The following is a 115,343-nucleotide window of genomic DNA, read 5'->3' on the forward strand; positions in this document are numbered from 1 at the left end:
ATACCACTCTCTACGGTCCGTTTTAGCTAGATGATCCTGGCATTCTGCTATATATTAAACATACATTATAGAGACCATTGTTTTACTATTTCGGAGCTCATCGGCCCACTTCAGATAGACTAAAGAAGCCACTATGCGTAAAAAATACAACATCAAGATGACCAGAATTATTCTGACGATCAGCTTTATTATCCTGTTTGGTCGCCTCATCTATGCCGCGATCGGGTCCTATTCCCATCATAAAAATCAGCAGCAGGCCCAGATTGAACAACCCGTGACACCCGTTTCGTCACAAGACTCGTCAGAAAAAGCGCCCTAATTGTTGGTCATTTTGTTGGTTTTTCGCCCCAGCAATTTTGTTTACAGATAGCAGAAGGACTCTGAATGTCAGCAGCAAAACCGCAGAACCACTCTCAGAAATTGGCGGAAGTTCGTCACCATATCCTTGATTTACTGCTTAATAATGATGATTTAGCCGACAGTATTCTCGGCGAAAAAACCGCAGACCCGCGCAACACCTTGCTGATGGACCAAACCGCGGATCTTAGCGCCAGCGTCGCCACCCTGCACGCCGCCGACCTCGCCGATATTCTTGAAGCTCTGCCTGAACACCAGCGTCTGGCGCTGTGGAGTCTGGTCGAACCCTCGGTGCGCGGCAAGGCGCTGGTCGAGGTTTCGGAAACCGTATGGGACAGCCTGATTGAGGAGATGAGCGACAGAGACCTGCTCCGCGCCATCGCCTATCTGGATCTCGACGATCAGGTTTATCTGGCCGAATACCTGCCGCGTGACCTGACCGGCCGCGTCCTCACCTCGCTGGAGCCCCGCCTGCGTGACAAAGTCCGCGAGGTGATGAAATTCGGCAAGAGCTCGGTGGGCAGAATAATGGATTTCGAGCTGTTGACTATTCGCCCGGACGTCACGCTTGCCGCCGTGCAACGCTATCTGCGCTTTCGCAAAATCATTCCTAAAGGCAGCGACAAACTGTTCGTCACCGACCGCAATAACCTGCTGCTGGGTGAACTGCCGTTGACCACCGTGCTGCTCAATGCGCCGCTGCAACGGGTTGAGGAGGTCATGAACGACGATCCGACCACTTTCAGCCCAGACGACAAAGCCGACGACGCGGCCAGCGCTTTTGAACGATACGACCTGATAACCGCTCCGGTGGTAGACCTGAAAGGCAAGCTGATGGGCCGCCTGACGGTCGAGTCGATTGTTGATTTCGTTAACGAAGATTCAGACGCTAACCTGCGCCGTATGGGCGGTATCAGCCCGGAGGAAGACGTCTTTTCCCCGGTCGGCAAGGCGGTGAAAAATCGTTGGGCGTGGCTCGCCATTAACCTGTGTACCGCCTTTGTTGCCTCAAGGGTGATTGGGTTGTTTGAGCACACGATTTCCGAGCTGGTCGCGCTGGCGGCGCTGATGCCCATCGTTGCCGGTATCGGCGGCAACACCGGTAATCAGACCATTACGATGATCGTGCGCGGACTGGCGCTGCATCAGGTTCAGTTAAGCAATATGCCGTTCCTGCTGTTGAGGGAACTTGGCGTAGCCTTGATAAACGGGCTTATCTGGGGCGGTTTGATGGGTGTCGTCACCTGGCTGCTGTACGGCAATATGGCGATGGGCGCAGTCATGACGTTAGCAATGGTGCTGAATTTACTGGTGGCTGCACTGATGGGGGTGTTGATTCCGCTGACGATGGTGCGACTCGGGCGTGACCCGGCGCTGGGCTCCAGCGTGATGATTACGGCACTCACTGACACCGGCGGATTCTTTATCTTCCTCGGACTGGCGACAATCTTCCTGCTTTAATTCGCTTACAAGCCGCTCCCTGAAATTCAGGGAGCGATGTGGTCTATCCCAACATACTCGCAGCTAACTTTCCCGAACACGCACTCAGGGCGGATTAGCCGTGGGTTTTCATACCGGCTGCGAACATCAGGATGTGGAAGGCACTGGCCACGACTAAAAGGGCTAAAACGCTGCCGCCGTAGATAAGCACTAACCAGGAAATCTTTTTCCAGAAGGAGACGCTTTTCGCCGGAACGGTTTTGTCATCCATCTGTTGAATTGTAATAAGACTTTTCATTCAGTCCTCCAATCTTTTAAACATAAGGGGCAAGGCTCGCCCTGCCCCTTTAATCATAACTTCACTACGTTATCAGTGGTAACCCTGGTCCGGCGTGACTTTGCCGCGGAACACATGGTAGCCCCAGAAGGTGTAGAACAGGATGATTGGGATAATGATCAGCGCACCCACCAGGATGAAGCCCTGACTTGCTGGTGGCGAAGCGGCCTGCCAGAAAGTGATGGACGGTGGAATAATGTTTGGCCATACGCTGATACCCAAACCGCTATAACCCAGGAATACCAGTACCAGAGTCAGAATAAACGGCGAGTAGTGTGCATTACGGTTAACCGCTTTCACAATAAAGAAGGACACCAGCAGAACCAAAACAGGCACTGGCAGGAACCAGAACAAGTTAGGTGTGCTGAACCAACGGTGTGCGATGTCGGCGTGAGTCATTGGCGTCCAGATACTGACGACTGCCAATACTGCAAGCAGTACGAACAGCAGTGGCTTAGCCAGGTCATGCATACGCTGTTGCAGGCTGCCTTCAGTTTTCAGGATAAGCCAGGTACAACCCAGCAGAGCGTAGGCAACAATCAGGCCCAGCCCGCAGAACACGGTAAACGGCGTCAGCCAGTCCATCGCACCGCCAGCGTAGACGCGGTTAACCACCGGCAGACCGTCGATGAAGGCGCCCAGAACCACACCCTGACAGAAGGTCGCTATTACGGAACCCCAAATGAAGGATTTGTCCCAGATGTGACGCTTCTCTTCGCTCGCCTTGAAACGGAACTCAAAGGCAACACCACGGAAGATCAGGCCAAACAGCATGATAGTCAGCGGCATGGCCAGCGCGTCAAGGATGACCGAGTAAGCCAGTGGGAACGCACCATAAAGGCCCGCACCACCCAGCACCAGCCAGGTTTCGTTGCCGTCCCAAACAGGGGCAACGGTGTTCATCATAACGTCACGGTCTTCGCTCTTTTTAACGAACGGATACAGCAGACCAATACCTAAATCGAAACCATCCATAACGACATACATCATGATGCCGAATACGATAATGACGAACCAGATCAACGGTAAATCGATACCCATTATCAGCTCCTTAACTTAATTTTTCATCTACAGCAGACAGAGGACGAGCTGGGGTACGTTGTTTACCCGGGCCACCATCTTCATGATGTTCGCCTTCGTGCTCCTGAGGACCTTTCTTGATCAGACGCATCATGTAGCCGTAGCCGACGCCAAATACTGAGCAATAGATAACAACAAAGGCAATCAGGGTAATGCTCATGTGTACAACACCGTGCGCTGAAACAGCGTCTTTGGTACGTTGCAGACCATAAACAACCCAAGGCTGACGACCCACTTCAGTGGTGATCCAACCCGCCAGCAGAGCAATCAGACCAGAAGGTCCCATGCACAGCATGAAGCGCAGGAAGGTTTTGTTGGTGTAAAGGGTACCGCGTTTACGCATCCACAGACCGACGAAGCCAGACAGGATCATCAGCATACCCAGACCCGCCATGATGCGGAATGTCCAGAAGATGATGGTAGAGTCAGGACGGTCTTCTTTCGGGAATGACTTCAGCGCAGGGATCTGCTTGGTCAGACTGTGCGTCAGGATGATGCTTCCGAGATCGGGAATTTCAATCTTGTACTTAGTCTCTTCGGCGGTCATGTCAGGCCAGCCTACCAGCACCAGCGGAGATGGCTTGTCATCTGGATTTTCCCAGTGGCCTTCAATCGCTGCGATTTTAGCAGGTTCGTATTTCAGGGTGTTCAGTCCGTGCGCATCGCCCACCACTGCCTGAATAGGAGACACGATCAGCGCCATCCACATTGCCATGGAGAACATTTTACGTGTTGCAGGCGTGTTGTTTCCGCGCAGCAGGTGGTAAGCAGCAGAAGAAGCCACGAAGAATGCAGATGCCAGGAACGCCGCAATACTCATGTGGAACAAGCGGTACGGGAATGACGGGTTGAAAATAACTTTCAGCCAGTCAACTGGAACAATCAGGCCGTTAACGATGCTATAACCCTGCGGCGTGTGCATGAAGCTGTTCGACGCCAGGATCCAGAAGGTTGAGATGATAGTTCCCAGAGCAACCATGCAGGTGGAGAAGAAGTGCAGACCAGGTCCAACACGATTCCAACCAAACAGCATAACGCCCAGGAAGCCAGCCTCCAGGAAGAACGCGGTCAGTACTTCATAGGTCAACAGGGGACCGGTGATGTTACCCGCGAAGTCAGAGAATCCACTCCAGTTGGTACCAAATTGATAGGCCATGACCAGACCAGAAACCACGCCCATACCGAAGTTTACGGCGAAGATTTTGGACCAGAAATGATACAGATCACGATAGGAATCTTGTTTAGTTTTTAGCCAGAGCCCTTCAAGGACAGCCAGAAAACTCGCCAAACCTATGGTGATCGCCGGGAAAATAATGTGAAACGACACTGTAAAGGCGAACTGGGTCCTTGCAAGATCCAGTGCAGTTAAGCCAAACATGGCATTACCTCAGATTGCATAGAAAGTTTCATAAGACAGACAGTCAGTTTGTTCGAAAAAAAGTCACAGCAGTCCAGATGCCAAAGCAGCACCCAATAACCAAGAGACTAAAATAAAATCAAATTTTTGTGGCGAGCCACGGGTACAACACGATGTCTGTATGTATAAACGCAGGTGATCAGTTAAAACGGTGGAGCGCGGGGTTGAAACTCCAACTGTTTAAAGAAGCTCAACAGCGGAGAATCGAAATGTTCTCTGGGTACGAAAGCACTGAGATTACCCGACCACTGAAGCATTACATTTCCCAAGCTAATTATAGACAACTGGTCAATTAATGCACAATGAGAGCAAGGTAAATCTTCATGCACCGAGACATCATTCGCCGACGCGTTCAACTGCATTTGCATGCGGCTGAGTTGTTCTGAGATTGATGACTGATGGTCCTTCATACCGGTTGCAATGACTCTATTTGCCCCTGATACAAAGCTCGCTACCGAACCCGTCGCGACAGACGTTTTCGCAGCGCCCATACTAAAGTGGTCCAGAGATCGGGAGATCGCTGGCGTCAGCATTAATATGAGGATCGCGAAGATACCCCACCACGCAGGTGAGAAACTTCGAGAAGAATTGATCAGGATTAAAGACACATTCAGCCTAATGCAGTAGAGACAATTTCGGTTCGTATGAATTGTACGTGTATTTCTTTAAAATGTTAAAAAACTTTCGGCCACTTTGTGCGGTTTTTTGATTTCAAATCCTGACGATGTAAATAGGATTTCATTTATTTAATAACTGCATCCTTACAGACATCATGGGATAACATTTATTACCATCAAATTTAACAATTGATTATTCTGGTTTCCAATTCGGGCTATTCCAAATAAGTAACGTAGCGTAACTTCTCCAGGGTTTCCAAATTTCGGCATAGCGATTTATTGTTCCAGGCGTCATATTTGGGAACCGCTGCTTTATTAAATAGTCGCTGTGTAAAAAGAGGTCTCTCTCGCCCCAGGCGCGCATAGCAATGTAGCTGGCGGTCCAGCCGCCGATCCCCGGCATCGCCAGCAGCTGCTTCATCCCCTGCCGTGCATCGGTAATGCCGTAGAGCGGCAACTCCCCGTTTTCTATCGATTTTGCCAGATTAATCAGGCATGCCGCACGCTTGGCCTGCACGCCGAGGGCGCGCAGCGCATCCACTTCAAGTGCTGCTACGCGGGCCGGGGTGGGAAACAAGTGCGTCAACGCTTCGTAGGGCGTATCAATCGTCTCGCCGCACAGCCTGGCCAGTCTGGTGCAGAAGGTTGCCGCCATCTTGACGCTGACCAGCTGGCCAAGAATGGCGCGGACCGCAAGCTCGAAGCTGTCGATACAGCCGGGCAAGCGCAGCCCCGCCGCCTCTTCCGCTAATGGCCCCAGTGCCTGCGCGATGGCCTGCGGGTCAGCGTCCAAATCCAGCAGATTGCGCACTCTTCGTTTTACCGTCTCGATGTGTGGCACGAGAGAAAGAGAGACCTCCAGCTCAACGGCGTGCAGGCTTTCCCGGGGCCGCCAACTGAGCCAGCCGCTGACGCTTACATCCTCTTCCTTTATTGCCAGCGTTCTTTTATAGCTGAAACCTTCGGGCCCCTGGTCGTCAAACTGTTCAATGCCTGCGAGCGCCCTCGCCCCGAGAAAGGCGGTCATCCAGCCCCAGTCATAAGGAGGATTATAAGGAAGGAGATATTTTGCGTTGGCCACCGGGAAGTCCTTAATAAATGGTTAACATCAGACAGATTAATAAATGTAGCCTACGCGGCGCGAAGGCCTGCATCAGCGCCGTAGAGTCATCATTAGCTAAAGATTGTCTTAGTCAACAGCCTTTAATGAAATATGACCGGACGATAGGGTTAGAGTTATTCGTTAATTGTGAATATTTTGTTTTATCAAGTTAAATAATATAGGCGGTTTATTTGAGCAATGAAATCATCGGCGATAAAAAATGCCGCTAATTTGTTCGCAGCTGGGGTCTTTTTTATCCGTCATTTGTTAACAACCCTTCTTCCCTCTTTATCTCCTACTTCCTTCTTGCCTGCCGGCAACGACTCCGGTAAAGTCGCCCCCCTTCTTTGGCATGGGGAACCGTGATGTTTATTGGATTTGACTACGGTACGGCGAATTGCTCCGTCGCCGTGATGCGTGACAACGACGCAGAGCTTTTGGCGTTAGAAAATGGCGATGCCTATTTGCCTTCCATGCTTTGTGCACCGACGCGTGAAGCAGTCAGTGAATGCTTGCATCGTCACTGGCAGGTACCAACGGGCAGCGATGAGAATCAGCAGCTGTTGCGCCGCAGCATGAGCTTCAACCGTGAAGAAGATATTCAGGTCAACAGCAACAGCGTGCACTTCGGTCTACAGGCGCTGGCGACCTATATGGAAGATCCGGAAGACGTTTACTTCGTGCGGTCGCCGAAGTCGTTCCTCGGGGCCAACGGCCTTAAGCCGCAGCAGATAGCTCTGTTTGAAGACCTGGTCTGCGCCATGATGTTCCACATCAAGCGCCAGGCCGAATCGGTGGTACAGCAGACCATCGAGCAGACCGTGATTGGTCGCCCGATCAACTTCCAGGGTATGGGTGGCGAAGAAGCCAACCGTCAGGCGCAGGGTATCCTTGAACGTGCCGCGGCGCGTGCCGGTTTCCGCGATGTGGCCTTCCAGTTCGAGCCGGTCGCAGCGGGTCTGGACTTTGAGGCTACGCTGACCGAAGACAAAACCGTGCTGGTGGTCGATATCGGCGGCGGTACCACCGACTGCTCCGTGCTGTTGATGGGACCGAGCTGGCGCGGCAAGGCTGAGCGTCAGCACAGCCTGCTGGGCCATAGCGGCTGCCGCGTAGGCGGTAACGATCTGGACATCATGACCGCTTTCAAACAGCTGACCCCGCAGTTTGGCATGGGCAGCGAATCACAGAAAGGCATCGCGATGCCGTCATTGCCCTTCTGGAATGCGGTTGCCACCAACGACGTTCCCGCGCAGCAAGATTTCTACAGCGTGGCAAACGGCCGTATGCTTCGCGACATGATCCGTGATGCGGCGAATCCCGATCAGGTTAAACGCCTGCTGAAGGTCCACCAGCAGCGCCTGAGCTACCGTCTGGTGCGGGCGGCGGAGGAGAGCAAGATTGCGCTGTCCGAACGCCAGAGCGTTACCGCCGCATTGGACTTTATCGAGTCGGGTCTGGCGGAAAGCATCAGCCAACAGCAGCTCAGCGAAGCCATCGCGCAGCCGCTGGAACGCATTCAGGAGCAGGTCAGCCTTGCGCTTGCCAGCAGCGACATCAAGCCGGACGTCATCTATCTGACCGGCGGTAGTGCGCGCTCACCTCTGTTGCGTACAGCATTGCAGGAACAGCTGCCGGGTATCCCGCTGGTCGGGGGCAACGATTTTGGCTCGGTTACCGCCGGTCTGGCGCGCTGGGCGCAAACGCTGTTCCGTTAACAGCGACCGACCGCCTGATAAAAGAAAAGCGCCAGACTCACGTCGGCGCTTTTCTTGTTTATTAACCGGCTAACCGGTCAAAACCAGGCATTACTTCCAGGCGCTGGCCTTATCCAGAGCCTCGATGTCGCCTTTGTCGAGTTTCAATTTGGTGGCCAGAGAGAGATCCTCAAGCTGCTTCAACGAGGTGGCACTCACGATAGGCGCGGTGATGCTCGGACGCGCAATCAGCCAGGCCAGCGAAACCTGCGTCGGAGACGCGCGGTGTTTCTCGGAAATTTCATCCAGCGCCTGAATGATTTTGTGCCCGCGATCGTTAAGGTATTTTTCAACCACACCGCCGCCGCGCTTACTCTTGGTGGCGTCTTCCTTGCTGCGGTATTTACCCGACAGGAATCCGCTCGCCAGCGAATAGTAGTTGATCACGCCAACGTCATTGTCGGTCACCACTTTCTCCAGACCTGACTCATAGTCTTTGCGGTCGTAGAGGTTGTACTCGGGTTGCAGCGTCTCGTAACGCGCCAGACCCTGCTCTTTGGAAACTTTCAGCGCCTCGGCGAAGCGGGTCGCCGAATAGTTGGAGCCGCCGATGGCACGAACCTTACCTTCTTTGATCAGTTCATCGAAAGTGGCAAGCGTGTCGGCTAACGGAGTGTCTTCGTCATCTTTATGCGCCTGATACAGGTCGATGTAGTCCGTTTGCAGACGCTTGAGCGAGTTTTCAACCGACTGTCTAATGTAGCTCGGGGACAGGCCTTTTTGACCGTCGCCCATCTCCATGCCCACCTTGGTCGCCAGAACAATTTTATCGCGCTTGCCGCTCTTCTTCAGCCAGTTACCGATGATGGTCTCCGACTCACCGCCCTGATTACCCTCGGCCCAGCGAGAGTATACGTCGGCAGTATCGATAAAATTAAGTTGGTGTTCCAAAAGCGCATCAAGAACGCTGAAAGAGGTCGATTGGTCGATAGTCCAGCCAAATACGTTGCCGCCAAAGGTCAGCAAAGGAACCTGGATACCGGAACGACCCAATTCTCTTTTACTCATCATGCTCTCCTTTTTCTGATGACTTACTATGAATGAAGAATTTGATTAGCCTGCAAATCACAGTACTAACCTTAGCACCTTGAGCCGATAATACTCAGTCATCATCACCCGGTTTTATTGTCACAGAATGAAAGGGACTCCTTATTTCCTCCATTTTTTCACCCCCGAGATTCGCTAAACTGTGCAACGATGTGAAGGTGATTTCTGCTCGCTAAAATAAAAAATCAACGAATCAGAACGTTGAATGAAGTCCGCCAAGGAAGGCGTTAACGTAAAAGTCCGGATTTCTAGGGTCGACGCGGGTGCTCTATCCGCTTATGCTTTTATTCTCTGTCTATTTCCACGGGTATTCGGTAAGCCAGAAAAGCTGAATCAACGCAGTGAGCAATAACCTCAATTTAGGCACTATTTATTGGGCACGACAAATCGATGACTGAGGCTACAGGAACCACCCTACCTATTTCAGTGCGCTGGCAGCTATGGATTGTCGCCTTCGGCTTCTTTATGCAGTCCCTCGACACCACCATCGTCAACACCGCCCTGCCTTCGATGGCCGTAAGCCTCGGCGTGAACCCGCTACACATGCACAGCGTGGTGGTTGCCTACGTGCTCACCGTGGCGGTGATGCTGCCCGCCAGCGGCTGGCTGGCCGACAAGGTTGGCGTCAAATGGGTGTTCTTCTCGGCCATCGTGCTGTTTACCCTCGGCTCACTGCTCTGCGCGCAGTCGACCACGCTGCAACAGCTGGTGATGTCGCGCGTGCTGCAAGGAGTCGGCGGTGCGATGATGGTGCCGGTCGGGCGGCTGACGGTACTCAAGATAGTGCCACGCAGTGAATACATGGCGGCCATGACCTTCGTCACCCTGCCCGGACAGATTGGCCCGCTGATGGGCCCGGCGCTCGGCGGTTTTCTGGTGCAGTACGCCAGCTGGCACTGGATCTTCCTGATTAACCTGCCCGTGGGGCTGGCAGGCGCTATCGCCACGCTCACGCTGATGCCAAACTACAAGATGCAGACGCGGCGCTTCGACATCAGCGGCTTTGTCATGCTGGCGGTCTGCATGGCAACCCTCACGCTGGCGCTGGAAGGAAACAAAGGCCTGGGCCTTTCGCCGCTGACGCTGGTCGCCCTGGTCATCGTCGGTGCGGCGGCGCTCGGCGCTTATTGGCTGCACGCGCGCGGCAATCTCTCGGCGCTTTTTTCGCTGCGCCTGTTTCACACCAAAACCTTTTCCATTGGGCTAACCGGCAGTTTCCTCGGCCGCATCGGCAGCGGCATGCTGCCGTTTATGACGCCGGTATTCCTGCAACTGGGAATGGGCTTTACCCCGTTCCACGCGGGGCTGATGATGATCCCGATGGTGCTCGGCAGCATGGGGATGAAACGTATTGTCGTCAGGCTGGTCAATAAGCTCGGCTATCGCCGGGCGCTGGTGAGTGCCACGCTGCTGCTTTCTGTAATAACCCTTTGCATGCCGCTGGTCGCCATTTACGGCGCCTATTGGATGATCCCGGTGGTGCTGTTCTTCCAGGGCATGGTCAACTCTCTGCGCTTCTCATCGATGAATACGCTGACGCTCAAAGATTTACCGCCGCGTCTTGCCAGCAGCGGTAACAGCCTGCTGTCGATGATTATGCAGCTTTCCATGAGTCTGGGGGTGAGCGTAGCCGGCATTCTGATTGGCCTGTTTGCCCATCAGCAGATAGACCCCGGCAGCGACGCGATGCAAAGCGCCTTCATTTATTGCTATTTCTGCATGACGCTTATCATTGCCTTCCCAGCGTGGATTTTCCTGCGCGTACCGGACGAATCGCAAACCAACGTCATCCTTGATCGCCGCCACAACGCCACGGCCTCCTCCGACCCAGCGAGAAAATCATGAAACCAGGTATCACCGCCAAGCTGTTTCTGGCCATCTTTCTCACCAGCAGTCTGGTGATGGTCACCATGAACTGGGGCGTTCGAATGAGCTTCGAGCGGGGCTTCATCGACTATATCCGCCACGGCAACGAGCAGCGGGTGGAGATGATCGCCGACTATCTTCAGCAGCAGTACGAGCAGCACGGCAACTGGGATTTCGTTAAAAATAACGATAAAGCCGTCTACCAGATGATGCACACCTTCGACCAGAACGACGAAAACAGTCAGATTTTGCCACCGGTCGGCTGGCGGACAAAATTCTGGATACTCGACAGCAGCAATCAGCGCATCGCCGGTTCCGAGTCGGATATCCCGCCCGATTTGGTCGGCACCGGGCGACAAATGAGGGTCAAAGGCGAGCTTATTGGCACCGTAGTCTCCACCCCCGCCGAGCGCCTGACCCGCAATGCCGACATCAACTTTGACCAGCAGCAGAGACGCACCAGCTGGATAATCATGGGTTTCACCACGCTGCTTGCCGCCGCCGTCACCTGGCTGCTCTCGCGCGGCATGCTGGCGCCGGTGAAAAGGCTGGTCAAAGGCACCCATCAGCTGGCCGCCGGTGATTTCAGCAGCCGGGTCGAGGTGGGCACTCAGGATGAACTCGGCAAGCTGGCGCAAGACTTTAACCAACTGGCGATGACGCTGGAAAAAAATGAGCAGATGCGGCGCGCCTTTATGGCCGATATCTCGCACGAGCTGCGCACGCCGCTGGCGGTGCTGCGCGGTGAGCTCGAGGCAATACAGGACGGCGTGAGGAAAATGTCAATGGAGTCGCTGGCCTCGCTACAGTCCGAGGTCGCTATCCTGACCAAGCTGGTTGACGACCTCTACCAGCTGTCGCTGTCCGACGCGGGCGCGTTGGCCTACCGCAAGGAAGAGACCGACGCCGTGCATCTGATTCAACTGGCCGAGGCCGCCTTTCGCGAACGCTTCCACGCCAAGCAGCTGCATCTGACCAGCACGCTGCCCGACAAGGCGCCGATATTTGGCGATCCGCATCGGCTTTCCCAACTGTTTAATAATCTGCTTGAAAATAGCCTGCGCTATACTGATTCAGGTGGCGGTCTGGATATTATCGCCACCCGTCGTGACAAGTGCCTACAGGTTTATTTTCAGGACAGCGCACCGGGCCTGAACGAAGAGCAGCTTCTGCGGATATTTGAGCGTTTTTACCGTACAGAAGGATCGCGTAACCGCGCCAGTGGCGGTTCCGGTCTCGGGTTGGCTATCTGCCAGAACATCGTCGAGGCCCACGGAGGTAAAATCAGAGCCGAGCATTCTCCAACGGGTGGCATCAGGATTATCCTGCAGCTGCCACTTTCACTTCCTAGCGGACAAAGAATGTAATGAATGAATTCGCCCATGCGGAAGCACAACCGCTTAAAATTTTGATCGTTGAAGATGAACCCAAGCTCGGCCAACTGCTGGTGGATTACCTACAGGCTGCGGGCTATGCCACCGAGTGGCTGACCAACGGCAACGACGTGGTGCCGCTGGTGCAGAGCAATCCACCGACCATGATCTTGCTTGACCTGATGCTGCCCGGCAGCAGCGGGCTTAGTATCTGCCGTGATATCCGGCAGTTTTCTGATATTCCAATCATGATGGTGACGGCGAAAACCGAAGAGATCGACCGCCTGCTCGGGCTTGAGATCGGTGCCGATGACTATATCTGCAAACCTTACAGCCCGCGCGAAGTCGTGGCACGCGTTAAAACCATTTTGCGTCGCTGCTACCGCCCGAACGAACCGATGGCCGACGGCGTAGGGCTACACATCGACGAAGGCTGTTTCCAGGCACATTATCAGGGCGTTGAACTGGACCTGACTCCCGCTGAATTCCGCCTGCTCAAGACGCTGTCGATAAAACCGGGCTACGTGTTCACTCGTGAAGCGTTGCTAAACAATCTGTACGATGATTACCGCGTGGTGACCGACAGGACCATCGACAGCCACATCAAAAATCTTCGCCGCAAGCTGGAGTCTATCGACGGTGACAAGGCGTTTATCCGCGCCGTCTATGGGGTAGGCTACCGATGGGAAGCAGATCCTTGTCGGTTAACATAAGTCTGCTGCATATGTCACAAATTCATCTGAAAATCTAAAGTAACGGGTTTTTCCTGCGGTTGAAAATTAACCATTGGCTATAATGAGTGATGGATTATTCAACTACTGGAGGTACCTTTATGGCGACGGGTCACTATGATCTTAAAAAAGCGAAGAACGGACAGTTTCACTTTAACCTGAAGGCCGGTAACGGAGAAGTTATCCTTAGCAGCGAAATGTACGCCAGCAAAGCGTCTGCTGAGAATGGAATTACTTCTGTGCAAATCAATGCCGCCGACGAAGGACAATATGAGATCAAGCCCAGTAAAGACGGGCAGCACTATTTTGTGCTGCGGGCAAAAAATCATCAGGTCATTGGCGTCAGTGAAATGTACACAGCTGCAAGTGCTGCTCAAAAGGGCATGAAGTCGGTAGTCCAAAATGGTCCGAGTACGGACATTCGCGATCTGACGACTCATCACTAGCTAAACTTGAGCACCTTGGTGTGAAACTCGGTGTGAAATACGACGCTGCCCCGTAAAGGCAGCGTCAATAGTTTTAAAGAAGTTGATCTGCATCATTCCAACCGCAAATAGCCTTAATCCCCTACTTCTCTTCGCTATTTTCATCGCTACAATTCCGGCCTTTCTCCCCCGCAGCGTCTATCGTCGCGGCCCTGACCTGAAATCAGACAATAGCCATAGAGACTCGCCATGTTAACCCCAGAACTCCTCTCGCCCGCCGGTACGCTCAAGAATATGCGTTACGCCTTTGCCTACGGTGCCGACGCCGTGTACGCCGGTCAGCCGCGCTACAGCCTTCGGGTCCGCAATAACGAATTCAATCATCAGAATCTGGCGCTCGGTATCGCCGAAGCGCATGCGCTGGGCAAGAGATTTTACGTAGTCGTCAACATCGCGCCGCACAATGCCAAGCTGAAAACCTTTCTGCGCGATCTCCAGCCGGTGATCGACATGCAGCCTGACGCATTGATCATGTCAGATCCGGGCCTGATCATGATGGTGAGAGAGGCTTTTCCACAGATGGAGATACACCTGTCGGTGCAGGCCAATGCGGTAAACTGGGCAACGGTCAAATTCTGGCAGCAGATGGGGCTCGGCCGCGTCATTCTCTCTCGTGAACTGTCGCTGGAGGAGATAGCCGAGATCCGCAAGCAGGTTCCTGAAATGGAGCTTGAGGTGTTTGTGCATGGCGCGCTTTGCATGGCGTATTCCGGCCGTTGTCTCCTTTCAGGCTACATCAATAAACGCGATCCGAATCAGGGGACCTGCACCAACGCCTGCCGCTGGGAATACAAGGTTCAGGAAGGCAAAGAGGATGAGGTCGGCAATATCGTCCACCAGCACCCGCCTGTCGCCATTAAGCAAATTGAAACGGTCACGCCAACCTTAGGCGCAGGGCAACCAACGGACCGCGTATTTATGCTCGAGGAAGCCCTCAATCCGGGTGAGCACATGAGTGCGTTCGAAGACGAGCACGGCACCTATATTATGAACTCCAAAGATTTGCGGGCCATCGAACACGTTGCCAGCCTGACGCAGATGGGCGTGCATTCATTAAAAATTGAGGGTCGCACCAAGTCGTTTTATTACTGTGCCCGCACGGCGCAGGTCTACCGCCGCGCCATTGACGATGCCGTCGCCGGTAAGCCCTTTGACCCGACGCTGCTCACCACGCTAGAAGGCCTCGCCCATCGCGGCTACACCGAGGGTTTTCTTCGTCGTCACGTGCATCAGGCGCAGCAGAATTACGACTATGGTTTCTCCGTCAGCAACAGACAGCAGTTTGCCGGCGAATTCACCGGACAACGCGGCAGTGGGCGTAACGAAGGCTGGGCCGAGGTTGACGTCAAAAATCGTTTCTCGGTCGGCGACAGCATCGAAATCATGACCCCCGAAGGTAACGTGCAGTTTTTCATACAACAGATGCATAACAAGAAAGGGGAAGACATCGACGTCGCACCGGGAAACGGCCACTTTGTTTATTTGCCGGTGCCGCAGGAAATGCCTTTGGCCTTCGCGATTCTATTAAGGAATCTGCTGGATAATACTAATACCCGTAATCCAAACCTTTAATTAAATCAATAAACACCGTTTCAATGCGGTGTTTATTTCCACTTTAGATGCAAAAACTAGAATTTGATCACAATACGGCTTCGGCCTTTCGGGTTAATATATTTCCCGCAGCAAGACCCGAATGGAAAAAAACCGTATAAAACAGTCACCACCTCTTCGCCGGCTCAAACACCCTTGAGCTGGCACTATTTTATTTGTACCTTATCCCGTTTTTCCCTCCTCATTAATAATTAATTAACACCTTGCTAATTTAAAAATATATTAATAGTTAATGGCTCAGCTGTTTAATTACTGCGCAATTATTACCATTAATCTCAGGCCTGTTGGCGCTTTTCCTTGAAAATTCTTATGGCTATTAGTAACAATAATCATTTACTTTATAGCCATAGACTAAATTAAGCATGGAGGGTGCAATGAAGGTTCAGACACAGGCACTGCTGATAATCAATGGAAAAGGTGCCAGCAATGAAGCCCTACGCGAGGCGGTGTACAACCTGCGAGCAGAAGGCGTAGAGCTTGCCGTTCGCGTCACCTGGGAGCACGGCGATGCCGCACGCTACGTGATTGAAGCCATTGAGCTCGGCGTTGAAACGGTGATTGCCGGCGGAGGTGATGGCACCATCAACGAAGTCGCGAGCGCCCTTATCACCCATTCAACGGATTCGCGCCCTGCCCTGGGGATTATTCCACTTGGCACCGCCAATGACTTTGCCACCAGTTGCAGCATCCCAATTGAGATGGATCAGGCGCTGAAGCTCGCCGTTCAGGGCCGTGCGACGGATATCGATCTGGCGCGCGTCAACAACGAGCACTATTTTATCAACATGGCGACCGGCGGTTTCGGCACGCGGATCACCACCGAAACGCCCGAAAAACTCAAGTCTGCGCTGGGGGGCGTTTCATACTTTATCCACGGCCTGTTGAGAATGGATACCCTCAAAGCCGACCGCTGCGAGATTACTGGCCCCGACTTCACATGGCAAGGCGATGCGCTGGTCATTGGCATTGGCAATGGACGTCAGGCCGGCGGCGGTCAGGTGATTTGTCCCGACGCACTGATCAACGACGGGCTGATACAGCTCCGCCTGCTGACGGCGGAAGAGCTGTTGCCATCGTTTCTGCGCAGCCTACTGAGCGACGAAGAGAACAAGAATATTCTCTCGGCCTCGCTGCCGTGGTTGGAAATCAATGCCCCTCACGATATGACCTTTAACCTCGACGGTGAACCGCTCACCGGAAAGCATTTTCGCATCGACATCCTGCCAAATGCGCTACAGTGCCGCCTGCCGCCACACTGTGCACTGCTGGGGTAATCCCCGGCAGTTTTGCTTTACCGCTTCCTTCTGCACGTCCCCGACTGAGTGAATAACAATCGCGCAACAAACTGTGATCTCATCCTGCAAAAATCGATCTGCATACTTGTATGGTAGTTAGATAAGGGCGTATTTTTTCATCAATGCATAACGCCTGTTCTCCTGCAAAAGGTCTTGTCTGATGAAAATAGTTAACGCCGAAGTGTTCGTTACCTGCCCAGGTCGCAACTTTGTGACCCTCAAAATTACCACCGACGACGGCCTCACCGGCCTGGGTGATGCCACGTTGAACGGTCGTGAACTGCCCGTAGCCTCTTATCTGAAAGACCATGTCTGCCCGCAGCTGATAGGCCGCGACGCGCATCAGATTGAGGATATCTGGCAGTTTTTCTACAAGGGCGCGTACTGGCGTCGTGGCCCTGTCACTATGTCGGCGATTTCAGCCGTTGACGTGGCGCTGTGGGACATCAAGGCCAAGGCCGCCAACATGCCGCTTTATCAGTTGCTGGGCGGCGCATCGCGCACCGGCGTGATGGTGTACTGCCACACCACCGGCCATTCTGTCGATGAAGTGCTGGAAGACTATGCGCGCCACAAAGAAGAAGGTTTCAAGGCCATTCGCGTGCAGTGCGGCGTACCGGGGATGAAAACCAGCTATGGCGTCACCAAAGGCAAAGGCTTGGCCTACGAACCGGCCACCAAAGGCAATTGGCCAGAGGAACAGCTGTGGTCGACTGAAAAATACCTCGATTTCACCCCAAAACTGTTCGAGGCGGTGCGTAATAAATATGGTTTTAACGAGCACCTGCTGCACGACATGCACCACCGCCTGACGCCGATTGAAGCCGCGCGGTTCGGCAAGAGCGTCGAGGACTATCGCCTGTTCTGGATGGAGGATCCGACGCCAGCTGAAAATCAGGAATGTTTCCGACTGATCCGCCAGCATACCGTCACGCCGATCGCCGTCGGCGAGGTCTTTAACAGTATCTGGGACTGTAAACAGCTGATTGAAGAGCAGTTGATCGACTATATCCGCACCACTATCACCCACGCCGGTGGGGTGACCGGTATGCGCCGCATCGCCGACTTCGCCTCGCTGTATCAGGTGCGTACCGGATCGCACGGCCCGTCGGATCTGTCGCCGGTGTGCATGGCCGCCGCGCTGCACTTCGACCTGTGGGTGCCGAACTTCGGCGTGCAGGAATACATGGGTTATTCCGAGCAGATGCTCGAGGTGTTCCCACATAACTGGACCTTCGATAACGGCTACATGCATCCGGGCGAAAAACCGGGGATAGGCATCGAATTCGACGAGAAGCTGGCGGCGAAATATCCCTACGATCCGGCGTATCTGCCCGTCGCAAGACTGGAAGACGGCACGCTGTGGAGCTGGTAATCGAATCAACGCCTTCATTGAGAGCAACATCATGAAAAGTATTGTTATTCAGCAACCGGGTAAACTGACTATCGAGACCCGCCCGCTGCTGCAACCTGCACCGGGAGAGGTGCGCATAAAAGTCAGCTACGCCGGTATCTGCGGCTCGGACGTACACATTTTTCACGGCCACAACCCCTTCGCCAAATACCCACGGGTCATCGGCCACGAGTTCTTCGGCCATATAGACAGCGTGGGCCAAGGCGTTGACCCGGCGCGCATCGGCGAACGCGTGGTGATTGACCCGGTGGTCAGCTGCGGCCATTGCTATCCCTGCTCGGTAGGTCGTCCCAATGTGTGCAGCGAATTGCAGGTTATCGGTGTACACCGTGATGGAGGATTCAGCGACTACGCCGTCGCCCCGGCGCAAAACGCCTATCAAGTGCCGCCGTCAATTCCCGATTCACTCGCCAGCATGGTTGAACCTTTTACTATCGCGGCCAACATCACCGCCTTCCTGAAGCCGACGCCTCAGGATACCGCCCTGGTTTATGGCGCGGGCCCAATGGGGCTGACGGTGATTCAGGTTCTCAAGGGCGTTTACGGCGTGCAGAAGGTCATTGTGACTGACCGCATCGATGAACGCCTGCAAATGGCACGCGAGAACGGGGCAGACTGGGCTATCAACAATCAGCATCAGTCGGTGGCAGAACCGTTGGCGGTGGAAAACATACGCCCAACGCTGGTGATTGACGCCGCCTGTCATCCGGCCATTTTGCAGGAGGCCATCAACGTCGCCTCTCCTGCCGCTCGCATCGGTATGATGGGGTTCTCCGGCGAGGCCAGCAGCATCACGCAGCAAAGCATTACCAGTAAAGAAATTTCACTGTTCTCGTCGCGCCTCAACAGCCATCGTTTTCCGCAGGTTATTGAGTGGATGTCGCAGGGCAAGCTTAATCCCGAAAAACTGGTGACGCACTGTATGCCAGGTGAAGAGATTGAAGCCGCAATGACCTTATTCGAGAAAGATCAGCGCGCCTGCTGCAAAGTGCTGCTCAAGTTTTAATGCTTTATTTATGGGCCTGAAATTTGAGGCCCATTTATTTAATACCAAAAGTCTTAACCCTGAATACCCTAATTAAAAACCTCACGCATCACTATTAAAATAACACCAAGTGGAGCTGCTCATGTTTAAGAATCTACGCTGGATCATCGTACTCCTGCTGTGTCTGGTCTACATGATAAATTACCTCGATCGCGTTGCACTTTCGATTACTGTCCCGATGATAGAGAAAGAGCTGACTATTAATCCCGAGCAGTTTGGGATGATATTTGGCAGCTTCTTCTTCGGCTACGCCATATTTAATTTCCTTGGCGGATTAGCGGTCGATAAATTTGGCCCGACGTTAGTCATGGGTCTCGCCGTCGGGCTGTGGTCAATATTCTGCGGCATGACCGCCATCGCCACCGGTTTTTATTCGATGCTGATTTTGCGGGTATTATTCGGCATGGCCGAAGGCCCTATCTGCGCATCGGCGAATAAAATGATCAACGGCTGGTTTCCGAAAAAACAGGCCGCGACCGCGATGGGCTTACTCAGCGCCGGATCACCGCTCGGCGGAGCAGTCGCTGGCCCGATTGTCGGCTATCTGGCGATTTCTTTCGGCTGGCGTCCGGCATTTATGATTATCGCCTCAATAGGTATTGTCTGGATGCTGGTATGGTTCTTCACTGCTGCCGATAATCCAGAGAAAAGTCATCGCGTTACCGAGCATGAGCGCCAGTGGGTTAATCGGTTGAAAACCGAGAAAATCAATGACGAAGAGGACCTGACCCAATCTGCGCAGACGCTGGGGTATTATCTGCGCCAGCCTATTATTCTGGTCACCGCCTTCGCCTTCTTCTGCTACAACTATATTCTGTTTTTCTTCTTAAGCTGGTTCCCGGCGTATCTGGTGCAGGCGCACGGCTTGAATATTAAAGAGATGAGTCTGACGACGGTTATTCCGTGGATTGTCGGATTCTTTGGTCTGGCACTCGGCGGTATTATTTCCGATAAAATATTTAACCTCACTGGCCGCCTGCTGTTATCACGCAAAATTGTGTTGGTCGTCAGCCTGTTGGCGGCAGCGATTTGCGTCGCGCTGGCGGGCGTAGTGACCCGCGTGGTACCCGCGGTAATGCTGATGTCGGTGTCTATTTTCTTCCTCTACACCACCGGCGCAATTTATTGGGCGATTATTCAGGACGTGGTGCATAAATCGAAAGTCGGCAGCGCCAGCGGCTTTATTCATCTCATCGGCAGCGTGTCCGGCATTATTGGTCCGATTGCCACCGGCTTTATTGTGCAAAATACCGGTCACTTCGACAGCGCCTTTATTCTGGCCGGTGGCGTGGCGGCGCTGGGCGCAATTCTGGTGTTCTTTGTTATCAAACCACCAAAACATCAGCCCCAGACCCGTATCTCTCACTCCTGAGCCCATTCCCCCGGCCTGACGGTCGGGGATACCTGGAGCACCCTACAATGACACAGGTTTCAACCTCGTCTCAGGCCGCGATGTCTCAGCAAGAACGTTCGCTGTTAAAACGCGTCGCCGGAGCATCGGCCATCGGCACGGCCGCCGAGTACTACGACTTTTTTGCCTACGGAACCGCAGCCGTGCTGTTCTTCGGCCAGCTGTTCTTCCCGAGCTCTGATCCGCTGGTCAGCACGCTGGCGGCCTTTGCCACCTATGCCGTCGGATTTCTGGCCCGCCCGCTTGGCGGTATCGTCTTCGGCCACATCGGCGACAAGGTCGGCCGCAAGAAGGCGCTGGTCATCACCATTTTGATTGTCGGGCTGGGCACCTTCTGTATCGGCCTGCTGCCCACCTATGAAAAAATTGGCTTCTGGGCGCCGGTATTATTGATTCTGATCCGCGTGCTGCAAGGATTTGGCGTCGGCGGCGAACAGGCAGGCGCGGTGCTAATGACCGCCGAATATTCGCGCCCTGAACGTCGTGGATTCTTCGCCAGCTGGGTGCAGATTGGCGCGCCGCTTGGCTTTTTGCTGCCCTCGGCCCTGTTTGCGGTGCTGAACTCACAGCTTAGCGCCGAACAAATGCTGGCCTGGGGATGGCGCATTCCGTTCCTGATTAGCCTGCTGCTGGTGATTATTGGCTTGTTTATCCGCTTACGAATTGACGAATCACCGGTTTTCGCTGAAATCCGTAAAACCAAAGCGGTCGAGTCGCGGCCGGTTATCGAGGTGATTCGCCGCTATCCCGGCATTATCGTCAAAGGCGTGTGCGCGAAGCTTATCGAGGCCTGCGCCTTCGCGATGTTTACCGTTATCGTGCTCGCCTTCGGCAAGGCCAATCACCTCAGCGCCAGCGTGCTGCTCGATACGATGATTGTTGCGGTGATTCTGGAAATTATTTCGATACCGCTGATGGGTAAACTTTCCGATAAAGTCGGCCGCAGGCCGGTTTACATGGCTGGTACTCTGCTGCTAGTGATAGGTATCGTGCCTTTCTTTCTGGTGTTGAAGCAGGACACCTTCTGGATGACGCAGATAGCGATGATTCTGGCGCTGACCTTTGGCCACAGCATGTGCTATGCCCCGCAGGCGTCATACTTTCCGGAGCTGTTCCCCACCCGCATTCGCTGTAGCGGCATCGCGCTAATTTGGCAGATTGGCTCACTCATTGGCAGCGGCGTGCTGGGATTGGTGGCGGTCAAAATCCTGCAGGCGACCGGCGGCGATTACCATGGGCTAGCTATTTATATGATTGTACTAGGTATCATCTCTTTTATCGGCCTAATGCTCATGCCAGAAACCGCACCCGGCGTGCGCGGTAGCGAATACCACAGCTGGGGAGAAAAACGCTAAACCTTGGCGGGCAAAGTCTTTTCAGACATAGGCCTTTGCCCGCAGCCAAAACAACATCCAGCGCAAAACCTCTTGGAAAGTCATGCTATTATGAGGCTATCTCAATTTCGGAATTCCGCCTTCGCCATGACAGAATCTTATGAGTTGAACGGTAACGTACCGGTAAATCAGCAAATTTATCGCACCCTGCGACAGGATATCGTTGCCTGCGTGATACCGCCCGGCGCGTTTCTTTCCGAAAAAGAAATCTCGGCACGGTTCAACGTTTCCCGCCAGCCGGTCCGCGAGGCCTTTATCAAGCTGGCCGAGGCCGGACTGGTCCAGGTGCTGCCTCAGCGCGGCACCTTCGTGATGAAGATTTCAGCCAAACGCGTTGCCGATGGGCGTTTTATTCGCGAGGCGCTGGAGACGGCGGTTATTCGCCGGGCGGCAGGCGTAGTGACAGACCACGACCTCTCTCTGCTGGCACACAATCTTCAACGCCAGGAACTGGCGGCAAAAAGCCATCAGGCGCAGGAGTTTTTGCAGCTGGATGACGAATTTCACCGCCTGATTGCACAGATTATTGACTGCCGACTGGCGTGGGAAACGATTGAGAATATCAAGGCCACCATGGACCGTGTGCGCTTCTTTTCACTGAGCAAAGTCTCTCCACCAGAAAATCTTATCGCCCAGCATTACACTATCTATGCCGCCCTCGAGGCAAGAGACCCCGACGCCGCCGAGCAGGCGCTGCGTGCCCATTTGCAGGAGATGATCTTCTCTATCACGCCCATCGCGGAACAAAACAGCGAATGGTTCGACGTCGAATAACGGCAATCAACCGCAAATAGAGTGCGATCCGCTCCACGTTTTATGCAGTCCGAGCCAACCTGTATAACAGGGTAGAGTAAGCTAACTACCACGACTTACTGGCAGGAGACACGTGATGACGGTCATTGACGCTTTATCTACGCCGCTGCAAAAACTCTACTACAATGCCCAAAATACGCTGCCGTTGTCTCATCTCGACGAAGAGAAGATCTGCCAGATTGCCCGCGATCTCGACAGCGTGGGCAGCGACAAAGAGCACTACGTCACCGGCTGGATGGCGCTCAATCCGGTGGTATTGATCCGCCGCTATCAAAACAAACGCGGCAGCGCCGACGGTATCGTATTCACCCGCAGCAATCAGTACCGCCTGAGCGTGCAGTCGGTCATGTTTAGCATCCCCAAACCCTTACTGTGGATCACCTTTCGTCGCCGGCCAAGGACAATGAAAGTGATTACTTACAATCGTTTAGACACCACGCAGAATGGGCTTCAGCAATATCAAAATATTCAGGAAGACGAGGTTAAGGCGCGGCTTGAGGCCGACTGGCGCGAGCTGAATGATTATCTGGGGCTCGCCTGTTGGCAGCGGGAAAACGGCCAGCCGCTGTGGAACGCGTTGCAGGACAGCATCACGGCCGACAGGCTGCTCGGACTGTGCAATAGCCTGTTCTTCACCAACGGTAAGCTGCAAAAAGAGGGAGAGTTCGAGGGACTGTGGCACAAGGGGATGTTTATTGCCCGACGCAACGACGGTGCGGCAGCGTTTATGCTGGCCTGGCAACATCCCGAGACCCACGAGGTGGCCAGCTATCTGTTTGAAATATTGAAAAAGAATACTGGCCCCACTCGCCTCAGGCTTTCACTTCGCCCCCACAAGCAGGAGAAGTTCTACCCGTTAAACCCCTTCGATGCGCAGCATCTACACGATGCGCTACAAATGTTTGAACGGGCAGAAGGTGCCTTAGGCTGCTTTGAGCAACAGCGTCACCACCAGCGATGAAAATGGTGAACCGGGCCGATGCCCTCACCCACTTCCAGAGAGTCCGCCTGCTGCAACGCCTGCTGTAAATAGTCTTTGGCTGCGCTGACGGTGTCAATCCAGTTAGCTTTTCTCGGCCTGATTGCAGCCAGCGCGGCGCTGAGTGTGCAGCCAGTGCCGTGCGTATTACGGGTGGCAATGCGCGGCGCAGTAAAGCGTTCACGATAGTGAGCGGTCATTAACCAGTCAGGGCTTTCACTGTCACTCAGATGGCCTCCTTTCATCAATACCGCTTCACACCCCATCTCCAAAAGCGCTTCACCCTGGCGGCACATCTCACGCTCGTCGGTCGCGACGGCGCAGTCCAACAGCGCCGCCGCCTCAGGTAGATTTGGCGTAATCAGCGACACCTGCGGCAACAGCCATTTACGCAGCGCCTCCACGGCGTCCGGCGTCAGCAGCGGGTCACCGCTTTTTGCCAGCATCACGGTGTCCAGCACCACGTAGGCCGGAGCCTTTTCCAGCTTACGGTAATAGCGCAGCCGCTCTGCGACCACTTCCACCACCTGTGTGTTGGCCAGCATGCCGATTTTGGCGCTGTCAATGCGCACGTCGCTCAGCACCGAGTCGAGCTGTGCCCCCACGAATAGCGGATCAATGTGATAGACCGACTGCACGCCACGGGTGTTTTGCGCCACCAGTGCGGTGATAACGCTGGTGCCATAGGCCTCCAGCGCGGAGAAAGTTTTCAGGTCAGCCTGAATACCCGCACCGCCGCTTGGGTCAGTGCCTGCAATGGTGAGCGCATTAATACGTCGGGTCATAGCGCCCCTCCGTTAAGCTTTTCAGCATCAAGCAGATAGAGATTGTCCATAAATGCCGGCGTAAAGCTGCCCGGCCCCTTAGCCACCTCGCAGGCGAGCTCACCGGCGCGAGACATCACGCGGCAGGCCGCAGCCACGTTTGCCAAACGGTCGCCCGGCAAAGAGGTAAAAGCGGCAACCACGGCCGAGAGCGCACAGCCAGTGCCCACTACGCGGGTCATTAGCACATTGCCACCCGGCACTGACACACTGTTTTCACCGTCGGTGACGTAGTCAATCTCGCCGGTGACCGCAATAATCGCACCGGTCTGGCGAGCCAAAGTTTGCGCAGCAGGCAGTGCGGCCAATGAAGTGTCGGCGCTGTCGACACCACGACCAGAAGCCGCCAGGCCGCTGAGCGCCATGATTTCAGACGCGTTTCCGCGGATTGCAGCAGGCTGAAGTCTGATAATTTCCTGACAAAACTCTGAGCGCCAGCTGAGTGCGCCGACGGCAACCGGATCAAGCACCCACGGCTTCTGCGCCTGGTTAGCGGCGTGAATGGCGGCAAGCATGGATTCGGCACGGGATTCGGTGAGCGTACCGACGTTCACCAGCAGCGCGCTGGCCATGGCGCTGAACTGCGCGGCTTCACGCGGGTCAACCACCATCGCCGGAGAAGCCCCGAGCGCCAGAAGAACGTTCGCGGTGATCGACTGCACCACGTCATTGGTGATGCAATGCACCAGCGGAGAAGCTTGACGAAGATGTTGTAAGGCACTGGCGGCGTATGCGCCGGGAAAAACGGTAGGTCGAGTGGTCATAAAACTCCCAACCGGCGATCAAGAAGGGGTACCGGTGGGATACCACGACTTCCCTACGCTGGCATTATCCAGATCAGGTAATACGGGTATCTCTCAGCCTTCACAAAGAAGGGCACCCCGAGTCATTGAAGCTAAGGGGTTAGCATAAGGGATGTAGGTGACTTACAGCAAGCTCTCTATTGCTCTCTCTCACGGCCTGTACCCACAATATACACGACATAAACCATCGCCGAAGCCTGCGGGGTTTTCGGTTAAATAAACAGTGGGTTAAGGGTTGGAAATAGCGTGCGGGTATTCTGGTTATTACGTTTTGGTCCTTAACAATGGCCTGCGCGAATACAGGTTTTTGAACGCCGCAAATCTTTCGAAATTGCGGCGTTTGATTATCTTGTCAGGACATTGGGGCGTTAATCGTAGGCCAGTTTATGATTAATATTGTAGAGCGTGGCCGTACCTGCCATGACGTGCTGTCCTTCATTGCCCTGTTTATGGGATTCCACGTTGGTGATGTGGTAGCCGACGGCACCGGCATCCAAAGCTTTCTTAACAAAAGCGCTATTTAATTCCTCCAGGGTGGTCGCCCAACTGACGGAGGTCACGCCGACGGCGCGCATGGAGGCTAATTCACGATGTGATAACCCAGAACGGATCAGAACCGGTTTAACGTCGTGTGGAGAGAATATTGATAAAACGTCTTTAACTAAATCTTTCATAGCCTTACTCCTCAGTATTCGTCTTCAAACTGGAGCTTTTGAAGCGGATTATTCAGCGCCATTGATAAATCCAGGTGATTACCTTTCTAAATCATTTAACGGCTTCGTCCCTAATAAATACCTTTCTGCAGCGGCAGTTTTAGCTTTAGTTGCTAAATAATTGTTAAGAAAACTTTAGAAATATTTTAAATAGTTTTTAATGAGGATATTACCAGCTAGTTACAGTTTGGCTTTTTTTGAAATGGTGTTTTAGCAGAGATTGCCTGAGTGAAGAGCTCACTCAGGCAGATAGTGCGCTTAGTCGAGGTCGATTAGAAGATAGAAATTGGGTATTCGACGTAAACGCGCACTTCGTTACCGCCTACGTTATACGAAGAGGCATCGGAAGATACGCGCAGAACCGAGTAGCGCAGTTTGAGCTTCAGGCCTTTCGCCACGCCGTCTGGCACCTTGTACTGAATCTGGTTAAACAGTTCGTGCTCGTGGCCGTTGGTGGTTTCGGAGGTCTGAATATTATCGCCGCGCACGTATGCCACGTCATAGCTCAGGCCCTGAACGCCAAGCCCACTGAGGTCAACCGAGTAAGCCAGCTGCCAGGAGCGCTCGCCCTGACCGTTGAAATCTGACCAGTAGGAGTTTGACAGCCAGATGGTGTTGCCGCCATCGCCAACCCCGCCATTTTTGCGGTAGCCGCCGTAGTTATAGCCGGTGCTGCCGTTGCTCTGCTGGTAAGCCAGTTTGAAGGTGTGGATGCCGGCGACATAGCTAGTTGCCAGGCTCCAAATATCGTTGCTGCGCCCGGTATCGAGCGTGTTGGCATAGTCTTGAGTCAGGCGTGATTTATAGCCGTTGAAGTCGAAAATCAACGCATGCTCTGGCGCCAAAGGCTGACGATAGGTCATGCCCAGATACTGCTTGTTCAGCACGCCTTCTACGTTCGATGCATACAGTGAGCCGCTCAGACGATCGTTAAACTGGTAGCGCGCACCGCCAAAGCTCAGGCCGTGCAGGCCGCTGTTGTGGCTGTCATCACTTTTTTGCTGTTCGTCGGTGAAATGACCGGCGGTAATATCCAGCCCGTCGATTTCCTGCGAATCAATCATAAAACCGGTGTAGGTTTCATCAAGCAGGCGTGAACTATCGGCGGTGAGGATAGGCAACTCAGGTGCCTGGGTGCCATAACTCAGAACGGTTTTGGAGATACGCATTTTGGCCGTTGCGCCAAATTTGGCGAGGTCAGACTTGGCGCGTCCGTCCTGGTCCTGCGAGAAGAAGTCGATGCCGCCTGCGCCGCTATGACCACGACCACCGTCGAGGCGAACGGCGTATTGGCCAAGCGCGTCAAAGCCGAAACCTACCGGACCCTGTGTAAACCCAGAAGTGAAGTTGGCGATAAGGCCCTGGCCCCACTCTTCACGCGTCCGCACGCCGTCTGGTTTGTAGTTACGGTCGATATAGGCATTGCGCAGCAGCACATTGAGATGGCTATCGGCGATAAACCCATTGTTATCCTGGACGGTGTCGGCATAGGCAGACTGCGCACAAAGCGCTGCCAAAAGCGATAATGGCAAAATTTTTTTCACGGTGCGTTAACCTGTTTTTTCTTATCTAAAGTGATTCATAAATATACAAATCCGGAAAACCCTATTTCCGGCGGGGCAAGCATACCCTACTTGCGAAAATGCCAAAAAAATAATTCGCGTCCTAAGCCTATTTTTTTTAGGCGCGATGACAGAAAAAAAATGCCCTGAGAGATCAGGGCATCGTTAAATACTTGTAAATATGTGGAAAACGTCAGGTTCTCGGATAACCTTTAACCGAATGATCGAGATTGGATTCTAATTTAGAAATACGCAGTGAAAGATATATCCCCAATCCTACACAGCCCAAGGCCAGAAGCGTCTGAATCAGCAATCTCGGCGTGGGTTCAGGCAGGGAGACATAATTGATGATTGCCGAAAGCGCAGCAACGATGCTTGCCATAAAGCACCAGCGCATAAGGCTGTCCATACTCCGCAACATAGGCGCGATGTCCGCCGGGTTGTGTTTACACACCATAGTCGCTCCTTTTCTCTGATGTTTATACCTGATGCTGATAACTATAGACGGTAAAAGTATCTTGGTTAACATTTTGAATGTGCGGCTTTTATCACATTAATGATTAAGGTAGCATTAAGACAATAATTATTGTTATAAAAATAATGTCATATTGAAAAATAAGGCATTATATCTTCATTCTCTTCCACATTATTTAATTCTACAACCTTTTGAGGTTCTGAAAAATACCCGTTTTGAGATAGCGATCACCCAATGAAGCACAGCCTTTCTACACCGACTCGCGCTGGATCCGCCGCAGGAGATCTTCGGCAAAACGTTTAACGCTGAAAGAGAGCGTTTTTTCCGACTTAAATAGCATCCAGGCACGGTAAGTATCCATTTTCCATTCGGGCAAAATACGGATAAACTCCCCCTTTCTCATCGCCTCACGCGCCATATAGTCGGGAATATACACAATACCCGTTCCAGCTACCGCCGAGCTCAGTAATATTGTGCTGTTATTGGCTCGAAAACGGCTTCGCACCTCAATGTCCAACTTTTGCTTTTCCTTGCGAAAAGGTAACACGATGGTATGCGCGAAACCCCGCAGCAAAATATAGTCATAACGCGGCAAGTCTTCGTGTTTCTCAATCGCAGCATACTGACTCATATATTCAGGACTGGCGTAAAGACCCGAGCTAATATCGGTCAACGGTTTGATTAAAGGACGATCGGGTGCATCGCGACTAATCACGACGGCAGGATCGGCTAAATATGCTGCGGCAGATAAAAATATAGCCATCGCTTGATGGCTATATCATCCGCAACGTTCAATTAAGAGGGGGGTTTATCCCTTCGAGAAGTTCGCCTGAATACGCTGTTGCAAATAATCCTCGGCGCTGATGGGCGGATATTTCGCGCCCGGCCCCAGAATCTCGACGTCCTTATTTGCCTGGCAGAAGAACGCCAGACTGTAGCGCGGCCCCTGATATTCGCCCGGCAGCGGGCTTCTGACGCGGTGGAAGTTCGACGGCAGCTGGTCGTCACTCCAGCGCATCAGCATGTCACCGATATTGCAGGTGATCACCTCTTCACGCGGCTCAATGCTGGTCCACTGCTGGCTTTCGTGGTCTTTACCCGGGCAAACCTGCAATCCACCCTGCCCCGGACGCTGGAACAACAGCGTCAGGCAGTCAAAATCGGTATGAGCCCCGGCGCGCCACATGCCCTGCTGCGACTGCTCCGTCGCATAGTAGTGCAGCATGCGCAGCGTGCTCTGATAGGTTTCACGATTCGGATTATGCGCCTCCTCAAAGAAGTGTTCGGCAAACCCCAGCTTGAGCGCGAAGCAGGAGAGCAGCTTCATGCCCAGTTGCCAGCACTGCGACTCGAAGGCCAGCATGGTATTTTTAAACGCAGGCAGCTCCTGTTCACTTGGCCACAGCGGGTCCATCAATGGGCGCGTGATCTGATAAGACTCTTTCTGATCCGGCGTTTTGGTTGACGGACGCACCTGCGACTTGTTCTCCCATCCAGCGTTTCTCGCTAGCGGATACTGCGCCTTCACCTCGTTCGGTAACGAGAAGAAGCTCTCTGTCATGTTAAATGCACGACGGATATCGGCCAAATCGATGCCGTGGTGGCTTACCTGGAAGAAGCCAATCTCTACCGCCGCCTGCCACAGCTGGTCTGCTATCTCACTTTTGCGTTTTTCAAAATCAGAAAGGTCGATGCAGCGCACCTCGCGGGTAAAGGTCTCTTCCCCCATGGCCCCCATCTGAGCCTCTTTCTCCAGTTCTTTCAGTGCGTAAGCTTGGTTTTGAGTAGTCTGAGTCATGATGTTTTTCCTGATCTTTATCATAGGGTTTATGCGAGCGCACGCTGCTGTAAGGTTTTTACCGCCGCCATCGCGTCGACGCGCAGGGCGTCAAGGTCGAGGCCCGGCACGCTGTCGTTTTCGACAATCATGCGACCGTTGATCAGCAGGGCTTTCAGCGAGGCGCGTCCCCCGCAGGCCACCGGGCCAATGGCCATGTCGTGCAGCCCGAAGTAGCGCGGATCGTCGAGACGATAAACGGCGATATCGGCGAGCATGCCCGGCTGTAGCGTGCCGCTGCGCGATAACCCGAGGATTTGCGCACCGCCCGCACTCCCCCAACGCACCACGTCTTCGATGGTGGCGGCATCGGCTCCGCCTTCAAAGGTGCCGCCCTCGTAGCGCGGCTGTGCCAGCATGCCTTTACGTGCGCGCTGCAACAGCCACGCGGCGTGCGCCTCACTTTGCATATCCGCCGCCTCGTTGGAGGCCGCGCCGTCAACGCCGAGCGAAACTGGCACCCCAGCCTTTTCAAGCGCCAGCAGATCGGCAATGCCGCTGCCGAGTCGCCCGTTACTTTGCGGACAGTGCGCGATCCCCGTGCGCGTCGCCCCTAACAAGGTGATTTCCTCCGGCAGCAGCTTGACCAGATGCGCGAACCAGACGTCACTGCCTAGCCAGTCATGCTCGGCGCAAAACTGAACCGGCGTCATGCCGAATTTGGCTCGGGCTGCGTCGAGATAGTCCACGGTTTCTGAGAGATGACTGTGCAAACGAATACCCAAACGGCGTGCAAGCTTCGCCATCTCACGCAGCTGTGCACCCGGCGCAGAGTGCAGCAAGGTGGTCGGCGCCATCACCACGCGACGCAGCGATTCGGGGCGCGAGTCGTGATAACGCCCGACCAGTCGTTCAACGTCAGTCATGTAGGCGTCGAAACCTTCCGGCCGCAGCGCCAGCGGCAGGTCCTGCTCAATGGCGCGCGACTGGGTTGCTCCACCGCGACACAGCACGATGCGCATTCCCAGCGCTTCTCCCTCGCTAAAAATGATATCTGAGGTATCGAAAGGCATATCCGGCCAATAAAGATAGTTATGGTCGGCCACGGTGGCGCAGCCGGAACGCAGCAGCTCAATCAGCCCAACGCGCACCGCCAGCCGAAAAGTGCTTTCGTCGAACGCCGCGCGAAAACGGTAAGGCGTTGCGCTCAGCCACGCGGTCAGACTCTGGTTCAGCCCCTGCGGCTCGCCTTTCAGCAGTGACTGAAACAGATGATGGTGGGTATTAACCCATGCCGGGTACACCACGCAGTCGCGGGCATCGATGATGCGCTCGTCGGCCAGCGGGCTCAGTGCGCCCATTGCCTCGATAACGCCGTCGCGAATCCGCATGTCTGGCCCCGCATGGCGCGACGCCGCACCCGGCAGACCGGTGAGGATCGCGTGAGCATTTCTAATCAGCAGTGTCATGGCAGCGCTCCTTAAGGTTCAACGTGCAGGCCCTGCACGATGTCTGTGGTGTAGGCCTGCTTCCAGTCAGTGTCGGCCTTGAGCAGACCGGCGTTGACCATAAAGTTTCGAGTTTTCTGCCAGCGCGCATCGGTCATGGTGCCCCAGCCCTGCGTTGCCGCGTCGCCGCCGTCAATCAGGTGATGCTGTTTAATCTGCGATACGCCCCAGGCCAGCAAATCGTCGGTCATCTTCGGATTATCTTTTTTGATCAAGGCATTGCCCGGTGCCGGATTCTGCAAATAGCTCACCCAGCCTTCCATCGAGGCGCGAACGAACTTTGCCAGTGCCTCTTTGCGGCTGGCAATCAGGTCAGGACGAGCGATCAGGATCCCGCCATACGGCGGATAACCGTGCTCGGAAAACAGGAAGAAGTTCGACTTTACGCCCGCCTTCTGCGCCTGAAACACCTCGGAACTGACGTAGGCCTGCTGCGCGACGTTGTCGTCGGCCACGAAAGGCTGAATGTTGAAGGTGTAGGGGCGCGCCTGCGCGTCGGTGAGGTGATACTGCGCTTTCAGCCATGGCCACCAGGTGGATTGCCCCGAACTGGAGACCAGAATGGTTTTGCCTTTCAGGCCATCGAGCGAGGTGACGGAAGCGTGGGTCAGCAGACCCTGCGGGTCAAACTGGAAGGGTGCGGCGATAGCCTTGGCCGGAAAGCCACGCTGCACGGCGTCGAGCAGCTGTAGGTCATAGCCGATAATTACGTCGGCGCGCTTGGCCAACAGCAACTGCATGCCGTTGACCTGCGGACCGCCAGACTGAATGCTGACGTCCAGCCCGTAGCGTTTGTAAATGCCGGTCGCCAGCGCCTGATAATATCCGCCCTGCTCGGCCTGAGCGTACCAGGACGTCAGCAGGGCAATCTTTTCATCGGCCTGAGCGGCCTGCGAAAAGGCGCCAAGTAGCAGCGTGCCCAGAACACAGCATGACAGCGGCAATCGAGATGTCATTTTCATTGCTCCTCTCATTGTTGCCGAAGAGGGGCAAAGCAGACGCGGCTCAGCCTCCCATCGGCGCAAAGTGTGAAATGCGAAATGGTTGCTGAGCAATGTCCCGCGCGGAGTTCCCGCACTGACCGCTTCTACTCACTTTCAGTTATACAAAAACGGTGCCAAGTTGACCAATGCCCTATCCATGCCCTTTGTGCGGAAATTGCCCCCCAAAAAACCCGGCCCACTCTGCAACCTTTGATTCAATGCAGAGCAGCAGGCACCAAAATAGTGCACCTGGACGACGGCTAAGCGCGGTTCTCAATTTGGCTGAACAGCATCTCCAGTTGTTTGAGCATCATCGAGGCCGCTAACGACAACTGGCGCGAAGGCGCAACGCACAGCGACAGGGTGAAGGATTTCAGTTGGGGATCGGTCAACGGAATAAACGCCAGTTCATCGCTGATGACCTCGTCCATGATATCCAGCCAGCACAGAATACCGATGCCAATCTGCTCTTTGATTAATGACCTGATCATATGAATATTATTGGAAACAGCGACTTCGTTAACCCTGCCACCGTTGATATTGACCAGCGCCTCGACCGGCTCCGACAGCATTAACGGCGCCGAGGGTATGATAAACGGATACTCGATGCACTGGTTGAAACGCACTCCGCTCCGCCCTGCCAGCGGATGCTCTTTGGGCACCACGATGCCGAGATTAATCTCGGCGAACGCCCGCACCTGTAGCTCCTTCGAGCTCTGAGGATTGAGCATGATGCCAAAGTCGGCGTCGCCCGACATCAACGCCTGCTGGATATCGATATTGTTCATGGTGGTCAACGTGAAAGAGATATTCGGATATTCGTGATGGACCTTTTTGAGCATCGACGAGAAGAAGTGCCGGTTAATGGCGTCGATGGTCGCGATACGCACATGCCCGCGTCGCAGTCCACGCAGGTCGTCGAGCTGTTCGCAGACGCGGGAGAAATCTTTCTTCCAGTTATTGGCCGCATGCAGCAACAGCTCCCCGGCGGCAGTCAGTCTCAGCCCGGTCGGGTGTCTTTCAAACAGCGGCATCGCCAGCTCTTTCTCAACCCGCAGTATCTGCCTGTCGATGGATGAGGCGGCAACGTGCAGGGTTTCCGAGGCCTTGCGAAACGATCCCTGACGGGCAACTTCCGTGAAATACAGTAGAAAACGGGAGAATGCGAACATATTTCGAGTGCTCTCTTTTATGCAACGGGATGTGCGAATCAAAGCGCTGGACGCAACGGTTTTATAACAATAACGTAGTTTTCAAGGCAACAGGAACATTCGTTTCAAAGCACATAAAGCGATCGATTTGGCGGGTATCCCGCCGACGGTGCGGTTAAACGCGTTTATGGGTTGAGTCCACATTCATCACAAAAAAACTCAACGTGATTAATTAACGGTAAAACGGCAAATCATAATGAAAGATGCAGAGTTAATTCCAGTCACAGTTAAAAAAATGAATAATAATGGTGCAGGGAATATTTCATTACAGCTTATTGCCCAAGCTGGAAGCGTTTTACCGCGTTATTCTCCGGGCGCGCACATCGACGTTTTTATTCCTGAAAAAGGTCCACGGCAGTATTCTCTTTGCGGTGAAAATGGCGGCGAAGAATATTACGAGATTTGTATTAAACTGGCACCATTATCAACCGGCGGATCGCACTATCTTCACCACCAGCTCAACGTCGGTGACGGCCTGAAAATCTCTGCACCACGCAATCATTTCCCTCTGCCGCAGGCGCGGCGTTTCCTGCTGTTTGCGGGCGGCATTGGCATTACGCCGCTGCTGGCAATGGCGGAGGAAATTGCTAAACAAAATATTGATTTTGAAATGCATTACTATGTCTCACGCGAGCAGGAAACGGCGTTTATGTCGCGTTGCAGTGCGCCAATGCTGGCCAATCACGTCTTTCTTCACTACAGCGACGCAAACGATTCCCTGCGCGCGCGTACGCCTGCCTGTTTACGCTCACCGGATGCCGAAACGGCGGTAGTGGCCTGTGGTCCAGACGGCTTTATTAAACGCCTACAGGATATTATGCAGTTTAATCGCTGGCAGCCTGCGCAATTATCGTTTGAGCGTTTTAGCAATGCCGAATTAAATAACAACGCCGATAATCAGGGCTTCCATATTCAGTTAAATTCGACCGGACAAAGATTTTTAGTGACGCCGAGTCAAACCATTGCCGAAGTATTGTTAAGCGCAAAGGTTGATATTATGCTGTCCTGTGAACAGGGCGTGTGCGGATCCTGCATTACAGACGTGATCGAGGGTATTCCCGATCACCGCGACTGCGTATTAACCGAGGAAGAGCGCGCCGAGAATACGCAAATTACGCTGTGCTGCTCTCGTTCGAAAAGCCCCGTTCTGGTGCTGGACCTGTGATGTCTACGCCGAGCCAGTCAATGGCGAACCTGAGCCTCAACGCGCCGTTAAACGGCCTCGCCCATGCTCGCCTGCCCGCATGGACGCTTCCTGCCGACTGGCCGCAGCAAAACGGTGAGCCCGTGTTGGCCGATATCCATTTCAGTCAGGGTCTGATTACCTTACTGACGCCGAGCCAGGCGTCGAATAAACACTTATGGAATCTTGGCGGCGCGCTGGTATTGCCGGGATTGATAGAGCCCCACGCCCATCTGGATAAAACCTTTACCCTCACCCGCAGTCGTCCGCAAGGGCCGGGTTTGCTGGCCGCCATTGAGGCGATGCATCAAGACCGCCAGCACTGGACGCCGCAGGATCTTCGCCAGCGCGCCTTGCGCGGTCTGACGTGGGCGGCAGCGCACGGTGTCACGCATTTACGCACCCACATCGACTGGTTCGACCCGACGCCGCCGGTTGCCTGGCACGAGATGGCTGCACTCGCACCAACCGGCTTGACGCTTGAACGGGTAGCGCTGGCGCCTTTGACGCTGTTCACCGACGTTAACTCGGCCGATGCCATCGCACGCGCAGTGGCGCAGAGCGGCGATAGTTGCCTGCTCGGCGGCTTTATACACTCGTCGAACTGGAACCCGTCCGCCATGGCGAACCTGATGGAAAGCGCCGCCCGCTGGCGTCTTAACCTCGATTTGCACATCGACGAAGAGCTGTCAGAACGCGCCAACGGGCTAGTGTGGCTGGCCGACTATCTCTCAAGGCACGACTTTCCCGGACACATCTGCTGTAGCCACGGCTGCGCTCTGGCCTCAGGCAGCGAACAACAGGCGCAACAGGTGCTGGCCGAACTGGCAAAGCATCGCGTGACGCTGATTGCACTGCCGATGACCAACCTGCTGCTGCAGGACGCGGTTGTCGGCCGTACCCCGCGCCAGCGCGGCATCACCCGACTTAAAGAGGCGCAGACAGCGGGCATCCCCACTCTACTCGGCTGCGACAACGTGCAGGACGCGTTTTGTCCCGCAGGCAGCTATGACCCGCTCGATACCCTTAGCTGTGCCCTGTTTAGCGCCCAGCTCAACCAGGTATTTGACCAGCAGTCGCGGCTTATCTGCGACCTCGGCGCGCTGACCGGCGCAAAAGCACAGAGCTCACCGCTGAACGCAGGCAGTGCGGCCAATTTGGTGATTTTCCCGGGAAGCGACAGCGTAACCTGGCCTCTAAACAGCGCGGCGCGCCGGGTTATCAGCCACGGCAAGCTCACCTATCAACGGATGTGGAATCAGGAGTTTACCCATGAGTCTTGAAGCCGGTGCGGGCAAACCGCTCGCGCAATACGCCGCCTGGCGACGTGCAGGCGATTACATTTTCCTGTCGGGGATTATTCCGGTGAATCCGCAGACGGCCACTATCGTGCGCGGCTTTGCGGATATTCCCGCCGAGGCACGCAGGCTGCTCGGTGAGACCGGCGAGTTCTCGACCGACGCCAAACAGGGACCGATCCTAGCGCAGAGCTGGTACGTACTGGAAAGCATACGCCACACCCTCGAAGAGGCCGGTGGGCAAATGAGTGACGTCATCAAGCTGGTGCAGTACTTCCGTAACCTCGACCACTTCCCCTACTACAGCCGGGTGAGAAAGCTGTTTTATCCCGGACAACCGCCGGTCTCGACGGTGGTACAGGTCAGCGAAATGTTGCCCAGCGCCGAGGTGTTAATTGAAGTGGAGGCCACAGCATGGCTGCCACAGTCCTCCTTAATAAAATAAACGACGAGGCACAGTATGATTAACGGCTACATTCCCGCAGCGCGCTTTCTCCCGTTTCTAAGCTGGACGGCCATCGCTGCCCTGCCTGACAAGGCCAACACCGTGATTGTGTTGCCGACCGGTGCCATCGAGCAGCACGGCCCGCACCTGCCGTGTTCGGTTGACAGCGTCATCTCCTCTGGCGTGGCCGGTCACGCGCTGGCTCGCCTGCCGGCCGATATTCCGGCCTACGCTATTGCGCCTATCACCTACGGCAAGTCCGACGAGCATCTTAACTTCCCCGGCACGCTCACGCTGACCGGCGACACGCTGCTGCAAACCATTCTCGAGGTTGCCGAGTCCCTGTATCGCGCCGGTTTTCGCAAGCTGCTGATGATCAACGGGCACGGTGGACAACCGCAGGTGCTGCAAATGGCCTCGCGCGAGATGCGCCTGCGTCACGGCGACATGATTATGATCCCGCACGACGTGTTCCGCGTGCCTAACGTTGAGACCCGCTATTTGAGTGCCCAGGAGCAAAAAATGGCGATGCATGCCGGTCACAGCGAAACCGCCGTGATGCTGGCGCTGGCCCCCGAATGCGTACACATGGAACATGCCGTAGCCAATTATCCGCCGGAATTCCCCTGTCCGACGCTGTCGAACGGCCGCCCTGCCGCCGCCTGGGCCTCCTACGACTTTGGGCCGAGTGGCGTGATTGGCGACCCGACCCCGGCGACCGCCGAACAGGGCCATGCGATCCTCGACTCCCTCGCCGCAAGCTGGGCGCAGGCCATTACCGAAATCCACCAGATGGAGTGGAAAACACGCAGCGAACCGACGTGGGGCAAACACCACTGGAATGGCTTCGTGCAGAGCAGTTTTACGCCTCCTTCGTCCTCCTTGGCCTCTGAATAAAGGAATGTCCGCAATGAAACCTTCACCGAGCTATACCCTGCTTGCCCTGCTGTTGGCCTCAGCGTCGCTTTCCGCGCAGGCAGAAGAGAAAATCACCTTCCTGACAAACTGGTATGCGCAGGCCGAACACGGCGGTTTTTACGAGGCGCAGGCCAAGGGGATTTACAAGAACGCCGGTCTCGATGTCACCCTTAAAATGGGCGGCCCGCAGGTTAACGTGATGCAACTGATGGCCGCCGGTCAGGCCGACTGTACTCTGGGCGACAACGGTCAGGCGCTGGAAACTTGGCAGGCAGGCGTGCATGCGGTGACGGTTGCAACCGTGTTCCAACATTCGCCAACGGTGTTTATCAGCCACGACAAGGTGAATAAGCCCGAAGAGCTGAAAGACAAGACCTTCCTGCTGGCGACTGAGGCCTACACCTCTTTCTGGCCGTGGGCCAAAAGCGAGCTGGGTCTCGCCAACGCCAAAATCCGTCCTTATACCTTCAGCGTGCAGCCGTTCCTGGCCGACAACAACCTGGTGCAGCAGGGCTACGTGACCTCGGAGCCTTTCTCGGTTGAAAAGGGCGGCAAGCCGTTCTATGTCTACCCGCTTAGCGACTGGGGTTATCCACCTTACGGCAACTCGATTATCTGCATGGCCGACACCGTCAAGAAACGCCCGGCCGCGCTGGCTGCCTTCATCAAGGCGTCGATGCAGGGTTGGAAAGCCTACTTGCAGGACCCTACGGCGGGTAACGAACTGATCCGTAAGGATAACCCACGCATGGGCGTCGACCAGATTGCCTTCGGGATTGCACAAATGAAGAAATACCAACTGGTTACCGGCGGTGATGCTCAGACCGGCGGCATCGGCATCATCACCGTGCCACGCCTGAAAGAGACCTGGGACATGCTGGTCAAAAACAAGCTGATCGACCCGAGCAAGGTGCCGTTTGACCAGACCTACAGCCTCGACTTGATCAAAGACGCAAAGGTCATGCCATGAATACCGCCCCCAATCTGACGGTGATAGGCGAAGAACGCCCCCACCACGCGCTCGGCACACCGGCCATTGAGGTGCTGTCGGCGGAGAAAATATACAGCAACGGCACGCGCGCGCTGCTGCCGGTGAATCTGACCATTAATCAGGGTGAGTTTGTGACGCTGCTCGGGCCGTCCGGCTGTGGAAAAAGTACGCTGCTGAAAATGGTTGCCGGACTGGTTGAACCGAGCGACGGCAAGCTGATGCTGTGGCGCAAAGATAGCCGCGAGAAGGCGCAGGTGCCGCTCTCCTTTGTGTTTCAGGAGGCGACACTGATGCCGTGGAGCAACGTGCATAACAACGTGCGTCTGCCGCTGGACCTCGCCGGTGTGCCGCGCGCCGAAGCCAATACCCGGGTCAGCGAGGCGCTGGAGTTGGTCGGACTGGGTAAGTTCGCCAAGGTGTTGCCGCGCGAGCTTTCAGGCGGCATGCAGATGCGCGTGTCGATCGCCCGAGGGCTGGTGACGCGCCCGAAACTGCTGCTGATGGACGAACCCTTTGGCGCACTGGATGAAATCACCCGCAACAGGCTCGACAGCGACCTGCTGCGCCTGTGGCGCGAACAGGGCCTCACCGTGGTCTTTGTGACTCATTCAATCCACGAAGCGGTGTTCCTCTCGCAGCGGGTGATCATGATGGCAGCGAGGCCGGGCCGCGTGGTGGAAGACATCGCCATCAACGAACCTTTCCCACGCGACGAGGATTTTCGCGTCAGTCCCACCTTCGCACGCTACGCCAGACAGCTACAGGACAGTCTGCTGCAGGCCAGCCAATCGGGTATGGAGTCATAAGATGAATACTGCCAAAACGTCACCGTGGATGAGTAATCCTACTTTTCGCAAAATTTTATATCCGACGCTGGTTGCCGTCGCCGTGATCCTGCTGTGGCAGGGCTGGGTCAGCTATTTCAAGATCCCACAGTTTCTGGTGCCCTCGCCGATGGTGATGCTCGAAAGCCTGTGGATCAATCTCGGTTCGCTGATGATGTCGCTGCTCTATACCCTGAAAATCACGGTGATCTCATTCCTGCTGTCGATAGTTATCGGTGCACTGGTGGCCTTCGTGCTGGTGCAGAACCGCTTTGTAGAAACCGCGCTGTTTCCCTACATCGTGTTCTTACAGGTCACGCCGATTGTCGCTATCGCGCCGCTGATCATTATCTGGGTCAAGGACACGACGCTGTCGCTGGTGGTGTGCTCGACGCTGATGGCGGTGTTCCCAATCATCTCCAACACCACGCAGGGGCTACGCAGCGTGTCGCCGGGACTGCTGAGCTATTTCCAACTGAGTCACGCTAGCCGTCTGCAAATTCTGCTGCGCCTGCGCATACCTTCGGCGCTGCCTTACTTCTTTGGTGCGCTGCGCATTTCCAGTGGTTTATCGCTGATTGGTGCCGTGGTGGCGGAATTTGTGGCCGGTACCGGTGGCAATAACACCGGGCTGGCGTATCAGATTTTACAGGCCGGATATCAGCTGGATATCCCGCTTATGTTCGCCGCACTGCTGTTGATTTCCCTGACCGGTATCGCGCTGTTTGGGGTGATGTCATGGATCTCCCGCCGTGCACTCCGCGCCTGGCATGAAAGTGAAGCGGTGCAGTCACATTGACCGTCGCGCAAAGGTTTTAATCGATTGAGGGAAGAAGATGGAAAGTGAACAACGCAAACAGGCGGTAGCGCAGATACAGCAGGCGCTGCCCGACCTCGAGTGGACGTTGCAGGCCCCGAAGGTGAAACGCATGTCGCGTGACTTTCACTGGTTTAGCCCGGTACTGAAACGCCAGCTTGAAGACAAGCAGGCCGATGCGGTGGTACGCCCTCGCGACGAAGAAGAGCTGCGCCTGCTGGTGGCAGCCTGCGTGCGGCATCAACTGCCGCTGATTATGCGCGGGGGAGCGACCGGCAACTACGGTCAGCTGGTGCCGCTCGAGGGCGGGATTCTGGTCGACATGACGGCGTTTAATCAGGTCTGTGAGTTCGGTAATGGCGCAGTACGTGCACAGGCCGGGATCAAGCTGGCAGAGATTGAAACCCACACCCGTCCCCATGGATGGGAGCTGCGCTGTATGCCGTCCACCTATCGTCTTGCCAGCCTCGGCGGCCTGTACGGTGGGGGCTTTGGCGGTATAGGTTCCATCAACTACGGTCCGCTGGGTGCGACGGGCAATGTACTCAGCGTAAAAGTGATGACCGTTGAAGCCGAGCCGCGGGTGCTCAGCGTACCCGCACCTCAGGCCCTGCTTTTGCATCACGCTTATGGAAGCAATGGCATTGTGCTCGAGGTAGAGCTGGCTCTGGCACCGGTTCATCGTTGGATTGAACGTCTCGACGCCTTTGATGACTTCACCGACGCTCTCGATTACGCCGACGCGTTGGCCCGCTCGCCGGGCCTGGTTAAACGCCAGATTGCGCTATTTGCTGCCCCGATCCCCAGCTATTTCAGCCACCTGAACGGCAGCTATCGCGCGACACAGCACGCGGTCATCAGCGTCGTCGCCCAGGAGAGCGAAGGGTTGAGTCATGGCTTAGTCGCGCGCTTTAACGGCCATAACGCGGTCCGTCAGACGGCGGAGGAGGCGCGCGAGACAAATACCTCACTGCTGGAATATTGCTGGAACCACACCACGCTCCATGCGCTGAAAGTCGACAGCTCATTAACCTATTTACAAACAGCTTTTAATTATTCTAATTATCGCCAACAAATAATTAACATGAATACCTTATTTGGCGATGAAGTTATTTCGCACATTGAGTTTCTGCGCGATAACGAGGGAAATATCACCGCCAGCGGTTTGCAGTTAGTACGTTATTCCACCGAGGAGAGACTGAATGAAATAATGCAAATCTTCCGCGAGCGTGACGTAAAAATAAACAACCCGCACGTTTTTCAAATTGAAGACGGTAAACAGGGAAACATCCGTCCGGAGGTGGTTTCCGTTAAAAAATCTCTGGATCCCAATGGGTTACTTAATCCCGGAAAGCTGCGCGGCTGGGAAATACGCGACCAGTTAATTATTGATGACAACCCTCTCTTATTGACTGACCGATAAAAATAACTATTATGCCCCCGCCCCTTTATCGGTGCGGTGGCAACCGTTTGCGTGCAATCCGGGAAACAACAAATATTGGCAGCTTTTTGCTGCTCGCAAATGATACTAATTTTGACAGGATGAGATACATGACAATGAACAAATTCAGCTTCTCTTTGAAGCTGGGCGCGCTTTTGGTTTCACAGGCACTCTTTATGGGGCACGCACTGGCCGCCACAACACCCGCAATGTCAGACTGCGACGCCGGCGTCGCCGACTCACTGACCCAAATGTTCACCTGTGGTTCGGTACACGGTAGCCTGCGTATGCTCGACTACTCAACGCATAACGCCTATTTCTCGAAAGGTTACTCACAGGATACCTTCAGCTACGGCGGCAGCGTTAAATATACCACTGCGGAATACTACGGCCTGAGCCTCGGTGTAAGCGGCATCTTCCAGCGTGGTATCGACCACAATCAAGACCATCTGGTAAGCGAACTGGGTCCAAACGAGACCAACTTCGGCGAAGCCTACCTGAGCTGGCACTATCAAGATTTCCGCATTACCGCCGGTGACCAACGCCTCAACATTCCGTTCCTCGGTGATTACGACTGGCGTATTACCCCGATTCTGTACCGCGGTATCGACGCAAACTATGGCGACGCCGACAACTTCCTGCATGCCACCAAAGTGACCCGCTTCAAGCCGTGGGGTGACGATCAGTTCCTGAACACCACCGAATACACCGATGCAGACGGCACCACCAACGGCATGTGGGCTATCGGTGGCGGTCGTGCGCTCAAGCTCGACGACAAGAAGCTGACTGGCCAACTGTGGTATGAAGACTACAACAACTACACCAAAATGGTGTACGCCGACAGCTACCTGTCTTGGTCGGATCTCCCTTCCCAACCCAAGATTGGCCTACAGTTTATTCGCGGCGTGAGCGACGGCAAGGCGTTAGCAGGTGAAGTGAACAGCACCAGCTACGGCGCACAGTTCGCGATGAACTTTACCCCGTCTCTGCGTTGGTCTCTGAACTACGACCACATCGCCGCCAGCGATAACGCCTACGGCGACGGTGCGCTGGTAACGCCTTATGCGCACAACAGCTCTTCTGGCCCGTACTTCGCACAGCCGTTCTTCACCAGTACTCAGGACCTGGGCAGCGGCAACGCCTACTCTACCGACTTGAACTGGACGGCGACCGAGAGCATTTCTGTCGGTACCCGTTACTCGTTCATGGACCTGACCGCCAGCTCAGGCGCGTCAAGCAGCAACCAGTCCGAATATCTGGTCTACGGCACTTACAGTTTTGGCGGCGTACTCAAGGGCCTCAGCGTGACCGATTTCGTGGGCGTGCAGACGACCTCGACCTCGGATGCAAACTTCTGGCAGAACCGTCTGGCGTTGGAATACGATTTTTAATTAGAATGAATTTCCCGGGGAGGCTTCCCCGGGAATATTATTCTTAGAGGAGTCGCTATTGCCCATTCAAATCCGCCCGTATCAGGAAGCCGACCGCCCCTTCTTACGCACCCTGTATTTGGCATCGCGCAAAGAGGCTTTTTTCTGGTTGGACAGCAGCGACTGGAAGCTTGAGGATTTCGACCGCAAAGTCATTGGCGAAAAGGTGATTGTGGCCGAGCAAGACGGCAAAATACTGGGTTTCGCGTCGATTCATCTGCACGAAAACTTTCTGCATAACCTGTTTATCTCTCCTGACGCACAAGGTCAGGGCGTCGGCAGCCACCTTCTCGGCATCGTCGAGCAAAACTTCACTCGCACCGGCTCACTGAAATGCCTGGTCAAAAATGAGAAAGCCGTCACCTTCTATTTAAGCCGTGGTTGGGAAATTATCTCCACCGGCGACAGCGAGACGGGTGAATATTACCTGTTTCATTTTCGGATCAAACGGTAGTCTGATTTAAAACAATTCAACGACAAGTAATCACTGCTATACCTAATTAGTCACATTCAGTTACTAACAGGTTAACAATGAAAACATACAACAAGGTTATGCTGGCTTCCGTGCTGGGCGGACTGCTGGTGCTCAATGGATGCAGTTCTCAGGTGACGAAACCCGAGAAATATTCCGGATTTTTAGGTGATTACTCGCAGTTAAAGCCGGTGACTACGCCCTCTGGCAAAACGGTGATGCGCTGGATAGATCCGTCGTTTAACAAATCTCACTACACCTCCCTGTTCTACCAACCTCTGACTTACTTCCCAACGCCTAAACCCACCGATCAGATAAGCCAGGCCACGCTCAACGGCGTGCTCGACTATGCCAATACCCGGCTGAAAACGGCGATGCAAAGACGGCTGCCTCTAACCAACACGCCGGTCCCCGGCTCGCTCATCTTCAAAGGGGCGATTACTGGCGTGAGCACCTCGACGCAGGGAATACAGTTCTATGAGGTCATCCCGGTGGCGCTGGTTATCGCGGGTACACAAACCGCGACCGGGCATCGTACCAAAAATACCGAGCTGTTTTTCGAAGGCGAGCTTATCGATGCTGCCACCGGTAAAGCCGTCGTTAAAGTGGTACGCATGGGAGAAGGCAAATCGGTGCCGAACTCCTCTCAACAGGTCACGGTTAACGACCTGAAAAGCGTCATTGACAATATGGCGGTTGACGTGACGCAGTTTAACGAAGCTGCGCAGTAATCGTCTCTGAACTCCCGGCGGACAACGCGGGCCACCGGGAGGCAGAAAAATATTGATCGAGCACTGACGCTCCCCCATGCAGTCAGGCGCAGACCTCAAAATAACGGGTCTAATCCCTTGGCCTGATAGGCGTTGGCGGCGCTGCTGGACTGTAAATGCTTGAGGAATTCTCGGCTCAATGCCGGATTTTTCGCCTCTTTAAACACCGCGGCGGAGAACGACGTGGGTTTCTGCACCGCGTCCGGCAGGCGGCCCACTATTTCGATGCCTTGTACCGCCAGCAACTCGCTTATCTGCTGAATCGCCAGGCTCGCCTCACCGGTCAGCAGTTTTTCCGCCGTAAACCCGCCGGGGAGAGTGGTGGCTTTGGCGTTGATCTCGGCGGCAATGCCCAGTTTCTCAATCAGTGATTTGAAGTAGATACCGCTGGCACCGCCGAGTGAATAGGCCACCGAACGGGCCTCCAGCAGCGTGGCGATGAACGCCGCTTTGCTGGAGATATCAGGATGCGCTTCACCCGCTTTCACCGCGATGCCAATGTTGGACTCGACCAGCTCAACGCGGCTGTCGGCGTCGACGATACCGTCCGCAACCAGTTCATCCATTGCGCTGACCGTAACCAGTGCGACGTCGGAACGAAACCCGCTGCGGATGCTCTCCATAATCACCGACGTTGTATCCCACTTAACCTGCACTGCGTGACCCTGCTGCTCCCACGCGGGTAAAATTTCTGCATCGAAGGGCGAGCGCACCACGAATGCGCAAATAACCTCTACTGGCGTTGCTTGAGTCATTGTCATTTATCTCATTATTTATCAGGTCGTCGCGTTGGGCTTCCTGAAGGGGAGTGATAGGGATTGTGGATTTCATCCGCGCCTAAAATGCGAGGGTTCACGTCCGCTGCTTTCAAAATACCTGAACGGCTAGCTTTCTAAACATCTGGCAGCAAAAAAATCTCTTAACCAACGGTGGGCTACGTCACGATGGCAGCGCTCGTGCCACAGCATCGCCATTTCAAAACCCGGTATCTCGATGGGCGGCTCGAAGATCTGTAGCGTGCTGTTCTCCTTGACCAGTCGCGCAGGCAGCATCGCAACCAAATCGGTGCTCGCCAGCGCGGAGAGCGCAAACAGAAAATGTTGAACCGACAGCACCACCTTTCTCTTCAGCCCGGTTTCTTCGAGCATTTTATCGGTGATGCCATAAAAACCTCCGCCCTCTGGCGAGACCATCACGTGCTCGAGCGCGGTAAATTCGGCAAGCGTAGGCCGCTTGGCCAGGCGGGGATGCCCCTTGCGGCTGACCAAGACATAACTTTCGTCAAACAACTTTCTACGCCGCAGACCTGCCGGAACGCCGTCGCCGGTGTGAAACAGCACATCGATATCGCCCTGCTCCATTTTTTTGGCCACCCCCGCAGGCTGGGTCTCAAATATTGCTAGCCGTGCGTGCGGTGCAACCGCGCGGAATGCGCTCAGCGTGGGAAGCAAAATGGCCGACTCACCGTAGTCTGACGCCGATACGTTCCACGTTTTGCTGCTGATTGCAGGATTAAATTCGCTATCGGGCGATACCGCGCGCTCGAGCAGTTCGATGGCCTCACGCAGCGGCTGGCGGAGTTCGTCGGCCTTGGCGGTCGGCAGCATCCCTCTTGGGCCGGGAAGCAAAAGCGGATCGTTAAAAATATCACGCAGTTTAGCCAGCTGAACGCTTACCGACGGCTGCGAGAGATTCAGACGCTGCGCCGCTCGCGTGACATTATGCTCGGTCAGTAGCGCGTCGAGCGTCAGCAGCAGGTTGAGATCCATTCTCCTGAAATTGTTCATGGCTATACCTGTTATATTTTAAATTCATTTCTACTATACCTCACGGCCACCTACTCTGCGTCTATCACTTAACGGAGAGTTTGCGATGAATATCCTGATTGTTTATGCCCACCCTGAACCCCAGTCGCTGAACGGTGCGCTAAAAGATTTTGCCGTAAAACGGCTCGAAGACGCAGGCCATCGCGTTGAGGTTTCAGACCTCTACGCGATGAACTGGAAGCCGCAAATAGACTCGGCGGACAACCTCGCCTACGTCAATGATGGCCCGTTCAACCCCGCTGTCGACTCCCGCCGAGCCTATGAACAAGGCACGCAGAGCCAGGACATCGCCGCCGAGCAGGAGAAGTTGGCCTGGGCCGATGCGGTGATTTTCCAGTTCCCGCTGTGGTGGTTCTCAATGCCGGCGATTATGAAAGGCTGGGTTGAGCGCGTGTATGCCTATGGCTTCGCCTATGGCGTCGGAGAGCATTCGGACAGCCATTGGGGCGACCGCTACGGCGAGGGGAATATGGCGGGAAAACGCGCCATGCTGGTCGTGACCACCGGCGGCTGGGAATCGCACTACAGCGCACGCGGTATTAATGGTCCCGTCGACGATCTCCTTTTCCCAATCCAACACGGCGTGCTGTATTACCCTGGTTTCGACGTGCTGCCACCGCTGGTGTTTTATCGCACCGGCAAGACCGATGAAGCGCGTTTCAGGCAGCTTTGTGACACCTATGGGCAGCGACTGGATACGCTGTTTAGCACCCCACCTATTCCCTATCGCCAGCAGAACGGCGGGGACTATGAAATTCCGGCGCTGACGCTGAAAGAGGCGTTCGCCGAAGGTCAGAGAGGATTTGGGGTACATTTGAAGGAATAAAAAAAGCCCCCGAATCTCTTCGGGGGCTTTCATTTTCATCAGGCTAATTCATTAATAAATAATGAATTTATTCCCACTCGATAGTCGCAGGTGGTTTACCAGAGATATCGTAAACAACGCGGGAAATACCGTCGATTTCATTGATGATACGGTTTGAGCAGCGGCCAAGGAAGTCGTATGGCAGATGCGCCCAGTGTGCGGTCATAAAGTCGATGGTCTCTACTGCACGCAGTGAAACAACCCAGTCGTATTTACGGCCATCGCCCATCACACCGACGGAACGCACCGGCAGGAACACGGTGAATGCCTGGCTGACTTTATGGTACAGGTCGGCTTTGTGCAGTTCTTCGATGAAGATAGCATCGGCGCGACGCAGCAGGTCACAGTACTCTTTCTTCACTTCGCCCAGTACGCGAACACCCAGACCCGGACCCGGGAACGGATGACGATAAAGCATGTCGTAAGGCAGGCCCAGTTCCAGACCAATTTTACGCACTTCGTCTTTAAACAGCTCTTTCAGCGGCTCAACCAGACCCAGCTTCATCTCTTTCGGCAAACCGCCAACGTTGTGGTGAGACTTGATCACGTGCGCTTTGCCGGTAGCAGAGGCCGCAGACTCGATAACGTCAGGATAGATAGTGCCCTGCGCCAGCCATTTCACTGCGTCTTGTTTACAGGCTTCTTCATCGAAGACTTCAACAAACACGCGGCCAATGATTTTACGCTTGGCTTCAGGATCGTTCTCGCCCGCCAGAGCAGACAGGAAACGCTCTTCGGCAGCAACGTGGACGATGTTCAGACCGAAACGGTCACCGAACATTTCCAGAACCTGGTCGGCTTCATTCAGACGCAGCAGGCCATTGTCAACGAAGACGCAGGTCAGGCGGTCACCGATTGCACGGTGCAGCAGCATCGCGGTAACGGAAGAGTCAACGCCACCGGACAGGCCGAGGATCACGTGGTCGTTGCCAATCTGCACTTTCAAACGCTCAATCGCGTCTTCGATGATTTTAGCCGGGGTCCACAGCGCTTCACACTGACAGATATCGATGATGAAGCGTTCCAACATGCGCAGGCCCTGACGGGTGTGCGTCACTTCCGGGTGGAACTGCACGCCGTAGAAGCGCTTTTCTTCGTTGGCCATAATGGCAAACGGGCAGGTGTCGGTGCTGGCAACGGTAACGAAGTCTGAAGGGATCGCGGTGACTTTATCGCCATGGCTCATCCACACATCAAGCAGCGGCTTGTTGTCGGCGCTCAGGGCGTCTTCAATGCCACGAACCAGGGCGCTGTTGGTCTGCACTTCAACCTGTGCATAGCCAAACTCACGCTCGGTTGAGCCTTCAACGCGTCCACCCAACTGCATTGCCATGGTCTGCATGCCGTAGCACACGCCAAGAACGGGAACACCGGCTTCGAATACGTAATCCGGCGCGCGCGGGCTGCCTTCTTCGGTGGTGCTTTCCGGGCCGCCAGACAGGATGATGCCGTTCGGGTTGAATTCACGGATTTGAGCTTCGGTCACATCCCAGGCCCAGAGTTCGCAGTACACGCCGAGTTCACGAACGCGACGCGCTACCAGTTGGGTGTACTGGGAGCCGAAATCGAGGATAAGAATGCGATGCTTATGAATATTTTCACTCATGCGGGTGATTTTCCAGAGCGGTTAAAGTTTTAAAAAAGAACTAAGAAACGGGTAACCCGGCCGAAACCGGGTTTAACACAGACTCAATCAACTCGATCAAGGGGCCAGCGAGCCAAGGCAAAAGGGACTTAGGCGAAAAAAGCGCAGTTTACATGCGTAAATGAGCATTTTTGAGCCTGAGTTCAACGCAGTATTGCCGAAGCGCAGCAGCCCCAATAACCAAATTAAGAACCCATGCGATAGTTTGGTGACTCTTTGGTAATGGTTACGTCGTGTACGTGACTTTCCTGAATACCCGCGCCGCTGATACGAACGAACTCAGCCTTGGTGCGCAGGTCCTGGATAGTAGCACAACCGGTCAGACCCATACAGGAGCGCAGGCCACCCATTTGCTGGTGAACTATCTCTTTCAGGCGGCCTTTGTAGGCAACGCGACCTTCGATACCTTCTGGTACCAGTTTGTCAGCGGCGTTATCGCTCTGGAAGTAACGGTCTGAAGAGCCTTTGGACATCGCACCCAGTGAGCCCATACCACGGTAAGACTTGAATGAACGCCCCTGGTACAGTTCGATCTCACCTGGAGATTCTTCGGTACCTGCCAGCATGCCACCAACCATCACGCAGCTTGCGCCCGCCGCGATAGCTTTAGCGATATCACCGGAGAAACGAATACCGCCGTCGGCAATAACCGGAATACCGGTGCCTTCCAGCGCTTCAACCGCGTCAGAGACGGCAGTTATCTGTGGAACGCCTACGCCGGTAACCATACGAGTGGTACAGATTGAGCCAGGGCCGATACCCACTTTAACCGCGCTCACGCCAGCCTGAGCCAGTGCCAGAGCACCTTCGCCAGTCGCTACGTTACCGCCAATGATTTGCAGATCAGGATATTTTGCACGCGTCGCGCGAATACGTCCGAGAACGCCTTCGGAGTGGCCGTGTGAGGAGTCGATCAGCAGTACGTCAACACCTGCAGCAACCAGTGCGTCGATACGCTCTTCGTTACCAGCACCTGCGCCAACCGCAGCGCCTACGCGCAGGCTGCCGTTTTCGTCTTTACAGGCGTTAGGTTTACGCTCTGCTTTCTGGAAGTCTTTAACGGTGATCATACCCAGAAGGTGGAACTGGCTGTCGACAACCAGCGCTTTCTCAACGCGTTTTTCGTGCATTTTCTGCAGAACAACTTCGCGAGATTCACCTTCTTTAACGGTCACAAGACGCTCTTTCGGGGTCATGACCGCGGTCACTGGCTGGTCCAGGTCGGTCACGAAGCGCACGTCACGACCGGTAATGATACCGACCAGCTCGTTGCCTTCGGTCACCACAGGATAACCTGCGAAGCCGTTGATTTCGGTGAGTTCTTTAACCTGACGCAGCGTAGTTGCTGGCGTTACGGTCTTAGGATCGGCAACAACGCCGCTTTCATGCTTCTTAACGCGGCGAACTTCTTCAGCCTGACGCTCAATAGACATGTTCTTATGGATGAAACCCATCCCGCCTTCCTGAGCCAGGGCAATCGCCAGGTTCGCTTCGGTAACGGTGTCCATGGCTGCAGACAGCATAGGAATGTTCAGACGGATTTTAGAAGTCAGCTGAGTACTGAGATCGGCTGTGTTAGGCAGAACTGTGGAATGGGCTGGAACAAGGAGAACGTCGTCAAACGTTAGTGCTTCTTTCTTTAAACGTAGCATGGGCAATATCTCACCAAGGTGGTATGCGGAAAAGATAAAATATTGCAGCGAGAGTATACAGGCACTCAATCGTTTGCTCTAGTACTATTTCACATTTTTTATAAAAAACTCTTGATTACCTCGAACGTGCCTGTAGTATCGATTGATTAAGTCTCTGTTTTCGAATTTGATCTGGGTCACATGCCACTACCTTCTTCGCCACCGATTTTTACCGTGAGCCGCCTCAATCAGACGGTCCGTGAGTTGCTGGAAAACGAAATGGGTCAGGTCTGGCTCTCCGGCGAAATCTCAAACTTCTCTCAGCCCTCTTCCGGCCACTGGTATTTCACGCTAAAAGATGCGCGCGCGCAGGTTAAATGCGCGATGTTCCGCAACAGTAATCGCCGCACCCCTTTTCGCCCGCAAAATGGTCAACAGGTTCTGGTTCGCGCGTCGATTACGCTGTATGAACCGCGCGGTGATTTCCAGCTGATTGCCGAAAGCATGCAGCCTGCCGGTGACGGACTGTTGCAGCAGCAGTTTGAGCAGTTGAAGCAGACGCTCTCCGCCGAAGGGCTTTTCGACACCGAACACAAACAGCCGCTGCCCTCCCCGGCTCAATGCGTCGGGGTCATTACCTCTGCCAGCGGCGCGGCGCTGCACGATATCCTACAGGTGCTGAAACGTCGAGACCCGTCTCTGCCGGTGGTGATTTATCCTACGGCGGTTCAGGGCGTCGACGCGCCGCTGCAAATCGTCAGGGCTATCACTCTCGCGAATCAACGAAACGAGTGTGACGTGCTGATAGTCGGGCGTGGCGGGGGGTCGCTTGAAGATTTGTGGAGTTTTAACGACGAACGCGTCGCACGGGCGATTTTCGCTAGCCGTCTGCCGATTGTCAGCGCCGTCGGCCATGAGACCGACGTGACTATCGCCGATTTCGTCGCCGACCTGCGCGCCCCGACTCCCTCGGCCGCCGCCGAACTGATCAGCCGAAACCAGCTTGAGCTGCTTCGTCAGATTCAGTCACAGCAGCAGCGTCTGGAAATGGCGATGGATTACTATCTGGCGCAGATGGCACAGCGCTTTACGCGACTCAACCATCGCCTCCAGCAGCAGCATCCTCATCTGCGTCTGGCACGCCAGCAAACCGCACTGTTCAAACTGCGCAGCCGCCTGGACGAGGCGATGCAAAATCACCTTCGTCGTCTGCTGCGCCGTGCTCAGAGCCTGCAACAGCGTTTGAGCCAGCATCAGCCGCAGCGACGCATTCACCAAATGCAGCAGCGGGTGCAGAAGTTACAGTATCGTCTTCAGCAGGCGATGACGGCGCAGCTCGGCGACAGTCGCCAGCGCTTTGGTACCGCCTGTACCCAGCTTGAAGCGGTTAGCCCGCTGGCAACCTTGGCGCGCGGTTACAGCGTGACCACCACGCTGCAGGGGGAATTACTGAAGCATACCGCGCAGACGGCACCGGGCGCGATGCTCAAGACTCGACTGGAAGACGGCTGGATCGAGAGCGAAGTGAAATCAGTCACCGTCGAGAAAAAACCGCGCAAGCGCGCGGCCGCCAGTAAAAAAACCGACTAACGCAGAACAGGCCTCACCACAGCAAATAGCTGGAGGTCTTCTCGCCCTCAATCCATACTTCGCGCGTTTCTCCGACGGGCAGAACAACGTTCAGCCCGCGCCAGCGTGGACGATATTCTCCACGGCGCGTAAAATGCAGATTGATTCGCTGATCGGTATATTCGATGTCCCACGCCAGCCACAGCGCCATCCCCTGCTGCCAGTCGTGGCTTTCGCCGTCGTCCTCAAACAGGCTACCGCTGGCCTTGCCCGCGCCCGGCAGCGGGAACACTTGCAGGCTGCGTTGAGTGTCCAGCTCCACGTCGCAGTGCGCCAGTCGTGCCGAACACGGCAGCGCGCTGCCGCCGCGCACCATTAAGGGCAACCGGTCCAGGGCTGCCGGCAGCAGGATTCGCTGACCACCACGGAACCACTCTCCGCTGTAAAAATTGACCCAACCGGTTGCGTTATCGGGCAGATAGACTTCGCGCTCGCGCTGGCCTTTCTCGACCACGCTGGCCACCAGCAGATCACGCCCTATCAGAAAATCATCGTTTTCTTCGAAGGTGCTCGCGTCATGTTCGTTGTCCAGAAACGTCGGACGCAGCATCGGCTCGTCGTCAGCGTATGCCTGCCACAGCAGCGTATAAAAATAGGGCAACAGCCGATAGCGCAGTTCAATCGCCTCTCGCACCGCCGTCGTCACCTCGGGATACATCCACGGCTCATTCACCGTGCTGTCATCGTTCCACGAATGAATGGTAAAGCGTGGGTGCATCACACCGTTCTGCACCCAGCGCACAAACAGTTCTGCCTCCGGTTTCGGACCCGCAAAGCCGCCTACGTCATGGCCGACGTTGTATAACCCCGACAGGCTCATACCTAATCCCATGCGGGTGTTGTAGCGCAGCGTTGACCAGTCGGTGCGGTTATCTCCGCTCCAGGTCTGCACATAACGCTGCATGCCCGCACAGCCGGATCGAGATATCAGGTACGGCCGTTTATGCGGGGCAAATTTTAGCTGCGCCTCGAAGGACGCACGCATCATCAGCAACGGCATAACAGGGCGAATATGCTTGATGGCGATCGGCTCCCCAAAACCGTAACAACGCGCGTCGCCGTCCCAGACTTCGAACTCGTTGTTGTCATTCCAGGTGGAGTCGATGCCTTTCTCCAGCAACTGACGCGTGACCTGTGCCTGCCACCAGGCGAAGGTGGCCGGATTGGTGAAGTCGAGATGCGAGCCTTCATCGTCCCAGAAGCTGGAGCATTCGGGCGTGGCCGTTTCTGAATCTTGTATAAAAAGCCCCTGCTCGGCCACCTCGGCATACAGCGGATGGTCCTGTAACAGGCAAGGTTTGATGTTCGCGGCCAGTTTCAGTCCGGCGTGATGAAACGCGGCGGTCATCGCCTCGGGCCGTGGAAACTTGTCATGGTTCCAGTTGAACACATAGCGTTTGTCGTTTATCGAGGTATAGCCTGACGACAGCTGGAAGGAGTCGCACGGAATACGGTGCTCGGCACACAGGCGGATAAACTTCATCAGCTGCTGCTGGGCGTCCGGCGCGTCGGTGTAGTGCATGGTTGAGCCGCTGTAGCCCAGACTCCATTTCGGACCGAAGAAGGTTTTTCCGGTCAGGCGCACAAACTTCTTGGTGACTTCGAGCAGCGTAGGGCCGATAAACAGGTAGTAGTCGAGATCACCGGCTTCGGCACTAAAGCGTCGATAAGGAAGATGATAGTTATCCAGCTCGTTCCCCAAATCGAAACGGCAGCTGCTTAAATTGTCGTAAAACAGCCCAAAGCTCACGCCTTCGTGTCGCGTCAGGGTAAAGGGAACGTGCTTATAGAGCGGGTCGGTGCTGGCCGCGTTGTAGCCCATCGCGTCGAGGTTGCGCATTTCGAAGCGGCGACCGGTGCGGTTGAGATCCCCCGCTTTCTCGCCGAGGCCGTAGTAATTGTCCTGCGCATAGCGACGCTGGAAATGTTCCACGCCCTCGCCCTTCGACGGCAGCAGGTACGCCCCCGTTGGCCTGTCGCTCGCAATCAGCTGCCACTCACCCTCTTGGTTAAGGCCTTCCCACTCGAGGCGCAGCGGCTGGTGAACGGTGACCCGCAGCTGGGATGTCGCCAGGCGCAGCTGGTTCTCGCTTTGCTCAAAGGTAAACTCGGGCAGACTGAAACCGGCATTGCTCAGGCGATTTCGCCCCTCCACCGGCACGTCCTCCTGTGGCGCAATGCTCCAGGTTCTGTTGAGTTCCAGCCGACCTTCGCGCTGCAAAAGTACCCGAAACAGCCCCTGTTCGAGCACCCGCAGGCTCATAATATGCTTGCCGTCGACGCGCAAATCTATGCCTGCCTCGTGGCGCTTCTCGAGTTCCCAATGTTTTAACGTCTTCATGCATGCTCCCCTTTTGCTGGATTACGACGTTCAGCAATCAGCGCAATCAAGAAGACTGCACCAACTAAATCAAAAAATCCCATGGCGATAAATAGCGGATTAAAACCGATGTTGTCGGCGACTGCGCCGATCAGCAGTGAAAATAGAAAACTGGCGATCCACGCCGAGGAACCGCGCATGCCGTTGACCGTCGCAACCTGATTTTTATCGAAAGACTCGACCACCAACGCGCTCAACATGCAGGAGATAACCTGATGCCCAAATCCGCCAATCGAGATCAGCGCAATCGCCAGGTAGGGATCTTTCGTCATCGCGACGAAGGCTAGCGAGACCATCATGAATGCGCCGGTCACGGAACTGGCCACCACCGAGTTGATGCGCGTGCAGTGGAACCATTTGCGGTAAAGCGTGGTGAGGTATCCGCTCGCCACGCTGCCGATATCGGCAGCGAGAAACGGCAGCCAGGCGAACATGGCAATATGTTTGAGGTCCATTCCGCGATCGTTGGCGAGATACAACGGCACCCAAAAGCTAAAGACGGCCCATGCGGGTTCAGCCAGAAAGGCCGGGATAGCGATAGCGTAGAATTTTTTGTTTTTACTCACAATTTTCAGTGAAGCAAGGAACGGCAGGCGCGACTGCTGCGGCTCGTTGTCCTGGCGAATCAACGCCAGCTCGTCTTTGCTCAGGTTAGGATGGCTCTCGGGCTCGTGATAAAAACGCCACCACAGCACCACCCACAGCAACGCTAGAAAACCACAAAACAGAAAAGCACCACGCCAGCCGAAGGACAGATGCGCGATGACCACAATAGGCGGTGCGAGCATCGCACCAATCGAAAAGCCGACCCCCGCCCAGCCTGCGGCCACCGGCCTCTCTTTGCGCGGGAACCAGTCAGAAATCGCTTTGGCATTGGCGGGCGTGGCGGCGGCTTCGGCGCTGCCCATGAAGAAACGCAGCACCGCCAGATGTATCCAACTGCCGACGCCAGCGTGCAACATGCACACCACTGCCCAAACGGTAGCGAAAATCATGAAGCCCAGCTTGACCCCAATGACGTCAATGACCCAGCCACACAGCGGCTGGAAAATAGTGTAGGCCAGCTGGAAAGCGGCCACGACCCAGGAGTAGTGCTCGGTGCTCATGTTCAGGCTGGTTTTCAGCTCTGGCGCCAGCAGGCCGAGAGAGTTGCGCGTTATGTAGTTTACGGTGACCCCAAGCAGAAACAGCGCCAGCATCCACCAGCGTAGCGCCTTGAACTTTCTTCGTCCGACAACGGCCGTCGAAGCGGTGTTGATTTCAGTTGTCATGCCTTTCTCCCATCCGTCATTCAGTGTGCAGATGATGTTTATGTCAGGTACTCAGGAAGAGTAGGCAGGCCGATTTGTGAGCGAAACGTGATTTTTTGCAAAAGCTTTCACGCTATAACTTCATCACCGAAACAGGGTCGTCCGAGAGCTTATCCACTCGGCCTCGCCTCTGGTGAAAAAATTTGCATGGATGAATTTGAAGGAGATCACAGTTTGAAAGGAAAGTTAAATATCCAGCAAATTGCTGACCAAACGGGGCTGTCAATCAGCACGGTTTCACGGGTTCTGGCCGGAAAAAGCAATACCAGCGCGCAGGCACGACAGCGCGTTTTGGCCTGTGCTCGCTCACAGGGCACCCTCGATGACCTCTCGACCGGCAGACTGATGCTCAACAACCTCATTTTGTTTGCTCCGGCACGGGCGTTCGACGTGCGTAGCGATATCTTTTACTACAAGCTGATTCAGGGGATCCTCGCCGCTACCGCACACCACGAGGTGCGGGTGCGGTATTTCGCGATGGAAGAGGAGAACGCCGATGCGGCGCTATTTATCGCCAAGATGACTGACCCGCTGGCCGACGCCGTACTGCTGGTCGGCATCGACGATCCACATATCCATCAGTTGGCCAATGACGTCGGCAAACCTTGCGTACTGGTGAACTGTCAGGACCGGCTGATGCGCCACGACAGCGTGTCACCCGATCATCAAAGCATGGGTGACTTCGCCTGTGACTATCTTTTTGCCCAGGGGCATCAACATATCGTGACGCTACAATGTCTGCGTCGGCAGACCATGGAACTGCGCCTCAACGGCATTAAAAACGCCTTTACACGCAATCATCAAACCTTCAGCGACAGCCAGCATTTGTTGAGCACATCAGGATTTGGCGCGCAGGAGGCCGAGCAAACGCTGCTTGAGTACATCGACAGTCTGGAAGATGGTGCACCGCTGCCGACGGCCATTCTTGCGGGAGGCGACTTTATGGCGGCGGGTGCAGTGGCGGCGCTGCGTAAGAGAGGATTATCGGTGCCGCGCGATATCAGCGTCATGAGCACCGACGGCTTTAATCTGGCTGAAATTCACGACGTTGCACTGACGGCGGTTCAGGTTCCCCGCGACGAGCTCGGCGCAGAAGCGATTGCTCTGTTACAACGACGCATCTTCCGCCCAGACGCCCCCTTCACCACTCAGCTGTTGCAGGGCAAACTGGTGGTACGTGAGTCGGTCAGAAAAGCCAGTGCGCGACCGATCGCACTGCGTCAGCACCAACTTTATGATCCCCAGCCGAATCGCCAATGATCAACACACCAGGTCCTGCATCAAACTAACCAGAAAGCAGATTCGGATTAACACATCACACCGGTAAAAAATCCCCCTCAGCCCTGCGGTTGAAAATATAAAAAAGGCCCCCTCATAAGCAGGGAGCCTCTAAACAACGCTGGTGATACCTTTACTAGGCAGGAACTTCCTGTGCGGCGGCCTCGCGTGACCAGACGCGGTGTTTCTTCAGCACCTCGATAAACTTGTCGGCCACCTGTTTGGCATCGTCATCCACAATGACGCCTTCATCCGGTTTCGGCAGCGGCAGCGCCTCATACAGCTTCAACGCATCGCCCTGTAAGCCGATCGCCTTCAGGTGCTTGAAGGCCTGAAGCAGGTAGTTCTTGGCATTACCATTTTTCTTCAGAGCCTCGATGCTGTCCTTGCCGGTAGCAACGATGACGCCATCGACCAGCACCGAAGGGTTACCCTCAATGGTGCCGTCGGCATTCACCGTTTTACCCTGCAGCGTTTTGATTTTGCCCAGACGTGGCGCAAAAATCTTGGTATGAATCCCCAGCGCGTTTAGCTCAGCGGTAATTTTCTCAACCGAATCACCGCAGACGCCGTCGGCAACCAGAATCGCCACCTGACGGGACTTCACCGGATGCACTTTGTCGCCGTACAGGCTCAATGCGTCATCTTTTTTCAGGCCGTTAACGTCTTTCGGGATCGGATGCGCACGCTGCTCGTCACTCAGCTCAAGGCCGATATTTGCCGCCACGCGGGCCGCTAAATCACCATCGATATAAGTGAGTTCATCAACGACGCGCTCACGAATCCACGGACGCACAACTTTGCCCAACTCGAAGCTGAAGCCACCAACGATATGATCCTGCTCGAATTGGGTCTGGCTCTGCCAGAACAGACGCGGCTGGGAATAATAGTCATTGAAGGATTCGCTTCTGACGCGCACCTTCTGCCCGTTCAGCGGCTGTGGAGAGGTGGCGAAACCGCCGTCCTTTTTGGCCGGCGGCGTTTCACGCGGCCAGTTGTTGTTGATGGAGTTAGGCTCGTAGTTCGCTTTACCCGAAATCCCCATTCTGTGCATGCCGTCTCGCTGATGATTATGGAACGGGCACACGGGTTTATTGATAGGGATCTCATGGAAATTGGGGCCGCCAAGGCGACTGATTTGCGTGTCCAGATACGAGAATAAACGGCCCTGCAGCAGCGGATCGTCGGAGAAGTCCAGGCCAGGTACGATATTGCCGGGACAGAAGGCGACCTGCTCGGTTTCACTAAAGTAGTTGTCAGGATTGCGATTCAGCACCATCTTGCCGACTATCTGCACCGGCACCAGTGATTCAGGGATCAACTTGGTGGGATCGAGGATATCAAAGTCATATTTGAATTCGTCCTCTTCCGGGATTATCTGTAGGCCAAGCTCGAACTCTGGGAAGTCGCCCGCCTCGATAGATTCCCAAAGCTCGCGACGATGGAAATCAGGATCCCTGCCGGTCAACACTTGGGCTTCGTCCCAAATCAACGATGCCGCGCCACAGGTCGGTTTCCAGTGGAATCGGACGAAGTGGCTCTTGCCTTCGGCGTTGATCAACTTATAGCAGTGGATCCCGAAGCCCTCCATCATGCGATAACTGCGCGGGATACCCCTGTCGGACATCGCCCACATCACGTTGTGCAGCGTTTCAGGCTGTAGCGACACGTAGTCCCAGAAGGTATCGTGGGCACTCTGTCCCTGCGGGATCTCATTGTGTGGCTCCGGTTTTACGGCGTGCACAAAGTCGGGAAACTTGATGGCATCCTGGATAAAGAATATCGGGGTATTGTTGCCCACCAGATCAAAGTTACCCTCTTGGGTATAAAATTTGGTGGCGAATCCACGGATATCCCTTACCGAGTCTGCCGAACCCCGAGCGCCCTGTACGGTAGAGAAGCGTACAAATACCGGCGTATCCAGCCCAGGATCGGTAAGGAAACCCGCCTTGGTCAGCGCATGCAGTGACTGATAAACCTGAAAATAGCCGTGTGCCGCCGCACCGCGCGCGTGAACAATCCTTTCAGGAATGCGCTCGTGGTCAAAGTGGGTGATTTTTTCTCGCAGAATAAAGTCTTCGAGCAGCGTAGAACCGCGTGCACCGGCTTTCAACGAGTTTTGGTTATCAGAGATTTTGATGCCCTGATCGGTGCGTAATGCCTGGCCGTCCGGGTCTTCACGATAAGCATCAAGTTGTTCTAGTTTGGCGTTGGTGGTCGACGGGGTTTTATCACTGCCTGCAAAGGTCGGCTCCGCACCGGGTGGACTCACGCTTTTTTGCGGTTTTATCGGTGCGCCTTTCGGGGCAGTGTCTTGCAGATGGGGTTTCACAGAGGCGGTTTTGTTTTCCAGGTCACCATGTTTACTTCCTGTATTATCTTTATGATCTGACATTAACGACTCTCCATTTAATACTCACAAAAAAAAGGGTTACCAAAAAATTATAGTCACTGTGTCAGGGACTGCTTTTTTAGGGCCTTGTGAAAAGTGAGAGCGCAGGAAAAATCGGCGGGAGAGCGGGTCATGCTGGGGGCTGGAGTTAACAATAAAAAACTGCATCTTAATGTTTCAGACTCGAGTCCAAAAGTTGGGATGCAGTTCTGTTTATCGCGTTAAAGGGTCGCGATTATTTTTTCTTCAGGTGCGACATCAGCCGTTTACGCTTACGCATCTGGTTTGGCGTCAGGGTATTACGCTTGCCTTCAAACGGGTTCTCACCCTCTTTGAACTGGATACGGATTGGCGTACCCATGATTTCCAGTGAACGACGGAAGTAGTTCATCAGATAGCGCTTGTAGGAGTCGGCCAGGTCTTTCACCTGATTACCGTGGATAACCACGATTGGCGGGTTATAACCCCCGGCGTGGGCATATTTCAGCTTCACGCGACGGCCGTTGACCAGCGGTGGCTGGTGGTCGTCTGCCGCCATCTGCATAATACGGGTCAGCATCGAGGTGCTCACACGTTTAGTCGCGCAGTGGTAAGCCTCGTTGATTGATTCGAACAGATTACCTACGCCGCTGCCGTGCAATGCGGAGATGAAGTGGATACGCGCGAAGTCGATAAAGCCAAGACGCAGGTCCAGGGTATCTTTCACCGCATCACGCGCTTCCTGAGACATTCCGTCCCATTTGTTCACCGCGATAACCAGTGAGCGGCCGCTGTTGAGGATAAAGCCGAGCAGAGAAAGGTCCTGATCGGAAATACCTTCGCGTGCGTCAATGACCAACAGCACCACGTTGGCGTCTTCAATCGCCTGTAGGGTTTTGATAACCGAAAACTTCTCGACGGTTTCTGTGATTTTACCGCGCTTGCGCACACCGGCGGTGTCGATCAGCACGTATTCACGCTCGTCACGGACCATCGGAATGTAGATGCTGTCACGGGTGGTGCCCGGCATGTCGTATACGACAACGCGGTCTTCACCCAGAATACGGTTGGTCAGCGTTGACTTACCGACGTTTGGACGGCCCACGATCGCGAGTTTGATAGGCAAGGTAGTCGGGTCGAAGTCTTCTTCAACGTCGGCCGGGATCTCGTCTTCGTTCTCGCCCAGTTGCTCTGCCCAGTAAGCGGCGTTGGCCTCTTCTTCGGTCAGCTCGACTTGTTCAGGTTTTTCACCGACGAACGGCACCAGCACGTGCTCGATAAGCTGCGTTACGCCGCGGCCGTGAGAGGCTGCGATAGCATAGACGTCGCCCAGACCGAGAGAGTAGAAATCTGCGGTCGCGCTGTCTGCGTCGAGACCGTCAGTTTTGTTGGCAACCAGGAAAGTGGCTTTTTCACGGCTGCGCAGATGCTGGGCAATGCCCTGATCCGCAGGCATCACGCCCGCACGAGCATCCACCATGAACAGCACGATATCTGCTTCTTCGATTGCCAGCAGGGATTGACCCGCCATGCGAGTTTCAACACCGTCTTCGGTACCGTCGATACCACCGGTATCAACAATAATGAATTCGTTGCCCTCGATTTCGGCACGACCATACTTGCGGTCACGCGTTAGCCCGGGGAAATCCGCCACCAACGCATCACGCGTCTTGGTCAAACGGTTAAATAAGGTGGATTTACCCACATTCGGGCGCCCAACTAGCGCGACGACAGGTATCATTTTTGAAGCCTCATTTTTTTATAGCCGATAAACATGCGTAACCCGACGGGCTACAACATCCAACCGCTATAATGCAAATCATTAAAATTCAATTTCTTACAACAGAAAAGGGGTAACCATTCTTGCTGTTTTTAGAATACGAAACGGCCCCTGAGCAATTCAGGAGCCGTTTAATGGCGTAGCTATTATACCCGCATCTTAAATCATTTGGGCATATAACCAAAGCATATACCCAAGTAATTGACGCTGTAGCCAGGGTGCGTGAGCAAAGCCAACGCAGCTACAGCGTCCAGGACGCAGGGGATTAACGCTGGAAGGAGTAAACCTCGCCGCCTTTAGCCTGCACAACCAGCTTGTCGCTTGCCACAATCGGCGCGCTCAACAGGCCAGAGGAGTCCACTTTCTGTTGGGCGACAAAGCGACCATCATTGGTGTTCATCCAGTGCAGATAGCCTTCAGCATCGCCAACCACCAGATAGCCGTTGTACAGCACTGGAGCGGTCACCAGACGGTGAAGCAGTGCGCTTTGCGTCCAGATAGTGACACCACCCTGGGTGTTGAGTGCCATCACGCGGTCATTCTGGTCGACCATGTAAATACGGTCACCGTCGATCACGATGTTGTTAACCGAACCGACGTCACGCTTCCACATGATCTGACCGGAGCGAAGGTCCATCGCCACCAGATTGCCGTTGTAGGCAACGGTGTATACGACGCCGTTAACGATAACAGGCGTGGTATCGATGTCGCTCAGACGGTCGATTTCGGTCGCACCGCTTGGCTCAGAAATACGTTGCTGCCAGATCATCTGGCCTTCTTTCAACAGCACCGCGCTGACGCGACCGTTGTCACCGCCAACGATGGCAGCCCCAAAGGCAACGGCTGGCGCCGATTCACCACGCAGGGAAAGCGTTGGCATATCGAGGTTGGCGCTCCACGCGATGCTACCGTCTTTCTGGTTCAGCGCCTGCAGAATACCGTTGCTGGTGTGAATCAAGATCAGACCGCCGCTGACTACCGGACGAGAAATGGCTTCACCGGCTACGGTTGTTTTCCACGCCAGCTTGCCGTCAGCGGTGTTCAACGAGTAAACGACGGCTTTTTCGCTGCCAATATACAGGTTTGAACCGTCAACGGTCACGCCGCCAGAGAGCTCGGCGGAGATGTTGCTAGAGAAGAAGCCCGGGTTTTCGGACAGGTCAACCTTCCACTTCTCTTTGCCGTTGCTGGCGTCCAGCGCCTTCACGATACCAAAACGGTCGGCGGCGTAAATGGTGTTGTCTTGCCAGGCCGGATGCAGGTGAGAATAATACTGACCTACGCCATCACCCACGGAAGTGCTCCACACTTCGGTCGGCGTAAACTGATTTTCAACTTTTGGCAGCGGGGACATTTTAACGACGTCTTCTTCGCCGCCAAACAATGAACAGCCGCTCAGCAGGGCAACAGAAACCCATCCCACCAAGAGTGTTTTACGCAATTGCATCGGGGTTCCCCTTAGCTGGATAAGTTATTCAATTTCATACGCAGCAAAGTCTGCAGCGTTTGAGATGGCTTGGAATCAAGGCCTTTACTGTATGCATCCCTGGCACCTTTGGTATCGCCCTTCGCCAGAAGAACGTCACCGCGGACCTCTTGTTGCATCGCCATCCAGCCGTCGCCCTTGACGTTGTCGAGGGTTTTCAGCGCGTCATCCAGCTTGTTTTGTTGCAGCTGAACGCGTGCCAGACGGTAGTTAACCAGTGATAATAAGTTTTCGTCTTTAGTCAGCTGGCTCGCCTGCGTCAGTTGTTTTTCGGCATTAACGAAATCTTTGGCCTCAACGAAGTGATCGGCCAGCTGCAAGGCAGCAAAAACGCCATAACTGTTGCTGTTGGTCTGAGCAAACTTCTCTAAATTGGCCACGCCATCGGCTTTGTTAGACGTCAGCGCAGTGCTTGCCTGCTGATAAGACGCCGAGGCTTCGGTCAGAGCGGTGTTCTCATGAGTCTGCCAGTAATGCCAACCGCCTAAGGCAGCAATACCCACGACGACGCCAATAGCCAGCGCTTTACCATTCTCGGCAAAGAAGCGGCGGACGGCATCAACCTGTTCATTTTCAGTGGTATAGACTTCCACGTGGTCCTTCTCCTTAACCTAACATCGAGGCCAGACGCACAGCCAAATCGCTCTGCGCCAGCGTTTCTTGCTCACCACTTTGCAGATTTTTAACGACGACCTGCTGAGCCGCGACTTCGTCCTCGCCTAATACCAGGGCGATACGCGCCCCCCATTTGTCGGCACGGGCAAACTGCTTTTTAAAGTTGCCGCCGCCGTAGTTAGTCATGACTTTCAGCTCTGGCAGTGCGTCACGCAGTTTTTCAGCCAGTTGCATCGCCGCGCCCTGCGTGCCCGAACCGGAAGAAATCACGTAAGCATCGACCGTTGGCGGCGCCTTGAAATCAGGATTAACGGCCTGAACCAGCAGCACCAGACGCTCAAGACCCATGGCAAAACCTACTGCCGGGGTCGCACGCCCGCCAAGCTGCTCAACCAGACCGTCATAGCGACCGCCGCCACAGACTGTCCCCTGCGCACCAAGACTGGTGGTTACCCACTCGAATACGGTACGGTTGTAATAGTCCAGACCGCGTACAAGACGTTGATTGACCGTATATGGGATACCTGCGAGGCCTAAAAGTTCACACAGACCTGCAAAGTGTTCGCGAGATTCTTCGTCGAGGTAGTCCGCCAGCTCCGGTGCATCGTTCAGTAATGCCTGAACCTCTGGATTTTTAGAGTCCAGAACGCGCAGCGGGTTGGTATACATACGACGTTTAGAGTCTTCGTCGAGCTTTTCAATATGTTGCTCAAGGAAGGCGATCAGCGCATCACGATAGTTGGAGCGCGCTTCCAGTGAACCGATAGAGTTCAGCTCGAGGGAAACGTGCTCGGCGATGCCCAGTTCACGCCACCAGCGGGCGGTAAGCATGATAAGCTCTGCGTCGATATCTGGACCCTGTAGGCCAAACACTTCGACACCCAGCTGATTGAATTGACGGTAACGGCCCTTTTGCGGACGCTCATAGCGGAACATGGGTCCGACGTACCACAAACGCTGTTCCTGATTGTACAGCAGACCATGCTCGATGCCGGCACGAACGCAGCCAGCGGTGCCTTCAGGGCGCAGGGTCAGACTCTCGCCGTTGCGGTCCTCGAAGGTATACATCTCTTTTTCAACCACGTCGGTGACTTCACCGATCGCGCGTTTGAATAACGGGGTCTGCTCTACAATCGGCATACGGATTTCGCTGTAGCCGTAGGTGCCAAGGACTTGCTTGAGCGTACCTTCAATACGCTGCCACAGTGCAGTGTCTGCTGGCAGATAATCGTTCATGCCGCGGATAGCCTGGATGTTCTTTGCCACGTCAGTTCTCTATCTTTTTTTATAAAAATGAACCCGATTATAGGGGTTTTGTATCCTGAGGTTCAATGCGGATACGTCAACGCCTCATATCGGGTTCAGTCTAATTCAGCCCAAAGGGCAGGCGCGCTGGCAATGCAGCGCGAGCTCAGGTTACTTTTCGAGATGATTGATAACGATGCGCTTACTTTGATCCATCAGGGCCGCTTTGGCGCGGATCTTCGCTTCAAGCTGATCGATCATCAGCTCATTATCAAAACGCTCTCTTTGACGAACGCCGTCTTCGTAGAAACCACTCTTGTTATGACCGCCGGTCACGCCCAAGGTAGAAACCAGCGCTTCACCCGGACCGTTCACCACACAGCCGATGATCGAGATGTCCATCGGGGTGATGATGTCTTCAAGACGCTGTTCCAGCGCGTTGACGGTGCCTATCACGTCGAATTCCTGACGAGAACAGGTCGGGCAGGCGATAAAGTTAATCCCGCGCGAGCGAATACGCAGCGACTTGAGGATATCAAAGCCAACCTTCACTTCTTCTACCGGGTCCGCCGCCAGTGAAATACGCAGCGTATCGCCGATACCTTCAGACAGCAGCAGGCCGAGGCCGATCGCTGATTTTACCGAGCCGCTGCGCATGCCACCGGCCTCGGTGATACCGAGGTGCAGGGGCTGCACGATTTGCTTGGCCAGCAGACGATAAGATTCGACGGCCAGGAAAACGTCAGACGCCTTAACGCTGACCTTGAACTGATCGAAGTTCAGTCGGTCGAGGATATCGACGTGACGCATCGCTGATTCCAGCAGGGCCTGAGGCGTAGGTTCGCCATATTTTTCCTGGAGATCTTTCTCCAGTGAGCCGCCGTTCACACCGATACGGATAGGAATATTTTTGTCGCGCGCGCAGTCAACGACTGAACGAATACGCGATTCATTACCGATATTGCCCGGGTTAATACGCAGGCAGTCCACGCCGTATTCGGCAACCTGCAAGGCGATGCGGTAGTCGAAATGGATATCGGCAACCAGCGGAACGTTAACCTGCTGTTTGATGTGCTTGAAGGCTTCAGCAGCGTCCATGGTTGGAACAGAAACACGAACAATGTCCACACCGACGCGCTCAAGGGCTTTAATCTGAGCGACGGTTGCGGCGACATCGGTGGTGCGGGTGTTGGTCATTGATTGCACCGCGATTGGTGCACCATCACCGACAGGCACCTTGCCGACGTAAATCCGGGTTGATTTGCGACGGGTAATGGGTGCTTGGTTATGCATTTGTACTCTCCATCGTTGCGATCGTCCTGGCCTGCCCTCTTGCAAGGGCAGGCCAGAGTCAAGACGCTGTTACTGAGCGGCTAAAGTCAGACGAGCAACACGGTTTGATTTAACAAAACGGCTTAGATCAACCGGCTTACCTTGGTATTGAATCTCGACGGCACCAGGTGCACCGATTTTCAATTTATACGGCGCTTTACCTTTCAGGTTTAGCGTTTCTCCGCCTTTCTTCACGCCGCTGAACAATGTTTTTCCGGAAGCGTCGTTAACCTGCAACCAGCAGTCTGCTTTGAAAGTCATTGCCACAGCGTCTGCATCAGCCGCAGTGGCGCTAGCCTGTGCATCACCGGTTGGCAATGCAGAAGACGGAGTCTCAGCCGAGTTCGGCTGGCTTGTAGTGTCCGCAGCCGGGGCCTGAGTCTGCGCTGGATCCGCGTTTGCAGCGGTATCTGGCGTCGTATTCAGCGGCACAGCGTTTTGCGCCTGCGTAGCCGCAGCGTTGCCAGAGGCAGTCGCTGGAGCAGCAGGTTGGGCTGCGGTTGTAGAAGATGCGCTACCGGTGTTCAAGGGAATTGACTGCCCCTGAGCATTATCCTGGTTTAGCTGTGCGGTAGATTGGTCCGCCATATTGGCAATCTCTTCCTGCTGCGCCTGATGGTTTTGCCACCACCATGCGCCGGTCAGGCCGAGCACCACGAAAACTATCAACCAGGTAAAGCCCATCAGCCAGCCATCACGCTTTTTGCGCGACTTGCGTAACGATACGCCCTGCATAGAAGCCACTTTTGGCACATTGATTGGCGCCTGCTTGCCAATTAACGATGCCAGTTCCTCTTCAGGAACGTGGACCAGTTTTGCGTAAGAGCGGATATAACCGCGCAAGAAAGTCGGCGCCAGGTCGGTTGGCGTATTTCCTTCTTCGATTTGGCGAATAGTCGAAAGCTTCAGGCAAAGACGTTCTGCCACAGCCTGATGGCTGAGTCCCAACTGCTCACGAGCTTGACGCAGGCGCTCACCCGCGGTCACTTTAGTACTTTTATCTTGAGTGGCTTCAGTATTCATTAGCTAAGAACTGCTGGTACTGTTGGGATTGTGGAAAATTCCGCGCAAGCTGCTTGCCGTAACGTTGAACGTTGTCCGGTTTGCCTGCTAACGCCGCGAAACGAATTTGTAACATAAGACTGTCAGCGCTGGCTGGCAGAACATGTTGATATACATCCAGTAATACTTGCGCGTCGGCGCGATTCCCTGCTTTAAACTGCCCGTTGGCTTGAGTCATCAAAGGCGTGCCTTTGTCAGGATCGTTTTTCAGCGCCTGACTCAACAACACTTTTGCTTCATCATACTGATTAGCCTTCAGAAAACAGTAGCCTGCATTTTCAAGACTGTCAGCTACCGGACCGGAATCAGGTAAACGGGCAGCGATGCTAAACTGCTGTTGTGACGGTACATACTGCCCTAAACTACACAAAAACGCACCGTAATTATTCAGGACAGTTCCATTTTGAGGGGCGAGCTTTAACGCTTGCTGGTAGCGGCTTTGCGCGGCGTCGTTATTGCCGTTTTTTTGCTCATACAATGCCATTCCCAGCTGGTTACGATAATCCTGAGGCGAGGCGTCGACCGCCTGTTGCAGATTGGCCTTTGCCGCAGGCATGTTCCCCTGCGACAAATACTCCATTCCCAACTGAAGTTGGGTTTGAGGCGCGCCCGAGGCGGCCTCGACCGGCGGTTGCTTTGAACCCGAACAGGCCGCCAGAAGACAGACTGCCGCGCTCGCGGCGAAGAACCCTTTCCACTGCATTATCGCCATATTAAATCCTTTTACCCTTCTACCGATAAGAAGACCCATGCAAGCTCAGAACCACGATCTATTTATACGCTTTTAACCATAATAGATTCACCGGCCATTTTTTTCTTCAAAGTACGTTTGGTACGGTCAATAACTTCGCCCGCCAGCTGTCCGCAGGCGGCATCGATATCGTCGCCGCGCGTTTTACGCACGATAACGGTAAAGCCGTAGTCCATCAGCACCTTGGAGAAACGGTCGATGCGGCTATTGGAGCTGCGACCGTATGGCGCCCCCGGGAAGGGGTTCCATGGGATCAGGTTAATCTTGCACGGCGTATCCTTCAGCTTTTCAGCCAGCTCGTGCGCGTGCTCGGTACCGTCGTTGATGTGGTCAAGCATAACGTATTCAACGGTAACGCGACCCTGATTAGCGTTAGATTTCCCCAAATAACGATTAACGGCAGCCAGAAAGGTGTCGATGTTGTATTTGCGGTTGATCGGCACAATCTCGTCACGAATTTCATCGTTCGGTGCGTGCAGGGAGATAGCCAGCGCCACGTCGATCATGTCGCCCAGCTTGTCCAGCGCAGGAACCACACCGGAAGTAGACAGGGTCACGCGACGTTTTGACAGCCCGAAACCGAAGTCGTCGAGCATGATTTCCATCGCGGGAACCACGTTGTTCAGGTTAAGCAGCGGCTCACCCATGCCCATCATCACCACGTTGGTGATTGGACGAGTACCGGCAACTTTTGCCGCACCGATAATCTTCGCGGCACGCCAGACCTGACCGATGATTTCAGAAACGCGCAGGTTGCGGTTAAAGCCCTGTTGAGCGGTTGAGCAGAAAGTACATTCCAGCGCGCAGCCTACCTGTGAGGACACACACAGCGTGGCGCGATCGCCATCAGGAATATAAACAGTTTCAACCTGCTGATTGCCGACCTGGATAGCCCATTTGATGGTGCCATCTGCAGAACGTTGCTCAACGGCAACTTCCGGAGCACGGATTTCGGCAACGCTCGCCAGCTTGTTACGCAGCGTTTTATTGATATCGGTCATTTCCTCGAAATCATCGCTACAGTAATGGTACATCCACTTCATGACCTGATCCGCACGGAACGGTTTTTCACCCATTTTGATGAAAAACTCGCGCATCTGTTTGCGGTTCAAATCCAGAAGGTTAATTTTGGCGCTCACCGGGGCCGCTGATTTCTCAGCTAATTCTGCTTTAGCAGCATTTTCAGCGCGGATGACGTTCAGGGAGTCGATTTCAGACGAGCTGAGAACCGGAATATCTAATTCGATGGTACTGGACATATTTTTATTGGCCTCGTTGTTACACGTTATGGCTCGAAGGAAGTGCGGGCCTTAAATCGCCCACGAATGCTCATTGCTCAAACCACTACAGAAATAATGAAACGCCCCAAAGAGTAAAACCCTTGGGGCGCAACATTGTACAAATTTTAAGGCGAGGTGGCTATTAATGAAAGCCAGCTAATACAAATTTATTGTATCAGCCAATTAGCGTAGTAAACCGACCTAAACCTAACTTCTTATTAACGAGCGCAGATTTCGCTTTCGTCGAAGAAGTAAGCGATTTCGCGCTGTGCAGACTCAACCGCGTCAGAACCGTGAACGGCGTTAGCAGTGAAGCTGTCAGCGTAATCAGCACGCAGAGTACCCGCCAGAGCGTTGTCTGGGTTGGTTGCGCCCATGATGTCACGGTTACGCTGAACGGCATTTTCGCCTTCCAGAACCTGAACAACAACTGGACCAGAGGTCATGAACTCTACCAGACCGTCGAAGAATGGACGACCTTTGTGCTCAGCGTAGAAGCCTTCAGCCTTTTCTTTGCTCAGACGGATCATTTTAGAAGCGATGATCTGGAAGCCAGCACGTTCGAAACGCGCAGTGATAGCACCGATGTCGTTGTTAGCTACGGAGTTTGGCTTGATGATAGAGAAAGTACGTTCGATAGTCATAAAAAAACCTCTGTCTGACTTTAGAGTTTGTGCAGGTCGATTAAATGTTAACACTGCCGGAAAATGGCGCCGATTATAGGGGGCTAAGTAACGCTTGCCTACAGGAATAACAACATTTGATTAAAAAAATGTGTCACTGATTCACTTTGTGGCGCAAAGGCCTCATTTTCTATAAACAAAATCATTAATCAAGGGTGAAATTGAGCGTACTAACCTGACTGCTCTCATCCAGCACCGACAGTTGATACTGGCCCGGCTGGCTTAGCGTGGCCTGAAAGATTCGATTGTCGGCGCCGTTCTCCACCTGCTCGCCATTGAGGAACCACCAACGTCTCCCAGCCCCGCCCTGCGACTCGATTCGCAGAGAGAGACTGCGTTGCCCCGGCAGAGGCTTGAGGATCGCGTTATCGCGTATTCCCAATAGCAAAAGCGGCTGTACTGCAGATTTGCCCAGCGGCGGGCAGCTCGCGTCATGCGGCGGCAAACGCTGACTACGGTGCTCTTCGGGCGGCAGCCAGGGTTCGAGCGGCGTCGGCCATAGCGCCACCTGAGTAGCGTGAGAATTCGGGCAGTTGGCCGCGACCTGCTGGCCCTGTGAATTGACCCACAGCGTAATCAGACTCCCGGCCTGCGACTCCTGCCCAGGCGCTGGGAGCGTGGGCGGCAGCGTGCCGTCGAGCGTCCAACTTTGGCGCTGCTGGCGGCAGTTGGTGTCACCCGCCTTGAGCGGCTGTCCGCCGGGCCAGCACAGCGTGGCAATCCCAACCGATGGCGGACGCGGGTCACTCACCGCCATCTTCAGGCTGTAACGCGCAGAGCTGACCAACAAATTGTTCACCTGATTGAGCAGCGGCACTGCCGTAGCATAGCCGAACTGACCGGCAACCGGCGTGGCATCAGGGCGCCCTACCCACACGCCGATGATATATCCCGGATTCACCCCCATCGCCCACGCATCGCGATAGCCGTAGCTGGTGCCCGTTTTCCATGCCAATGGAACCGTGCCGGGCAACGTATTGTCGGGTTGCGGGAGTGCCTGCCCGCCCAGGATACGTCGGATAATCCATGCCGCTCCCGGCGACATCAACCTGCGTTCGACCAAAGGCTGTTGAGGTTCAAAGCGTAATCTGGCGACCTTACCGCCCCGCGCCAGCGCACTGTAAGCCTGTGCCAGTTGGTCTAGCCGCGATCCTGTGCCACCCAATATGACCGCCAGACTGGGGTCACTGTTAGCGGGAAAACGCAGGTGAATACCGGCGTTGCGTAAATTCGCAGTAAAACGTTTTGGCCCGTAAGCATCGAGCAGTTGCACAGCAGGGAGATTGAGCGACCTGACCAACGCTTCGCTGGCGCTGACTGGCCCATGAAAACCGGTGTCAAAATTGCCCGGACGATAATCCCCGAAGCGCCTTGGTACGTCTTGTAACAGCGACTCCGCAGTTATCAAGCCATCGTCCAGCGCCAGCCCATAGAGGAAAGGCTTGAGGGTTGACCCCGGCGAGCGCCATGCGCTGACCGTATCGACTTGCCCAAAGCGGCTGCTGTCTTTGAAATCGACCGAGCCAAGATAGGCCTTTACCGCCATCGTCGAACTTTCAACCACGATAACCCCGACGGAGGTTTTCGCCGGCAGCTGGTTTTTCCAGCCTGCCGCCAGCTCCTCAAGCTGCCTTTGCAGATTAGCGTCGAGCGTTGTGGTCACGATGGTGCGGTTATTATGGCTAGTGAGCCTTCTCGCCAGCAGCGGGGCAAGCTGTGGCACCTGACGCGGGGCAAGCCAGATGGACTCCTGACGAATCTCGTCGACGCGCCTCTGCGGCCAGACGTGATACTCCGCCAGTCTGGAGAGCACCTTGTCTCTTGCGGCACGAGCGCGTTCGGGGAATCGGTCGGGACGCAGCCGACTCGGTGCCTGCGGTAAAACGGCCAGCAGCGCCGCCTCGCCTGGCGTTAGCTCAGAAGGCGGTTTGCCCAGATAGGTCCAGCTGGCCGCCGCTATGCCCTGTAAGGTACCGCCGAAGGGGGCACGATTAAGATAAATTTCAAGAATTTGCGATTTCGACAGCGTCCACTCGAGCTGGAGAGTACGGGCAATCTGGCGCAGTTTGCCCGCAAAAGTGCGCGGATGGGGACAGATAAGCCGCGCGACCTGCATCGACAGCGTACTTCCGCCTGAAACGATGCCGTCGTGATGAATATTTTGCCAACTGGCACGCAGCAGCGACAGCGGATTAATGCCGGGATGATCCCAGAACCAGCGGTCCTCGTAGGTCAACAGCGCCTGCAAATAGTACGGCGAGACCTGATCCAGTTTAACGGGATAACGCCACACACCCTGTGCATCGGCATAGCGCCAAAGCGGCGTACCGTCCTCTGCGGTCACCACTCTCGCGACCGGCAGCTCTTGCAGAGGCAGTGGCCAGATACGGTTTGCCGCCCACAGCAGCGCGCCTCCCGTCAGTATCAGCAGGAAAAAAAAACGCGCGATTCTCAGCCAAAAGAAGCCGCGCTCACCGCTGAGACCTTTCATTGCCCGGGATCTCCTCGCCTAGCGTACATTCATCTGTTGCGGTGTCGCACCGGTAGCCCGCCATGCAGGAACATACATGGACTCGACCTGCGGAGCAGGCAAGGAATAGCTGCCCGGCGTTACTGCACGGGCGAGATACAGCAGTGCCACATGGCGGTAGCCATCGACGTCGATAGCAGCGACATAGCGGTCATCTCGGTATTCCTGATGCTTGATGTTCGCCTGCTGCATATCGCCCATCAGTTCAGTCAGTTTACTGGCCGCATCCCCCAGGCTAGCGCTACTTTCGGCCAGATTCTGGTTCTCGAGTTCAAGACCTGCGGGCAGAAGATCGACTACCAGCGCATCCGGCACGTGCGTGTCGGCCCAAACGTCAAGATGCACAACCACCAGACTGCCACTTTCAAGCGACGCCAGTGATATCGGTTGCCCGTCCATGCCGAGATAATTGCGTTTAATATGCAAAATGTTGCCGCTTTCAGCGGGTGCCTGCGGAGGATAACCGGTGATATCAAAACGAGTGTACACCGCAGTATCACCGCTGTTTTTCAGCATAACCGGCTGATGCAGGGCTGTAGCATTGAATGAACGGGTCACTGCCGAGGTCGAGGACAACGCCTGCGAATCTCCGTCTATTGTCACCTGCCACGGCGTCTCCGCGCTGCCAAGGAGCCCACGACCGGCCATAAACAGCGCATTGCTTTCTTGAGTAGACAACCAACGCTGACCGTTAAGACTTTCGGAAAGCGTCAGCAACAGGCGGTCGCGGACGTCCGGCAACATATTGTTTTCACTCAGCAGCGACAGGATCAACGCATTGTCGCGCAGCGGACTGCCATAGTCCTCGAGCCAGTAATCTTTCTCTGGTCGAACTTTGGCAACGCCTTCGGCAATCGCCGTTTGAGCACGGGGCATGTCCCCCATCATTTTCAACGCAATACCCAGTTGAACCAACGGCAGGCCCGACTGTGCCGCACTGCGCTTGTCAAACAGCTGGCGCAGTGCACCCAACGGTGCCTGCTGCTGACCGGCGAGCACCAGCCCAGCATAAGCCTGAACGGCAAAGCGTGTACTGTCTGGCTGCGAACTGTAGCGAACGTCTATCTGATTCGGGTCCTGCAAATAGCGCTGCAGGCGTTTTTTGGCCTTCTCCAGCCCTTCCGTTTGCACGCTGTAGCCCTGCTGCGCGGCACGAACCAAGAAGTCAGTCGCATATGCGGTCAGCCAATACTCCTCAGGGCTGTCTTTATTCCACAGGCCAAAGCCACCGCTCTCTTTCTGCATACCTAACAGTCTGTCGATGCCAATATCGATGTTGTGACGGCGTACATCGTCGGTCGAGGTCTTGATTCCCAACGCCGCCAGCTGTGCACGGCTGGTGTAAAGCGACGGATAAAGACCGCTGGTCGTTTGCTCCAGGCAGCCGTAAGGATAGGCCAGCAGTTCACTGATATAACGTGCCAGATTCAGCGGCGGTTTGCTGCTGAGCGTTAAGCGCCCCTGTAGCGTCTCTTGCACCAGCTGCGCATTGGCGTCAGACGACAACTGCCAGGTTTCTCCCGGATGAAGTACGGTCGCGAAGTTACGCGTCAGCGCCGGGAAAGCAGGCCGCACGCCAATCGACCAGCTTCGGTGGTAGTCCTGAAGTTTCTCGTTCGGCAATGTCATGCCGCTGACCTTGACGCTCACCTGCCCCGCACCAAAGCCTGACAGCGCTTTCACAGCGACTGACAGGGTTTTGCGCTCGCCTTGTGCCAGCGAAACGCTCTGCCCGGCCGTTGAATTGACAAGCTGAATTAAGCCGTCGGTAACGACCTCAACGTTGAAAGTTTGCACAGCGCCCGAGAGATTGGTGACATCAAGGGCCAGATTTGCGCTGTCGCCATCTGCCATAAAGCGTGGCGTTGCAAGCTCAACAATGATGGGGGCAGCCACCACAACTTTCGACTCTGCGCTGCCAAAGTCTTCGTCACTCCAGCCCTGAGCCATCAGGCGCAGCTCGCCGTTAAAATCAGGGATAGGGATCTGTACCTCACCGTCGCCATTGTCGTCGAGCGTCACAGGGACTGCCTGCTGAGCGACAATGGTCACCTCGGTAACTGGCTTCTGACCGCCGCGCGAAAGAGGATCTTCATCGCCGTCGCCGCCAAAACTCAGGCTGGCCATTCTGCCCTTTCCTTCGATCAAATGGCCGTAGACGTCGTATTGATCGACCCCATAACGTTTACGCCCCAGGAAGGCGTCGTAAGGATCGGGAGTCTTGAAACCTGTAATCGACAACACGCCAGCATCCACCGCCGACAGCAGCAGATTAATGGAGTGTGGAACCGCCTTGCCCTCCACCGAGGCTTTGACTTTGACGGTCAGAAGCTGGTTCGGACGAATCTTGGCTGGGGCATCGAGCTGTAGGCTTAGCTTGCGGCCCTCGGAGGCTAAAGGTATATGCAACAAACCGACCGCCCTCTTTGGCGTCGACTGCTGCTTTTTGTCACCGGGACGCAGTACCAGCGCGCTGAAATAGAGATCGTGGCGTCGCCATTCACTATTAATCGGCACATCAATATCGACGCCTGCCTCAGGCACGTCAATCTCCTGCCACCAGAGCGGACCATCGCTCGACTCTACCAACAGATAGCCTTTACCTGCCGCCGGAGCCTGAATATGTATTTTTGCGCGCTCACCCGGCTGATAGGACGGTTTGTCGAGCTTTAGTTTCACCTGATCGGGGCGCACGGCATCCGTACCGTCGGTATTGTCCTGCCAGCTGTAGCCGGCCCAGAAGCGCAGGCTGCTCAACTGATGAGTTTGCGGATCTTCAACTTCAATACGGTAAGCGCCCCACTCGACTGGGAAGCTGACTTTTGCCGAACCGTCGGCGGCAATATCTATCTGCTGACGGGCCAGCACCAGATCCTTTTTATCGTACAGCGACTGCCAGCCGCTGCTTTCGGACCATTGCCAGTAATAGTCGCGACGTTCGCGCACCAGCCGAACTTCAAGACCTTTCGCCGCGAGCCTCTGTGCTGCTTTATTAACAGAAACAATCTCAAAATCCGCCTGGCTGTTTTCATCAACCACCGCCTGCGATACCGTCTTGTCGGTGCGATAGTCGTAAATATCCTGTTTGTTGAACAAGGGGCGAATACCGGGCAAGACCTCCGCAGGCCAGACTGCCTGACTGACCCGCCGTGTTACCGGACGCCCACCCGACTCCAGCAGGCTGGCCTGCAGAATCACCGTCAAAGGCGAACGCACCGTATTCCAGCTGTTTTCAACGGTAACAGCGCCTTTCCCCTCGGCGTCTAGCGTCTGGTCAACGTCGCTCAGCGTTCGTGAGAGGTTTTCTTCATTGATAGCCCCGAACTCATAGCCCGGCAAGGAAGGTACCGCCTCACGCAGCGGACGCAAATACAGCTGCCCCTGAAGACGATTACCCGCAGCCGGTGCCCCATAGAGATAGCGGCCCGTGACATCAAAGGTCACCGCAGCATCGCCGAGAACCGGCTCCTGACTGCTGCTCAAATCTAGCGCCATTCGCTCTGGCATAAAGTCTTCAACCTTGAAAGGGTAATAGCGCAGCTGATTATCGCCAAGGTTGAAGCTGACCTTCCAGTCGCCGGTTGGCCCGTCTTGCGGGATAGGATATTGGTACTGGTAAAGGCCGTTTTGCGGCTGCCACATAAAGGTGCGGGCAACCTGACCATCGGGCTTGATCAGTTGCGTCTTCACCGGCTGCGCCGTCACGGGTTTGCCGTCAGCGTCACGCAGTAAGGCATTCAGCAGCAGTGTTTCACCCGGGCGGTATAAATCTCTTGGCCCAAAGGCGAAAAGCGTTTTGCTGTAACCCTGGGGTCCGGCAATATCAAACTCGGCCAGGTCCAGCGCCGGTTCATTGAGGTTAATCAGACTGGTTTCGCCGCCGTGCTGTGCCAACAGCAAGACCGCCTTTGGATCTTTGGCGAATTGCGCGTGCCCGTGAGCGTCAGTGTTACCCTGCGCCAGCGGGTGGCCCTTCTCGTCAAGCGTCTGCAAATGAATATCTGCCAGCGGTGTGCCCGCCTCAAGCGCCTGAGTATAGACATCAACCTGTTGACTGTAGCTGTGTAACGAAACACCGATATCACTGAGGGTGAAGAGCGTCGCCGGATTGGTGTAACTGTAGCGCCCCGCCTGCTGCATCACGGCAAGATAGACACCCGGTTGCTTCAGCGCATCAATACCGCCGATCGGTAATAGCAGGTGCTCGCGGGTATTAATCTGAGGATTTAGCGCAAAACGGCCGGTGTAAACCAAATCGGCCCGCTTCAGCAGGGTGTCAGACTCTCCGGATGAAAGTGCGCTGTTCGATTGCCAGTCAGCCAGAAACTCCGGCAGCGCCGCACTTTTAATGCGGAAGAAATTCACGTCCACATTATTAATATTCAAGGCGATAACCGGCAAACCTTCTGCCAGTCTGGTGGGCAGCAGGGATCCTTTGCTGGCAAACCCAACGCTAGGCTCAATATTACGGGTGGTGAGGGTCTTTTGCTGTTCAGCCCCCAGCTGTGCGCCGTTGAGCCCTTTAAGAGCGCCGTCAACCGTGACCACCAGCTGACGGTCAGGCAACAGATGGCGGAAACGCAGTTCGGTGAGACTGTCGGACAGCTCCCACGCACCGTCTGGGGTTCCGCTTTTGGTATCGACCAGATGCACCAGCGAAGCAAAATTCTGTGCCGGATCGAGGGGCACAGAAAAGGTCAGGACCCATGCACTGGCACCGTCGAGCTGCAGCTCGGAAGCATCCAACAGCGAAAGAGGCTGCCCCGCACTCTTTTTAGCCAAAGCTTCACGTTGAGCATTGTCGAGCCTGGGCATCACAGCCTCGGCGGCTTTTGGCGCAGTGGCTTTCTCAGCGATTTGCGCAGGGGGCGTTTTAGGGGGATCTTTAGGTTTAGGATCATCACAGCCACTCAGGCAAAGTAACGCCAGGCCAACGGTCAGTGTCTGCCAGCGCTTGCTTAACCTGCCTAATCCCAAGCCTAAAGACGTCCCCATGCGACTTCTCCCTGATAATAGATGTGTAAAAACTCACTACGCCTGAATGCGAATAAACATGCGCCAGCCGATTTAGAAATACAACCACATGTTTTGAAAAATTGCGTTACCGCAGTACGCAAAAACTAACCGAAAGACATTAATTGCTTTTTATGCTGGAACACATCTCCCAAATTCGAATTCAGGCCTGAAGGGAGGAACAGTAAAAAATTGACGATTTGTATAATACTAGATAAATTGTCAATGATGAAAAAACAGACACCCGAACAGCAGGCCAATCAGGCGCTTTTAAGCCAGCTCGAGCAGATAGCCAAAGGCATCGGCGAAACCTTTGCGCCCTTTTGCGAGGTCGTGGTTCACGACTTGCTGGACCCCAAGCACGCCATCCTGTCGATTCAAAATAATCTCTCGGGCCGTGAGATTGGCGCACCGGCCACCGAACTGGGTCTGGCGCGCATCAACGACCCCGAGTATCCGCAGGTTCTCGCCAACTACGCCAACCGTTTTGCAGACGGACGTCGCGCCAAAAGTACCTCAATCGGCATTAAAGATGCACAGGGCCGCTACGTTGCAGCACTGTGCATGAATGTCGATCTCAATCTTTTTGGGCAAATGCAAAGCATGCTGGCGCAGTTTTGCCAGACAGGGAGTGTCGATATCACTGAGACGCTGGATCCGGCCAATGCCGACACCCTGCGTGAGCACATCGACAAGTTTTCCGCCAGCCGCTCAAAAGCGCCACAGGCATTGAAGGCCGAAGAGCGCCGCCAACTGTTGGCCGAATTAAAAGAGGCCGGTTATCTCGAGGTTCGCAAAGCGGTAAGCACCATCGCCCAGCATCTCGGCGTATCAAGGGCTACGCTGTATAACGACGTTAAATTCTGAGGAAGAAATGAATACACTGCCTACTTTTGATGATGTTTTAGCCGCCGCAAAAAGAATTGAGGGCTATGCCCATAAAACGCCAGTGATGCAGTCGAGTATCCTTAACCAAGCCTTGGGTGCCGAGGTCTTTTTCAAATGCGAAAACCTTCAGCGCATGGGGGCATTCAAATTTCGCGGAGCTTTTAACTCACTGGCACTGCTCGATGAAGCACAGCGTGAAAAAGGCGTGATCACCTATTCTTCCGGCAATCATGCGCAGGGTATCGCGCTGGCGGCCTCACTGCTGGGTATCCCGGCGACCATCGTCATGCCAAAGGATGCGCCTAAAGCCAAACGTGCCGCCACCGAGGGATACGGTGCCAAAGTCGTTGAATATGACCGCTATACGCAGGACCGCGAGGCTATCACTCACGCACTGGCCCAAGAGCACGGATACGCGGTGGTTCCAGCTTATGACTACGCGCCGGTGATTGCCGGACAAGGCACTGCGGTAAAAGAGCTGCTTGAAGAGGTAGGTGAGCTGGACGCACTGTTTGTGCCGCTCGGCGGCGGCGGTCTGCTGGCAGGCTCTGCGCTCGCGGCACGCGCCCTTTCCCCAGATTGTAAAATCTATGGCGTTGAGCCAGAGGCCGGTAACGACGGGCAACAGTCGTTTCGCAGCGGCGGTATCGTCAAAATCAGCACGCCAAAAACAATTGCCGACGGCGCACAGACACCGTCGCTCGGCCAGATTAACTTCTCGATTATCCAACGCGACGTGGACGATATTTACACCGCCACCGATGCGCAGCTGGTCGACAGCATGGCCTTCTTTGCCTCGCGCATGAAGCTTATCGTTGAACCTACGGGCTGCCTGGGTTTGGCCGCACTGCGTGCCAATGCCGAGAACCTGCGCGGTAAACGTATCGGCGTCGTCATCAGCGGCGGTAACGTCGACCTCGACAACTTCGCGCACCTGCTAGCCGAGCATGCCAATACTCAAGAGACAGCGCGATGAGATTTATCTCCGCAGAGCAATGTCGTCCAGTTGTCACTCACCGGCTTGCCTTCGAGGCAATAAAGGCGGCGTTAGTGGCTACCGCATCGCCCGCCAGCACGCTTTTTCCCGTGGTTATCGGTCACGGCTCAGAGCCAGGCACCCGCTTTACGGTCAAATCGGCGACCCAGTCGGTGAACGTCCCGCTGACCGGATTAAAAGTCGGCACCTACTGGCCAAAAAACAGCGAACACGGGCTGCCGCGCCACAACTCTTACATACTGCTGCTTGACGATGACACCGGCGCACTGAACGCGGTGCTCGAAGGTGGGCAAGTTAATGCTTTCCGCACCGCCGCCGCCGATGCAGTTGCCGCACACTATTTAGCGCGTCCGGACGCCTCGCGGCTGGTCCTTTTTGGTGCCGGACATCAGGCAAAGTACGAGGCCGAGGCGCTGCTCGAGCGCTTCCCTATTACCGACGTGCTGATTGTGAATCGAGACCGGCAAAAAGCCGAAGCGCTCTGTGACGCTCTGGCAGAGAAAGGGGTAAACGCGGGGGTTAGCGATGCTGAAACCGCCTGCCGGACCGCTGATATCATTGTGACCGTGACCGGCTCAACCACTCCGCTGTTTCAGGCAGAGTGGGTCAAGCCTGGTACCCATATTGCCAGCATGGGGTCGGATGCCAGGGGCAAGCAGGAGCTCCCGCCCGCACTCTTTGCACGCGCCAGGCTGTTTGCCGACCTGCCTGAACAGTCGCGCACCCTTGGCGAGTTTCAGCATGCGCCCAGGGTGTCGGAACACGATGATGAATCTATTACGGCTATCGGCAACGTCATTATTGGCAACGCTTTTGGCCGCCGCGGTCCCGAAGAGATTACGATTTTCGACAGCTCAGGCGTCGCACTACAGGATTTGTTTATCGCCGCCGCCATCCTGAATGCGCTGGATAACGCCGGTGCCTGATGCCGGTCTTTTATGACTTTTTATCGCTAGCCAGGCCCAGACTATGACTGATAATACCCCGTTGAACGGCGTCAGCATTCACGACAAAGAAACGCCTTTTCTGCTGCTTAATCGCGACAAGCTGGAACGCAACGTTGCACGACTGCGCGAACACACCGACAGTTTCGGCGTGCCGCTGAGGCCACACCTGAAGACCGTAAAATCCGTTGAGGCGGCGCGTTTGATCCTTACTGAGGGTAACGGGCCGGCCACGGTTTCCACCTTGAAAGAGGCAGAGGTGTTCGCCGCCGCTGGATGCAAAAATCTGATTTACGCCGTGGGTATCGCACCGCAAAAGCTGGCCCGCGTGGTTGCCTTGCTAAAAGACGGCACCGATATCAGCGTGATTTTAGACAGCCTGGAGCAGGCGCGTGCCGTCGCTGACTACTCCCGCCAGGCGAGCATCGCCATCCCGGCATTGATTGAGATCGACAGCGATGGTCATCGCAGCGGCGTAGCGCCGGGCGACAATCTGCTGATTGAAATCGGCCGCATTCTGCATCACGACGGCGCTGAGCTACGCGGCATTATCACTCATGCCGGTGAGTCTTATCACTGCAAGAGCCTGGAGGAACATCAGGCGATGGCAGAGAAAGAGCGCGCCGCCGCCGTGGCCTGTGCCGATGCACTGCGTCACGCGGGTCTGCCGAGTCCGGTCGTCAGCGTCGGCTCTACGCCGACCGCGCATTTCAGCAAAGACTTGACCGGCGTTACCGAGGTTCGTGCCGGCGTTTTCACGCTGTTTGATCTGGTGATGACCGGCGCGGGCGTCTGCCAAACCTCGGATATCGCGCTGTCTGTAGTGGCCACGGTGATTGGCCACCAGCGTGAAAAAGGCTGGATAATGATTGATGCCGGCTGGATGGCGATGTCACGCGACAGAGGCACGGCGGCGCAGGCGGTCGACCAGCGTTACGGCATAGTGTGCGATATGGCTGGCAATCCGCTGGGCGATCTTCTGATGGTAGACGCTAACCAGGAGCACGGCATTGTGGCGCTGCGTCCGGGAAGCCAGCAAACGCTGCCTTATCTCCCCTACGGCAGTCGGGTGCGTATCCTGCCTAATCACGCCTGTGCAACGGTCAGCCAGCACGGTGAATTCGCCGTCATACGCGATGGAAGTGAACACATTGAGGCGCTGTGGCCGATTATCCACGGGTGGTAAGAGTAATAAAAAGGCCGCACAGTGGCGGCCTTTAGCGGGATACCTTATCTCAGGCTTTGCCCGACGAAGGAATGATATTGCGTAGCCAGCTTCCCCACTTGCGCTGATAAAAAGGCTGAGTATGGCTCACCAGATAATGGCTCAGCCCCCTCTCCTTCTCATTCACAATGCAGAAATCTACCGGGCTGTCGTCTGGCGAGGTTTCAGCCGCGACGTTGCCCGCTTCACGGATCAACGCGTCAACTTCCGCCTCGGTGCCGTCAGCCTCGACGCCAACCAGCAGATTGGGTTGCGGGTCAGCGGCCTTGTCGTGGATCAACGCCAGGAAGGCACGGCGAACCGGCTTCTTCTGGCTAAAAAGCGTGGTCAGCGCGTCAACCATCGCCGAAGGGTATTGTTCCGGCTTACCAATCAGCAGCTGACTTTCGGCGTCCAGCGTCAGCTCGGCCGGTGCGGCGAGCCCCCCGGTGTTAAGCAGCATGGTGATTTCGCTTGGATACAGCTCTTTGCCGTATTCTGACTTAGGGTTGAGAAACAGCTCTTCACCCTGAGTCATCTCAAAGAGGATACGCGCTGGCAGTGCGACGAAAGACTGTTCGTCTTCACTTTCTCCCGCGACGGCACGCTCGAGCACCTCGACCGACGAAAACACAGGAATGATCGAACTGCCATCCTGTTTTTCCCAGTGCAGCAGATTCAGCTCGCTACCGGCAGAGATATCCTGTTGAATTTCTGACGCTTCCTGCCCGGCATCGCCCAAAACCCACACCGTTGACTCCAGCAGCTTCTGATAGAAAGCTGGGCGATACGCCGCCTGTGTCACAGAAAGCCTGAGCAAACGCTCAAGTTCATTTTCATCCTGCTGCGAGGCAGCAGGAATATCGTGCGGGACGCTCATAGTTATTTCGCTTTGGCTAACAGCAAGTTAGCAACGGTACGCACACCCAGGCCAGTAGCGCCCGCAGACCATTGGTCAGCCGCGCTCTTACGGTAGGTTGCTGAACAGTCGATATGCAGCCAGCCTTTCTTGTAGTTTTTCACAAAGTGAGACAGGAATGCCGCAGCTGTGCTGGCACCGGCACCGTAGTTAGGGCCTGCAATGTTGTTAAGCTCGGCAAAGTTTGACGGCAGCTGGTTGCGATGAAACTCAGCCAGCGGCAGACGCCAGAACGGCTCGTGCTCTTCGGCAGCGCTGGACAACAGTTCGGCAGCCAGCGCATCGTCGAAGCTGAACAGCGCGTGGTAGTCGTTGCCCAGGGCGGTTTTTGCCGCGCCGGTCAGCGTTGCCGCGTCAATCAGCAGCGTCGGATTATGCTTGGAGGCATCAATCAGGCCATCGGCCAGCACTAAGCGGCCTTCAGCATCGGTATTCATTACTTCAACCGTCTTGCCGTTGCGATAGTGAATGATGTCGCCCAGTTTCAGTGCGTTGCCGCTTACCATGTTGTCAGCGCAGCACAGGTAAAGTTTCACACGTTTGTTCAGACCGCCCGCGGCGGCCAGCGCCAGTGCACCGGTCAGCGTCGCCGCGCCCCCCATATCGGCCTTCATCGAGTCCATAGACGCGCTGGGTTTCAGGCTGTAGCCACCGGTATCGAAGGTGATGCCTTTGCCTACCAGACACGCGAAAACAGGCGCTTCCGGGTTACCGGTAGGGTTGTAGTCCAGAGACAGCAGAACCGGTGGACGGTCAGAGCCACGCCCTACGGTATGCAGGCCGTTGTACTCTTTTTCGCGCAGCTCATCGCCTTTGGTAATGCGATAGCTGATCGAGTCACCAAATTCGCACAGCAGATCAACCGCGCTGCGAGCCAGTTTTTCCGGGCTCAAGTCTTCAGCCGGTTTGTTGATGGTGTCACGCACCCAGTCGATGATCTTCAGGCGCTGTTGCAGGCTCTCGGTGTCCGCTTCAGACAGTTCGGCCCACTCTACGCTGCGCGTGCCTTTAGGACCACGGAAGCCCTGCCAGAACGCCCAGCTGTTTTCGAGATCCCAACCTGCCCCTTCAAGCTTCACTTTTTTCACGCCCTGGCCATCAATGCGGCGCCCGGCGCGTGCAATTGAGGTCAGCGTGTCTTCAGCCGTGAAATGGATAGTAATACCTTCAGAATCAGTACTTAACAGGGCCTTTTCGCCCCAACGCGCGTCCGCAGGTTTTGAAGACAGTAGAACAGGCATTACATCATTAGTGGTCGCTTTAGTCGTCATGACTACACTCCAAATTTGTTAGGTTTATCTTCAATGATTAGCGTTAGAAAGCTCACGCAGGCGGCTTATTGATTTTTCTATAAGCGAAATACTGTAATCGATCTCTTCTTCGGTGGTAAAACGCCCCACCGAGAAACGGATAGAACTGTGCGCCAGCTCATCATTAAGCCCAAGCGCCTTAAGGACATAAGAAGGCTCAAGGCTCGCCGAGGTGCAGGCAGATCCTGAAGAAACCGCAAGATCCTTCAGGGTCATGATCAGCGATTCACCGTCTACGTTGGCAAAGCTGACGTTGAGGATGTTGGGCGCGGTCCGGCCTTCACAACCGTTGAGGAACACGTCTTTAATCTGGCGAATACCGTTCCACAAGCGGTCACGCAGTGCAGACAGGCGTAGCGCTTCTTCGGTCATCTCTTCTTTCGCGATGCGATAGGCTTCACCCATGCCAACAATCTGGTGCACCGGCAATGTGCCTGAACGCATGCCGCGCTCGTGGCCACCACCGTGGATCTGCGCATCGACGCGAACGCGCGGTTTGCGGCTGACGTAAAGCGCGCCGATCCCTTTAGGGCCGTAGATCTTGTGCGCCGAGAAGGACATCAGATCGACCTTCAGCTCGGCGAGATCCACCGGCAGTTTACCGACGCTCTGCGTGGCGTCGACGTGGAACAGGATCTCGCGGCTGCGGCACATCTCACCGATTGCCGCAATGTCCTGAATCACACCAATCTCGTTGTTGACGTGCATTACCGATACCAGCACCGTGTCATCACGCAGAGCCTGTTCCAACTGTTGAAGATCCAGCAGGCCGTTTGGCTGCGGATTGAGATAGGTGACCTCAAAGCCCTCGCGTTCAAGCTGCTCGCAGGTATCCAGTACGGCTTTATGCTCCGTCGTGCTGGTAACAATGTGTCGGCCTTTATGCGAGTTGGCCAGCGCCGCGCCTTTAATCGCCAGGTTGTCAGACTCGGTCGCACCTGAGGTGAAAATCACCTCGCGCGGGTCGGCGTTGATAAGCTCTGCGATGTTGTTACGCGCCACGTCAACCGCCTCTTCCGCCTGCCAGCCGAAACGGTGGGAACGGGAGGCCGGATTGCCGAAAGTACCGTCCAGCGTTAGACACTGCATCATCTTTTCGGCTACGCGTGGGTCAACCGGCGTAGTGGCCGAATAATCCAGATAAATCGGTAATTTCATGGCAAAAGTGCTCCGTACAGCACGCGCCAAAATGAACGCGGCTTTCTTTATATACGAGCTAGTTTAAAACGGCTTGACCACCGGTTAAAAGGGAAATCATGCCACAGAAGAGGTTCAGAGCAGAATATGCTTATTCAGGCAGTGCCTATAGCAAAAAAAGGACAAAAGAAAACCGGGCGACAAGGTTGCAGTGACGAAGAGTCTCTGTCTTGTTCTACCCGGTTTGTCTGACGCTAGCGTTGGCTGAGGTCGGTTATTCTGCGGTTGGTGCTGACGAATTCGAATCAGGCGCGCAGGTTAACGTTGATGGTTTCTTGCGGACGGCCATTCGGCATGCGGCGCAGGTCGTTATTCTGACGATCGGCCACTTCAAGCACGTCTTGGTTGTTAACCAGTTCACCGATGGTGATGTCATTAAGGAAGCCGCTGATGCGCTCGCTCAGGTCACGCCACAGGGTGTGAGTGAGGCAACGTTCGCCTCCCTGACAGCCTTCTTTACCCTGGCAACGGGTGGCGTCAACGGACTCGTCAACCGCGGTAATGACTGCACCGACAGAGATTTCAACTGCGTCACGACCCAACAGATAACCCCCGCCCGGACCACGAACGCTGGCAACCAGTTCGTGTTTGCGCAGACGAGAGAACAGCTGCTCCAGATACGAAAGAGAGATGCCCTGACGTTCAGAGATGTCGGCTAAAGGCACGGGGCCTTCCTGAGAATGCAGTGCCACGTCAAGCATAGCAGTAACAGCATAACGACCTTTAGATGTCAGTCTCATAACATGATTACCTGTCAGTGAAATTCAAAAAATACTAATGGGGGACAACATGGAAAGAAGTCTGACATTCCCGACTAATTTAGTCAACTATTTAACCTAGTAATTTACTCAAGTATTACATGCATCGTTTTCGGGGTTATTTTATCCCGGCAAAGTTGGCATGTAATACTTTGATAAACAACCTTATAACAGAATGAAAATGCTTATTCTTTATCGTTTTTTTGCTTCTCGACCGACGACAAAATGCCGCGCAGGATGTTGAGTTCCTGTGCTTCAGGGCGTGCGCGCGTGAACAAACGACGCAGTTTGCTCATGACCTGACCCGGATGTTGCTTGCGAATAAAGCCGACTTGCAGCAGGACTTGCTCGAGGTGCTGATAAAAACGCTCAAGGTCATCGACCAGCGGATAAGGCGTTTCTTCGTATTCAACCTGCGGCTTGGCCGCTTCCTGCTGCGCAAGCCAGGCAACGCGAACTTCATAGGCAATCAGCTGAACGGCCATCGCCAGATTCAGTGAGCTGTATTCCGGATTAGCAGGAATGCAGACGTGATAATTGCACTTTTGCAGCTCTTCGTTGGTTAAGCCAACGCGTTCACGACCGAATACCAGGGCAACAGGCGCGGTCAACGCCGTTTTGGCGCTGTGCTCGCCACACTCGCGGGGCTCGAGCATCGGCCATGGCAGCGTACGGGAGCGGGCGCTGGTCCCAATCACCAGGCTGCAACCGGCAAGCGCTTCGTCGAGTGTGTCAACGATAGTGGCATTACCAATAACGTCGCTGGCGCCCGCAGACATCGAGATCGCCTGCGAATCAGGTTTAACGAGTGGATTAACCAAGTAAAGGCTGGATAATCCCATGGTTTTCATAGCACGGGCGGTGGAGCCCATATTCCCGGTATGGGAGGTTTCAACCAGGACAATGCGGATATTGTGTAGCATACAAACTCTGAGCGTTGCGGAAAATCGCAACAGTTTATCACAAACCGTGGCCGCGTCATGGTTTAGGCTGTGCGGCGTTGGCATGTTATAAAAAAGCGCTTCCCAAAGTCGTTGGCGTTTACAATAAGTATTGCTATACTGCGCGCCGTTTCCCGTTCTTTAACATCCTAGTTGGAAGATATCCATGCATCCGATGCTCACCATCGCCGTGCGCGCTGCGCGTAAGGCCGGTAACTTAATTGCCAAACATTACGAAACGCCTGATTCTGTAGAATCCATTCAGAAAGGTTCTAACGACTTTGTTACCAACGTAGATCGCGATGCAGAAAGCATGATCGTCGACGTTATTCGCAAATCATATCCAAAACACACCATCATCGGCGAAGAGTGCGGTGAATTGGTGGGTGAAGACCAAGACGTACAATGGATTATCGACCCGCTGGATGGCACCACCAACTTTGTTAAACGTTTCCCTCATTTCGCAGTATCTATCGCTGTGCGCATTAAAGGCCGCACCGAAGTTGCCGTAGTTTATGACCCAATGCGTAACGAACTGTTCACCGCCACCCGTGGTCAGGGCGCACAGCTGAACGGTTACCGCCTGCGCGGCACCAGCGCGAAAGATCTCGATGGCACCATTCTGGCGACCGGCTTCCCATTCAAAGTTAAACAGCACGCAACCCCGTTCATCAACGTGGTAGGCAAACTGTTTACTCAGTGCGCTGACTTCCGTCGTACGGGTTCAGCTGCGCTGGATCTGGCCTACGTTGCCGCTGGCCGCGTTGACGGTTTCTTTGAAATCGGCCTCAAGCCTTGGGACTTCGCCGGTGGCGAGCTGCTGGTTCGTGAATCTGGCGGCGTGGTTACCGACTTCGTTGGCGGTCACAACCACTTCTCTTCAGGTAACATTGTTGCCGGTAACCCGCGCGTCGTTAAAGGTATTCTGACTGCGATGCGTGACGAACTGAGCGAAGCGCTGAAGCGCTAATCAGTTTGTAATGAAACAGGGACGCTGCGGCGTCCTTTTTTTATGCCTGTTTTTCAGCATCAGGACGCGGCGGGCGCAACGGTGGATCGTTTAAAGATAAGCCGCCTTTCTATGAGACGATAGGATATTTCGCCAACGATAACGGCCACCACGAAGGTGACGACGCCTAATACGATGAGCATTGGCGTGCCGAACCGGCCAGAGCGCGCCAGTACCGCATAGGCCATCGCGACAAACCCGTGCGTTAAATAGAGCGAATAGGAAGAGTTGCCGATTTCGAGGACCCATCCTGAGACCTGCCTGGCGGTAAATATATAGAGGAAGAAAACGACCGCCGCGAGATAATGAACGTACTGGGCATAGTCACCCATTGCGGCATCTTTCAGGGTAATCGTTGCTAACAGGACGCAGAACAGCAGCAGCAGAAGCCAGCGAGATGCCTTGGTTTTTATCGCCTGAAGGAGCCTGTGCTGGTGCTGAAAGATCAACATTCCTACCACGAACAGATAGATGTCATGAATTGAAAAGAACGATTGGGCCGTGGGAGAAGTGACGAATTCAGACAAAATATTTAAAAGAATGAAGAAGGCAGTCAGTATGTAGATGCCGCGCTTGCGGTGTTTGTCGAACAAGATTAGCCCAGCGAAGGCGAGATAGTAAAAGGCTTCGTAGATTAACGTCCAGCCCTGGCGCAGGATAGGATCAATGACATCGCCTTTGAATGAGATATAAGGCAGTAATAAATACGAGGCGATTATTTTCCCGGAGGTATACTCATGGGATTTAAGTATAAAGCCAAAATACCATAGACCAATGAGCACGCTGGTCCATATAAAATAGATTGGGTATATTCTTACCGCGCGCTTGAAAATAAACTTACCGGCATTTCCCCCTCCTCCTGTTTTATTTACCGTCGTCATCGACATAATATAGCCGCTGATAATAAAAAACACCCCGACGCCCACCTGCCCCACCAGCACCAGATTATTCAATATGACGCTCATAAAACCGCCGACGTCTTTAAACTCCGTGAAGGTAGAAAGTGTATGCGCCATCACCACGGACAGTGCCGCTGCGCCTCTGAGGTACTGTATATTTTCGTTAGTCTTCATCTTTAGTATTCCCCGGACGTTGTGGCAAACACGAAAGGTAATAACTATTTAACAGTTAAGCTGAATTGATAAATAAAGTCCGAAATAAATACTGAGTCAGAGAAAACGCCGCTAAGGTTAAGAAAACCGCATAGGTAAGGCAGGAAAATAAGAGGTGTAAAAAGAGTCAGACGGCGAGCCTTGAATATAAGCTTATTTTTATAAAGTAAGCAAGATGATTATATTTTAAATCAACAAAGTGTTATAAATTAAAGAGCTGAATTTTTATTTATTATCTTCAGCTCTTGATAATACTTTTATCAGTGTCCGAACGGCCCCATTCCTCCGCCGAATGCCGAGGCGCTGGTCTGATAGAGCATCACGCCGGCCGCGATAAGGATAAGCCCACCGGTTAATGAGAGCATCGCCCAAACAAGCGGAACCCAACCCGACGAGGCGCGATTGGCGCTGAGCCTGACCGCAAGTTCACGGCTATAGAACACCAGAAAGCCCACCAGCGACACGGTCAGCGAGGTCCCCAACGCCATCACCAGCGCCGACAGCACGCCCCACATGTAAACGCCTATCACCTTCGAAAACAGCAGCACCATAATCGCGCCGGAGCAAGGCCGAAGCCCCATGGCCAGTACGACCGCCGCCTGAGTACGCCAGCCGGTCCCCGCCTGAAGCTGGCTGTCACTTGGCACATGCTGATGACCACAGCCGCAGTTTTCATGATGTTGATGAGAGGCCGCCAGCAGGCTATTTTCCGTGGCAGGACGGATCCGCTGAATCTTAATCCCCACAGACGAAGATAAAACCTGGCGTCTGCGCGCCGCCTTTAGTTCGGCGATTGCCTTGCCAATCGCCCGCCAGCAGAGGATAGCGCCGAGCAGTATGACCAGAACGAAGCTGCCTTTCTCCAGCCAGGAGCTGCTCTGATGAAGCTGACGTGAGGACAATTGCAGGACGCCTAACACTAGCGTAACCAGCAATACCGCAACCAGTCCCTGTACGACGGCAGAGGCAAAGGTTAGCCGCAGACTGTTTTTCAGACGTGAGGGATGCGTGGCGAGATAAGTGGTGATCACGACCTTGCCATGCCCCGGCCCTATCGCGTGGATTACGCCATAAAAAAGGCTAAACAGCGTGAGGCTGAGGCCTGCCTGCGCTGGATGGGTTTTTACCTGTTGCAGAATGCTGGCGAGCTGCTGATGCAGGTCGCGCTGCCAGATGATGCTGCTTAACAATATGCGCGGCCAGAAGTGCCATAACACGCCGCAGGCCACGCCCAGTAGCAGTAAAAAAAACGCCAATGGCCAGAAAGGCAGCGCCCTGCGCCATCCAGCGACGCGGTGTTGAGACTGCGTTAGGGTATCTTTTACTGACATTGAAGCGTTACCTTTTGTGCAAACTGCTGGCCAAGATCCATGTCTTCCGGCGGCGCATCGGCCTTATCCAGCGATAAGGCGTAGGCCTGCAGCGACGCGTTGGGGGCCGGGGTAAACAGCGAAATTTTACACGCCGCCGCCGCGTCAGCCGGAAGATGCAACGCCTGTGCGCCCTTGTAGGTCATATCGACAAAATAGCTTGGGTCGAAGGTGGAAATCAGCAGCGGCTTGCCCGCTAATGGCGCAGGCTCGGCCAACGGAATAACAAACTCCAGCACCGCCTTGTCGCCGCTGCGCGAGAGGGTATATTCGCTCGGCAGACGCATATAGTTAACCGGCTTGCCGTCGCGATAGACATTGGTGAAATAATGTTGAGCCATCACGCGCGCCATGACCTCTGCCGCCAGTTTCTTCCACACTACGGAGTCCGGTGTTGCCTTGCCTGCGTCATACAACAGGTCGGCGGAGGTAATCTCGTCCATCGTCCAGACCATTTTCAGGCCAATTAAATTTTTGTCGCGGGTCACCAGAGTCGTTTGCATATCGATAAAACTGTGCGGATGCGCAAACACAGACGTCGAGACGGCCGCTAATAGCGCAATGCCTGTTAGTCGACAGGCTGTTTTCAGGGCATGATATTTTTTCATCGGGCGCGATTTTTGCTGTTCCAAAAGGGTGTCCGAAAACCAATAACTCACAAAATTTGTTATAAAGTAACATTTTAAAACAAAGCAAATAAGCTACTCACGATAAATATCTGTGATCTGAGTTGTAAGCCGGTGTAAAAGCCCGCGCCGTACCGCGTTGAAACAGCAATGGTTTGCTATGCTATTGAAGAATTTTCAATAATGCGAATACAGAAGGTGATATGAGCCTGGACACCTCCCCTGTGCCTGAGCTCTCAGCTCAACAACGTCGCTGCAATCTATTGTTGATGCTGTATGCGCCGTTAGAGGCGGTACAACTGGAGAACGTCGGTCAAATCAACGGTGTGGACCTACCGACTACGCAGAAGGATATAGCGCAGCTATCGGCCGACGTTCAGCGCCTGCATCGGCTGGAAATCATCGTGACCGGCGAACAGCATTGTCAGCTATATGGCAGCCTTCTGGATAAGCGCATCTGCCTGATTGACGGCCTGCGGCGAGCAATACGCAGTAGCCCAGATTTTGTTAACCGCCGTTTCTCCCCGCAGTTAAAGCAGCTCCTCAGCCAAATGCCCAACGTCGATAATGTCCACTATGAGGAGCAATTCCCCCGAATTATCGAGCGTCTGAGTCAGCAGTTGAACCGTGAGTTCACCGGACGCGATGAACAGTTCCTGCGCCTCTTTTTGCAGATTTGCCTGTGGCAGAATATCAGCCCGACGCAGCTTGAATTCACCGACCAGCAACGTTTGTGGCTGCACGACAAACCGGAATATATCGCGGCCTCACTGGTGTTCGACAAGCTTCAAACCCTGTGCGCCGAACCTATTGCCGAATGTGAACGCGACTTCATTACGCTGCTGCTGAGGCTGATTAAAAATCACAGCTATGAAAGTTCGGGGTCGGACGAAGACCGAAAACTGATGCGCGAGATTGAAGAACTGGTGGCGCATTTTCAAGACGTCTCAGGTATGAGATTTAGCAGTTACGAGGGGCTGATAAGTCAGCTATTTGCCCATCTGGGGCCGGCGATTGAACGCTGCCGTTTTGCTATCACCGTGGACAGCCAGATGCAGGACGAGGTCAATCGCATGTACCCGCGCTTGATGCGCACCACCCGCGACGCGCTGGAAGGTTTCAAAGACGCTTATCAGATAACCTTTTCCGATGAGGAAGTCGGCTTGGTGGCGGTCATTTTTGGCGCCTGGCTCATGCAGGGCAACGCATTGCAGGAGAAGCAGATCCTGCTGCTGACCGACGCTGATGCGGAACTTGAACAGGCGGTAGAGCAACAGATTCGTGAGGCGACACTGATACCTTTGAATATCAAATACCAGACGCTGGATGATTTTCATCAACAGGGTGCGCCGAGCGGCGTTGCGATGATAGTGACCCCTTACCCCACGCAGACTATCGACGCCGATCCGCTGATTATTTTTACCCAGCTGCCGCTGACCAAGGAAGAAAGAAAGAGAATTCGCTCATTGCTGGAGGCGCATTAGCCTGCTTCGACAGAACTATTGAATGATAGGGAGAAAACGCCGGATTACACTGCGGGAAGCCTGAATATAAAAAATCGGCCATAAAAAAACCACGTCCGGGGACGTGGTTTTTCAGGCAAAAAAGCAGGAAGATTATGCGTACACAGGATGACGTGCGCAGATATCCAGAACTTTTTGCTTAACGCGCTCGATGGTCGCTTCGTCGTTAATATTGTCCAGAACGTCGCAGATCCAGCCAGCCAGTTCACGAACTTCAGCTTCTTTGAAGCCACGACGGGTCACAGCTGGGGTACCGATACGCACACCAGAGGTTACGAACGGGCTCTTAGGATCGTTAGGCACGCTGTTTTTGTTCACGGTGATGTTTGCGCGACCCAGTGCAGCGTCGGCTTCTTTACCGGTCAGGCCTTTGTCAACCAGGTCCAGCAGGAACAGGTGGTTGGAAGTCCCGCCAGAAACCACTTTGTAACCGCGCTCAAGCACCACTTCAACCATCGCTTTGGCGTTGATAGCAACCTGCTGCTGGTAAGCTTTGAACTCAGGTTCCATCGCTTCTTTCAGCGCGACGGCTTTACCTGCGATCACGTGCATCAGAGGACCGCCCTGACCACCCGGGAACACCGCGGAGTTCAGTTTTTTGTACAGGTCTTCGTCGCCGCCTTTAGCGAGGATCAAACCACCGCGTGGGCCAGCCAAAGTTTTGTGCGTGGTGGTGGTCACGATGTGTGCGTGTGGAACCGGGTTAGGGTAAACGCCTGCGGCAATCAGACCCGCTACGTGAGCCATATCAACGAAGAACCATGCGCCGATGCTGTCAGCGATTTCACGCATTTTAGCCCAGTCAACGATACCGGAGAACGCAGAGAAGCCGCCGATGATCATTTTTGGTTTGTGCAGTTCTGCCTGACGCGCCAGATCTTCGTAATCAATCTTGCCGCTTTCGTCGATGCCGTAAGGCACAACGTTATAAAGCTTACCGGACAGGTTAACCGGAGAACCGTGAGTCAGGTGGCCGCCGTGTGCCAGGTTCATACCCAGAATGGTGTCGCCCGGTTGCAGCAGCGCGGTGTATACCGCGAAGTTAGCCTGTGAGCCGGAGTGAGGTTGAACGTTTGCGTAGTCAGCACCGAACAGCTCTTTCGCGCGGTCGATAGCCAGTTGCTCAACGATATCAACGTATTCGCAGCCACCGTAGTAGCGCTTGCCCGGATAACCTTCGGCGTATTTGTTGGTCAGCTGTGAGCCTTGAGCCTGCATAACACGTGGGCTGGTGTAGTTCTCTGAAGCGATCAGCTCGATATGTTCTTCCTGACGTACAACTTCCTGCTCCATTGCCTGCCACAGCTCGGCATCATAATCGGCAATGTTCATTTCACGCTTTAACATCTGCATCTCCTGACTCAACAAACTTAAAAAAAACGCCCCAGATGGGTTCTGGGCAACAGTGTAAACTGTTTTTACCCCCTTGGCATAGTCTCAGTCGCAGGTTTTTAAGCAAACGATTGGCTTCAGCTGGGGCAAGGCTTTGATCTGAGATACACAAAGCCCGTTCAAGGGACTTTTCTTCATTCTTGCATGCAAATATTTCAGCTTTGTGAGCCAGCACGCAGCGTGCTGCTTCTCCTTTTAATTTCTAAGGGTATTTACAAACTACGGCCCCGGTAATAACATGCATTTAAAATACATCTTTAAGTTTAACGATTTTTAACCGTGAAACATTCAACCGAAAAGTGGCTTAACGCCATTGGACCGTGCCCTCAGGAGCTCTTCATGCTTGACAGTCAAACTATCGCTATCGTCAAATCTACCCTTCCCCTTCTTACCGCTACCGGCCCGAAACTCACCGCACATTTTTATGACCGACTTTTCACGCATCATCCCGAACTAAAAGACACGTTTAACATGAGTAACCAGCGTAACGGTGACCAACGCCAGGCGCTGTTTGACGCCATCTGCGCCTATGCGACCAATATTGAGAATCTTGCCGCGCTGCTTCCCGCCGTCGAGCGCATCGCACAGAAACACACCAGCCTGAACATTCAGCCTGAACAATATCAGGCGGTGGGCACTCATCTATTAGCAACGCTGGACGAGTTGCTGAGCCCGGGTCAGGAGGTGCTGGATGCCTGGGGAAAAGCCTACGGCGTCCTGGCAGAAGTGTTTATTCAGCGCGAATCCGCCCTCTATCAGAACAGCGCCGATCAAACCGGTGGTTGGACAGGCACCCGTGCGTTTCGCATCAAAGAGAAAAAACCACAGAGTTCACTGATAACCAGTTTTGAGCTGGAGCCGGTCGATAATTTGCCGGTCGCCGGATTCAAGGCCGGTCAGTACCTGTCGGTTTACGTGCAGAGTGAAAAGTTTGAGAATCAGGAAATTCGCCAGTATTCGCTGACCCAGTCCCCGAACGGCAAAACCTATCGTATTGCGGTGAAACGGGAGTCCCATGGTCTGGTCTCCAACTACCTGCATCAGCAGGCGCAGGTGGGCGATAGGGTCTGTCTCACGCCGCCGCACGGCGATTTCTGTCTCGACGTGACTCCGCAGACCCCCGTCGCGCTTATCTCAGCTGGCGTTGGCCAAACCCCGATGCTGAGCATGCTCAACCAGCTGGCGGCACAGCATCATCGGGCACCAATTCAATGGATCCACGCCGCAGAAAACGGCCAGGTGCACGCCTTTGCCGACGAAGTGAAGGGTTTAGAGAAGGAGTTGCCGCTGCTGGAAACGCAGGTCTGGTATCAGCATCCTGACGAACAAGACAGGCCGGGCGAGGACTATCAGCATAAAGGCTTGCTCGACCTTTCGGCGATAAAAGACCGTCTGGTGCCTGCCGGAATGCAGTTCTATCTTTGTGGTCCTGTCGGTTTCATGCAGTTTGCCGCACGCCAACTGATTGAAACAGGCATTGACGCTGCCAACATTCACTACGAATGCTTTGGCCCACATAAGGTTTTATAGGCGAGTTCAGGGCTGAACAGCCGGAGGCGATGAAAGGGTCTGCGAGCAGAAAACGGGGGCCGGTCGGTGACGACCAGCCCGCAAAGAGCGCTTAGATAGCCTCTTCGTCCTGTTCGCCGGTACGGATACGAACCACGTTCGCGATGTCGAATACGAAAATCTTACCGTCACCAATTTTGCCGGTCTGCGCGGTGGTCATGATGGTTTCCACGCAGGTGTCCACGATATCGTCAGCCACAACGATCTCGATTTTAACTTTAGGCAGGAAATCGACCATGTACTCAGCACCACGGTATAGCTCCGTGTGGCCTTTCTGACGACCAAAGCCTTTCACTTCAGTCACGGTCATCCCGGTGATACCCACTTCAGCCAGTGCTTCACGCACATCATCCAGCTTGAATGGTTTAATAATTGCGTCAATCTTTTTCATGGCAGGCCCTTTTATCGTTCGTTTGCCCATGCTTTAGAGGCAGCGGCAAGATTTAATTCTTAGCTTTTAGGTGCTCAAGGCACCAGCAGGCGCATAAAGTATCATATTCCCGTCACCCTTGGGATAACGGCGGCGTCCTAATTCTCTTTGACTCTTTAAATCGGCTATGACTCTTTAAAGTCATTGGCTTCAAGTTCATGTCTTGAGAGCAGCTTATAGAACTCGGTGCGGTTGCGCCCCGCTATTCTCGCAGCCTGCGTCACATTGCCGCGTGTAATCTGTAACAGCTTACGTAAATAATGCAGTTCAAAGGTGTTACGCGCCTCGACGAAAGTCGGTAGCGCCGTATTTTCGCCTTCCAGTGCCTGTTCGACCAACGCCTCGCTAATCACCGGTGCGGAAGTCAGCGCCACGCACTGCTCGATAACGTTAACCAACTGGCGCACGTTGCCCGGCCAGCTCGCCGCCATCAGGCGCTTCATCGCGTCTGTTGAAAAGCTGCGAACGAAAGGCTTATGACGACGCGCAGCCTCTCGCAGCAGATGATTCGCCAACAGGGGAATATCTTCCGCACGTTCATTCAACGCAGGCAGCTTGAGGTTGACCACGTTGAGGCGATAGAACAGATCCTCACGAAACTCGCCCTTCTCCATCGCCTTGGGCAGATCGCGGTGGGTGGCCGAAATAATACGCACGTTAACGTCGATATCGTGATTGCTGCCGAGCGGACGCACCTTACGTTCCTGCAGAACTCGCAGCAGCTTGACCTGTAAAGGCAGCGGCATATCACCGATTTCATCAAGAAAAAGCGTGCCGCCGTCCGCCGCCTGAAACAATCCTTCACGGCTGCTCACCGCGCCGGTAAACGCGCCTTTGGCATGGCCAAACAGCTCAGACTCCAGCAGTTGTTCGGGCAGCGCACCACAGTTGATGGCAATAAAAGCCTTTTTGCCACGCGGGCTGGTGCGATGAATCGCCTGCGCCAGCACCTCTTTACCGGTGCCGCTCTGTCCATTAATCAACAGGCTGACGTCTGACTGGGCCACCATCTTGGCCTGCTCCAGGAGCCTCAGCATCACAGGACTTCGCGTGACAATTTGCTCACGCCAGCTCTCGTCACTCGCCGGTGCCGATTGCGCCAGCGCCTCATCGATAGCCTTGTAAAGCGCATCTCTGTCAACCGGCTTGGTCAGGAATCCAAAGACCCCTTGCTGGGTGGCCGCCACTGCGTCAGGGATAGAGCCGTGGGCAGTAAGAATGATCACCGGCATTCCCGGCTGATGTTTCTGAATCTCGGCGAACAGCGCCATACCGTCCATCTCGTCCATGCGCAAATCGCTCAACACCAGATCGATACGTTCGCGACGCAGCAGCTTCAGCGCTTCCTCACCGCTCGACGCCGTCGTGACCTGAAAGCCTTCGCTTGAAAGGCGCATTCCCAGCAGTTTCAATAAGCTGGGATCGTCGTCGACCAGCAGCAGGCTGGCGTTTCTCCTTGCGGTCATGAGTCTCTCGTCGCGTTAATTATTTAAATTGATTCGTTTTAGGCGGCACGTAAGTGTCTTTAGCTTGCACGTTCCCTCCTGTCACGCTGCGGCTGCCGCTGGTCGACGTCGATGAAGGCGCGCCGTCACTGTCGGGCAATTCTCCCTGCAACTGCTTGCGCGACGAGAGCTGTCGCTCGATGTCGGTCAAGTTCTCCAGCTTACGTCGGGTATCGGCCAGACTCGCCTCCAGCAGCTTTTGCTGATTGCTCATTTCCTCTATTTTCGCTTCGTTAGAGGTTTGCTGACGGGCGTTACGGGCTTTTTCGTCTTCAAAGGCGATTTGCAAAGATTGGCGCTCACGCCAAAGCTGCAGCAGAGGACGTACGGCGCTCGGCATCTCGGCGCGGTAATCATTGACGTTATTGAGCAACGTTCTGCGCTGCGCAACATCGGGATCGTTGCCCGCCGCTAAAATGCTCTGTTTAAAGATATTAGCCCATCCTGATGAGGGGATCTGCGCGGCCTGATAATTTGCCTGCGCCGTGCTCATGCGTTCGGAGCAGTCCATCGCCCTCAGCCAATACAGCGAGTTGGTGAGGGTTGCGCTGTCGTCCAGCGCCCACAGCGTTTCACAGGGCGCGATGCGGAAATCAACCACTTTACTGTCGGGGATAACGTCTTCAATGGGTTGATATAATCCATCACTCTGGTGACGCGCACAGCCGCTAAGCAGCATCGGCGTCAACAGGGCGGATGTGAAGATCAGGCCAAGACGGCTAAAAAAGGATAAAAATCTTGTCTGCATGGGTTAATTATACTCAGCTATTTTTTTCGGCGACTGACGGCAGCTCAATGCGAAAGCAGACGTCGGCATAGTCGACATCAACCAGTTTCAGTTCACCTTCCATACGCCTGATGCAGTCTTTGGCGATACTCAGCCCCAACCCGCTGCCCTTGACGGCACCTTTGCGCAGTTGGCTCCCCTGGAAGAAGGGCTCAAAGATCATCGCGCGCTCATCGATGGGAATAGGTGTGCCGGTATTGGCGACATCAATCATTGTTCGTGGCCCGTCCTGCCAGCTATGAAGCCAAATGTTACCGGATTCGGCCCCATAGTGCACCGCATTGGAGTAGAGATTATCCAGCACCCGCACCAATAGAACAGACTCGGCCCAACAGGTAGCAGCCTCCGTTTTTATCTCAGTATGGATCAACTTGCTTCGCGCCGTCAGACTATGTGCCGCCGCCACGCTGGTGAAGATTTCAGGAAGATTAATCTGTTCTTTGTCGGTAGGCGCATCGGCGAGTCGGCGATTGTAGTCGAGGAGTTGTTCGATGAGCGTTTGTAGGCGGCGACTGCTGGTATTGAGGATAGCGACCACTTCGCGCTGGTCGTCGGTGAGCGGGCCGGCAACCTCGTCACGCAGCAGTTCGGTGCCTTCGCGCATGCTGGCCAGCGGCGTTTTTAGCTCGTGGGAAATGTGGCGTAAAAATTCGTGGCGCTGCGATTCAAACCAGGCCAGACGTTCGCTCAGCCAGTGAATACGCGTCGCCAGCGCACGAATCTCCTGCGGTCCGCGAAATCTCGCCACGCTGCCCGGCGCACGGCCCTCACCGAGGCGGTTGATCATCCGTTCAACGCCCTTCACCGGCCCGATAATCATGCGCGTAAACAGCACCACCAGCATGCCGCTGAGCAGAAACAGGACCAGCGCCTGCCAACCGAAGAACTTGCCCCGTTCGGCAATGGCGTGCTGCAACTGCTGACCGCGTGAATAGATAACCTCACGGGTCGCCTGCACCATCTCGGCGTTGGAACGTGAAAACTCCTCAAGCTGGCGCGAGGCGTTGGGTTCAGGGCTGTTGTTTTGGCACTTGAAGGAGGAGAGCTGGGTCAGCAGGTCGCGTAAATTCTGATAATAGCGAACGTCGGGAAGAATAGAGGCGTGCGCGTCCAGCATTTGCGAGTATTGACGGCGCTGGCTTTGATAGAGCGTCGACAGCGTATCGTCATCCAGCACGCAGTATTGCCGATAACTACGTTCCATCTCGAGCGCAATGCTGGTCATCGATTCACTGCGCCGCGCATCGACAATGGTGGTGCGGTTGATTTCGGCTGCCTGGCGGCTTAGATGATTCAGGCTCTCATAGGCCTGATAGGCCAGAATAAGCAACGGCAAAAGCACCAGCAGGAAGGCCATCAGCACCAGCTGTCGTAACGATCCGGGGAATAAACGCCACTTTTTCAAGGAAATCATCTCGCTCTCAGTCTGTTTGCTGATGCTAACCGAGGCCGGGTCGAAATTAAAGGAGGGAGCACTGCGAGAGTTTGCCCTGTAGGCATTCGGGAAGAATCGCCTACAGGGCAGAAGAGGTGGTGCCTCACTCAACGTGTCGTTCGATGCTTGATAAGATTGCCGGAGCAACGATATCGGTCTGGTGAACGATAGGCACCTTTTCTATGGCGTCATTCTAATGTTATGAGCGCAGATTGCAGAAAGTCCTGCAGAGGCATTTATAACGGGGTGAATGAGCAACCGCGAGTAATATAGCAGGAAACATGCCAACTTTTAAAGAGAAATTATAACACCATGTTATTAAATGGAATTAAATTTAAAATTTGTTAATGGCTGTTTTTTTGAACCTAAACTTTCGTTTAGAAATCCGCCAGTTAGTCTCTAAAAAGAGACAACTATTGGCTATTAAAACGGATTCTTTATTTATCAATGAATTACGTGTCGCCATTCGGCGACACTCCGTAGTCTCGCTGTCGCCGAATGCAGACAGTATTAGTGCTCGTCGTAGCCGGCGGTTCCAGGTTTAAGTTCGGTCAACTGGCAGGCCGGACTGCTCTTGTTCTTATCATCCTGGCAATCGGTAGCATCATCTTTCACAAAAATGTGATCGAGGATAGCGCGCATTGTCGGACCTGCTACCACACCGTCGCCGCCGCCGTTTTCAAGAATCAGTGCCACCGCCACCGTCGGGTGATCGAACGGCGCAAAGGCGGTATAGAAGATGTGGTCACGCAGGCGTATCGGCGTCATCTTGGCGTTGTAGTTCTGGTTCTCACGCAGGCTAAATACCTGTGATGTGCCTGATTTCGCAGCTATTTTATAAGGCGCAGTGTGGAACAGCTTGTAGCCGGTACCGTTTGGCGCATTGGCCATACCAAACATTGCATTCTTAACGATGGTCCAGTAAGGCGATTTCGGGTCCGCAATCTGCGACGTTGGCGGTGCCTTATAAGGGGTAATCACTTTACCCAACTGCATAGAATCTAGCAGGTGCGGAGTCATGATTTTACCATTGTTAATAAGGATAGTCAGCGCTTTCACCATTTGGATGGGTGTTGCAATCCAATAGCCCTGCCCGATTCCGACCGAGACGGTATCACCCTGGTACCACTCTTTCTTGTGAACCTTCATCTTCCATTCACGGCTCGGCAGGTTGCCATAATACTGCTCATCGAGGTCAATTCCCGAAGATTTACCGTAGCCAAACTTGCTCAGCCATTCATGGATACGGTCAATCCCCATCTCGTAGGCCACCTGGTAGAAGAAGGTGTCCGCCGATTCTTCAATCGCCTTGGTCACGTTGAGGTAGCCGTGGCCCGTTTTCATCCAGTCGCGGTAGTGGCGCTCGGTCCCCGGCAGCGTCCAGGTCGGCGCACCAAAGAACGTGGTCTGCGGCGTGATAACCCCGGCAAACAGCGCAGAGATAGACATATAAGGTTTTACGGTCGAAGCCGGCGGATACAGGCCCTGCGTGACGCGGTTAATCAGCGGCAGATCCGGGTTCTTCAACAGTGCGCTGTAGGCCTTGCCCGAGATCCCGTTAACGAACGGGTTAGGGTCATAGCTTGGGCTGGAGACCATGGCACGCACTGAACCGTCGCGCGGGTCAACCACCACCACGGCAGCACGCTGGCCTTTCAGCAATTGCTCGATATATTGCTGTAGGCCGAGATCCAGCGTCAGCTTAATGTTTTGACCGGCCTGCGGCGGCGTTTCGGTCAACAAACGCACGACGTGACCGTGGTTATCCACCTCAACTTCCTGATAACCGGTGCGGCCGTGCAGCTCTTTTTCGTAGTATTTTTCGATGCCTTGCTTGCCGATATCGTGGTCGGCGGCGTAGTTTTCTGCCTCTCCGGCCGCGGAAAGTTCTTTGTCATCGCGGTCGTTTATTTTCGACACATAGCCAACGACGTGCGCCAGCTCGGCACCGTAAGGGTATCTACGCTGCTGATAGCTGGTTATCGATACCCCCGGGAATCTAAACTGGTTTACCGAGAAACGCGCCACTTCCTCATCGGTCAGCGCCAGTTTCAGCGGAATTTCTGCAAATTTTCTACCGTGATACATCGCATCTTTGAAGTTATCCATGTCGTCCGAGGTCAGGTCGACGATCGGCGTCAACGCCTGCAGCGTTGCCTTCAGATCCGGCACTTTACCGGGGATCACCTGGATTTCGTAGAGGGTAATATTTTGCGCCAGCACCACGCCATTGCGGTCCAGAATCAACCCACGGCTAGGGGCGATCGGCAGCATCTTGATATCGTTCTGGTTTGAGCGGGTTTGGTAGAAAGAGTGCATCCCCACCTGAAGGTGGTAGAGATTGAAGGTCAGCACGCCGAACAGCATGACAACGACGACAAATGCAATAACGGCACGACGGATAAAGAGCCGGGACTCAGCCGTATGGTCGCGGATTTCTTCGTTCAATAGGGCCATTACCGGGGGATTACCTTTCTTGTCAGACGTCAGTACTAATACGAAAAATGCGGAGTTGCAGAAAGTGCGAAAGAATAGCGCTTATCGGTCAGTCGGACCATAAGAACTGTGCTAATCAAGCAAGAGTAATGTTTCTATTTATGAATGGTTAAGCAAAAGACAATGTTAGAAGGGACGATGCCAGAGACTACGGGGGGATAACAGCCTCAATCCATGGATTATGGGGTTGAGGCGCGCGGGATGTTACTTGTCTATTTTTACACAGTCGGCGTAGATATAACCTTCCGTTTCATTAGCAATAACGAAACTGTTCTGCACGTGAATATACATCAGATTGTTTGCCGTTCCCGCCTTCATCGGCTGATTGTTCTGGCCGATAATATCGGTGAGTTCGGGGCTGGTAATGGTTTTTATGCCATCGGGCGAAACGGTGAAAGTATTCCCCGCATCCGTCACGTGTGCATTTTTATTCAGCACTTCGGCTGAGTCATCGCCGTCCGGGCGCTGAATGCTGTGGGTCAAAACGCATTTATAGTTTGTGTCTGCAAACGCTGTATATGAAGTTAAAGTCAGTAATACCGCAATGAAAGCGACGAGCCTGGCCATTGAAAAATCCCAACTAAGAAAAGTGAGCCACATCCTATCACTTGGCAATATTATGGAAAGTAGGTGGCAAAGAAATAGTCATAAATAGTCCACTCCTCACCCATTAAAAAGCCCGCATAATCCGGCGCGGGCTTGAATAAACAATTAATGCAAAAGAAAACTCACGGCAGAGAAATGTGCCCAACCTGATAATAATGTTCATCTTGCTGAATGTTTTCAGGCGCATTTTTCCACAGCGCGAAACGAATAAGCTGCCAATGTTGGGTGTCCCAGGCCACCACCCTCGCCAGTGCACCTTCTAAAGGCGGTGAAATCTGCCATTCAGGCAGGATGCTGTAGGGTTCGATGGTTTTGATTACACGTGAGACAAATCGTGCCTCGCCAATTTCCGCCGAGAGCGCTGTCGCTAATACTGGAGTTACCCGCACCGTTGGCCAGCCAAAGGCCTCCGTCAACGCTTTGAATCCGTCGCTGAGCAGAAAACGGTGCATGCTTTCTGCGTCTTGCCACAGATAAAAAGGCGCATAGAGATTCTCACGACCTGCGGTTTGTGGTGCCGATCGGCGGGCGTAAAGATAAGCCTTGAACAGCAGTCCTGGAAATCCGTCAAGCCGATGACCGTTTTCAGCAATTCGGCGTTCAATAATCGCCATGTCGTAATCGGCGGGAAAGGTGAAGCTATATTGCATCGCAAGCATGATAAAACCTCACTATTTTGGAATATCCGCCACGTGGAACACCTTTCCGCCACCAAATGACCAATCCTCTGGCTCGGTATAAGTGACAACTATCATCACGTCCTGAGGGTTGATGCCTATCGATTTGTGGAGACGTTCAACCAACGCGGCGTAGAGCCTGTTTCTGTTCAATGTTACGCGGTCTTCCCGCCGTAATTTGAAACACCAGCAGGTCCTCGCTGCGCCCAGACTCGTCGCCGCTGAGATAATGTTTGTCAAACACGCGATCGGTTTCACCATAGCGGTCAAACAGTTGAAAACAGTCATTTGCCGGCACTGAGAAACAGCTTTCGAGCGACTGCTGTAACGCTTCGGAGATTTTGCTTTGCCACGCGTTGAAGCGGCGTTCTGGAATGGCAATACGAGTAATGGGCATGATGGCCTCCGATTATTCCAACGTTAATTGAGCAAAAACGGCCAGTGCCGAGGCTGCAGTTGGCCATCCAGAGTAAAAGGCTAGATGGGTGATTAACTCGGTGATTTCGCTGCCAGATAGGCCATTTTTCTCGGCGAGTTGCAGGTGATAAGGCAGCTGTTCAGTGCGGGACAGCGCCACTAATGCACTCACCGTGATCAAACTTCTGTCGCGCGGCGACAGCTCGCTGCGCTGCCAAATATCACCAAACAATACCTCTTCGCTCAGTGCCGCTAACTTGGGTGCGACCTGGGCCAGTGTTTCGCGGGTTATCGGGAACTTGCTCATTTTATCTTCCTCGGCGTAGGTGTAATGGAGAAGATAACGGGCTATGATGATTTATAAAATCAGATATAACAGCAGCTATAGTCCCTAAAAACAGGATGATTTATCGTGGCTAAAAGACCCCTGACTTTTGATTCCGAGGCTTTACGCACCTTTGTGACCGGCATTGAGCTGGGAAGTTTTGTGCTTGCGGCCGAACGGTTGGGCCGCTCGACGTCGGCCATCAGCGCGCAGCTTAAAAAGCTCGAGCATCAGGCAGGAACGGCGCTGGTTCAGAAAGCGGGGCGCCATCTGGTGCTCACCGAAAAAGGCGAACTTATGCTGGGTTACGCGCGCAGGTTGCTTAGTCTGAACGATGAAGCCTATGCGCTGCTGATGGCCAGTGAGGTTGGCGGGGAGGTGCGTTTAGGCCTACAGGAGGATTTCGGCGAGGCCCTATTGCCTGCAATTCTGGGCCAGTTCTCCCGCTCGCATCCCAACGTGCAGATTTCAGCCAGCGTCACCCGCAATGAGCCCCTGCTTTCTGCTATTCGCCAGAACGAGCTTGATCTGGCGCTGAGTTGGCAGGGAAATGACACCACGCCGTTTAGTCAATCGCTGGGTAAATTACCGCTAAGCTGGATAGCCGCCGAAGGATTTGATTTAACGCCCTATCTGACCCAAGACCTCCCCTTACCGCTGCTGGTTTTTGAACCCTTCTGCATCATGCGCACCGCCGCAACTGCCGCGCTCGACAGAGCAGGAATCCCATGGCGTATCGCCTTCACCAGCAGAAGCCTGAGCGGTATCTGGGCCGCCGCCTCGGCCGGATTGGGCGTCACCCTGCGCACGGAGATGGGGATGCCTTCTACCCTCAAGGTTATTCGCTCCCCCCTGTTACCCCGGGTTGGCGATATTGGCGTGACACTGCACCGCGCTGAAAACCGGCTGCCCGAGGCAGCACACTCGCTTTATGAGACAATTTCCGACTATTTCCCGCAGCAGATACAGGTTTTGGCCAAGGCGTAGGCCAATGAAAGTCGGAGCTAAACCAGCACACAAAAAAGAAAATAGCACCCGCACTGAGTTAGGTTTTAAAAAACTAACTCAACGCGGCTTTATTAACTAAAAACTATTTAGTGAAAATTAATTTAATTCCTAATAATGCCATCACGCCACCGCTAATTCGGCTAATCGATTTTTTATAGCGTAAATAGACGCGCTGCGGGCGGGCAGAAGACAACACAAAGGCGACAAAGGTGTACCAAAGCGTATCGATAAATAGACCCAGTGCGGGCAAAACCCAATAGAAATAACCTGGAATATCGCGCGGCATCAGCGCAGCGAAAATACCTGCCAGCACCAGTACAGTTTTAGGGTTACATAGCTGCGTAACCAGCCCTACGCTGAAACTCTTGCCGAAACCTATTTTCTCAGCCTGCCCTTCTGGCCCAAAAATCAACGGCTGGTTCGCACCGCGGAAAATCTTGACCGCCATAGAGAAGAGATAAAGACCCCCGAGGATTTTCAAAGTGACGAAAAGCCACGGCACGGTGACCAACAGCTGGTGCAACCCCGAAAAGGCAATCAAGACCAAAATTGCACAGCCAACCCCCATACCAAGCGCGGTCGCCAGACCGTCTCGACGAGAGGACGCAATTGAGGTTTTCGCAACAAAGATAAAGCTCGGTCCGGGGCTCATCGCCCCAACGGCTAGCGCAACCGAAATTGAAAAGAGGGAAAGCAGTTCAGCGTGCATCTAATACCTCCATGAATATTCGAACAAAATTAAGGCAATTAATGTCCTACTTAATGTGTGAATAATCAATGGGGGCTTAAGTGGTAATGGCTTTTTTGATTTCAAATTTTTAGGGCGAGCGTTGAGATTCTCAGGCTAGCCACACGTTGCATCAAATCCTCAATCTAAAATGCAGCCCCTGCACTTATCGTACTCGTTCCCTGAACCTGAGTTTGCCCGGAGTCACTCTGCGCCGTGCAGCCATTGAGAAGCATAAGCACCAGTGCAACCGCAAAGGTCCTGTAAAAACTACGTATCAATGAAGTCATCTGAAGGTATCTCTTAACGCCGTATTGTTCTGTTTCGACCCACAATAACGGCGTTAGTTGCAGATTTTACCCTTTCTTGTCATTGTTCACTGAATATTAACGTCAGCCCCAATCCTTGCCCGACCTGCACCACAAGCTGATTGTTTCGCTCAGTGAAATGGATGTCACCGCGCTGCAAACTCTGCCGAGCAGCATCGAGCGAATGCGTCGCAAAGGTCAGCGCAATCATCTTTGATTCAAAAGCCTGTTCAAAGGGTGCAATCCCCCATTCCGCCTCAGCTTTTTGCGGTGTCACAAAACGAACTCGCGCTCGCCCCGCCGAGAGACTCAACTCCTGGTCATCAACCTCGTGCAGTTGTTCGTCGCCAAACACGTCGACATAGACCTGCGCCGCCTGTCGGATGTCGGCCGCTGCAATCACAAACTCGGTAATGTCTGACACCGCATTCGGATGGGACTGCCACTCGCCGCGCCAAACCAATTCGGGCGTTACGTGCTGACAGAAGAAACTTCTGCCGTGCGCAATACGCGACGCATCAATCGATACCGTCTGAAATCGTGCGTTGGGTTCAGTCCCATCATTAAGTTTTACCGGTCGGTAGAAGGCCTTTGGCTCTGCATCATCAACCTGCCGCTGTGTAAGATGCTGGTAAACTGCGTCGGCATTCTGCGTTTTCCACACGAGTCCGTTCAACCCTAACGGCGCCTGCCAAAGCTCTTTACGCAGCAAAGTGCTGCGATCCTCAAAGCCCAGCAGCTCCAGGTAATTGTCATTAAAGATGGCCAGATGATTGCTCGACCCTAAAGAGTGATGTCCACGAGACGTTAGACTGAATCCCAACCTGCGAAACAGCAGCTCTGATGAATTCAGACCCTCGGCAACGTTGATAACAACATGATCAAGATGGGGAACAATAGCGGTCATAAGACTCTCTTCATTAATTAGTTATAAGCAATAACTTAAAGAATAAAGAGTGATGGCTTTTTCAAGAACGAAGTTTTCTGCAAAACTAATCCCTGTTTTGAGATAAACAAACGATCGGGGCCCGAAAACAGCGTTACGCGTCATCCTGCTGAAATGCTAAATGAATCAAGCGTGATTTAGATCAACAAAAACCCAGAGCTGACGCGGCCTGCAAGGCCATTCTCAGGGGAAAACCAGGCTTTTCTCAGGCTAAATCAGGTCATTCATACCGATATTTATGCACTTCATTCCTCCTCTGAGGCATTTCATGCCTGAAACGATTCAACTCACCGATTAGGACTTATCATAGCGCCAATTTAAACGCATCAGTTTCGCTCGGGAGAGCCCACTATGAGTGATAAGTCAGGCCTTACACGTACCGGAACGCAGTCCAATGTTGCCGTGGCCAATCTCAACCGTACTCGCTGGATGACGCTGATAGGCACCATCATCACCATGTTCGCGCTAGGCTCGGTTTATACATGGAGCCTGTTCAACGGCCAGCTTTCTGCCAAGCTCGACGAACCCATCAGCCGCGTCGCCTTCTCTTTTGGACTCCTGAGCCTCGGCCTGGCGGTCGCCTCTTCCGTTGCCGGAAAACTGCAGGAGCGCTACGGCGTCAAAAAAGTCACCCTCGCCGCGGGAGTATTAATGGCGGTCGGTTTTTTCCTGACCGCACACTCCAATAGCCTGGCCATGCTTTACCTCAGCGCAGGCGTGCTGGTCGGTCTGGCCGACGGCGCAGGCTACCTGATGTCGTTGTCCAACTGCGTCAAATGGTTCCCAGAACGTAAAGGCGTGGTATCCGCCTGCGCTATCGGGGCTTATGGCCTGGGCAGCCTTGGTTTCAAATTTATCTGCGGCTATCTGCTAAGCGTTAACTCACTCGAGCACACCTTTATTATCTGGGGGCTGCTGGCGATGACCATGATCGTTATCGGGGGGCTGATGATGACGGATGCGCCACGTCAGGAAGCGAAAGTCGTTAACAACCATCAGGAACAGCCGCGAGACTTCAGTCTTGCCGAAGCAATACGTGTGCCTCAGTACTGGATGCTGGCACTCATGTTCCTGACCGCCTGCATGAGTGGCCTGTACGTTATTGGCGTGGCAAAAGATATCGGCCAGGGCATGGTGCACCTCAGCGCAATGACTGCCGCCAACGCGGTAACGGTAATCGCTATCGCCAACCTCAGCGGTCGTCTGATTCTGGGCGTGCTGTCAGATAAAATGGCCCGTATTCGCGTGATTTCTCTAGCACAGGTTATTTCACTGGTCGGCATGAGTATTCTGCTCTTCACTCATATGAATGAAGCCACCTTCTTCGCCTCGGTCGCCTGCGTCGCCTTTAGCTTTGGCGGTACTATTACCGTGTATCCTTCACTGGTAAGCGACTTCTTTGGCCTAAACAATCTGACCAAAAACTATGGCCTGCTTTATCTAGGATTTGGTATCGGTAGCGTGCTGGGTTCACTTATCGCCTCACTGTTCGGCGGATTTGTAGTGACCTTCAGCTTGATTACTGTGCTATTAATTATCTCCCTTGCGATTTCTGCCACGATTCGCCTACCGAACAAAGAACTTCAGGAGCAGAATACGCTGCAACATGTGTAGCCCGTTTTCTGACCTTTTCTTATGACAAACGGGAGCCATGGCTCCCGTTTTTCTTTGTTTTCGGACACCCAAAATGACCCGCTGTAAAATTTTGACCACTATCCTGTTGCTGGCAGGCACCGCGTTTTACGCACAGGCCGCAGAAGTTCCTTTAAGTGCCCCCGCTCAGCCTTGCGTGGAACATAATGCGTTTAATCAGAGCACAGACCATCAAGATATGGCCAATCCGTCGGGCCAAACCACGCATTTGTCGTCTGCCCACTGCCTGACTAGCATCCAAAGCAGTAACAACAATAAACTGTTCGGCAATAACGAACTGTTCAAATAACACCCCGCTGCTATCTCTTCCTGAATCTCTAATTAAGATCGATTCAGGATATTTCACGGCTTGTCTCCTTGGGCAATAATCGCCGGTAATTTCCTTTAATACAATCACTTCAGAAATTAGTTATTCAATTATTGTTGCCAGAACGGTGTTTCTCAATTTAAGGGAAATAAGGTTTATGCTACTCTGCATTCGAATATTTTTAGCATCCTGTATGGCAATTGAAAATGAATAAAACGTTAATTAATCTTTATATCAAATCAAACCCAGTACGATTCTCGTACAAGTATGAAATTACCCCTATATTAATCCATAGGTGATCCAAATCACGGACATTCATACTCCTCATGAGTATCATCCCGCCATCCAAAATCTGCCTCATTGTAGTGACGGCAGCTTTTAATATTGTGACTCAGTCTCTCATTTTGAGATGACGTAATTTTGTTCACCAGAGGTTATATGAGCAATTCTCAAGTAGAAGTACTTGCCCAGGAAGGCGTAGAAAACACCGGCGCTTGGCGTAAAACTGACACCATGTGGATGTTGGGGTTGTACGGGACGGCAATCGGCGCTGGCGTGCTTTTCCTGCCAATCAACGCCGGAATTGGTGGCCTTATTCCACTAATTATCATGGTTATTCTGGCTTTTCCAATGACCTTTTATGCCCATCGCGGCCTCACCCGATTTGTTTTATCAGGTAAGAATGCTGGGCAGGATATTACGGAAGTTGTGGAAGAGCATTTCGGAATTACCGCGGGCAAGTTTATTACCTTGCTCTACTTCTTTGCTATTTTCCCAATATTATTAGTTTACAGCGTCGCAATAACTAATACTGTTGAAAGTTTCATCACCCATCAAATGCATATGAATGCTCCGCCCCGTGCGTTATTAGCATTGATATTAATTGTTGCATTGATGGCTCTGGTTCACTTTGGCGAGCATCTTATTGTTAAGGCAATGAGCATTCTTGTTTATCCCTTTGTTATTGTTTTAATGGCGCTGTCGCTTTATCTCATTCCGCACTGGAATACCTCTATTTTCACCCACGTTTCATCCACCACAGGCGATGTAGGTCGCGGCATGTTGATGACGCTGTGGCTGGTTATTCCGGTGATGGTTTTCTCATTTAACCATTCGCCGATTATCTCCTCTTTCGCCGTGGCAAAACGCAAGGAATATGGCGACGAAGCAGAGAAAAAATGCTCTAAAATCCTCACTTTCAGTACGCTGATGATGGTTGTCACGGTGATGTTCTTTGTGTTCAGCTGCGTATTTAGCCTCTCTCCTGCTGACCTGATGGAAGCCAAAAAACAGAACATCTCAATTCTTTCCTACCTCGCCAACCATTTTCAGACACCGCTTATCGCCTATATTGCCCCGGTCATCGCCTTTATCGCTATCACCAAGTCGTTCCTCGGCCACTACCTGGGCGCGCGCGAAGGCTTTAACGGCATCGTGACCAAATCACTGCGCAGCCGCGGCAAGACAATCAGCAGCGCGAAAATGAATCGCATTACGGCAGTATTCATGCTGCTTTCAACCTGGGCAATCTCCACGTTGAACCCAAGTATTCTGGGCCTGATTGAAACACTGGGCGGCCCAATCATCGCGATGCTGCTGTTCCTTATGCCGATGTATGCGATTCGCAAAGTCCCGGCGATGAGAAAGTATTCAGGTCATATCAGCAACGGCTTTATCGTCATAATGGGCCTGATCGCAATGTCTGCGATTGTTTATAGCCTGTTCGGTTAATGCAGCAAGCCCGAGGGGACCACAATGATTAGCGTTTTCGACATTTTTAAAATTGGTATCGGCCCGTCAAGCTCGCATACCGTCGGCCCAATGAAAGCGGGTAAGGCTTTTATGGATGAGCTCGCCGCAGCAGGTTTGCTGGCAAGCACTACGCGCCTGCAGGTGGATGTCTATGGCTCTCTGTCACTGACGGGGAAAGGACACCATACCGATATCGCCATCATTATGGGTCTCGCGGGCAATCTCCCCGATTCTGTTGATATCGATTCAATCGCACCGTTTATTGCCCAGGTTCAGCTTAGTGGTCGCCTGCCTCTGACCGCTTTCGGTAAAGAGGTCGACTTTGTGTTGCCGGACAGCCTGAAGTTTCACGACAACAATCTGCCGCGCCATGAAAATGGCATGAAGATAAGCGCCTACGCTCAGGATACGTTGCTACACAGCCAGACCTATTACTCTATCGGCGGCGGATTTATTGTCACCGATGCCGAGTTCGGCGAGAGTGAAATGAATCCCGTGACGGTGCCCTATCCGTTTAATTCAGCGGCAGATTTACAGAAACACTGCGACGAGTCAGGTCTTTCACTCTCGGCCGTCATGATGCAGAACGAGCTGGCGCTAAACGACAAATCGTCGATTGAGGCACACTTTGCCGCCATCTGGCAGGTTATGAAAGAAGGCATCGAGCGAGGAATCCACACCGAAGGCATGCTGCCGGGTCCGATGAAAGTCAGACGACGCGCTGCGGCGCTGCGTAATATTCTGGTGACACAGGGTAAAAACAGCATCGACCCCATGGGCGTTGTCGACTGGATAAACATGTACGCGATGGCGGTTAATGAAGAAAATGCGGCGGGAGGCCGGGTCGTGACTGCGCCGACCAATGGTGCATGCGGGATAATTCCTGCCGTATTGACCTACTACGACCAGTTTATTCGCCCACTCAGCCCGGACGCCAGCGGGCGCTTCTTCCTCGCTGCCGGTGCGGTGGGCGCATTATTCAAGATGAATGCCTCGATTTCCGGCGCCGAAGTAGGCTGTCAGGGAGAAGTCGGCGTCGCATGCTCGATGGCAGCGGCAGGCCTCACAGAATTGCTGGGCGGTAACACGGTTCAGGTATTTATCGCTGCCGAAATCGCGATGGAACATCACCTCGGGCTCACCTGCGATCCGGTCGCCGGGCAAGTCCAGGTTCCTTGCATTGAGCGCAATGCTATTTCGTCGGTCAAGGCCGTTAACGCATCAAGAATGGCGTTGCGTCGCACCTGTAAGCCACAGGTTTGCCTCGATAAAGTCATTGATACCATGTACGAAACCGGTAAAGACATGAACGCCAAATACCGTGAAACCTCGCGCGGCGGTCTGGCTATTAAAGTCGTGCCCTGTCATTAACTGACACTTCCCCTTATCCAAAGGCTTACATGAAAAGTAAGCCTTTTTTCTGCCTAAAATGCCAATACTGCGCTTTACACATCGATTCTTAACCTTACCGGACGATGACAAAACCATACATTAGGTTTGGTATCTTAAATTCATCGAGAGAAAGTGATGTCCCTGTGTGAATGTGTGAACCAGTAATGTAGTAGGCAGTTGTGATACCCCTGTAAGAACCCTGTTGTGTAGAAACCCTGTAGTACCCCTGTTATTTGCCCGCCGATGTGCGGGCTTTTTTTTACCCATTTTTCGGCAAAGATTCCCCAATCTTTCAGAATGAAAGACAACAAAAAGGCCTGTCATAATGACAGGCCTTTTTGATTAATCCCCTTTCCCGGCGCTTATCTCCGGCACTCGTTTAAAACGGCGTTAGCTCTGCAAGGGGATGAGTCTGATAATACGCCTCTGGCAGTTTGGTTTTTAACAATAATTGCTCTGCTAATAGTTACTCGCTTTACCACTTGTGTTTTCTGGAAATTTGTTGCTCTCGACACAGCACTATCGCAGGTAGAGAGTCCTCTCCCATCTGTAGTCCGTAAGTACCAGCCGCAGAGTGGATAAAACTTCACCATAATCATCGGCAATATGGTCGATAACAAACTGACGCAGCGCGGTTGGCATTCTTTCGGCGTTATAGCGCAACAGCGTGCTGTGCCAAAAAACCTGCGGTATGGCGCCTTTATGGCAGGCTAAGACTTCTTCGCGCACGCTCGACCCGAGCACTCTGGCCGTAAGATCCTGCCTGCGCCAGTAGCTGTGCTCGTCGGGAAAACCGGCCAGCAAAATTTGATCTGCAAGCGCCAATAACCTCAGCCCGGAGATATGCACTGGCTGGTCGGCGCAGCATTGTTCGAAAATAGTCAGCAGGTCGGGGCTGATATCCTGGGCCTTTTCCGGTCCGTATTTCTGCGTCCCAATAGCCAGATAGGTAAAGTGTATCGCCTCCGATGACATCACCTCGGCGAGCGAATCGCCTTCGGTTAGCTGCCTGAGCTGAGCCAGCAGTGCGAGAATTTTAGAGTTCAGCGGAGGTTTAATGGCGATGGTTTGACACAGCAGCGTAGGATGAAAAAATGGCGTGGCACGCCGCACACCTATATCCGCAGACTTTTGCCACAGCGCCTCGGTTCTGGACTGTGCATTATCGTAAGCCTGCTGAATTTCCTGTCTCCAGCCCATGAAAACCTCTCGTCCACGTTAACTGTTTAGTAATTTCCTGACGGCAAGTCCGGCCGCCAAGACCGGGTTCACCACCGGTATTGAGGTATAAGGGGCCACCAGCGCGGCAACGTCGGTAGTGGCCATGCCGGTGCAGGCCAAAGCAACCACCTTAGCGCCGTCTTTTTCACAGGCCAGCACCGCCTCGATAATCGCCGCTTTGCCCGCCTCGCTATGAATATCGTGGGTGCAGTTTACGCCCTTCGGCTGTCGATAAGTGCGCAGTCTGTCGTGTAAAACCTCATAAAATATTGCCGGTGCTCGCGGTTCGATCCCAATGGCCCCCACGCTGTGGCTGAAGGTAAGCGCCTGCTCACAACAGGACTGCCCGGCACCGACAACGGGAATGCTGAGCAACTGACGCAGCTGTTTTACCGCCGGATCCGAGGCACAGCTTATCAAAAGAATATCGTAGGATTTTTGCAGCTCAAGGCCGAGAGCCAGAAGTTTTGGCACGGCGAGCGCCAGCGTTTGCTCATCATGGATACCGTCATACTGCTCCGGCAGACAGTAAGTTGTCATCGCCAATTCTGGATGATTTGCAATGATAATATTCTGATGAATATCCAGGAAATCCTTATCCTGCGAGGTCACTACGCGTATTAATGCAACCTTTGCCTGCGCTTGTTGTTTTAGTAATTCTGCGTTCATGCATTTTCCCCGGAATGAAGTCGGCTAATCAGCCGCACCCTCAGCGGCCTGCTGGCGATACTGTTTTGGTGAGCAGGACATAATACGCTTAAACGCGTGACTAAACGCACTGTCTGAATCATAACCCAAAGACTGACCGATGGAAGATTAACGGGGCAGGAATTATGATAGCGCCACTGACCCGCGACGCACGTGGCTATGAGTCACAGTTTTCCACTAACCATCTGGGGCATTTTCAGCTTACGGCGCGGCTGTTTCCGGCGTTAAGACAGGCAAACGGGGCCCGCGTGGTCTGCGTCTCTTCCGCCGGTCATCGCCTGTCAGACATTCACTTCGAAGATCCTAACTATTATCACCGACCTTATGAAAAATGGCCGGCATACGGGCAGTCCAAAACGGCTAACGTTCTGTTTGCGCTAGCGTTAGACACGTTGGGTAAAAACGTTAGCGTACGCGCTTTCTCCCTGCATCCCGGGGCAATATTTACCCCACTACTGCGCTTTATGGCCCATGAAGACTATGGTGTTGTGGGTGTCCTCAACGAGCAGGGTGAAATAAAAACCACCGCAGAAGCTGGATTCAAGACGCCGGAGCAAGGCGCGGCCACCGCCGTCTGGTGTGCAACCAGCCCGCAGTTGGAGGGTCGAGGTGGGGTGTACTGCGAAGACTGCGACATCGCCACACTAAAGATTGAAAAAGACGCCCTTCATGGCGTGATGCCGTGGGCGGTCGATGCTGAGTCTGCGCACAAGCTCTGGAAGTTAAGCGAACAACTCACCGGCGTCACCTTTAACCCCGATGAGTCGTAGGGAGGCTTAGCGCTTCAGCGCTGCGCCGTTGCTTTGAATCACTTCTTTATACCAATAGAAGCTTTTCTTGCGGCGGCGCTCCAGCGTGCCATTGCCCTGGTCATCTCTGTCGACATAAATGAAGCCATAGCGTTTAGAGAACTCCGCCTTTGAGGCGCTCACCAGATCGATAGGTCCCCAACTGGTATAGCCTAACACCTCGACCCCGTCCTGAATCGCCTCACCAATCTGCACCAGATGATCGTTCAGATAGGAAATACGGTAGTCGTCGATGATTTCGCCATTAGCCTGCGGCTTATCATAAGCGCCCAATCCATTCTCAACGATAAACAGAGGTATCTGATAACGGTCGTAAAGCTCATTCATCAGAATTCGAATACCCTGTGGGTCAATCTGCCAACCCCAGTCGGAACTTGCCAGATGCGGGTTCGGCACCATAGAAAGAATATTGCCACGCGCTTTCTGATTAAGCTCTTCGTCGGTGGTCACGCAGCCCGTCATGTAGTAGCTGAACGAAATAAAATCGATGGTCGATTTCAGCGCCTGTCGGTCTTCGTTGGTGATATTGATTTCAATACCGCGATCGGCGAAGAAACGTTTCATATAAGCCGGGTAGCTACCGCGAACCTGTACGTCGCCGAAGAACAGCCATTCGCGATTTTGCTGCAAAGTCTCCATCACGTCTTCCGGCTTACTGCTCAGCGGATACAGCAATCCCCCCAACAGCATGTTGCCGATTTTAGCGTCCGGGATTATCTCGTGACAGGCTTTAACCGCCTTGGCGCTCGCCACCAACTGATGGTGAATGGCCTGATAAATATCCTGCTTCGAGCTGTTTTCCGGCAAACCCACGCCGGTCAGCGGAGCATGAAGTGACATATTGATCTCATTAAAGGTCAGCCAATATTTCACTTTATGCTGATAGCGCTGGAAAACGGTGCGCGCATAGCGCTCGAAAAACTCGATAGTTTTACGGTTGCCCCAGCCACCGTGCTTCTGCACCAGGCCATAAGGCATTTCATAGTGAGAGAGCGTGACCAGTGGCGCAATATTGTATTTCGCCATCTCGTCGAACAGGCGGTCATAAAATGCCAAACCGGCCTCGTTAGGTTCAAGCTCATCGCCCTGTGGAAAAATACGCGTCCAGGCGATTGAGGTCCGCAAACAGCTAAATCCCATTTCTGCAAACAGCTTAATATCTTCCGGATAACGATGATAAAAGTCGATGGCCACGTCTTTGATGCCGCTGTCACCGGCCACACGCTCAACCACACCGCCGAAGATACCTTTTGGCTGCACGTCAGAGGTCGACAGCCCTTTGCCATCGGTCAGATAGGCGCCTTCCACTTGGTTGGCCGCTACCGCCCCGCCCCATAAGAAATTTTT

Annotated in this window: 99 protein-coding genes, 1 pseudogene and 1 riboswitch (1 of these 101 running past the window's edge); of the genes and pseudogenes, 41 read left to right on the top strand and 59 right to left on the bottom strand. The window is 54.1% G+C overall.

Translation table 11 applies throughout. The annotated features are described in order from the left end of the window. Window positions 1–133: 133 nt before the first annotated feature. Window positions 134–319: a YfgG family protein gene (locus BS640_RS04990; protein ID WP_084912107.1), complete on the top strand. Its 186-nt coding sequence runs from the start codon at window positions 134–136 to the stop codon at window positions 317–319. Window positions 320–384: 65 nt separating this feature from the next. Further along, window positions 385–1,818: a magnesium transporter gene (gene mgtE / locus BS640_RS04995; RefSeq protein ID WP_084912108.1), complete on the top strand. Its 1,434-nt coding sequence runs from the start codon at window positions 385–387 to the stop codon at window positions 1,816–1,818. 94 nt (window positions 1,819–1,912) lie between these two features. On the opposite strand, the gene BS640_RS05000 is transcribed toward mgtE, so the two are convergent. From BS640_RS05000 to alkA, 5 genes are all read right to left on the bottom strand, one after another. Continuing rightward, complete coding sequence (locus BS640_RS05000) at window positions 1,913–2,095, bottom strand: DUF2474 domain-containing protein (RefSeq protein WP_017493834.1); 183 nt, start codon at window positions 2,093–2,095, stop codon at window positions 1,913–1,915. Between the two features lie 72 nt (window positions 2,096–2,167). Then, the gene (gene cydB, locus BS640_RS05005) at window positions 2,168–3,175 is read right to left on the bottom strand and encodes a cytochrome d ubiquinol oxidase subunit II (RefSeq protein WP_084912109.1); all 1,008 of its coding nucleotides are present in this window, start codon (window positions 3,173–3,175) and stop codon (window positions 2,168–2,170) included. Window positions 3,176–3,185: 10 nt separating this feature from the next. Continuing rightward, a complete protein-coding gene (locus BS640_RS05010) occupies window positions 3,186–4,592 on the bottom strand; it encodes a cytochrome ubiquinol oxidase subunit I (protein WP_084912110.1) in 1,407 nt (468 codons plus the stop codon). Window positions 4,593–4,774: 182 nt separating this feature from the next. After that, window positions 4,775–5,164, bottom strand: a complete 390-nt coding sequence (locus BS640_RS22355) for a hypothetical protein (protein WP_376783551.1) — start codon at window positions 5,162–5,164, stop codon at window positions 4,775–4,777. A gap of 277 nt (window positions 5,165–5,441) precedes the next feature. Then, entirely contained in the window at window positions 5,442–6,329 is an 888-nt protein-coding gene (alkA, locus tag BS640_RS05020) for a DNA-3-methyladenine glycosylase 2 (RefSeq protein WP_084912111.1), read from the bottom strand. A 386-nt stretch (window positions 6,330–6,715) separates the two neighbouring features. Between alkA and yegD the strand changes: the two genes are divergently transcribed. Then, on the top strand, window positions 6,716–8,068 hold the full coding sequence (yegD, locus tag BS640_RS05025) for a molecular chaperone (protein ID WP_017492404.1): 1,353 nt from the start codon (window positions 6,716–6,718) through the stop codon (window positions 8,066–8,068). 90 nt (window positions 8,069–8,158) lie between these two features. On the opposite strand, the gene BS640_RS05030 is transcribed toward yegD, so the two are convergent. After that, window positions 8,159–9,115 carry an aldo/keto reductase gene (locus BS640_RS05030; protein ID WP_017492403.1) on the bottom strand — a complete coding sequence of 319 codons (957 nt, stop codon included), beginning with the start codon at window positions 9,113–9,115 and terminating at the stop codon, window positions 8,159–8,161. Between the two features lie 429 nt (window positions 9,116–9,544). On the opposite strand from BS640_RS05030, the gene mdtD reads away from it, so the two are divergent. The 12 genes from mdtD to BS640_RS05090 all read left to right on the top strand — a co-directional run bounded on the left by mdtD (window position 9,545) and on the right by BS640_RS05090 (window position 23,553). Continuing rightward, on the top strand, window positions 9,545–10,999 hold the full coding sequence (gene mdtD / locus BS640_RS05035; RefSeq protein WP_084912112.1) for a multidrug transporter subunit MdtD: 1,455 nt from the start codon (window positions 9,545–9,547) through the stop codon (window positions 10,997–10,999). Beyond that, on the top strand, window positions 10,996–12,387 hold the full coding sequence (baeS, locus tag BS640_RS05040) for an envelope stress sensor histidine kinase BaeS (protein ID WP_084912113.1): 1,392 nt from the start codon (window positions 10,996–10,998) through the stop codon (window positions 12,385–12,387). The genes mdtD and baeS overlap by 4 nt, the downstream gene beginning before the upstream one ends. Then, window positions 12,387–13,106: an envelope stress response regulator BaeR gene (gene baeR, locus BS640_RS05045; protein WP_017492401.1), complete on the top strand. Its 720-nt coding sequence runs from the start codon at window positions 12,387–12,389 to the stop codon at window positions 13,104–13,106. The genes baeS and baeR overlap by 1 nt, the downstream gene beginning before the upstream one ends. Before the next feature lie 119 nt (window positions 13,107–13,225). Beyond that, window positions 13,226–13,570 (top strand): YegP family protein, encoded by a 345-nt coding sequence (locus BS640_RS05050; protein ID WP_017492400.1) that lies wholly within the window; start codon window positions 13,226–13,228, stop codon window positions 13,568–13,570. 228 nt (window positions 13,571–13,798) lie between these two features. Continuing rightward, the gene (trhP, locus tag BS640_RS05055; protein ID WP_017492398.1) at window positions 13,799–15,181 is read left to right on the top strand and encodes a prephenate-dependent tRNA uridine(34) hydroxylase TrhP; all 1,383 of its coding nucleotides are present in this window, start codon (window positions 13,799–13,801) and stop codon (window positions 15,179–15,181) included. 413 nt (window positions 15,182–15,594) lie between these two features. Next, window positions 15,595–16,494 (top strand): lipid kinase YegS, encoded by a 900-nt coding sequence (yegS, locus tag BS640_RS05060; RefSeq protein WP_017492397.1) that lies wholly within the window; start codon window positions 15,595–15,597, stop codon window positions 16,492–16,494. Between the two features lie 181 nt (window positions 16,495–16,675). Then, window positions 16,676–17,890, top strand: a complete 1,215-nt coding sequence (gene manD / locus BS640_RS05065) for a D-mannonate dehydratase ManD (RefSeq protein ID WP_084912114.1) — start codon at window positions 16,676–16,678, stop codon at window positions 17,888–17,890. A 31-nt stretch (window positions 17,891–17,921) separates the two neighbouring features. Further along, window positions 17,922–18,935, top strand: coding sequence for a Zn-dependent oxidoreductase (locus tag BS640_RS05070; protein ID WP_084912115.1), 1,014 nt, complete (start codon window positions 17,922–17,924; stop codon window positions 18,933–18,935). 121 nt (window positions 18,936–19,056) lie between these two features. Next, window positions 19,057–20,346 carry an MFS transporter gene (locus tag BS640_RS05075; protein WP_017492394.1) on the top strand — a complete coding sequence of 430 codons (1,290 nt, stop codon included), beginning with the start codon at window positions 19,057–19,059 and terminating at the stop codon, window positions 20,344–20,346. A 47-nt stretch (window positions 20,347–20,393) separates the two neighbouring features. Further along, window positions 20,394–21,740 (top strand): MFS transporter, encoded by a 1,347-nt coding sequence (locus BS640_RS05080; RefSeq protein WP_017492393.1) that lies wholly within the window; start codon window positions 20,394–20,396, stop codon window positions 21,738–21,740. A gap of 126 nt (window positions 21,741–21,866) precedes the next feature. After that, a complete protein-coding gene (locus BS640_RS05085; protein ID WP_017492392.1) occupies window positions 21,867–22,553 on the top strand; it encodes a GntR family transcriptional regulator in 687 nt (228 codons plus the stop codon). 115 nt (window positions 22,554–22,668) lie between these two features. Further along, window positions 22,669–23,553: a hypothetical protein gene (locus tag BS640_RS05090; RefSeq protein ID WP_017492391.1), complete on the top strand. Its 885-nt coding sequence runs from the start codon at window positions 22,669–22,671 to the stop codon at window positions 23,551–23,553. On the opposite strand, the gene thiD is transcribed toward BS640_RS05090, so the two are convergent. From thiD to BS640_RS05140, 10 genes are all read right to left on the bottom strand, one after another. Then, the gene (gene thiD, locus BS640_RS05095; protein ID WP_017492390.1) at window positions 23,538–24,356 is read right to left on the bottom strand and encodes a bifunctional hydroxymethylpyrimidine kinase/phosphomethylpyrimidine kinase; all 819 of its coding nucleotides are present in this window, start codon (window positions 24,354–24,356) and stop codon (window positions 23,538–23,540) included. The genes BS640_RS05090 and thiD overlap by 16 nt on opposite strands. Beyond that, the gene (gene thiM / locus BS640_RS05100) at window positions 24,353–25,159 is read right to left on the bottom strand and encodes a hydroxyethylthiazole kinase (RefSeq protein ID WP_017492389.1); all 807 of its coding nucleotides are present in this window, start codon (window positions 25,157–25,159) and stop codon (window positions 24,353–24,355) included. The genes thiD and thiM overlap by 4 nt, the downstream gene beginning before the upstream one ends. A 33-nt stretch (window positions 25,160–25,192) precedes the next feature. Then, window positions 25,193–25,289, bottom strand: a riboswitch (TPP riboswitch). Between the two features lie 277 nt (window positions 25,290–25,566). After that, window positions 25,567–25,872, bottom strand: a complete 306-nt coding sequence (locus tag BS640_RS05105) for a YdgH/BhsA/McbA family protein (RefSeq protein WP_017492388.1) — start codon at window positions 25,870–25,872, stop codon at window positions 25,567–25,569. 311 nt (window positions 25,873–26,183) lie between these two features. Next, complete coding sequence (locus BS640_RS05110) at window positions 26,184–27,455, bottom strand: OprD family outer membrane porin (RefSeq protein ID WP_084912116.1); 1,272 nt, start codon at window positions 27,453–27,455, stop codon at window positions 26,184–26,186. A 211-nt stretch (window positions 27,456–27,666) separates the two neighbouring features. Next, window positions 27,667–27,930, bottom strand: a complete 264-nt coding sequence (locus BS640_RS05115) for a hypothetical protein (protein ID WP_017492386.1) — start codon at window positions 27,928–27,930, stop codon at window positions 27,667–27,669. 268 nt (window positions 27,931–28,198) lie between these two features. Beyond that, window positions 28,199–28,711 carry a LysR substrate-binding domain-containing protein gene (locus BS640_RS05120; protein WP_084912117.1) on the bottom strand — a complete coding sequence of 171 codons (513 nt, stop codon included), beginning with the start codon at window positions 28,709–28,711 and terminating at the stop codon, window positions 28,199–28,201. A gap of 45 nt (window positions 28,712–28,756) precedes the next feature. Then, entirely contained in the window at window positions 28,757–29,746 is a 990-nt protein-coding gene (locus tag BS640_RS05125) for an isopenicillin N synthase family dioxygenase (protein ID WP_017492384.1), read from the bottom strand. A 29-nt stretch (window positions 29,747–29,775) separates the two neighbouring features. Then, entirely contained in the window at window positions 29,776–31,194 is a 1,419-nt protein-coding gene (locus tag BS640_RS05130) for an amidohydrolase family protein (RefSeq protein ID WP_017492383.1), read from the bottom strand. 11 nt (window positions 31,195–31,205) lie between these two features. After that, window positions 31,206–32,195: an ABC transporter substrate-binding protein gene (locus BS640_RS05135; RefSeq protein WP_017492382.1), complete on the bottom strand. Its 990-nt coding sequence runs from the start codon at window positions 32,193–32,195 to the stop codon at window positions 31,206–31,208. A gap of 281 nt (window positions 32,196–32,476) precedes the next feature. After that, window positions 32,477–33,388, bottom strand: a complete 912-nt coding sequence (locus BS640_RS05140; RefSeq protein WP_017492381.1) for a LysR family transcriptional regulator — start codon at window positions 33,386–33,388, stop codon at window positions 32,477–32,479. A 235-nt stretch (window positions 33,389–33,623) separates the two neighbouring features. Here BS640_RS05140 and BS640_RS05145 point away from each other — a divergent pair, with 235 nt between their 5' ends. From BS640_RS05145 to BS640_RS05195, 11 genes are all read left to right on the top strand, one after another. Beyond that, on the top strand, window positions 33,624–34,592 hold the full coding sequence (locus tag BS640_RS05145; protein WP_162287584.1) for a PDR/VanB family oxidoreductase: 969 nt from the start codon (window positions 33,624–33,626) through the stop codon (window positions 34,590–34,592). After that, on the top strand, window positions 34,592–35,893 hold the full coding sequence (locus BS640_RS05150; RefSeq protein ID WP_017492379.1) for an amidohydrolase family protein: 1,302 nt from the start codon (window positions 34,592–34,594) through the stop codon (window positions 35,891–35,893). Before BS640_RS05145 ends, BS640_RS05150 begins: the two co-directional genes overlap by 1 nt. Beyond that, window positions 35,883–36,353, top strand: coding sequence for a RidA family protein (locus BS640_RS05155; protein ID WP_017492378.1), 471 nt, complete (start codon window positions 35,883–35,885; stop codon window positions 36,351–36,353). Before BS640_RS05150 ends, BS640_RS05155 begins: the two co-directional genes overlap by 11 nt. A 15-nt stretch (window positions 36,354–36,368) precedes the next feature. After that, complete coding sequence (locus BS640_RS05160) at window positions 36,369–37,250, top strand: creatininase family protein (protein WP_084912119.1); 882 nt, start codon at window positions 36,369–36,371, stop codon at window positions 37,248–37,250. A 13-nt stretch (window positions 37,251–37,263) separates the two neighbouring features. Beyond that, a complete protein-coding gene (locus tag BS640_RS05165; protein ID WP_017492376.1) occupies window positions 37,264–38,241 on the top strand; it encodes an ABC transporter substrate-binding protein in 978 nt (325 codons plus the stop codon). Next, window positions 38,238–39,068, top strand: coding sequence for an ABC transporter ATP-binding protein (locus BS640_RS05170; protein ID WP_017492375.1), 831 nt, complete (start codon window positions 38,238–38,240; stop codon window positions 39,066–39,068). Before BS640_RS05165 ends, BS640_RS05170 begins: the two co-directional genes overlap by 4 nt. Before the next feature lies 1 nt (window position 39,069). Then, complete coding sequence (locus BS640_RS05175; RefSeq protein WP_017492374.1) at window positions 39,070–39,885, top strand: ABC transporter permease; 816 nt, start codon at window positions 39,070–39,072, stop codon at window positions 39,883–39,885. Between the two features lie 37 nt (window positions 39,886–39,922). Beyond that, complete coding sequence (locus BS640_RS05180; RefSeq protein ID WP_084912120.1) at window positions 39,923–41,326, top strand: FAD-binding oxidoreductase; 1,404 nt, start codon at window positions 39,923–39,925, stop codon at window positions 41,324–41,326. 128 nt (window positions 41,327–41,454) lie between these two features. Continuing rightward, the gene (locus tag BS640_RS05185; RefSeq protein WP_017493885.1) at window positions 41,455–42,735 is read left to right on the top strand and encodes an OprD family porin; all 1,281 of its coding nucleotides are present in this window, start codon (window positions 41,455–41,457) and stop codon (window positions 42,733–42,735) included. Window positions 42,736–42,793: 58 nt separating this feature from the next. Continuing rightward, window positions 42,794–43,228, top strand: a complete 435-nt coding sequence (locus BS640_RS05190) for a GNAT family N-acetyltransferase (protein WP_017493886.1) — start codon at window positions 42,794–42,796, stop codon at window positions 43,226–43,228. Window positions 43,229–43,305: 77 nt separating this feature from the next. Then, entirely contained in the window at window positions 43,306–43,977 is a 672-nt protein-coding gene (locus BS640_RS05195) for a DUF3313 domain-containing protein (protein WP_084912121.1), read from the top strand. Between the two features lie 95 nt (window positions 43,978–44,072). Here the strand turns inward: BS640_RS05195 and BS640_RS05200 are convergent, their stop codons facing one another. Together BS640_RS05200 and BS640_RS05205 are read right to left on the bottom strand one after the other, a co-directional pair. Beyond that, complete coding sequence (locus BS640_RS05200) at window positions 44,073–44,777, bottom strand: molybdate ABC transporter substrate-binding protein (RefSeq protein WP_227990040.1); 705 nt, start codon at window positions 44,775–44,777, stop codon at window positions 44,073–44,075. A 123-nt stretch (window positions 44,778–44,900) separates the two neighbouring features. Beyond that, on the bottom strand, window positions 44,901–45,803 hold the full coding sequence (locus BS640_RS05205; RefSeq protein ID WP_026110794.1) for a LysR family transcriptional regulator: 903 nt from the start codon (window positions 45,801–45,803) through the stop codon (window positions 44,901–44,903). An 85-nt stretch (window positions 45,804–45,888) separates the two neighbouring features. Here BS640_RS05205 and BS640_RS05210 point away from each other — a divergent pair, with 85 nt between their 5' ends. Continuing rightward, a complete protein-coding gene (locus tag BS640_RS05210; RefSeq protein WP_017493890.1) occupies window positions 45,889–46,668 on the top strand; it encodes an NAD(P)H-dependent oxidoreductase in 780 nt (259 codons plus the stop codon). A gap of 67 nt (window positions 46,669–46,735) precedes the next feature. On the opposite strand, the gene guaA is transcribed toward BS640_RS05210, so the two are convergent. Next, window positions 46,736–48,313, bottom strand: a complete 1,578-nt coding sequence (guaA, locus tag BS640_RS05215; RefSeq protein WP_017493891.1) for a glutamine-hydrolyzing GMP synthase — start codon at window positions 48,311–48,313, stop codon at window positions 46,736–46,738. Window positions 48,314–48,537: 224 nt separating this feature from the next. Beyond that, the gene (gene guaB, locus BS640_RS05220) at window positions 48,538–50,004 is read right to left on the bottom strand and encodes an IMP dehydrogenase (RefSeq protein ID WP_017493892.1); all 1,467 of its coding nucleotides are present in this window, start codon (window positions 50,002–50,004) and stop codon (window positions 48,538–48,540) included. Window positions 50,005–50,184: 180 nt separating this feature from the next. Here guaB and xseA point away from each other — a divergent pair, with 180 nt between their 5' ends. Beyond that, window positions 50,185–51,573, top strand: a complete 1,389-nt coding sequence (xseA, locus tag BS640_RS05225) for an exodeoxyribonuclease VII large subunit (RefSeq protein ID WP_084912123.1) — start codon at window positions 50,185–50,187, stop codon at window positions 51,571–51,573. A gap of 13 nt (window positions 51,574–51,586) precedes the next feature. Here xseA and BS640_RS05230 read toward each other — a convergent pair whose 3' ends face one another. After that, window positions 51,587–53,953 (bottom strand): glycoside hydrolase family 31 protein, encoded by a 2,367-nt coding sequence (locus BS640_RS05230; RefSeq protein WP_084912124.1) that lies wholly within the window; start codon window positions 53,951–53,953, stop codon window positions 51,587–51,589. Then, window positions 53,950–55,263, bottom strand: a complete 1,314-nt coding sequence (locus BS640_RS05235) for an MFS transporter (protein WP_084912125.1) — start codon at window positions 55,261–55,263, stop codon at window positions 53,950–53,952. The genes BS640_RS05230 and BS640_RS05235 overlap by 4 nt, the downstream gene beginning before the upstream one ends. 213 nt (window positions 55,264–55,476) lie before the next feature. On the opposite strand from BS640_RS05235, the gene BS640_RS05240 reads away from it, so the two are divergent. Continuing rightward, a complete protein-coding gene (locus BS640_RS05240) occupies window positions 55,477–56,562 on the top strand; it encodes a LacI family DNA-binding transcriptional regulator (protein WP_026110302.1) in 1,086 nt (361 codons plus the stop codon). A gap of 154 nt (window positions 56,563–56,716) precedes the next feature. On the opposite strand, the gene katE is transcribed toward BS640_RS05240, so the two are convergent. The 12 genes from katE to BS640_RS05300 form a co-directional block, all read right to left on the bottom strand. Then, the gene (katE, locus tag BS640_RS05245; protein ID WP_084912126.1) at window positions 56,717–58,975 is read right to left on the bottom strand and encodes a catalase HPII; all 2,259 of its coding nucleotides are present in this window, start codon (window positions 58,973–58,975) and stop codon (window positions 56,717–56,719) included. 232 nt (window positions 58,976–59,207) lie between these two features. Then, window positions 59,208–60,692: a ribosome biogenesis GTPase Der gene (gene der, locus BS640_RS05250; RefSeq protein WP_017490179.1), complete on the bottom strand. Its 1,485-nt coding sequence runs from the start codon at window positions 60,690–60,692 to the stop codon at window positions 59,208–59,210. 304 nt (window positions 60,693–60,996) lie between these two features. Continuing rightward, window positions 60,997–62,178 (bottom strand): outer membrane protein assembly factor BamB, encoded by a 1,182-nt coding sequence (bamB, locus tag BS640_RS05255; protein ID WP_084912127.1) that lies wholly within the window; start codon window positions 62,176–62,178, stop codon window positions 60,997–60,999. Window positions 62,179–62,189: 11 nt separating this feature from the next. Next, a complete protein-coding gene (locus BS640_RS05260; RefSeq protein WP_084912128.1) occupies window positions 62,190–62,810 on the bottom strand; it encodes a YfgM family protein in 621 nt (206 codons plus the stop codon). A 13-nt stretch (window positions 62,811–62,823) separates the two neighbouring features. Continuing rightward, window positions 62,824–64,098, bottom strand: coding sequence for a histidine--tRNA ligase (gene hisS, locus BS640_RS05265; protein ID WP_084912129.1), 1,275 nt, complete (start codon window positions 64,096–64,098; stop codon window positions 62,824–62,826). Window positions 64,099–64,248: 150 nt separating this feature from the next. Further along, window positions 64,249–65,370, bottom strand: coding sequence for a flavodoxin-dependent (E)-4-hydroxy-3-methylbut-2-enyl-diphosphate synthase (gene ispG, locus BS640_RS05270; protein WP_017490183.1), 1,122 nt, complete (start codon window positions 65,368–65,370; stop codon window positions 64,249–64,251). 69 nt (window positions 65,371–65,439) lie between these two features. Continuing rightward, window positions 65,440–66,432, bottom strand: a complete 993-nt coding sequence (gene rodZ / locus BS640_RS05275) for a cytoskeleton protein RodZ (RefSeq protein WP_017490184.1) — start codon at window positions 66,430–66,432, stop codon at window positions 65,440–65,442. Beyond that, a complete protein-coding gene (pilW, locus tag BS640_RS05280) occupies window positions 66,422–67,183 on the bottom strand; it encodes a type IV pilus biogenesis/stability protein PilW (protein ID WP_139802774.1) in 762 nt (253 codons plus the stop codon). The genes rodZ and pilW overlap by 11 nt, the downstream gene beginning before the upstream one ends. A gap of 62 nt (window positions 67,184–67,245) precedes the next feature. Beyond that, window positions 67,246–68,481, bottom strand: a complete 1,236-nt coding sequence (gene rlmN / locus BS640_RS05285; protein ID WP_017490186.1) for a dual-specificity RNA methyltransferase RlmN — start codon at window positions 68,479–68,481, stop codon at window positions 67,246–67,248. A 239-nt stretch (window positions 68,482–68,720) separates the two neighbouring features. Continuing rightward, window positions 68,721–69,146, bottom strand: a complete 426-nt coding sequence (gene ndk / locus BS640_RS05290) for a nucleoside-diphosphate kinase (RefSeq protein WP_017490187.1) — start codon at window positions 69,144–69,146, stop codon at window positions 68,721–68,723. Window positions 69,147–69,330: 184 nt separating this feature from the next. After that, window positions 69,331–71,676, bottom strand: a complete 2,346-nt coding sequence (pbpC, locus tag BS640_RS05295) for a peptidoglycan glycosyltransferase PbpC (RefSeq protein WP_084912130.1) — start codon at window positions 71,674–71,676, stop codon at window positions 69,331–69,333. Window positions 71,677–71,694: 18 nt separating this feature from the next. Then, the gene (locus BS640_RS05300; RefSeq protein ID WP_084912131.1) at window positions 71,695–76,710 is read right to left on the bottom strand and encodes an alpha-2-macroglobulin family protein; all 5,016 of its coding nucleotides are present in this window, start codon (window positions 76,708–76,710) and stop codon (window positions 71,695–71,697) included. Window positions 76,711–76,956: 246 nt separating this feature from the next. Between BS640_RS05300 and BS640_RS05305 the strand changes: the two genes are divergently transcribed. The 4 genes from BS640_RS05305 to BS640_RS05320 are packed head-to-tail and all read left to right on the top strand — an operon-like array spanning window position 76,957 to window position 80,743. Beyond that, window positions 76,957–77,595, top strand: coding sequence for a helix-turn-helix transcriptional regulator (locus BS640_RS05305; protein WP_169713487.1), 639 nt, complete (start codon window positions 76,957–76,959; stop codon window positions 77,593–77,595). Window positions 77,596–77,602: 7 nt separating this feature from the next. After that, the gene (locus BS640_RS05310; RefSeq protein WP_084912133.1) at window positions 77,603–78,592 is read left to right on the top strand and encodes a threo-3-hydroxy-L-aspartate ammonia-lyase; all 990 of its coding nucleotides are present in this window, start codon (window positions 77,603–77,605) and stop codon (window positions 78,590–78,592) included. Continuing rightward, window positions 78,589–79,539: an ornithine cyclodeaminase family protein gene (locus BS640_RS05315; protein WP_017490192.1), complete on the top strand. Its 951-nt coding sequence runs from the start codon at window positions 78,589–78,591 to the stop codon at window positions 79,537–79,539. The genes BS640_RS05310 and BS640_RS05315 overlap by 4 nt, the downstream gene beginning before the upstream one ends. 43 nt (window positions 79,540–79,582) lie before the next feature. Further along, complete coding sequence (locus BS640_RS05320; protein ID WP_017490193.1) at window positions 79,583–80,743, top strand: DSD1 family PLP-dependent enzyme; 1,161 nt, start codon at window positions 79,583–79,585, stop codon at window positions 80,741–80,743. Between the two features lie 49 nt (window positions 80,744–80,792). Here BS640_RS05320 and sseB read toward each other — a convergent pair whose 3' ends face one another. The 5 genes from sseB to trmJ form a co-directional block, all read right to left on the bottom strand. Continuing rightward, window positions 80,793–81,641 carry an enhanced serine sensitivity protein SseB gene (gene sseB, locus BS640_RS05325; protein ID WP_084912134.1) on the bottom strand — a complete coding sequence of 283 codons (849 nt, stop codon included), beginning with the start codon at window positions 81,639–81,641 and terminating at the stop codon, window positions 80,793–80,795. 2 nt (window positions 81,642–81,643) lie between these two features. Next, on the bottom strand, window positions 81,644–82,951 hold the full coding sequence (pepB, locus tag BS640_RS05330) for an aminopeptidase PepB (RefSeq protein WP_017490195.1): 1,308 nt from the start codon (window positions 82,949–82,951) through the stop codon (window positions 81,644–81,646). Between the two features lie 30 nt (window positions 82,952–82,981). Then, on the bottom strand, window positions 82,982–84,148 hold the full coding sequence (locus tag BS640_RS05335; RefSeq protein WP_017490196.1) for an IscS subfamily cysteine desulfurase: 1,167 nt from the start codon (window positions 84,146–84,148) through the stop codon (window positions 82,982–82,984). A 284-nt stretch (window positions 84,149–84,432) separates the two neighbouring features. After that, window positions 84,433–84,927, bottom strand: coding sequence for a Fe-S cluster assembly transcriptional regulator IscR (gene iscR, locus BS640_RS05340; RefSeq protein WP_017490197.1), 495 nt, complete (start codon window positions 84,925–84,927; stop codon window positions 84,433–84,435). A 203-nt stretch (window positions 84,928–85,130) separates the two neighbouring features. Further along, window positions 85,131–85,868, bottom strand: a complete 738-nt coding sequence (gene trmJ, locus BS640_RS05345) for a tRNA (cytosine(32)/uridine(32)-2'-O)-methyltransferase TrmJ (RefSeq protein ID WP_084912135.1) — start codon at window positions 85,866–85,868, stop codon at window positions 85,131–85,133. A gap of 184 nt (window positions 85,869–86,052) precedes the next feature. Here trmJ and suhB point away from each other — a divergent pair, with 184 nt between their 5' ends. Further along, a complete protein-coding gene (gene suhB / locus BS640_RS05350; protein WP_017490199.1) occupies window positions 86,053–86,856 on the top strand; it encodes an inositol-1-monophosphatase in 804 nt (267 codons plus the stop codon). A gap of 59 nt (window positions 86,857–86,915) precedes the next feature. Here suhB and BS640_RS05355 read toward each other — a convergent pair whose 3' ends face one another. The 3 genes from BS640_RS05355 to BS640_RS05365 all read right to left on the bottom strand — a co-directional run bounded on the left by BS640_RS05355 (window position 86,916) and on the right by BS640_RS05365 (window position 89,985). Beyond that, a complete protein-coding gene (locus tag BS640_RS05355; RefSeq protein ID WP_084912136.1) occupies window positions 86,916–87,968 on the bottom strand; it encodes an acyltransferase family protein in 1,053 nt (350 codons plus the stop codon). 299 nt (window positions 87,969–88,267) lie between these two features. Next, window positions 88,268–89,338, bottom strand: a complete 1,071-nt coding sequence (locus BS640_RS05360) for a nickel/cobalt transporter (protein WP_139802775.1) — start codon at window positions 89,336–89,338, stop codon at window positions 88,268–88,270. After that, window positions 89,329–89,985, bottom strand: coding sequence for a DUF1007 family protein (locus tag BS640_RS05365; protein ID WP_084912137.1), 657 nt, complete (start codon window positions 89,983–89,985; stop codon window positions 89,329–89,331). The genes BS640_RS05360 and BS640_RS05365 overlap by 10 nt, the downstream gene beginning before the upstream one ends. Before the next feature lie 221 nt (window positions 89,986–90,206). On the opposite strand from BS640_RS05365, the gene csiE reads away from it, so the two are divergent. Beyond that, window positions 90,207–91,487 carry a stationary phase inducible protein CsiE gene (csiE, locus tag BS640_RS05370; RefSeq protein ID WP_084912138.1) on the top strand — a complete coding sequence of 427 codons (1,281 nt, stop codon included), beginning with the start codon at window positions 90,207–90,209 and terminating at the stop codon, window positions 91,485–91,487. Between the two features lie 132 nt (window positions 91,488–91,619). Here the strand turns inward: csiE and glyA are convergent, their stop codons facing one another. Next, window positions 91,620–92,873 (bottom strand): serine hydroxymethyltransferase, encoded by a 1,254-nt coding sequence (gene glyA / locus BS640_RS05375; RefSeq protein ID WP_017490203.1) that lies wholly within the window; start codon window positions 92,871–92,873, stop codon window positions 91,620–91,622. Between the two features lie 384 nt (window positions 92,874–93,257). Between glyA and hmpA the strand changes: the two genes are divergently transcribed. After that, window positions 93,258–94,448, top strand: coding sequence for an NO-inducible flavohemoprotein (gene hmpA / locus BS640_RS05380; RefSeq protein ID WP_084912139.1), 1,191 nt, complete (start codon window positions 93,258–93,260; stop codon window positions 94,446–94,448). 91 nt (window positions 94,449–94,539) lie between these two features. Here hmpA and glnB read toward each other — a convergent pair whose 3' ends face one another. The 9 genes and pseudogenes from glnB to BS640_RS05425 form a co-directional block, all read right to left on the bottom strand. Next, on the bottom strand, window positions 94,540–94,878 hold the full coding sequence (gene glnB, locus BS640_RS05385; RefSeq protein ID WP_017490205.1) for a nitrogen regulatory protein P-II: 339 nt from the start codon (window positions 94,876–94,878) through the stop codon (window positions 94,540–94,542). Window positions 94,879–95,042: 164 nt separating this feature from the next. Next, window positions 95,043–96,383: a two-component system response regulator GlrR gene (gene glrR / locus BS640_RS05390; RefSeq protein ID WP_017490206.1), complete on the bottom strand. Its 1,341-nt coding sequence runs from the start codon at window positions 96,381–96,383 to the stop codon at window positions 95,043–95,045. 19 nt (window positions 96,384–96,402) lie between these two features. Continuing rightward, window positions 96,403–97,170: a two-component system QseEF-associated lipoprotein QseG gene (gene qseG, locus BS640_RS05395; protein WP_017490207.1), complete on the bottom strand. Its 768-nt coding sequence runs from the start codon at window positions 97,168–97,170 to the stop codon at window positions 96,403–96,405. Window positions 97,171–97,183: 13 nt separating this feature from the next. Next, window positions 97,184–98,623, bottom strand: coding sequence for a sensor histidine kinase (locus BS640_RS05400; protein WP_017490208.1), 1,440 nt, complete (start codon window positions 98,621–98,623; stop codon window positions 97,184–97,186). Window positions 98,624–99,154: 531 nt separating this feature from the next. Beyond that, window positions 99,155–101,101: a penicillin-binding protein 2 gene (mrdA, locus tag BS640_RS05405; protein ID WP_017490210.1), complete on the bottom strand. Its 1,947-nt coding sequence runs from the start codon at window positions 101,099–101,101 to the stop codon at window positions 99,155–99,157. Window positions 101,102–101,344: 243 nt separating this feature from the next. Then, the gene (locus BS640_RS05410; RefSeq protein WP_227968979.1) at window positions 101,345–101,740 is read right to left on the bottom strand and encodes a hypothetical protein; all 396 of its coding nucleotides are present in this window, start codon (window positions 101,738–101,740) and stop codon (window positions 101,345–101,347) included. Window positions 101,741–101,868: 128 nt separating this feature from the next. Next, the gene (locus BS640_RS05415; protein WP_017490212.1) at window positions 101,869–102,405 is read right to left on the bottom strand and encodes a DUF4865 family protein; all 537 of its coding nucleotides are present in this window, start codon (window positions 102,403–102,405) and stop codon (window positions 101,869–101,871) included. 12 nt (window positions 102,406–102,417) lie between these two features. Beyond that, window positions 102,418–102,820: pseudogene (locus BS640_RS05420) on the bottom strand (tautomerase family protein). 12 nt (window positions 102,821–102,832) lie between these two features. Next, a complete protein-coding gene (locus BS640_RS05425; protein WP_084912140.1) occupies window positions 102,833–103,147 on the bottom strand; it encodes a carboxymuconolactone decarboxylase family protein in 315 nt (104 codons plus the stop codon). Window positions 103,148–103,252: 105 nt separating this feature from the next. On the opposite strand from BS640_RS05425, the gene BS640_RS05430 reads away from it, so the two are divergent. Continuing rightward, complete coding sequence (locus tag BS640_RS05430; protein ID WP_017490215.1) at window positions 103,253–104,152, top strand: LysR substrate-binding domain-containing protein; 900 nt, start codon at window positions 103,253–103,255, stop codon at window positions 104,150–104,152. Between the two features lie 103 nt (window positions 104,153–104,255). Here BS640_RS05430 and BS640_RS05435 read toward each other — a convergent pair whose 3' ends face one another. Then, the gene (locus tag BS640_RS05435) at window positions 104,256–104,882 is read right to left on the bottom strand and encodes a LysE family translocator (protein ID WP_017490216.1); all 627 of its coding nucleotides are present in this window, start codon (window positions 104,880–104,882) and stop codon (window positions 104,256–104,258) included. A gap of 387 nt (window positions 104,883–105,269) precedes the next feature. Continuing rightward, window positions 105,270–106,115, bottom strand: a complete 846-nt coding sequence (locus BS640_RS05440) for a VOC family protein (protein WP_017490217.1) — start codon at window positions 106,113–106,115, stop codon at window positions 105,270–105,272. 390 nt (window positions 106,116–106,505) lie between these two features. Here BS640_RS05440 and BS640_RS05445 point away from each other — a divergent pair, with 390 nt between their 5' ends. Continuing rightward, window positions 106,506–107,768: an L-lactate MFS transporter gene (locus tag BS640_RS05445; protein WP_017490218.1), complete on the top strand. Its 1,263-nt coding sequence runs from the start codon at window positions 106,506–106,508 to the stop codon at window positions 107,766–107,768. 151 nt (window positions 107,769–107,919) lie between these two features. Here the strand turns inward: BS640_RS05445 and BS640_RS21880 are convergent, their stop codons facing one another. Continuing rightward, complete coding sequence (locus BS640_RS21880; RefSeq protein ID WP_139802777.1) at window positions 107,920–108,153, bottom strand: hypothetical protein; 234 nt, start codon at window positions 108,151–108,153, stop codon at window positions 107,920–107,922. Between the two features lie 399 nt (window positions 108,154–108,552). Here BS640_RS21880 and BS640_RS05455 point away from each other — a divergent pair, with 399 nt between their 5' ends. Together BS640_RS05455 and BS640_RS05460 are read left to right on the top strand one after the other, a co-directional pair. Beyond that, window positions 108,553–109,845, top strand: coding sequence for an HAAAP family serine/threonine permease (locus BS640_RS05455; protein ID WP_017490220.1), 1,293 nt, complete (start codon window positions 108,553–108,555; stop codon window positions 109,843–109,845). A gap of 24 nt (window positions 109,846–109,869) precedes the next feature. Next, entirely contained in the window at window positions 109,870–111,237 is a 1,368-nt protein-coding gene (locus BS640_RS05460) for an L-serine ammonia-lyase (protein WP_084912141.1), read from the top strand. Window positions 111,238–111,777: 540 nt separating this feature from the next. On the opposite strand, the gene BS640_RS05465 is transcribed toward BS640_RS05460, so the two are convergent. Genes BS640_RS05465 through BS640_RS05475 form a run of 3 tightly spaced genes read right to left on the bottom strand, consistent with a single transcriptional unit; the run spans window position 111,778 to window position 113,289 of the window. Continuing rightward, window positions 111,778–112,458, bottom strand: coding sequence for a hypothetical protein (locus tag BS640_RS05465; protein WP_017490222.1), 681 nt, complete (start codon window positions 112,456–112,458; stop codon window positions 111,778–111,780). An 18-nt stretch (window positions 112,459–112,476) separates the two neighbouring features. Next, window positions 112,477–113,148 carry an aspartate/glutamate racemase family protein gene (locus BS640_RS05470; RefSeq protein WP_017490223.1) on the bottom strand — a complete coding sequence of 224 codons (672 nt, stop codon included), beginning with the start codon at window positions 113,146–113,148 and terminating at the stop codon, window positions 112,477–112,479. Window positions 113,149–113,172: 24 nt separating this feature from the next. Continuing rightward, on the bottom strand, window positions 113,173–113,289 hold the full coding sequence (locus BS640_RS05475; protein WP_081601381.1) for an AraC family transcriptional regulator: 117 nt from the start codon (window positions 113,287–113,289) through the stop codon (window positions 113,173–113,175). 23 nt (window positions 113,290–113,312) lie between these two features. Here BS640_RS05475 and BS640_RS05480 point away from each other — a divergent pair, with 23 nt between their 5' ends. Next, window positions 113,313–113,957 (top strand): SDR family NAD(P)-dependent oxidoreductase, encoded by a 645-nt coding sequence (locus tag BS640_RS05480; protein WP_084912142.1) that lies wholly within the window; start codon window positions 113,313–113,315, stop codon window positions 113,955–113,957. Between the two features lie 6 nt (window positions 113,958–113,963). Here BS640_RS05480 and BS640_RS05485 read toward each other — a convergent pair whose 3' ends face one another. Continuing rightward, window positions 113,964–115,343: the 3' portion of a glycoside hydrolase family 1 protein gene (locus BS640_RS05485; protein ID WP_017490225.1), read on the bottom strand. Its footprint extends 18 nt past the window's final position; only the last 1,380 of its 1,398 coding nucleotides appear in the window; its start codon lies beyond the right edge, outside the window — the gene reads right to left on this strand; the stop codon is at window positions 113,964–113,966.

Source organism: Rouxiella badensis (assembly GCF_002093665.1).
Taxonomy (GTDB): domain Bacteria; phylum Pseudomonadota; class Gammaproteobacteria; order Enterobacterales; family Enterobacteriaceae; genus Rouxiella; species Rouxiella badensis.

Coding starts and splice junctions, on each gene's coding strand:
- BS640_RS04990 (WP_084912107.1), top strand. CDS start 134: ATGCGTAAAAAATACAACATCAAGATGACCAGAATTATTCTGACGATC.
- mgtE (WP_084912108.1), top strand. CDS start 385: ATGTCAGCAGCAAAACCGCAGAACCACTCTCAGAAATTGGCGGAAGTT.
- BS640_RS05000 (WP_017493834.1), bottom strand. CDS start 2,095: ATGAAAAGTCTTATTACAATTCAACAGATGGATGACAAAACCGTTCCG.
- cydB (WP_084912109.1), bottom strand. CDS start 3,175: ATGGGTATCGATTTACCGTTGATCTGGTTCGTCATTATCGTATTCGGC.
- BS640_RS05010 (WP_084912110.1), bottom strand. CDS start 4,592: ATGTTTGGCTTAACTGCACTGGATCTTGCAAGGACCCAGTTCGCCTTT.
- BS640_RS22355 (WP_376783551.1), bottom strand. CDS start 5,164: ATGCTGACGCCAGCGATCTCCCGATCTCTGGACCACTTTAGTATGGGC.
- yegD (WP_017492404.1), top strand. CDS start 6,716: ATGTTTATTGGATTTGACTACGGTACGGCGAATTGCTCCGTCGCCGTG.
- BS640_RS05030 (WP_017492403.1), bottom strand. CDS start 9,115: ATGAGTAAAAGAGAATTGGGTCGTTCCGGTATCCAGGTTCCTTTGCTG.
- mdtD (WP_084912112.1), top strand. CDS start 9,545: ATGACTGAGGCTACAGGAACCACCCTACCTATTTCAGTGCGCTGGCAG.
- baeS (WP_084912113.1), top strand. CDS start 10,996: ATGAAACCAGGTATCACCGCCAAGCTGTTTCTGGCCATCTTTCTCACC.
- baeR (WP_017492401.1), top strand. CDS start 12,387: ATGAATGAATTCGCCCATGCGGAAGCACAACCGCTTAAAATTTTGATC.
- BS640_RS05050 (WP_017492400.1), top strand. CDS start 13,226: ATGGCGACGGGTCACTATGATCTTAAAAAAGCGAAGAACGGACAGTTT.
- trhP (WP_017492398.1), top strand. CDS start 13,799: ATGTTAACCCCAGAACTCCTCTCGCCCGCCGGTACGCTCAAGAATATG.
- yegS (WP_017492397.1), top strand. CDS start 15,595: ATGAAGGTTCAGACACAGGCACTGCTGATAATCAATGGAAAAGGTGCC.
- manD (WP_084912114.1), top strand. CDS start 16,676: ATGAAAATAGTTAACGCCGAAGTGTTCGTTACCTGCCCAGGTCGCAAC.
- BS640_RS05070 (WP_084912115.1), top strand. CDS start 17,922: ATGAAAAGTATTGTTATTCAGCAACCGGGTAAACTGACTATCGAGACC.
- BS640_RS05075 (WP_017492394.1), top strand. CDS start 19,057: ATGTTTAAGAATCTACGCTGGATCATCGTACTCCTGCTGTGTCTGGTC.
- BS640_RS05080 (WP_017492393.1), top strand. CDS start 20,394: ATGACACAGGTTTCAACCTCGTCTCAGGCCGCGATGTCTCAGCAAGAA.
- BS640_RS05085 (WP_017492392.1), top strand. CDS start 21,867: ATGACAGAATCTTATGAGTTGAACGGTAACGTACCGGTAAATCAGCAA.
- BS640_RS05090 (WP_017492391.1), top strand. CDS start 22,669: ATGACGGTCATTGACGCTTTATCTACGCCGCTGCAAAAACTCTACTAC.
- thiD (WP_017492390.1), bottom strand. CDS start 24,356: ATGACCCGACGTATTAATGCGCTCACCATTGCAGGCACTGACCCAAGC.
- thiM (WP_017492389.1), bottom strand. CDS start 25,159: ATGACCACTCGACCTACCGTTTTTCCCGGCGCATACGCCGCCAGTGCC.
- BS640_RS05105 (WP_017492388.1), bottom strand. CDS start 25,872: ATGAAAGATTTAGTTAAAGACGTTTTATCAATATTCTCTCCACACGAC.
- BS640_RS05115 (WP_017492386.1), bottom strand. CDS start 27,930: ATGGTGTGTAAACACAACCCGGCGGACATCGCGCCTATGTTGCGGAGT.
- BS640_RS05120 (WP_084912117.1), bottom strand. CDS start 28,711: ATGGCTATATTTTTATCTGCCGCAGCATATTTAGCCGATCCTGCCGTC.
- BS640_RS05125 (WP_017492384.1), bottom strand. CDS start 29,746: ATGACTCAGACTACTCAAAACCAAGCTTACGCACTGAAAGAACTGGAG.
- BS640_RS05130 (WP_017492383.1), bottom strand. CDS start 31,194: ATGACACTGCTGATTAGAAATGCTCACGCGATCCTCACCGGTCTGCCG.
- BS640_RS05135 (WP_017492382.1), bottom strand. CDS start 32,195: ATGAAAATGACATCTCGATTGCCGCTGTCATGCTGTGTTCTGGGCACG.
- BS640_RS05140 (WP_017492381.1), bottom strand. CDS start 33,388: ATGTTCGCATTCTCCCGTTTTCTACTGTATTTCACGGAAGTTGCCCGT.
- BS640_RS05145 (WP_162287584.1), top strand. CDS start 33,624: ATGAAAGATGCAGAGTTAATTCCAGTCACAGTTAAAAAAATGAATAAT.
- BS640_RS05150 (WP_017492379.1), top strand. CDS start 34,592: ATGTCTACGCCGAGCCAGTCAATGGCGAACCTGAGCCTCAACGCGCCG.
- BS640_RS05155 (WP_017492378.1), top strand. CDS start 35,883: ATGAGTCTTGAAGCCGGTGCGGGCAAACCGCTCGCGCAATACGCCGCC.
- BS640_RS05160 (WP_084912119.1), top strand. CDS start 36,369: ATGATTAACGGCTACATTCCCGCAGCGCGCTTTCTCCCGTTTCTAAGC.
- BS640_RS05165 (WP_017492376.1), top strand. CDS start 37,264: ATGAAACCTTCACCGAGCTATACCCTGCTTGCCCTGCTGTTGGCCTCA.
- BS640_RS05170 (WP_017492375.1), top strand. CDS start 38,238: ATGAATACCGCCCCCAATCTGACGGTGATAGGCGAAGAACGCCCCCAC.
- BS640_RS05175 (WP_017492374.1), top strand. CDS start 39,070: ATGAATACTGCCAAAACGTCACCGTGGATGAGTAATCCTACTTTTCGC.
- BS640_RS05180 (WP_084912120.1), top strand. CDS start 39,923: ATGGAAAGTGAACAACGCAAACAGGCGGTAGCGCAGATACAGCAGGCG.
- BS640_RS05185 (WP_017493885.1), top strand. CDS start 41,455: ATGACAATGAACAAATTCAGCTTCTCTTTGAAGCTGGGCGCGCTTTTG.
- BS640_RS05195 (WP_084912121.1), top strand. CDS start 43,306: ATGAAAACATACAACAAGGTTATGCTGGCTTCCGTGCTGGGCGGACTG.
- BS640_RS05200 (WP_227990040.1), bottom strand. CDS start 44,777: ATGACAATGACTCAAGCAACGCCAGTAGAGGTTATTTGCGCATTCGTG.
- BS640_RS05205 (WP_026110794.1), bottom strand. CDS start 45,803: ATGAACAATTTCAGGAGAATGGATCTCAACCTGCTGCTGACGCTCGAC.
- BS640_RS05210 (WP_017493890.1), top strand. CDS start 45,889: ATGAATATCCTGATTGTTTATGCCCACCCTGAACCCCAGTCGCTGAAC.
- guaA (WP_017493891.1), bottom strand. CDS start 48,313: ATGAGTGAAAATATTCATAAGCATCGCATTCTTATCCTCGATTTCGGC.
- guaB (WP_017493892.1), bottom strand. CDS start 50,004: ATGCTACGTTTAAAGAAAGAAGCACTAACGTTTGACGACGTTCTCCTT.
- xseA (WP_084912123.1), top strand. CDS start 50,185: ATGCCACTACCTTCTTCGCCACCGATTTTTACCGTGAGCCGCCTCAAT.
- BS640_RS05230 (WP_084912124.1), bottom strand. CDS start 53,953: ATGAAGACGTTAAAACATTGGGAACTCGAGAAGCGCCACGAGGCAGGC.
- BS640_RS05235 (WP_084912125.1), bottom strand. CDS start 55,263: ATGACAACTGAAATCAACACCGCTTCGACGGCCGTTGTCGGACGAAGA.
- katE (WP_084912126.1), bottom strand. CDS start 58,975: ATGTCAGATCATAAAGATAATACAGGAAGTAAACATGGTGACCTGGAA.
- der (WP_017490179.1), bottom strand. CDS start 60,692: ATGATACCTGTCGTCGCGCTAGTTGGGCGCCCGAATGTGGGTAAATCC.
- bamB (WP_084912127.1), bottom strand. CDS start 62,178: ATGCAATTGCGTAAAACACTCTTGGTGGGATGGGTTTCTGTTGCCCTG.
- ispG (WP_017490183.1), bottom strand. CDS start 65,370: ATGCATAACCAAGCACCCATTACCCGTCGCAAATCAACCCGGATTTAC.
- rodZ (WP_017490184.1), bottom strand. CDS start 66,432: ATGAATACTGAAGCCACTCAAGATAAAAGTACTAAAGTGACCGCGGGT.
- pilW (WP_139802774.1), bottom strand. CDS start 67,183: ATGGCGATAATGCAGTGGAAAGGGTTCTTCGCCGCGAGCGCGGCAGTC.
- rlmN (WP_017490186.1), bottom strand. CDS start 68,481: ATGTCCAGTACCATCGAATTAGATATTCCGGTTCTCAGCTCGTCTGAA.
- ndk (WP_017490187.1), bottom strand. CDS start 69,146: ATGACTATCGAACGTACTTTCTCTATCATCAAGCCAAACTCCGTAGCT.
- pbpC (WP_084912130.1), bottom strand. CDS start 71,676: ATGAAAGGTCTCAGCGGTGAGCGCGGCTTCTTTTGGCTGAGAATCGCG.
- BS640_RS05300 (WP_084912131.1), bottom strand. CDS start 76,710: ATGGGGACGTCTTTAGGCTTGGGATTAGGCAGGTTAAGCAAGCGCTGG.
- BS640_RS05305 (WP_169713487.1), top strand. CDS start 76,957: ATGAAAAAACAGACACCCGAACAGCAGGCCAATCAGGCGCTTTTAAGC.
- BS640_RS05310 (WP_084912133.1), top strand. CDS start 77,603: ATGAATACACTGCCTACTTTTGATGATGTTTTAGCCGCCGCAAAAAGA.
- BS640_RS05315 (WP_017490192.1), top strand. CDS start 78,589: ATGAGATTTATCTCCGCAGAGCAATGTCGTCCAGTTGTCACTCACCGG.
- BS640_RS05320 (WP_017490193.1), top strand. CDS start 79,583: ATGACTGATAATACCCCGTTGAACGGCGTCAGCATTCACGACAAAGAA.
- sseB (WP_084912134.1), bottom strand. CDS start 81,641: ATGAGCGTCCCGCACGATATTCCTGCTGCCTCGCAGCAGGATGAAAAT.
- pepB (WP_017490195.1), bottom strand. CDS start 82,951: ATGACGACTAAAGCGACCACTAATGATGTAATGCCTGTTCTACTGTCT.
- BS640_RS05335 (WP_017490196.1), bottom strand. CDS start 84,148: ATGAAATTACCGATTTATCTGGATTATTCGGCCACTACGCCGGTTGAC.
- iscR (WP_017490197.1), bottom strand. CDS start 84,927: ATGAGACTGACATCTAAAGGTCGTTATGCTGTTACTGCTATGCTTGAC.
- trmJ (WP_084912135.1), bottom strand. CDS start 85,868: ATGCTACACAATATCCGCATTGTCCTGGTTGAAACCTCCCATACCGGG.
- suhB (WP_017490199.1), top strand. CDS start 86,053: ATGCATCCGATGCTCACCATCGCCGTGCGCGCTGCGCGTAAGGCCGGT.
- BS640_RS05355 (WP_084912136.1), bottom strand. CDS start 87,968: ATGAAGACTAACGAAAATATACAGTACCTCAGAGGCGCAGCGGCACTG.
- BS640_RS05360 (WP_139802775.1), bottom strand. CDS start 89,338: ATGTCAGTAAAAGATACCCTAACGCAGTCTCAACACCGCGTCGCTGGA.
- BS640_RS05365 (WP_084912137.1), bottom strand. CDS start 89,985: ATGAAAAAATATCATGCCCTGAAAACAGCCTGTCGACTAACAGGCATT.
- csiE (WP_084912138.1), top strand. CDS start 90,207: ATGAGCCTGGACACCTCCCCTGTGCCTGAGCTCTCAGCTCAACAACGT.
- glyA (WP_017490203.1), bottom strand. CDS start 92,873: ATGTTAAAGCGTGAAATGAACATTGCCGATTATGATGCCGAGCTGTGG.
- hmpA (WP_084912139.1), top strand. CDS start 93,258: ATGCTTGACAGTCAAACTATCGCTATCGTCAAATCTACCCTTCCCCTT.
- glnB (WP_017490205.1), bottom strand. CDS start 94,878: ATGAAAAAGATTGACGCAATTATTAAACCATTCAAGCTGGATGATGTG.
- glrR (WP_017490206.1), bottom strand. CDS start 96,383: ATGACCGCAAGGAGAAACGCCAGCCTGCTGCTGGTCGACGACGATCCC.
- qseG (WP_017490207.1), bottom strand. CDS start 97,170: ATGCAGACAAGATTTTTATCCTTTTTTAGCCGTCTTGGCCTGATCTTC.
- BS640_RS05400 (WP_017490208.1), bottom strand. CDS start 98,623: ATGATTTCCTTGAAAAAGTGGCGTTTATTCCCCGGATCGTTACGACAG.
- mrdA (WP_017490210.1), bottom strand. CDS start 101,101: ATGGCCCTATTGAACGAAGAAATCCGCGACCATACGGCTGAGTCCCGG.
- BS640_RS05410 (WP_227968979.1), bottom strand. CDS start 101,740: ATGTGGCTCACTTTTCTTAGTTGGGATTTTTCAATGGCCAGGCTCGTC.
- BS640_RS05415 (WP_017490212.1), bottom strand. CDS start 102,405: ATGCTTGCGATGCAATATAGCTTCACCTTTCCCGCCGATTACGACATG.
- BS640_RS05425 (WP_084912140.1), bottom strand. CDS start 103,147: ATGAGCAAGTTCCCGATAACCCGCGAAACACTGGCCCAGGTCGCACCC.
- BS640_RS05435 (WP_017490216.1), bottom strand. CDS start 104,882: ATGCACGCTGAACTGCTTTCCCTCTTTTCAATTTCGGTTGCGCTAGCC.
- BS640_RS05440 (WP_017490217.1), bottom strand. CDS start 106,115: ATGACCGCTATTGTTCCCCATCTTGATCATGTTGTTATCAACGTTGCC.
- BS640_RS05445 (WP_017490218.1), top strand. CDS start 106,506: ATGAGTGATAAGTCAGGCCTTACACGTACCGGAACGCAGTCCAATGTT.
- BS640_RS05455 (WP_017490220.1), top strand. CDS start 108,553: ATGAGCAATTCTCAAGTAGAAGTACTTGCCCAGGAAGGCGTAGAAAAC.
- BS640_RS05460 (WP_084912141.1), top strand. CDS start 109,870: ATGATTAGCGTTTTCGACATTTTTAAAATTGGTATCGGCCCGTCAAGC.
- BS640_RS05465 (WP_017490222.1), bottom strand. CDS start 112,458: ATGGGCTGGAGACAGGAAATTCAGCAGGCTTACGATAATGCACAGTCC.
- BS640_RS05470 (WP_017490223.1), bottom strand. CDS start 113,148: ATGAACGCAGAATTACTAAAACAACAAGCGCAGGCAAAGGTTGCATTA.
- BS640_RS05480 (WP_084912142.1), top strand. CDS start 113,313: ATGATAGCGCCACTGACCCGCGACGCACGTGGCTATGAGTCACAGTTT.